Genomic DNA, 115,343 nt, shown 5'->3' with positions numbered 1-115,343 from the left:
TCTCAGCGCCATACGTCGTGTGTCGCTTCATTTGCTCAAATTCATCGCGCGTGAGCTTTCCTTGCTTGAGTAAAATATCTTCGGGCACTTTGCATTTACCTAAATCATGCAACAAGCCCGCAAGGGTAAGTTTTTTACCCAGTGATTCGCTGTGCCCTAAATGAATGGAAAATACCGCTAGAAGAATGGCCACGTTTAGCGAATGCGTAAGTAGATAGGTATCTTTGTCTTGCATTTTGGTCATGCATAATAGGGCATCTTGATTTCTGAAAATGGACTCAAAGAAAGCTTCTGCAATTTTTTCATAAGGAGCGAGGTCAACAATACCCCCATTCTTTACACTATTAAACGTGTCGCCCAACACCGCCTTGGCATTGGTATACATAGATTCTGCTCGTACTATTTCTGACGACAGTGGTGTGGACTTCTTTTCTTTGGCTGGTGGCGTATCTAATTGTTGATTCTCTGGTTGATTTTGCGTTATTGATGGTTGCGCTGGTGACGTTAACAGGCTTTTACTGGTGTCGATTTCTACTTCTTTAACACCTAGGGCTTTAAGTTTTTCTATTGCTGCTTGATGCTTGATAACACCTTTTGATGTCATTACGGCTGCGCCAGTTGACTTTGTCACTTGCACTACATACATACCAACGACAAGGTGTTTAACTGCAACTCTTTTTTTCATTACCACTCAATTTGAAGAAAACGCGATGTAACACGATACAAGTTATACGCAGATGCGACAAGTATACTTTTTGCTCAAATTAAGGCGAGAACAAGAGATGGTTTGTAGAATGTTTACGGTAATGAAATGCGATGTCTGTGGGAGTGGGACAGGGAAGAGGCTGCTTTAACATTAAGCAGCCACATTTCATATAGTTAAAGGTAAAGTGTTATCTACACTAACCTGTCATAGTAACGAATTCTTCTGCGCTGGTGGGGTGAATGGCTACGCATGCATCGAAGTCTGCTTTTGTCGCTCCCATTTTTATCGCAACAGCAAAACCTTGAAGTATTTCGTCCATGCCATGACCGATACCATGCAGGCCAACTACTTTTTCGTCTTTTCCGGCACATACCAACTTCATTTTTGTCATCTGGCGATGGCGTGTAACTGCGGTGTACATAGACGCAAAACTCGATGTGTAAACTTTGATATTATCTTCGCCATATTCCTCAATGGCCTCAGGCTCCGTTAAACCTATTGTGCCGATTGGAGGGTGGCTAAACACGACAGTAGGAATGTTGGTGTAATCCATGTGGGCGTCTTTTTGTCCATTGAACAAGCGCTCGCTTAATAGGCGGCCAGCTTTAACTGCAACAGGGGTTAACTCAGCTTCTCCGGTTATATCGCCCACCGCATAAATGTTTTTCGCAGTTGTGTTTTGATACTTATCAACCTTAACGGTACCGTTATCGTTTAACTCAACATCGGTGTTTTCAATATCAATTTTGTCGGTCGATGGTTCGCGACCAATGGCCCAAATAAGGCAGTCAGCCTTAAGCACTTCCCCATTTGTAAGGAAGACAGAAAGCTCGCCGTCGTCTGCCTTCTCTACTTTCTCGACACTGGTATGATTATGCAGTTTGCAGCCTTCTGCATGGATCATGTCAACCAAGGTTTCGTGGATAAGCGGGTCAAAGTTGCGAAGTGGCGCGTGCTTTCGAACTACTAGATGCGATTCAGTACCCAGAGCATGTAACACGCCAGCTAACTCAACGCCAATATAGCCTGCACCCACCACAACCGCGCGTTTTGGCTGCTCTTTAAGTGCAAAAAAACCGTTCGAATCTATGCCGTATTGTGCGCCTTCAATATCTGGAATGATAGGGCGGCCACCCACTGCAATGGTGATATGGTCAGCGGTGTACTGAACACCATCAACTTCGACGGTATTGTTATCAACAAACTTTGCAAAACCGCGGATAAGTGTGACATCGTTTGCAGTAAGCACGCGGTCATACGACGCGTGAATACGCTCAATATAGGCTTGTCGACTAGCAATTAAGCTATCCCAACTAAAGTGATTGACTGAAATATCGAACCCATATTCAGGTGCATAACGATGGATGGCTTCAGCAACTTGTGCGCCGTACCACATGGCTTTTTTAGGTACACAGCCCACGTTTACACAGGTTCCACCTATGTCACTTGCTTCAATAATTGCTGCTTTCTTACCGTGTTTTGCTGCGCGATTGGCTGATGCGATACCGCCGCTTCCACCACCAATACAGATATAATCAAAATGTGTCATAAATAGAGCCTTTAGAGTCGTTTAGGCGAGCCGCGTTATCACTTAACTATAAGTCTAACTTAACATAAGTGAAACGGTATCTCTTTAAGATAATGTGCCATAGAAAACTGTTAGTGATTGACTAGACCGGATGATACCGGTCGTCATTTCATCTATTTCAATCATGGGGATGGCGTAAGCCAAATAAAAGGCACTACATAAAATAACGCTTTTATGAATCTTCAGGTGAATCAACAACTTCTTCTGGTTCTACCTGAATACTGAATGCTTTTCCGCGTTCCTTTTCAAATTTAATGAGTTTCTGAATAGTCGCTTCTGAGAAAACATGCCCTTCGGGCAGAATAAGAATATGGCTATCGTTATACAAGTTTTGCGATAACACCATGCCTGACTTAAGTTGTGATGCTTTTAGTGAGGCGTGCAGCAATTTAGACGTTGATATATCGTCTGATGCTAATAACAAATCCAAAAATTCCGCGTCGTAACGGGTATTTCTGTGCTTTTTCATTTCTATTTTAGCGTCTCGAGGGCTCATCTCTGCCCCCGTCATTCTGCCTGTTACCAAACGCCAAAAATCCCGTGCAATTGCGATAATGCGAGATCCTACGGGGATTTCTTTTGCCACCTTCTTATTTAGACCGGAACCATTGTAGTGCTCAAATTGAAATTCAATAATGTCTGAAACAGCATGCAATTCATGGGCTGGTGCAAGTATCAGAGCGGCTTGTTTGGTCTGTGATAAATAGTTTTGCTGTTGCTGATACTTCAGCTTAGCGAACGGTCCAAGAAAGTCTTCAGTTTCAAGCCCTAACAGTCCTAATTCACAAATAAGGCCCGCATAACGAATTTGTTTTATCTCGTCTTTTTCTAGTTTCGCCGTGCGCGCTAATTTTGTCGCCAATTCACTTACTTCTATCGCGAATTTACCATTAATGTGTGGGTTAATACTGATAACGTTAAATAGAACCTGCTCCATAGCTAAATTATGCTTTTCAATTTTATTCAGTGCTGCCTTTATTTGACGCGTACGCTTGTGAACCATTTGTTCAAGTGAGGAGTTGACGTCTTTAAGCTTTTTATTTTGAAGACGAGTTAGTTTTTGTAAGCGTTCGTTTTCCGCTTTAAGTTTAACGCGCTCTAGCCCTTCTTCTACCGCAGCCACCAATTCTTGGTTATCCCAAGGCTTTTGTAAGTAGCGATGTATTTTTCCTTGGTTTACCGCTTTAATCGTTGATTCAATATCAGCATAGCCGGTTAACACCACACGAAATGTCTCAGGGTACTTGATGGCGACTTGCTCTAACAATTCTGCGCCTGACATTTGCGGCATCTTCATATCCGAAATAACCACATGAACTTCATTTTTTTCCAGAAGCTCCAATGCTTTTGCGCCACTTTCAGCTAACAACAATGTAATATCCATCGTAAAAAGCGCGCGCTTGATGGCACGAAGGATGTTGGGCTCATCGTCTACAAATAGGACCGTGTAAGTCACCTTGTTTTCTGCGCTAGGCTCAGTCATAAACATTTATCCTTAAAAACTAATCTCTTTTGTGGCTTACCTATCGAAGACATAGGGCTCATGTTTTGTTTTTCTCATCACTAGGTGGTGAAACCGGCTGCACGAGTGGAAGGGCTAGTTCAAAGCAACTGCCTTCCCCTTCTTTGCTAGTTGCTGATAGCGAGCCGCCGTGCTCTTGTGCAATACCAAATGAAATTGACAGTCCCAAGCCTGTACCTTGTCCTTCTGGTTTTGTGGTAAAAAACGGATTAAACAGCTTGTCCAAATGACAAGGCTGAATTCCACAACCCGTGTCTTTAACATACAACTTCACAAATTCGCCCACCGCTTCAGTAGTGATAGTTATTGTGCCGTGTTGGCCAGTGCTTTCTATGGCTTGCCCTGCATTAATAAGCAAATTGGTAATAACCTGTGAAATTTTGCCTACATTCATAGCAATATCTGGAATGTTGCCAAGATGCGTTTCTACATTACAAGTATACTTAAGTTGGTTGTTAACCATGGCAAGGGTGGTGCGTACACAATTATTTAAGCTGTGTTGTTGCATTTCATCACTATCAACACGGGAAAAGAGCTTTAAGCCTTTTACAATATCGGCAACCCGTTGCAGCCCTTCTTTAGAATCGTTTAGCAAGTCAGTTATGTCATCGTTGATAAATGTCATATCGTGTTTTGTAAGAAGCGACTTAAATTCACTTAGTGCTTTACGCTGCTGAACTTCATCTTGAGTGTTACTAATAACCTCAAGTTGTGTAAAGAGCATTTGATACGTAGCTACGTATTCACAAAGCGTTGAAATATTACTGCTCACAAACCCGACTGGGTTGTTGATTTCATGGGCGACACCTGCGGCTAGCTGACCAACAGATGCCATTTTTTCAGCTTGGAGTAATTGAACTTGGGTTTCTTTAAGATCTCGATTGGCGTTTTCAAGCTGAACATTTCGTTGGTTCAACTGTGCTGTCCTGTCTTGCACTTTGACTTCAAGTAACGCGTTAAGGTCTTTTAAATCATCTTGCGCGCGTTGTCGTTGCTCGTTCTCTTCTTTGAGCTTATCAACTAGCTGATTGAATGCTTCAGCAAGTTCACTGAGTTCGTCATTCCCTCGCACACTAATAAACACATCTTGATAGTTATTCTTGTCAACGGCTTCGCCAAGATGTTTGGCACCTTCGTGAAGGCGGACAAGCTGAGACATTAAGTACGAACCAAGAAAGTAGGAGCATAACCCGACAAGAACCAACTCAAACGCAGCAATTGTTAGTGTCCAATTCCTCGCTCTAGAGACAGATTCAGTGACCGATGCTATGTTCAGCCCGATTTCTACAAAGCCATACAGTGTAGTATTGACCATAATCGGTGCACGGGTATCGTAAATGCCATCGCTGGCGGTCGCGACGGTATTGTCTTCGCGAAACGGACGTGAAATGGCCGTGGGATCTCCATTTTCTACATAAATTCTGCCTTCTTTATCTTTAACTCTGACATAGGCAATATTGGGGTTCGTCAATATTTCAGCAACATCCGCTTCTAAAGACGATAAGTCGTAGCTAAGGAAAGCATTTTTAGTGGTTGATACAAATAAAGCAACAGACGTATCGGCTGATTTCTTTACGCTATTGTCAACCAGCTCGTTAAGTTGATTAAATACGGTCACAACAAGTACCAAAAGCAATAGCAGTGCGGTAAATGCTATTCCGATTATGGTTTTCGTTCGAAGAGACAGTCGCATAAATCCCTAGTTCAAAAATGCGGTCTTGAAAGAGAGGGAATGCCAAGCGATCTGACATCGTCCCAGTCACTGTCTTTTGCGGGTATAAAGCCGCTGAAACCAAGCCCTTCCAAGATCCACATTTTGCTTGAATCATTTGTTATTGCTATCAATGCATTAAGGATAGCTTGTCTATCCTTTTGTGCCATATTGGGGTGAGTAGCGATTGCGTGAGGGGTATAGCCATCGCTTTCCCACAATACCCGAATATCCTTACTCACGCTTTCAGGAATACTATTCAAGGTTCGTAAAATACCGCCGCCAGCTTCAAAAAAACCGCGCTGAACCGCGAGATAAACAGAGTCGTGCGAATTTACATAGCGTGGCCTAAATGCGATATTGTTTTTGCGTAATTGAGCGCTGGTAATAATCGTGGCAGCAAACGCCGCAGGTGCAGGAAAGGCAAGTTCGCTGCCATTTAATTCAGCGAGGTTTTGAATAGGACTGTCTTTATGAACCACAATGATGCCCTTAATCTCCTTATCGCGTTGTCGAGCAAGTGCGTGGTATCCAGCAAGGTCGTTAAAGGCCACAAAATGATAAGGGTTCATATACGCAATGTCATAGACGCCATCTGCCACATCGGCCTCAAAAGATGGGATGTCTTTCGCGGTTTTAAACGTAATGGATATGCCTGAATACTCGCTTATATAGTCGATAAGCGGTTGCCAAATTTCAACCATTCGTTTAGGCGATTGCTGCGGAACTACACCGAAGGTCAGCGTTCTGCCTTGTGCGTACACCGGAGTTGGTACTGTTCCAAACAGCAGGACAATTAGCACGACGATAAACGCGTTTCTCACATCATATCCCTTCCATAAAAAGACGCTTTACACAGCCATAAATTGCTCTAGAACCATAGTTAGATCGTGGTTCGAGAATGGCTTTTGCAAAGTTGCATCGGCGCCTATTTCAAGTGCACGCTCTAAACTAGCTTCATCAAGTGCTGAAATGACGACAATTTTAAGCGATTTGTACTTTTCTTGGTCACGCGTAAAGTCAATCACGCTGTAACCATCCATGCCCGGCATGCTTAAATCAAGCGTCATTACCTTAGGTTCGTACTGACTTAACATGATACCAGCCTGAAACCCGCCAGTTGCGATGTAGCTGTCAAAACCAGCGCGTCTTGCCACGCGTTGTATGGATTTTGCAACCGGCAATTCATCATCGACAATAAGAATTGATGGGATGACCGTACCTTTCAACGCGTCTGGGATTGGCATTTCATGGCGTTCTAGAAATTCGATGAAGTCTTCGACTAAAACGCGATTATTTCCTCGCCCTGGCAGCTTGAAGCCTTTTAGCTTGCCACTTTCTATCCAACGAATAACGGTACGCAAATTTACGTCACAGTAAGCTGCAATTTCGCCAGAGGTTAATGTCTTCATGTTTTCGCCTTTTAGCATTCAGTGGTTAAATTATAGGCTTTCGGCAATTTAAGACAAACTAGACAAAAGGATGAAATGTGACATTAGTGACATTTTTGGTCTTGGCGGTGACTCGTTTTCGCTGAATAAAAGGTGTGACTGAGAGCGCTAGCGAATAACAACCCAAGTGAACACATATGTAAAGTTAGGAGTAAAATAAGAAGGAGTCAATTAAGTGAAGATTAGCTTGCAATTACGTTGCTAAGCCCCATGATAATTCTTAAATCAAAGTAAGCGTGGATATTTTATGACGACACCAGCAATTGAATTGGTAGATGGACTACCTATTTTTTCTTCTATTACACCGGCCTCTATTAAGCCCGCTATAGAAAAGGCGATTGAAGCGTGCAAAAACGAAATTGAAGAAGTAGTGGCGTCAAACGACTACTCATACAAAAACGTGGTTCTGCGATTAGAAGAAGTTGACGATCGCTTGGGGAAAATGTTTTCTCCTGTATCACATATGAATAGCGTTGTTAGTAGTGATGAATTGCGTGAAGCACATGATGCATGCTTGCCGCTACTTTCAGAGTACGGCACTTGGGTTGGACAACACGAAGGGCTGTACAACGCCTATGTCGCGTTAAAAGAATCTGATGAATTCAGTGCACTGTCACAAGAGCAGCAAAAAGTCGTTGAAAACGCAATTCGCGATTTCACACTATCGGGCGTAGCGTTACCCGAAGAGAAGAAAAAGCGATTTGCTCAAATTCAGGCAAAATTGAGCGAGTTATCCTCTACGTTTTCTAATAACGTCATGGATGCCACTATGGGCTGGACAAAGCATGTCACCGACCAAAGTGACCTTGCTGGCATGCCTGAGTCTGCGTTAGAGGCGGCTGCACAGGCGGCGCATCAAAAAGACTTACAAGGCTACTTGTTCACCCTTGATATCCCCTCTTACTTACCCGTGATGTTGTATGCGGACAATCGCGATTTACGTGAAGAGATGTACCGCGCATATGCTACCAAAGCGTCAGAGCAGGGGCCTAATGCGGGTAAGTGGGACAACACGGATATTATTAAAGAAACACTAGTGCTTCGCACAGAGCTAGCAGAGCTATTGGGTTTTGATACATATGCAGAGCGCTCCTTGGCTACCAAAATGGCTGATTCGACTGAGCAAGTCGTTGGCTTTCTTCGCGATTTAGCGAGCCGTTCTAAACCGCAAGCCGAGCGCGAATTAAAAGAGGTTGAAGCATACGCTAAAGACAAGCACGGAGTATCAGAATTAGCAGCCTGGGATATTCCGTATTACAGCGAAAAGTTAAAGCAAGAAAAGTACACTATTTCTGATGAAATGCTTCGCCCTTACTTCCCTGAAGATAAAGTACTTTCAGGTTTGTTTGAAGTTGTACACCGCTTGTATGGCCTGAAGGTTATCGAGCAACCTGGTGTGGACACATGGCACAAGGATGTACGCTATTTTACTATTACTGACGATGCAGACGTAATGCGTGGCAGTTTCTATCTCGATTTATACGCGCGTGCCAAAAAGCGTGGCGGTGCTTGGATGGACGAATGCCGTGTACGTCGTGAAACGCAAAGTGGCGAACTTCAACTACCGGTTGCTTATCTCACGTGTAATTTTAACGCCCCTGTAGGCGACAAACCTGCTTTATTTACCCACGATGAAGTGGTGACATTATTCCATGAGTTTGGCCATGGCATTCATCACATGCTGACCAAAATGAAGGCAGCTGGTGTATCTGGTATTAATGGTGTGCCATGGGATGCCGTAGAGCTACCTAGTCAATTCTTGGAGAACTGGTGCTGGGAAGAAGATGCACTGAATTTCATTTCAGGTCATTTCGAAACAGGTGAACCGCTTCCCGCTGATTTACTGGAGCGTATGCTAGCAGCCAGAGACTATCAATCTGCAATGCAAATGGTACGTCAGTTGGAATTCAGTTTGTTCGACTTCTTACTGCATAGCGAGAAAGGCAGTGATGTAGATGTGCAAGGCACGTTGGATAACGTGCGTGAAGAAGTTGCAGTGGTTACCCCACCGTCTTTTAATCGTTTTCAAAATAGCTTCGGACACATATTTGCAGGTGGTTATGCCGCGGGTTACTACAGTTACAAATGGGCTGAAGTGTTGTCGGCTGATGCCTACAGTAAATTTGAAGAAGACGGTATTTTCAATCGCGAGACGGGACAAGCATTTCTTGAAAATATTCTTGAAATGGGAGGCAGCAAGCCACCGATGGAGCTGTTTGTTGCCTTTAGAGGGCGAGAGCCTAAAGTCGATGCATTACTTCGCCATAGCGGTATAAAGGGCTAGGTGTACATGGCTGAGTCTTTTGAATCTATTTACCGCAGAGCGTGTGAACGCAAAGGTGGTGAGAAGGTGCTTGAAGCTATGCTTCAGGCGCCGCTGACTAAAGATGAGATTGAAGCAATTAGAGACGATCGCTTCTTAGCTGCAATGACCAAGAAGGTATTTCAGTCTGGTTTTGTCTGGCGTGTTATTGAACAGAAATGGCCCGATTTTGAAACCGTTTTTTTCGGGTTTGATATCGACAAAGTTTTGCTAATGCCTGATGAGATGCTTGAGCAAAAAGCAACAGATAAGCGCATTGTTCGAAACTACAAAAAAGTGATGACGGTGAGAGATAACGCCATCATGATTAAAGATGTAGCAAGAGAGCACGGCAGTTTTGGTAAGTTTGTCGCAAGCTTTGATGCAAGCAATATCACCAGTTTATGGGAGTTTCTCAAAAAGCGTGGTGCACGGCTAGGGGGAAACACAGGCCCTTATATGTTGCGTTCATTGGGTATCGATACGTTTTTGTTTTCTCGTGACGTTGAAGATTATCTGCGCAAGCACGACATTATTGATGGTGGGCTGACGTCCAAAAAATCGCTTGCTGCAGCGAATAACGCGTTCGCCACATGGCAAAAAGAAAGCGGACGTTCGTTACAAGAAATAAGCGCCATTGTTGCATTTAGTTGGGGCACCAATAATCGAGTAAACTAACTTGCTCGATTAATGCTGTCTTGGGGTTTAAAGCTTTTGCTTACCATTACAATCCGATACACTTCGGCTTTAAGACATTATTCATAGAACAGGACTGTCATGAGCGACAATCAGACTCCCACTTCGCAAACGGGTTCAGCACAAGAGCAAACGACGCACTTTGGTTATAAGCAAGTTGATAAGGGGCAAAAAGCATCACTTGTTGCCAATGTCTTCGATTCGGTTGCAGCTAAATATGACGTGATGAATGACCTTATGTCGATGGGCGTACACCGTTTGTGGAAACGTTTCACGATTGATTGCAGTGGCGTACGTTCAGGCAACAAAGTGTTGGATATTGCTGGAGGAACTGGCGATCTAACCGCTAAGTTTTCTCGTTTAGTGGGGCCAACGGGTCGCGTTACCCTAGCTGATATCAACCTGTCGATGCTAAAAGTTGGGCGCGATAAGTTACGCGACCGCGGTCTTGTGAGTAATATCGATTATGTTCAGGCTGATGCAGAAGCATTACCGTTTCCAGACAATCACTTCGATGTTGTTACCATGGCTTTTGGTCTTCGAAACGTTACCGAAAAGCAAAACGCGCTAAATTCAATATATCGTGTGCTGAAACCGGGCGGCCGATTGTTGGTTTTGGAGTTTTCAAAGCCAACTTCTGAACAGCTTAGTAAAGTGTATGACATGTATTCATTCCATATCTTGCCTAAGATGGGGCAGTTAGTTGCAAATGATGCTGAAAGTTACCAATACCTTGCCGAAAGTATTCGTATGCACCCAGATCAAGAAACATTAAAGGGTATGTTTGAAGAAGCTGGCTTTGAGCAATGCGACTACCAAAACCTAACGGGGGGCATTGTGGCCTTGCATAGAGGTTATAAGTTTTAATGCCAACCTCAGCCCTTGTTGCGGCATCCATTGAAACAGCCATCAATAAAGTACTTTCGCTGGATGAGGATAGCGAAAAGCGATTAAAGGCATTATCGGGAGCGAGACTGACTGCGTTTGTTTCGCCATTGCCTTATGGCATCACCTTGTCGTTTTCAGATAGGGTTGATGTACTGACCGAGCAAGGCACATTTGAAGAAGTCGTGGCAACGCTTGGCGCAAAAGATTGCTGCATAAAAACATCTCTTAACACCTTGCCTGAACTTAAAGAGACAAGCCAGTTAACTCGCCTTATCCAGCAAAAAGCACTGTTTTTAGAGGGCGAGCTCAATGTAGCCCAGCAAGTAAGCGCGCTTTTTCAGCAACTCGATATTGATGTAGAAGAATTGCTCGCGAAAAAAACCAATGATGTGTTTGCACACCAAACCGTTAAGGTTGCAAAAACACTGCATGAAAAATCGTTACAAGCGTTATCCTCATTGGGAAGAGTGGTAGGTAATGCGGTAGTTGAAGAGAAGCAACTCGCCGCCCATAAACTCGCCGTTATGCACTTTAGCGATGAAGTAAATGCACTGCGCGACAGTACCGACGGTCTTGAAGCAAGATTACGTCGTTTAGAAGAAAAAATTAAGTAATATAGACAGGGCCTTTGATGCGTATTGTAAGGTTATACCGAATTAATAAGGTATTGTTGGAACACGGACTCGATGAGCTTATTCCTGCAAAGTGGTTGCCTTGGTACGCACGTGCTATGCGCCACAGTATTTTCTGGGTGCGCAACAAGCACAAGGGTAAATCTGCTGGCGAGCGTATTACATTAGCGCTACAAAGCTTAGGTCCAGTATTTATTAAATTTGGGCAAATGCTGTCGACTCGCCGCGACCTGCTTCCTCCAGCCATTGCCAATGAACTAGCACGTCTTCAAGATAAAGTTGCCCCGTTTTCCTCAGAAGCTGCGCAAGACATTGTTAAGCAGGCGCTGGGTATTACCCATTTAAGCGAGCTCTTTAGCGAGTTTGACGAAGCGCCATTGGCGTCGGCTTCTATTGCGCAAGTGCACGCTGCCAAGCTTAAACAGAATAACGAAGATGTTGTGGTCAAAGTACTTAGACCAGATATCCGCGACACCATAGTTGCCGATATGGAATTACTATTTAGTTTGGCTAACGTATTGCAGCGCTGGTTACCGGATGGTAAACGACTGCGTCCTGTTGAAGTGGTCGTTGAATACCGCAAAACCATTGTGGATGAGCTTGATTTATTGCGAGAGTCGGCAAACGGTATTCAGTTAGGGCGTAACTTCGAGGGCTCAGATGCACTCTACGTCCCCAAAATCTATAGCGACTATTGTCGCAGTAACGTGTTAGTTATGGAGCGTATTTACGGACTGCCTATTTCAAACATTGACGCGTTGCTTGCACAAAATACTAATATGAAAAAATTGGCCGAACGCGGCGTTGAAGTGTTTTTCACGCAGGTGTTCAGAGACAGCTTCTTTCACGCCGATATGCACCCCGGCAACATATTTGTATCAACAGAAAGCCCTGAAAACCCCAAATATATTGCTATCGACTTTGGGATCGTGGGTACGCTTAATCGCGAAGACAAACGCTATCTCGCTGAGAATTTTATCGCATTTTTTAATCGTGACTACCGCAAGGTAGCGCAGTTGCATGCCGACTCGGGTTGGGTGCCACAAGATACCAATATCGACGAGTTCGAAATGGCTATTCGCACCGTTTGCGAACCTATATTCCAAAAGCCACTGGCAGAAATTTCATTTGGTAATGTGCTGCTACAACTGTTCAATACCGCCCGTCGATTCAACATGGTTGTGCAACCCCAGCTAGTACTGTTGCAAAAAACGTTGCTTTACATTGAAGGGCTGGGACGACAGCTATATCCGCAGCTTGACCTGTGGAAAACGGCTAAGCCTTTTTTAGAGAACTGGATGAAAGAGCAGATTGGCTTTACTGCCATGATGAGCAAGGTAAAAGATAACCTGCCATTTTGGTCTGAAAAACTGCCTGAGATGCCTGATTTGCTGTACGACAGCCTACAGCAGATGAAAAAAATGCCGCTACAGCAACAACGAGCACACGCCGCTTTACTATTGGCGCAAAAGAAAACAACTCAGACCACTCACTATAGCGTGGTGGGTGCCACTTTTGTATTAATGTCGGCTATATTACCAATTTACGATATATCGTGGTATTTCCCTGCATTTACAGGCTTGATCGGTGCTGCTTGCTGGTTCATGGCGTGGCGAAACGGGCGCTAAGCTTTGTTACGCTGCGGTGAAATATTTATGAAATCCGCAGTTTAGCAATTAATTTGTATATTAATCGTCCCGAAGAGTGTTATAGTGTTCATGGCTTTTGGCCAAAGTCTTTAAATAGACGCGATTTTGTATTATTTGCTATATGTTAAACCACTCGAGTTACCCGGTAATTTGTTGTAAGTTGTTTGTCCATTCGTAAGTAAGACCCAATACTCCGCCAATTTGAAGACTCTAAAGAAACTAAGTTACACGCGCTTATGCGCAATTTAATACGATATTTGAGGTCTATACGACATGTCTAAAGTTACAGGCACAGTTAAGTGGTTCAACGCTGATAAAGGTTACGGTTTTCTAACTCAAGATAACGGCGGTAAGGACGTATTCGTTCATTTCCGTGCGATCATCTCTGACGGTTACAAAACGCTTCCAGAAGGTCAGCGAGTAGAATTTGAAGTTGAAGAAGGTCAAAAAGGTCTTCAAGCTGCTAACGTGCAAGCTATCTAAGAATTCAAAAACGGCGGTCAATTGACCGCCGTTTTTCTTTCTTATCCCCTCATTTATTTCTTACCAACGAGCAACGTCTCTGTGTTGCTAACGTTATCGGTTTAATGCTTTACTAGGTGTGCTATCTCATGTCTTCGAGTTGCATTGCTTGTAGGGAGAATAACGTGTCTATTCGAAAATTATTTTTATTGTTGTGTGTTGCAACATCAATGTGCTTTGGTTTTGCTTGGGCACAAGAAGATGATGTTCAAGATGAGCAGGTACTCGCGGTAGTTCTAGGAGAGCCAATTACTGTGGCGTCGGTTCTACCAAGTGAAGCAGAGCGCAAGACAATGCGTGACAAAGCAAAAGAAAAATACAGTGCACTTCTTGATTACAAAATACAGATGGCGACATTTGATAACGTGCTCGAGCGCATTATTCTGGACTATGCCAAGCGTAACAGTATTGTTGCAGACCCTGACCTAACACAGCAGTTTGAAAACAAGTTCGGCGGTGACTTTGCGCGTAATCAAAAAGAAGGGACCAGCAAAAGCATTCAAGAGATTGCCAAGCTGGAAGTGATCAAGTTTTTGGTGGAAAAAGCCCTGTATGCTGAGTTTGGAGGCCGTGTTATTTTCAGGCAGTCTAACCCTCAAATGCCCGTAGACGCCTACCGTACACTTCTTGCCCAATACAAAGAAAATAAACAGCTTACTTTTGAAGATGAGTCTCTTGAAACGGCATTTTGGGATGGCTTTTCCAAACCGTTCCAATATGAAATACCTGTTGAAAACGTTAGCTTCAATAAACCGTGGTGGCTGTAAGCGGTGAAGAATAATGTACTTGATAATACTGATCGCGCCATTTTATCACTGCTTCAGCAAAATGCTGAAACACCAGTAGCTGAGATCGCCGAGAAGGTAGGACTCACCGTAACACCCTGCTGGCGACGTATTCAAAAGTTAGAAGAGAGAGGCATTATTTCTCGTCGTGTTGCTTTGCTCCAAGCGCGCTTGTTAGGACTTACCATGACGGTATTCGTGCAGGTTAAAGCCGGCAAACACGACGGTAAATGGTTAGCTGCATTTGCCAAGCATGCTGCCTCATTTGATGAAGTTGTTGAATGTTATCGCATGTCTGGAGAATATGATTATTTACTAAAAGTTCTCGTGACGGACATGGACTGTTTCGACCATTTCTATAAGCGTTTAGTAAATGGTATTGAATTTTCCGACGTTACTTCAAGCTTTGCCATGGAGCAAATAAAATACACAACAGCCGTGCCTCTCAATCACCTTTAAGCAAAGACACAGACCCCGACCGATCAAGGCTAGCCTAAGATAAATATATCTCTATGAAAGAAAAAAGACTTGAAGACGGTCTATTTTTGTTCAATGTTTATTATACAAACCTGATTCGTTACTACGGGTGCCTTCGATAACTTTACTCAGTACTGTGCAAACAGCGTTAGCCTGACTGCTTGTTAGCAACAATAGGAGTGAAGGTAAGCATGCCCCAAAACAGAAGGGAAGAGCATGTTTAACACCATAAAGCAGAGAATTTTACTGGGGTACGCCCTAGTTATAACGGTGGCAGTATTAGCGGCGTTTGTGCTTACAAAAAACAATAATCGCGTTGAGACATTGGTTGATACTTATGTTTCACAAACGCTTCCTTCACTTAGCGCGATAAACGAAATACAAAGCGGCAGCAAAGAACTCGTCTTAATTGCTTACTCTTTATATGGCACCACGTTAGACACCACGCAGTTTGACAAGCGCAAGAAGCAAATCGTGAATGGGGTTTCAGCGCAATTTTCAGCTCTATCGAGTGCCGGGGCAAGCGGTGCACAGCAACAGTTCGAAAAGCTCACTAAAGCGATATCAGCACTTCAGGCTACCATGTCTGCATCGTCAGTAAGCTGGGACACCGCTCGTGACAATTTGGCCGATATAACACAGGCATCGAGTGCCCTTAATTCTCAAATGAGTGAGGTGAGAAAGGCCGTAGAGCAAGCCGCTAATACGCGAACCATGGCAATCTCATCTGAACTCAATACCAGTGAGTGGATCATTGTTGCTCTTGTTGTCTTATTACTGATAGTGACAATTGTTGGCTACGCGCTGTCTAAATTGCACATTGCCAACCCCATTGAAGCAATGGCAGCAAAGCTTAACGAACTAGCTAACTCACGTCGCCTAGCAACCCACTTACCACAACAGCAGCTAGCTGAACTTGATGCCATCACGCGAAGTGTACAGGGTTTGTTAAATGTATTTTTGAAAGGGATGCAGGATCTGCAAGTTGCAGTGAACAACCTGAACCATTCGTCGACTGCACTTAATGATGCTACAGGTCATTCTGCAAGCGCAATTAGCAGTTTTCAGGGAGACATTAAACAGCTCGTGAGTGTCATGGATACGTTATCCGGTGAGATGGAGCAAAGCTTACACCTTTCAAAGCAAGCCGCTAATGAAGCGCAAATTAGTGCAGAGCAAGTTGCGCAAGGGCGCGATGATGTAGAAGCTACTGCTAAAGCCATAACTGACCTTACGCAGGATATCGACAAAACCGCGTCAACATTAGACCGACTGCAAAACGATGGCAAGAATGTCTCTAGTGTAGTGTCCACAATTGCTGAAATTGCCGATCAAACCAATTTATTGGCTCTTAATGCCGCTATTGAAGCTGCGCGCGCGGGTGAGTCTGGACGCGGATTTGCAGTCGTAGCCGATGAAGTAAGAACACTTGCCTCTCGCACCCATCAATCGACAGTGGAAATAAATACCATGCTTGAGACGATAGTGGAGTCGATTAAAGCATCGGTTAGAACCATGACATCAAATAAAGATAAGGCACATAATGCACTTGCTATGGCTAACGATTTGGTTGCCACTTTAGAGAGCGGACGACAAAGTATTTTATCATTGGTTAAAGTGAGTAATGATGCCTCAGATTTAGTTCAGCACGCTAGAGAGCAGGTGACGCTGGCACGGGAAGGCGTGCTTGATTTTCAAATGCTAGGTGACAACGTAAAGGCTGCCAACAATCATGTAAATACAGAAGCGCGAAGTTTGGCAGGGTTAGCGACCGAGCTACAATCGAATGTGAATACGTTCAAACTAACGTAATGCACTGTTCTTTACTATCTCAATAACGGCACAAAAAAATGGGGCCTTTTTTACAGGCCCCAATCAAATTAATGTGTTTGGTCTTCAACGTGCTGTTCTGCGAATATCTTGGATTTCTTTTTGATTTTACATCCTAGGATACGCTGCGCATTCTTACGGCCGATGTAATGTGCGACCGTATAGGGGTGGGCGCGTTTGAAGAACCTTGAAAATGAGTGAAATACATTTTCCATATTTTGGCTCCTTCTTAATAAAATTACCCCAAATGAAATATAGTATTATTACACTTTAATGTCAATGTGGTATTTCAAGCTGACTCATTATTTTTTTAGACTAAAGTATAGAGTTTGGATCACTTTTATCTCTTAGCGAGTGCGACAGAACGAACTAAAACGAACTAAGAGCGAGTAAAGCGCAGAGAACTTTCGGAGTATAAGTAAATAGTAGTCGGCAATTGAAAGTCAGGCCAATGATTAACATTAAAGCTCATCATCAGTTAAAAAGAATATCGATGTTGCGGCCTTAAAAATAAGGCCGCAGAGGTTAACATTACGCTAGTAATAAGAGAGCTTCTCAGACTTACCCGAGAATATTTTGTATACCATTGCGGTATACGCCAGTATCACAGGAACGACAATGACCACTCCCACCAACAAGAAACGCAACGAACTCGCATCACTTAGAGCATAGGAGATGGTCATATGTCCAGGGATAATAAATGGGTAATAACTGATTCCAAATGCTGCAAAACAGAGCAAAAACACTAAAAGCGCGATAAAGAAGGGTAGCCATTCACCTTTGCCGCTAGATTCAGGGAGCTTTTTAAGCAGTATGCCGCACAATATCAGCAGCGCAAAGCACGCCGTCGGTATGGCAAATAGTACATACCCCCAAGGAGCAGATAGCCACAATTCTCTAACGTCGTCGTGTAGAGTTAAATTTGCGATACTTACGGCCACTATACCAGCAGCAAGAACATATAACCCTTTGCGTGCCCAGTAATAGGCTTTCTGCTGCAACTCACCTTCTGATTTAAGAATTAACCAGCAGGCGCCAATGAAAGCGTAAGCTGCGGTAACACCAAAGGCCGCAAGCAGCGCAAAACCCTGTGCCCATATGTCTGTACGAAGCCCTGTCACATAGATACCAAGCATATAGCCTTGGGCTAGCGTGGTAAGTAATGAACCGTATTTAAACGCCATGTCCCACTTACGTTTTTTCACTTGTACAACCTTAGCGCGAAAATCGAATGAGACACCTCGTAAAATAAGACCTAACAACATAAATGTTGCAGGTAAATACAGTGTTTGCAGCACCTCACTGTGGGCTTCAGGAAAGGCGATAAGTAAAAGACCAATAGCCAAAACTAACCAGGTTTCGTTGGCGTCCCAATAAGGGCCAATTGACGCAATCATATCGTCGCGAAACGATTCCGTTCTCGGGGGAATTAATACGCCTACCCCTAAGTCGTAACCGTCTAAAATGGCATAAAGTAATACTGATAAACCCAGTAAGCCTATGTAAATATTGCCTAGCATTTCTGCCGATACATTCTCAAACATGTTAGTTCCTTATACCGTTGCTGGGTCTGGGTTCGTAGGTTGCATTTTCGCTTTTGCGATTTCACGCTCTTCAGTTGTGATCTCTTCAATCTCTACCGCACGTCGACACATCAGCATTAGGGTTCCCATGTACGCCACGAGCAATACCGAATAAATAACCACATATAGGGTAAATGACAGCGCGATGTTGCTGGGTGGCAACTGCGTAACGGCATCAGTCGTTTTTAAGACGCCACTGACAAGATAAGGCTGACGACCTATTTCAGTGACATACCAACCCGCAAGTGTGGCAACCCATCCGCTAAATGCCATACCCGCAAAAGTGCGCTTAAGCCAAGTGGGGAGCGGCTTGTTGCGCAATAAGTAAACACTACCAACCCATGAAACAAGTAACATCAGCATGCCCATACCGACCATAACGCGAAAGCCGAAGAATACAGGCGCAACGGGAGGATGCTCTCCTTCAAATTCGTTTAAGCCTTTTATCTTGCCTTTTAGTTCGTGAGTCAGTATTAAGCTTGCTCCATAAGGAATAGGCACTTCAAAGTGGTTCTCCTTCGCATTCTCATCGGGAATGGCAAACAAAAGCAAAGGCGCGCCTTCAGTTGTTTCCCATAAGCCTTCCATCGCTGCGACTTTCTGAGGCTGGTGTTCAAGGGTATTTAAACCATGCATATCACCTGCAAATATTTGTAAAGGAATAAGCACAGCAGCAGTATAAGTGGCCGTTTTGAGTGCTAGTTTTGGCGCTAGCTTATTATCGCCTTTAAGCATTCTGTAAGCTGAAAGCCCTGCAATTAAGAAACTAGCAGTAAGGCCTGATGCCAGCATCATGTGTACAAAGCGGTAAGGAAATGAAGGGTTGAAAATAATCTCTTTCCAATTGGTGGCATACACCACGCCGTCGATGACCTCGTAGCCCTGCGGCGTTTGCATCCAACTATTCAGTGCCAATATCCAAAACGCTGACGTTGTCGTACCAATAGCAACAATCAATGTTGAAGCGGTATGAAGCCAATTAGGCACGCGGCGAATACCAAAAAGCATAATGCCGAGAAAGGTCGCTTCCAAGAAAAAGGCGGTAAGTACTTCGTAGCCCAGTAATGGACCCGCCACATTCCCCACTTTTTCCATAAATCCCGGCCAGTTAGTGCCAAATTGAAATGACATGGTTACGCCACTTACAACACCTAGGGCGAAACTTAATGCGAACACACGGACCCAAAATCGGTACATGCGCATCCAAACGGGATGACCAGACAGGTTAGAGCGCATTTTGAAATAAAACAAAAACCATCCCATCGCCATAGTGATGGTTGGGAAGAGAATATGAAAACTAATATTTAACGCAAATTGTAATCGAGACAGCAAGAATGCATCCACAGAAGGCCCCCTTAGTTAACGCTGTTTTTCCCCGGAAGAAGCTTATCCTTAAGCTCAAGCATGCGGCCTACACCAGCGCCAAGCTTCATCAACGTATTTAACTTTTCAGGCCCAAGATTCTGAAGTTCTTCAGACCATGCAGTAATTGATTCGAGTAAATCGTGAATTTCGTTCAGTTTATCTTGCGCATTGGCTTCTTTTTCATTCGCTGGCGTGTCGAGAAGAAGGTCGCGCAGTAAACTCATAGTAGGGTCGATTTCTCGTTTTCTTCGCTCTTCAAAAACGCGATTAGCCAATGTCCATATATCACCGGCTGGAACAAAGAATTCTTTGCGTTCACCGGGGACCAGGTGCTGTTTTACTAAGCGCCACGACTGCAATTCTTTGAGACCCATACTAGTATTCCCACGAGAAATATTCAGTGCGTCAGCAATTTCCTGTGCTGAAATGGGCTCCTCGTTCAGCACTATAAGCGCCAATATTTGCCCAACAGTGCGATTAAAACCCCATCGGCTGCCCATTTCCCCAAAGTGCATAACCGCAGACGTGATAAGCGGAGTCATCTTCATATTTTTTACCTGCTGAAGTTTCAGAAATTACTGAAAGTTTATAATGTGGTTTGATTTAGATCAACATTTATTGTCTTAGTTTGTGGAATCACATTTGTGGTGATAATAATCACATCTGATGGATATCGATTATTGAGGCTAGTTTATAAAATATTTTTGAAAGGCTCATTGTCTGAAGCGGACGACAGCAATCGCTTTTCCAATGCTCACTCGGTCTTCATTGGTCTCATTAAAATCTCGTGGTATTGACATGGCTACCATTCCCCCTAGACTTTTTGTCCAAACACTATTGGCTGAATCCCCTTACAAAGACAATGAAACGAGACCCTATTGATATCATTCCCTATCAGGAAATTTGGCTTAAACAATTTGAACAGGCAAAAAAAGATTTAAGCTTAGCCTTGGGCACACTAGCTGATTGCATCGAGCATATTGGTTCTACTGCCATTCAAAATATGCCGTCCAAAGATCGCATTGATATTCAAATCGGCGTAAAAGAAGTTTCAGATGAGGTTTGCGAAGTAATCAACGGTGCCTTACAAGATTTCGGTTTCTCAAATGCTTATCTAAGTAAAGATCACCTGCCGCCAAACGAATCTGATGAAAATGAATGGAAAAAAATTTACTTACCGGGGGTAACTCACCGATGGCGCTTTAAAGCGAATATCCATATTCGAAGAGTAGGTGCTAAAAATTATAAATATGCGTTGTTATTCAGAGATTTTCTGCGAAATCATCCTGAATCGGCGACAGCCTATGCCAGATTGAAGCAGTCGTTATCTAAGCACACTAGATTTGATAGAGACGCTTACTGTGAAATCAAAGATCCAGTGTGTGACTTGATTATGATAAATGCACGGATTTGGGAAAAGTCCCAAAGCCAGGCTTAAATCTTTGAATGCGCGTTTTAATCCTTCAAAAACGCGTATTCATCTATTTTCTACTTAACCCAGACCAATTATAGATAAGGTAGTGAGACCTAAGAGATTGCTATTAAAAAGCAATTCTACTAATTGCCTACGTGGAGTAACGGATGCGCTATATTACGTTTGGGATTTTCCTTACCATCTTGGTCAGTGCCTCAAAAACTAACGCCAATGAGTCGCACGATATATATAATTCTCAAAGCCAAAGCGCATTTAGTAATGTGTCTAGACATGTTATAGAGTCGCACAGTCTGAAGGGGAAGCGGACAATTGATGTTTCACTACCGGTCAATTATTTGGAAACTGGCTCTAAGGTTACATACCCGCTTATTGTTGTTCTAGATGGCGAATTGCTGTTTCACAGTGTTTCTGGATTTGCACAATTTCAAGCGATGAACAGTCAAATGCCAGAGGCGATTGTTGTGGGCATTCAAAATGCACCTGATACCAGAAGAGACATGACCCCTAAACCCATAAACGCTAACGGTGATCCTTTGTGGTTTGGTGGAAAAGAAGATCAATACCTATCGTTCATTCAACATGAGGTTCTCCCTTTTCTGGAAGAGAACTACCGAATAGCGAACTTCAAAGTGCTCATAGGACTGTCTCCTTCTGCAAGTTTTACCTTACATAGCTTCTGGAAACAGCCACATCTTTTTTCTGGTTACATAGTCATTAATCAAGCGGACTTTAAAGCGGTTGGTTACGGTAAAGAAACAATCTTTGACAAAGTAATAGAGTCGGTAAGGCAGCAGTCAGAAGACAAGCGATATCTATATATATCAATGCCGGAAGGTGGCGCGGCTCGTAACCCTAAGATTGTGGATGACTACGAAAAGCTAGAAAGAGCATTGTCGCCATATTTGCCCCAAAAGGTCTCGTTTAAATGGGAATTAATCGACAAGCAGTCCTATGCGGCGGTTTTGCCAGCAATAATGTCAGGGTTTGAACTTATCTTTCCTGCTCAGAGATGGGATGTTAACTATCGCAATTTTGTTGCTGGGGAAAATGGCGCCACGCTTCGTAATATTAAAGCTCACTTTTCTGAGTTGAGTGAGCAATATGGCTTTATGGCGCTTCCCAAGGGTGAAAGATTTTACAATCGAAATCGCTTAAAACGCATAGTGTACGTTTTAATAAATGAAGAACGCTACACTGAGGCTGAATCCATTGTGCAGTATTGGCTGTCTTTGTATCCCCACTCTGCTAATGCTTATGACACACTTGCTGATTTGTATTTGGCTAGAGGCGAAAAGGATATGGCGCTAAAACATCGTAAGAAAGCGCTGGAATTAGCCCGAAGAAATAACGATCACAGAGTAATGATTTTTAAAGAGGCTTTAAATAACCTTAAATCTACAATGAAATAGGTTAATTAAGCGCGCGTTTTCATCGCTTTGTGTTTATGGTTTCGCTTACGCAGAAAGCGCCAGCTTCTTATGACAATCACCTTCACTTCGTATGGTTTGTAATACCTTTGTCTCATTTAGCATACCTAATGGGGCAAAGTTAACTTTTTTTGTTCAACCTGACCGCTATAGTTGCGATTCTGCTACTGAGGTCGACCCAATGCATATTCATACACAACTCTCTTACCGAGAACATGCTCGGGCCTATAAGGATATGGCACAGTTTATCGTTGAAAACCCAGCTATCAGTGTTGGACTAGGGCTATTGTCCTACCTGATATGTAACATACCGTTTGAGCTATTTGCCCTTAAGATGACGGCTTATATCGCACTTATTTCGCTTGTGGTGTGTGTGGTTACCACTAAGTTCAGAACGGGGTCATTAAGCGGCGTATTGTCTGAGCTTTCCTTACAACAGTCGCTGTTTCTTCCCGTTTTAATTGGCTGTTTTGCTTTAAGCATGGTGGGAATGGGGGTTGCGGGTTGGATAACACAAGCCTTGCAGCAGGTGGGGGCAGCAAGTATGCCCATTAACAATATGCAATTTGGCGCAATGGAGGCAATAAGCGTAGTGCTAGCAGGGGTGTTAGTTTTTGTTACTCAGATAATGCCGTACGTTTTAGCCCATTTTTGTAAAGGCTTGAGCCTTTCCCGCCATCAAGGGGAGCAGATTTGGTACGCGTTACTAAAACACTGGAAAAACGGTGTATCTTATACGCCTATTGCGCTTATTAGTGGCATGGTATTTACAAGCGGGGTCGATGCTTCTGGGTATATTGTTACATTAGCGTCACTGTATTCTACATTTTTGCTTTTTATTGTATTTAACGTGCACAAAGCCGAAAAACAACAGTCAATGAATATGGCCTTTACGCCAACCTAGTTCTAAAAAGTATTGCAGAGGCAGGTACATCGCCTCTGCATTGCACGGTTTCGTATTAAAACACGCTATTTCTTACATTGCCTAAAGCACTTCACTTGCAACTTGAACGCTATTTCTTCCCGATTGTTTTACATCGTAAAGCGCTTTATCGGCAAGGTTGATAATATGTTCTAATGCATCATCGTTTAACTTTGTTTCACTTAACAAGCCGTCTTTCGTGCCGCATACTCCAAAGCTTGCGGTAAATTGTATGTTCGCTTCGCCACTATCAATAACGGCGTCTTCTATCAGAACCCGAAGCCTTTCAGCATGCGTTCTAGCCTGTGCTTCGTTTGTATCGGGAAGAAATAGTAGAAACTCTTCGCCTCCCCATCTCGCGATAATGTCACCACGCCGGCTACCATGTTCAAGCAGTGCTGCCACGCAGCGTAGCACCTCATCGCCTATCGCATGCCCGTACAGATCATTGATATTCTTGAAGTGATCAATGTCAATCAGTACTAAGGATAAATCACGTTTTCTGCGAACAAGTTGATGCCACACTGGGTAAACTAAGTGCTCGAAGCCCGTACGGTTATTCAACCCCGTAAGCGCGTCTTGGCGTGCACTGCGCTCAGCAATTTGCTTATCTATTTCTGCTAATCTAAAACGCTGGGCAAGCAAAAACGCCAAGAAAATTGCCTCAAACGCCACACCGAGTTCTATGAGCTTAAAAGTGAAATCGTTATAAGGCACTAAACCCCACACTGCCGCTGTTGATATACAGATACATGTGGCTGCGGTCACTGAACAAACAAGGAATAAGCGTGCTGCCGGCACATCGTTTTTCAACGCCTGATGCCCTAGCACGATGAACAGAACGGCAAAACTACTGTTAAGAATAAAAGCAAGCAGCAATGCAATGGTCAATTGATTTAACGCTGCACTTATAAGCATGCCAATGGGAATAACGACAGTGACGCCTATGGTAAGTTTGTCTAGAAGCGGGGCGTAAAGACGCGTATTTAACAACACCCGCGCAAAATGCAACCCGGCAATTGAATACGTGATCATCAAGAAGATATCCATCCAATCTTGAAAATAAGGGCCCCAATCAGGGATAACCCACGTGTGAAGCTGCCCGGTATAAGAGAGACTGTTTGCCACAAAACCTAAAAGATATAACGCGTAAAGCCCGTACTCTCGATGTCGAATACTAAAATAAATAATTAAATTATAGATAGCGAGGGCAACCATAATGCCGTACAAAAAACCATACTGATAACCACTCGATACATCGCGTTGAGTAGCAAGTTTCGCCTCTGAGATATACAAGGGAATTGCCATGGGGCCTACTGTTTCAACACGCATGTAAAGTACGGTTTCTCCAGCTGGTATTGATGACTCGAAGGCAAAATAACGATATTGCATGGGTCTGTCTGAATAGGCCAACGCATCGCCGCCGCGCACGTGTCGCAGAACTTCTCCTTCATGAACAAGCCACGCGTCAATATGGTCAAGCCAAGGTGTTTCTACACTTATGCGATATAACGGGTCTTCGTTTGCGGGAAGTAATAGCCTCACTTTCAGCCACACGGGCGCTACGCTTATACCCAGCGACAATGACTGGCCACTTCCCATGTTTAAAGGAGCAGAATCAAACTGTTCGATGGCTTGTTGTAAGGTAAGGGGGGCGGAAGATTCTTGAAAAAAGTTGGCGTATTTGCCAGCTGTAAGGGCTTTATGTTGCGATAAATCGATAATAGCTTGGTCTCGCTCAACCGCATGTACAGGTAGCGACAGTAAACCGAAAATTAAACAAAGCAACAGACATCTTAAATGCATTGTTAACACTCTCAAGCACTTAAACGTCCGGTGTAACGTGCTGCCAAATAGTTATTATTAATGTGAAGTGGCTAAGCAAGTTGGCAAAACAAACGGTTGTATAACAATGTTGGGCTCGCCGCGGCTAATGTCACTAAACTAACTGAATTACTGGCATTGAGGAAGTAATAATTTTTGATTGGCGCCTTGCTTCTGTGAAGAAGTTAGTGATGACTTACTCGATTATGTCATTAAAAGCGCTACACCGATAATCATCGCCTCTACACAAAGACTAAACTAGATGTTTATTAAATAATTCAAGCGCTCTATCCCATGCGCGGTCAGCCTGCTTCTCATTATATGCTCGTGAGTCGGGTGGACACCATCCATGCAGTGTATCTTCGTAGACCTCGATTTCTGCTTCAAGTTGAGCTTGGTTATACGCCATTTTCAATAGTCTTTTCATTTCAGGGGCTTTAGCATCATCGTTTTCAGCAATGGCGTGCAATGCTGCAGCTTTTGAGCGAACTACAGTGTGGTGTGGGCTGTCCTGTGAGTCGGTAGCTAATCCACCACCGTGAAAGCTGGCAATGGCCTTAAGTCTGTCTGGCATTTCAGCTGCCGCGCGCATAACAAAAGCGCCGCTCATACAGTATCCCATTGCCGCAGCGCCAACGTTTGTATTTACGTTTGGTTGTTTGTCCAAAAATGCAAAGAATGCTTTGGCGTCTTCAGTGACCGCATTGGTAGTTAAGCGTTCTCGATAAGCCCTTAATATGTCCCATGCTTCTTCTGACGGAAAACTAATTTCTTCTGGTAGTGCTAGCCCTGTAACGTCACGATAAAAGGGGTTTACTACAAGTACGGCATAACCACTGCTTGCCAAGCGCCTTGCCATTTGTTTGAAAGCGGGGCGAAGCCCCTTAATATCTGGCCACATTAATATCGCAGGATATTTACCTTTTTTCGGATGCACAAAATACGCATCAGCGTTACCGGAGGGGGTGTTAACAATAACGTCTTTGGACTGAACGTTGTCACTTGAAATAGCGAATTGCGGAAAGCTTAATGCCAAACCGCCTAACGCGAGTAATTTGTTAAAGTCGCGACGATTCAACGTGGATTCATTCAAGTTTTGTTGAATATCTAATTCGGTTTTTTCATCACACATAACGGTACCTCATAGCTGTTCAGGTAAGGCAAGTAAAACGTTACTGATAGCATTAAGCGCAAGTCACTTTGCTAGACAGTAGTAAATTAAAACAGCCCAACCAACAAGTTATTATTTTAAATATGCGCAAGCTGCTTCTGACAAAGGAGCGCGTTCATCTATCAAAGCCGCTATCGGTCCTTCATATCTAAAGCATTCGCTAAGTTGTCTTGTTTTTATCGAGTGGAAGGGGTTTTGAAGCGTTAATATCGTTCTGTTTGAAAGGTCAAGAGTCGCATTGAGTATTGCCAAGTCAATGTACTGTTCAAACAGGTCATTAAAGCTTCCATCTGCTTTTGCTAGTTGAAGACCTCGTTCAATTCGTTCTGCTAACTCAGGACTGTTTTGCGAAACAAAGAAAAACATAAATGAGGGATAGTGCAGCAGATATTGTGATTCAATGGCTAAAGTGGGGTCTTGATGGTAATTGTACTCTGTCACCACTTCATTAATTGCTCGTGGAAAATAGTCGATTCTTTTCTTACGTAATAAATCTATAAGCGAGTCATAATCGCTCGCTCCCCAAACAAGATATCCATTTGCACTTAAGATTTCCAAGTCAGGCCAATCGTGACCTTGACCCGCTATGAGCTTTCTTAATTCATTAGTATTTGCAAACTTATGAGTATCGAGTTTTCGAATGAGTGATACGCGGTAACCCATAATGCCCTCTAGTAATGGCACTCGAATTGGAATTGACTGTGCTTCGCGCGACGCAGAGGTAACAGACCAAAATACGTCAATAGTGCTCCTCGAACTCAGGCCATTAAATGCTCTGTCTTGCATCATTTTTCCCTCTGTCTCGACGAGTTTCGCTTCTCCGTATTCGTTTGCCGTTTTATCCAATGCTAGTTTAAGAAGCGATGAGTAGTATTCGTGGGAACGAAAATCGAGTTTGCTGCTTGGAATTATCTTGATCGACTGAATTTCATGAGTGGAAGTGGTGTTTGTAGTATCTGTAGAGGCGAATACAGTAAAAGAAAAAAACAAGCTCAACAGCAAAAGACTGTTGACGATAGGCCGTTGCGCTAAATCGAGGTGATCGACATTAGGGGATATCATTACTGGCTACCCATTGACTTAACTTATGCAGATTCGTACGTAATCTACGTCAAGTTTTGTTCAAAAATTACACAAAAGCAATGCAGCTTGCTTCTTAGTTACACCAAATACTAGCTGAACGTTTTTTCACAATGTGGCGTAAAGATAAGTAGCGCAATAAGGGCGATAATCATTTTCACTTTGGGTCCCTCCTAGTTCACAAAGCCTCAAATCGGATATCGGATTGTATTTATGGCTACTAAAGCAACATCTAAAAAGAAATTCGAAAAAGGATTATCGAGCCTATTAGCTGGTCCAGTTGTCAAAAAAGTTATGGCTAACGTTGCTGATAAGAAAGTGCGAGAGATAAGCGAGCATTTTCCTCATATCTTTACGCCGAAAGTGGCTGAAACCGAAGAGGAAAGAAATAACACTTTTTCGATTCGTCACGACGTATTCAGCGAAGAGTTGGGGCTTGAACAACGCCGAGAAACGCTACTAGAGACAGATCAATTTGACAGATATTCTATTCATTGTTTTTTGCAGCATCGGGCAACAGGAAAACTTGCCGGTACAGTCAGAGTAGTACGGCCTGAAAACGAAAATCAACAGCTTCCAATGCAACACTATTTAGAAAATGGGTTTAACGAAGAAGACATTAGCCCTGATGATTTGCGGCAAGATAAAATAGCTGAGATTTCTCGTCTTGCTGTACCCAGAGAGTTTCGGCGTAAGCACGTTAAATCTGAGTACAAGAAAGCTCGCCGCTCAACACGCTCCCTCAAAAACGAGATTCAATGCTATCCCTATGTGGCGATCGGTTTGTACTTTACTGCGATGTCGGTATTGCTAAAAAACAATATTAATCATGCTTTTATTATGGTTGAACCTCGTTTGGCAAAGAGTCTCAGGTTTATCGGCTTTCCGCTTGAGCAAGTCGACCCTGAAACCGACTATTTTGGACGTCGAGCACCCTTTTACGTCAGAGTAAAGACAATTCCGTTTAAGTTGAGTAGAGGGTTCAATTTGTTATTTGAGTCCATCGATCAATCGTTAAATCATCAACAAATTGTAAAAGAAATAAAAAAGCGCCTTCGATAACATTAAAGCCATAAGGTTTTAATGCTATTCAAAAAAATTAATATTCACTGCAAGTGTATAATTAAATTGAGAAAAAGTGGTGTACTAGGATAATTACTAATTGACGTGTTTTGGAATCTACCTCACCATAGAAAGAAACGAGTAAAATGGCACTGTAATGGGTACACGAGAACAAACAACACTGCAAAACTGTGACGACGAGGCTATTCATCTTATTGAAAGTGTCCAAAGCTTTGGCTATGTAATCGCGGTGAACCCGAACGACAAAAAAATTCAGGTTGTCAGTGAGAATATATCTCAACTCTTCAAGGTTGATATTGTTCCCGGTGAAACGCTCATTACAGAGCTTATCGATATACCCTCCCCAGATGCGCACACCTTTTTAACTATTCACCAATCTGTTGTCAGCAGCAAAACGCGTCGTGCTTATCAGTGGAAATTCGCAGAAAATGCTCTACACCTGGAAGACTGGGAAAAAGAGGGCAGTGGTGTTGCATTTGACTCTAATGGCTTGTTGGTCATTGAGCTTGAGCCTACACCACAACTGAGTTACGAAGCGGCGAAACAATGGGTGCCAATGGATGTGGATATTCGTCCACTATTGCCTGACGTAGAACATTGCGAGTCTATCAACGACGTTGCCGATGCTATAGCAAGTGTATTCCAATCCTATATCGGGTTCGACTCAGTGATGGTTTATAAATTTGATAAAGCCTATTGCGGAGAAGTCATTGGCGAAGCTACCCACGTTGATGCTCGTTCTTTTAAAGGATTAAAGTTTCCGGCTTCAGATATTCCAAAGCAAGCTCGAGAGCTATACCTTCGAAATAGAGTGCGATGCGTTTACGATGTAGAAGAAAGTCCAATTGGTCTTGTGCCTAGCTTAATCGACGATGACAGACCGCCGCTTGATTTGTCTATGTCAATGGTGCGCTCAGTGTCTCCTATCCATATTCAATATCTGAAGAATATGGGCATACGTTCGTCGTTTTCCGTGTCTTTGGTATTTGAAGGGCGGTTATGGGGCTTGTTGGCATGTCATAATAATACGCCACGATACATCGACCAGAAGAAACGTTTGGTGTGTGAATCGCTTGGTCACCTTTACGCATGGCAACTCCACACTAAAGCATTACACGAAAAAAAAGAGCAGTTTCAAATTCGACAACGCATGCTCAATAACATTGTTCATCAACTAACGACTTACTCGAATCCACTTGAAGCAATAACGCAAAAAGAAAAACAACTGCTTGAAGTGACAGAGTCTTGCGGTATGGCGGTTGTTACGCCAACCGGTAACTATGCCACAGGGAAAACACCTTCAGATTCAACATTAGCCTTCCTGTTAGAAAAGTTTGCTATAGCGAACTCTGAGCAGTCAATTGCGATTAATCGGCTTGGTGATGAAGTTAGCGAAACCCGGGATTTGAATGGTATCCGCGGTATGTATATATCGTGCGTTTCTTCTAAATTGGGGTATTACACGGTTTGGTTTAGAGAACAGAAAGATAAAACAATACGTTGGGCAGGGAAAGAAGCGGCTCGAAAAGACGTGGGTAAATCGCTGACACCACGTAATTCGTTTGATATGTACTTGCAAAGTGTTGCTGATGAGTCGCTAGAATGGACAGAAGACGACAAACTTATTATTGAAGGCTTCGATCACTTATTTATCCCTTATGCGTTAAGCCTTAAGGCGTCTTTGGATAAGCAAATCAGTAAATTGGAAGAGCTCGATAAAGCGAAGGATCAATTTCTTGCTAGCATTTCCCATGAACTTCGCTCGCCACTCAATTCGATAGTAGGGTGGACCGATTTAGCATTGATGGATGTGAATAATATTGATCGTATGACTGACGCGCTTGGGGTGATCAAACGTGCTGCCTCAACTCAAGCTGCGCTTATTAACGATATTCTCGATTTATCACGCATTATCTCGGGCACCATGAAGCTCAGTACTCACTCACTGAAAGTAGCTAACGCCATTTCTGAAGTTGCGAAATCGTTCGAGGCTGGCTTTGCCAGTAAGAATATTCAACTTAGCATAGCGTGCGATGACGAACACACTCAAATTCTTGGTGACAGCCTTCGTATTAAGCAAGTCATTAATAACCTTTTAAGTAACGCACTTAAGTTCACCGCAAAAGGGGGAACGGTACATGTGCTGGGTAAGCGAGAGCATTCCAATTATTTGTTCCGAGTTAAAGACAATGGAAAGGGAATGACCCGAGAGCAATTATCCCATGTGTTTGAACGTTTTTATCAAGGTAAAAACGAGCACAACCGACATGGGCTCGGGCTAGGCCTTTCGATAGTAAAGAGCTTAGTGGAAATGCACGGCGGCGAGATTTACGCTGAGAGTGATGGCCCCAATACGGGCACTACTTTCTTCGTGTCTTTACCTATTGCACCCTTGAATCTTCACGAAGATATCATTGAAACCAAAAATGCTGAGATAAGCGATCTCACTGCGTCGCGCCGCTTAGAAGGTTTACGCATTTTGGTCGCAGAAGATGAACAAGACGCTCGCGATTTTATTAAGCTTTTCTTGGAATCCAATGGCGCCAGAGTTAACGTGGTGAAAAATGGTTTGTTGGCATGGAAAGAAGTGAATGATATGCCTGAAGCATTTGATTTGCTGTTATCCGATATAGGAATGCCCGAGCTAGATGGGTTAGGCCTTATTACTAAAATTCGCGCTAGCGAAATTAAGCAAATAGCATCGCTTGATGCCGTAGCACTGACCGCCTATGCGTACACCTCAGACCGCGTTAAAGCCTTAAAAGCAGGGTTCTCGAATTACGTTTCAAAGCCTGTAGATGGAGAGGAATTACTCACAATTCTGGAAATGTACAAATAGACGTTTTTTTCGTTTATTAGCAAAATGGGCTCAGCTTTTGGCGTTTTGGGGGCTGCCCATTGTGCTTTGTGCGATATGGTTAAGCCTTTAAATGAAAGGTGAGACTATGTTTAGTTTGAAAAAGCGCACGCAAAAGCAACACAATGCTTTGGTATCCGAAGCGATATCCAACAATTCTTCAGAAGTGACTCCCGGGTACGAAGGCCTTACGTTATATCACCGCAAAACGTGTCCATTTTGTCGTTATGTGGCGTCTTACCTCAAATCGAAACAGCTAGTACTAGCCACAAGGGATATTACAATGCGTGCGGCATATGCCGAAGAGCTTATAAAGCAAGGAGGCAAGCGCCAGGTGCCATGCCTCAGAATAGAGCAAGGATCAAAAGTAAAGTGGTTGTATGAGTCTGCAGACATCGTTGCATACATAGAAAAGTACAAACCCGCTTAGTAAAAAAATAGATACATTCAAGCAAATATCATTTTTTAAAGATACTCACGCATCACAAATATATGTGGTGCGTAAGTAACGACCTATATCACCCACAAGTTGGTGCGATTTGTCTAAAACAGCGTACGAATGGATAAGTTTGGTACTGCTAAAAGCGGCAATATTCCCCCCAATAGATAAGACACTTGGGGTGAAATATGTTTACGTTAAATCGCATTGCTCGATTATCACTTTTATTCATATCGATGAATATCGCTTGCGCGCACGCAGGTGAAATTTCCGCTGACTATATACGAGGTGAGGGAGACGTGGAGGGCATCAAGCTCGCTTACCGTTTCGATATCCTAAAGGGCTACGATTTTGACCCAAGAATAAAGGTGTATGCTGAAAGTAGTGTTAACTTTTGGAAGTATGGTACGCCAGATCACTACGACTCAAACTTTGTTGTCTCTATATCTCCAGTTCTTCAGTACACATTTTGTGAATGTATGGAGGGTGAACTATACGGTGAAGTAGGAATTGGCCTTTCTTTACTCGATGACACGGAATTTGCCGGAAAGGACGTGAGTACACACTATCAGTTCGAGGATCGGTTAGGTGTTGGGTATCGATTTGGCGAGACGCGAGAGTATTCTGTCGCGTTACGTTATTTTCATTACTCTAATGCGGGCTTTAAAAAGCCGAATCCTGGGCTCGACTTTATCAGCTTTTCCTTTTCAAAAGCATATTAGCGCAGAAACATCGGATATTTTTAATTCTTGAATTTAAACCTTTTTATTTCCTTTTACGACCAATAGGGAAATGAAAAAAGGAATTAAAAATAAATGTCTAAGAAAAGCTGGCACATGCTCAAGGTTATTGTATGTTTTGGTGTATTACTTAACTGCTCAGTATTGAATGCACAAACGACAAAGCACACTCCATTTAGTCAACAATTAACCGCCAAACAAGCACAAAGTGACATGGAGCAATGGTTTGATTGGTTGCATCAAACACATCCCGATCTCACACACAGTATTGAAAATGTGGATGTGTTTTACGATGAGTATGCGCGCATAAAGGCCAGTATAGTTGAGCCATTATCCGCTCTTGCGTTGTGGCAAAAAATGGCACCGCTTAACTCAATACTCGCAGATGGACATATAAAGGTGGGCCATGGATCCTCAAAACAGTGGCGCCAATGGATAACAGAAGGCACAGCGCTGTTTCCATTTGAAGTAGAGATAAAAGATGGAAGCCTATTTATCTTGCGAGATTTGTCTGAAGAGTCGAGTGAATATAAAGGCGCTAGAATTGAGTCAGTAAATGGTGAACGTGCAACGAGCATTCTAAACAAACTGTTGGTCAATACACACGGAGATACACCACAGTTTCGAGGTCACGTCTTACAAAGCCAATTCAACCGCCTTTTCTTTATGACCTATGGTCCGCATCAAACGTTTGATATTGAACTATTTCACAAAGCAGAAACGCAAAAGATAACCGTAAATGCGAAAGCAGCAATCCCTACTCATCTTAAAAAGCACACTTTTGAAGAGGTCTTTAATGTGACTTACGATGCCGAGACGGCGCTACTAACGCTTAACACTTTTGCATGGGACGACATAACACAATTTCTCCAATTTATGGACAGTACCTTTGCAGAAATTAAGCGCAGAAATATCGGTCATCTCATTATCGATATCCGCAATAATGGCGGTGGCAACGATAATATGTGGATGGCCGGCATACTTCGTTACATAGCAGATAAGCCCTATCGCCATTTCTCCTTTTATGAGTCTAAAATTTTACTGAAATATCGAGACCCCGGCCAAGTGGTAAGCAATATCGAGCGAGGTGAAAATACCCGAAGTATTCAACCAGAACCCGATCTCGAAAACTTCTTTCGGGGTAGAACGACGGTGCTCATTGATACCGGTACTTACTCATCTTCTATTGTCTTCGCCAATACCTTACAGGATTACGGATTTGCTCAGCTAGTAGGAAATCCAACAGGAGGCCGAAGTACACAAAGTGGTGGAATACAGTTTACTCAATTGACACACAGTGGATTGCAGATGATATCTCCTCGCTTTTTACTTATTAGACCAAATGGAACAAAGCAAATAACACCCGTAGTACCTGACTTTGGATATTGTGATGTCGCATTGCCTGACGTAGTTCAGCAATGTATATAAACACTCTCTATTGCACCTTCGAAAAGAAGATAATCTGCATACCATGTCACTCTTGCAAAGCATGAAGGGCGTCGTTTAGTTAAACAAGGTGAAGTGAACGCGACAGGTAATGAACTCTTTCATCGATGATTGCTGCTATCTTAAGTAGACATAATGGTATAAGTTTAATATTAGTAAAAACTGCAATAATTAAGCGTGTTAACCGTTCTTAGTATACATAATAGTATGCTTTAGAGAGAGACAATGGATACTACCAAGAAGTCAAAGAAAGCACATTTGGTCGAAACGGCACAAAAGCTGTTTTATCGCCAGGGAATAAAAGGTACTGGTATTGATGCGGTGTTAGCGGAGTCAGGTGTTGCTAAAAGAACGCTATACAACCATTTTAAATCAAAAGATGAGCTAATTATTGCTACGCTTAAGCGTCGAGATGATGAATTTATGTCGATGCTTAAACGCTTGGTGGCTAAATTCGAAAAAACAGAAAGCAATCAGGGACCTTATTGCCGAATTCTAGCCTTCTTTGATGCTATTACAGAGTGGACGCAAATGTCGACGTTTTCAGGATGTATGTTCATTAATGCGTCGGCTGAGTATCCGCGACAGGACGATCCCATCCATGCGATATGCACAATGCATAAAAAAGTGGTCATTCAATACATTGAAGAGTTAATTGGAAATTTAGCACTCAAACAGCCGAAGGAGACCGCGATTAAGCTAGCGCTCCTTGCCGATGGTGCAATTGTTAGTGCGCATACAACGAACCTTGCAGAAGCCGGTGAAATAGCGAAAGATATGGCGCTTATGCTGCTACGGGCGCAGAGCACAGAGCGCCAGCGTGGATAAATCAAGCGACTAGCGATTGACTGTTTTCTTGCTGCAGCCATTGCATTGGCGATACCCCTAATTTCTTGCGAAATACGCGCGCAAGGGCTGAGCCGTGTTCATACCCCACTTCATATGCCACATAATTAACGGACTTTTCAGCTTTAAGTAGCTTCTGAGCCATAGCCAATCGCAGGGACGTAATGTAGTCATTAGCAGTTTGTCCTACAGCGTCTTTAAACGACTCTGCAAATTTTGAACGCGACATTGCGCCTAGTTGAGCTAATGATTCCAGTGTCCAATTACGCGCAGGATCAGCATGAATTGCATCGATAACCTTTGACAGTTGCGGGTGGTTAATGGCAAGTAGCGTACCTTGGTGAAGTTGTCCATGTTCTGTTGCATAGCGCAACACTTGTAGCATGAACATTTCCCCTAATCTGTCAATCATGGTCGATTTTCCAAAGCGATGCTCACGAATTTCGTCAAGAAGCCACTTTATTGTCCATGAAATAGCATTGTCATGGCTTAGTTCAAGATAGAGTTCATCGGGAAGTGCATTTAACACCAAAGTTGGTGTTGGCACATGGAATTTAATACTCGCACTGATAAGTTGCACAGGTTCATCGCTGATAGATTCTATATGATGCTTAACGGGTTTAGGCATAAACAAAAGCGATGGCTTATCTAACAGTACCTCGTTGCCACCTTGGCGGTATACCTTAAGAGCACCTTTCTCTAAAAGGTGTAGCTGGCCTGCGCCACTAAAGTGTTTAATGCCAGCTAATGGGCCTACGTGATTAATAGAGCTGTCAAAGGAGTGTTGGGTGAGTAATTCGCTAATATCTTTCATAATCTATCTCGCAATCAATGTTTGACTAATCAAACCCCATTCCCGTAGCGAGAATCGCCACGACAGCTTAAGAATGAATTTGTACTTGTCTGTCTACTTTATGCTCTGCTTACAAGCCTAGCTCTGAAAGGCTAGGGTGGTCATCTGGGCGAATGCCAAGCGGCCAATGAAATAGGCGCTCCGACTCTGAAATTGGTACATCATTCAGTGCAGCGAAGCGATTTGTCATGAGTCCATTCTCGTTGAATTCCCAGTTTTCGTTGCCATACGATCTAAACCAATTTCCCGAGTCATCGTGCCATTCATACGCATAGCGCACGGCTATTCTGTTTTCTTCGAAAGCCCATAACTCTTTGATTAAGCGATAATCAAGTTCCTTTACCCACTTTCTCTCTAAAAAGCGTTTAGCCTCTTCACGGCCGCTAATAAATTCAGAGCGATTGCGCCACTGGGTATTTTCGCTGTAGGCGAGTGATACTTTTTCTGCATTACGGCTATTCCATCCATTCTCAGCAAGGCGCACTTTCTCAGTAGCGCTTTCTCTCGTAAAAGGAGGAAGGGGATGACGTTGTTCTTCACTTGTGCTCATAAGAAGGTCTCTTTGGTGTTTTATTGAACAACTTGATTCTAGTTTAAAGTAGACAGATCTGTATACATTTTGTTTTGCTAAGACTTAGCCAAAAAATGGTTAAATAAGAAATAAGGTGCAGAAAGCGCCTTCTAACGATGTATAGGCGCTTATTGGAGTAAACTGATTTAAAAAGCGAGTGTGGCTAGAGGCTTGTGAACGCAGGGCTCTAAGGCATGATACTAAAGGTTGCCGCTACCATTTGCGAATGAGGTTTCGATAAATGGTTGCGTCAAGCTGAGATTCTTGCTGTAACGATGTTTCAGAAAGGGTAAGTGCACTTTGTGCATCTTCAATAGTGGCGTATTGCATCCCATCAATATAAAAGCGGCTTTTTGCTGACACTGGCTTCCCGTCAAGAGAGAACGCATATTCTACCAAATGGGAACGGCGGGTTACGGACGACGCGCCGACATAATCAGCCACCCCATCATTATCGATATCTTTGGTTAACCAAGGTTTATTCAACAGTACGTTGTACGTGCCATTGTCTTGCAGGGTAACAATGGCGTCGTTAAATGCGGTAATGGTTTGCTGTGCATTGCTTGCTGTTTTTCTTATCGCCAATTGAAAGCCAGTTTTTACCATGGGTTTAGCAGAAAAGTGCAACAATTCTTCACCGTCATAGGCCAGCAGCAAGTTAAATTCATCAGCTAGCAGTTTAGTTGTTACAAGATAGGGCGCTCTATCATCAGCAAGCTGGCGAAACGCGTCGAAAGTGGTGGGGTTTCGTGACCACTTTATTTCCTTTAGTGCGCGAAAGGTGGGCGTATTAGCAAATCGGTTTTCAATTGCTACGCGGTTATCTTTTAAATGCGGAAACAGTCGTACGTTTTCGACATCATAACGCTTGCTAACAGCATATAGGTGTATCGGTAAGTAAATGTCAGACATGAAAAAGTCATCGGTGCTCTCACCTAAATTCACGTAGGCAAAATTACCGTCTACTTTGCCAGTTAACACGGCGCTGCCCAAGAACGCGTCGCGCATCACGTGAAGATCAACGCTCAGATTGGCTTGCGCAAAAGCATGACTGACAATAGCGTTTAGCCGAGCAGGTTCGCCGTCATCACTAACGTAAGTTTCAAACGGCGATGCTGCCAATGTAGTCGCAGCGCACACAGCTTTTGGCATAAGGCATGACACGGCTAGCAGTAAGGCGGTCAACACACGGCGATGTGTTGATATTGTTTTAATAAAAATGCGCGATGAACGAACCAGTGAAACGCTAGGCAAGATGATGTCTCCGTACTGCATACATGCTTTTACTACACTGTAATGCACAACAAAGGTTTAATCCAATGCGATGCTGTTACTCACCAAAACTTCCCGCAGGACCCGGGTATACCACAACACTCTCAATGCCATCGTTGTTCACACTGGCTACGCCAAAGAAGTAATTATCGATAACAATATTCTCAAGTGTTGCCTCTGTTACCTTACCTACAAACTTACTGTATTCCCATTGCGGCGCATCGGTATGGCGCCAATACACTTTATAACCTTTTAGTTGAGGGTTCTGCGTCGCACTTAGTGTATCCCACTTCAGCGTGGTTGACGGTTGAACGGCACCTTCAATAGTGACATTGGCTGGAGGATTGGGTGCCCACGCCATTGCCGCTAGCGACACCGCGTTAAGCCCCGTTAATTTTGCCGCATAGTCAAAATTCACACCCTCTAGCGTATCGCCATAAACAATGCCGTTTTCTGTGCGTAGATCTTGATGCTGTCGAGTATAGTTTTCGTTTGTCTCCATAATGCGAATACCCGGATAGCCCAAGTCATTGAAAGGACGATGATGACCTCCACGACCAAAGCGATCTAATCGGTACACCACCATAGTGTCTAGATTTTCAATATATTGATCGGCGATTTTGTCGATATAACGGGCTAGATTTCGACTTGGTGAGTCTACTTCTCCACCGGTGAAGCGACGGCGTCTTGCTTCTGACTCTGTCTCGGTTACGCGAGTGCCTTCGGCGAAAATACGCGCGGTGGTATTATTAATAACACCATTAACACCTTCGATGTTGCCAATCATGTCGTTGTTCAATACTGCTTTAATGCGCCAGCCATCTTCTTTGGCCTTGTTAGCCATAATGCGCCCACCAAACAAACCTTGCTCTTCTCCGGCAAGCGCCGCATAGACAATACTGCCATTAAATTTATACTGTGTTAGCACCCGTGCAGCTTCTAATGTGCCCGCAAGACCTGACGCATTATCATTTGCACCTGGTGCGTCAGAGGTATAGTCCATCACATCAGATACGCGTGAGTCGATATCACCAGACATAATAACGTAGCGGTCGGGATCAGTCGTGCCTCGCTGAATCGCAATTACGCTCACCACCTCAACAGGGTCTGGAATACGCTTTTCACCGCTTATAACTTCAGACTGGAAATACACTTCTAAGCAGCCACCGCATTGTGCAGATATCTTTTCGAATTCTGCCTTTATCCAACGTCTTGCAGCACCGATACCACGTGTATTCGACTCTGTTTCAGAGAGCGTATGACGCGTGCCAAAGTTCACTAGGGTAGTAATGTCGCTTTCAATTCGCGCCGGTGAAATGGCGTTGGCAATATCGTAAAGCGATTGAGATTGTTCGCTATTATTCGTTTGTGCAAACGAGGCCGGCAGAAATGAGGCACACAGTGCGGTTAAAAGAGTAGGTAATACCGATTTAGAATGGTTTTTTATCATTGTTTTCTCCATTGTTTGTGTTTTAACCATAACGAATACGGTGAAAACGAACAATTAGAGTAAACGTGTGAATAAGTTAGTTATCGCAATACAAAACAAAAAAACCGGCAGGACGCCGGCTTTTAACAATAAGGTGTGCTGTTAAATAAATGCGAATGCATCACCAAATAAGTTTTCTACTTTGAGACCGCGCTGAGTAAAGTCGTCGCGTACTACTTTTGCCATTTCAAAACGTCCGGCAACATAAACTTGGACACTCTCGAAGTTTGTATGGTCGGCCATTACTGCGTGATGTACCCAACCAGTGCGGCCTTTCCAATCGTCATTTGCAAATTCTACAACAGGAACAAAAGTAAAATGTGGGTTGGCCGCAGCTAATGCAGTGAGTTCGTCAGCCAAATAAAGGTCGTGTGCGTGCTTTGCACCCCAATACAATGTGACTGGTGTTTTATCGCCGCTATTTAGGTGCTCTTGCAAAATAGAGTAGGTGTAAGAAAAGCCCGTGCCACCTGCAATTAGTACCATAGGTAAGCCGTTGCTTTGCAAAAATGCATCGCCATTACCCACCACAACAGATACTTCGCCCTCTTCCTTCATGCGTGCTAGCACATCACCCGCATAGCTATTGCCTGGCTCTGCACCAATATGTAGTTCGATGCGGTTGTTGTCATAAGCCGCATTAGCAATGGAAAAAGGACGCATATCCTTTTCACCCATTACAATCATAGCGTATTGGCCCGCCTTGAAGTTCACGGTTTCAGAGGGAGTTAACTCAACTTTTTGTACTACTTCGGTTAAAGGCGTAATGCTTGCAACCTTACACTTAATTTCTGACATGTATTCTCTTCTTACCTTGTACTTCTTAGCTTATAATTTAACGTGACGCCTGTGGTAGCTCTGTGTTGTAGCTTTTTGTCGTTATAGCTTTTCTACGCCATACCGAACTACATAATACCAAGTTCATCCCAGATATCATCTACCCGCTTTTTCACGTCTTCATCCATCACGATAGGTACGCCCCACTCGCGATCGGTTTCGCCAGGCATTTTATTTGTGGCATCCATACCCATTTTCGAACCAAGCCCAGATACGGGTGATGCAAAATCGAGATAATCGATGGGGGTATTCTCAATCATTACTGTGTCGCGAGCAGGATCCATACGCGTCGTAATTGCCCAAATAACATCATTCCAATCACGCGCATTGACATCGTCGTCGCACACTATGACAAACTTGGTATACATAAACTGTCGCAAAAATGACCATACACCCATCATGACGCGCTTGGCATGCCCCGGATATTGTTTTTTCATAGTAACAACCGCCATGCGGTACGAGCAACCTTCAGGCGGTAGATAAAAGTCTACAATTTCTGGGAACTGCTTTTGCAAGATGGGCACAAACACTTCGTTTAGCGCCACGCCTAAAATGGCAGGCTCATCCGGTGGACGACCAGTGTAGGTAGAGTGATAAATAGGATCTTTACGATGTGTAATGTGGGTTACTGTAAACACAGGGAAGTCATCAACTTCGTTATAATAACCGGTGTGATCGCCATATGGCCCTTCTGGGGCAGTTTCATCTTGCGCAATGTAACCTTCAAGCACAATCTCTGCGCTGGCAGGTACCTGTAAATCGTTGCTTATTGATTTAACAACCTCTGTTTTATCACCTCGCAATAAGCCTGCAAACGCATATTCAGATAGCGTATCGGGAACAGGCGTAACAGCACCTAGGATTGTGGCAGGATCTGCACCTAGTGCAACAGAAACAGGGTAGGGTTCGCCCGGATGAGTTTGGCACCATTCGCGAAAATCTAACGCACCGCCTCTATGTGATAACCAGCGCATGATGAGTTTATTCTTACCGATGACTTGCTGGCGATAAATGCCTAAATTCTGGCGTTTTTTGTGAGGTCCTTTTGTGACACTTAAGCCCCATGTCACAAGTGGCGCTGCGTCTCCCGGCCAGCAGCGCTGAACCGGAATTTTTGACAAGTCAACGTCATCGCCCGTTAGCACTACTTCTTGGCAGGGCGCTTTTTTGAGTACTTTGGCAGGCATATTTAGCACCTGCTTAAATACGGGAAGCTTCTCCCATAAATCTTTCAGGCCCTTTGGGGGTTCTGGCTCTTTTAAGTAGGCCAGCAACTTGCCAACTTCGCGAAGTGACTCAACGGAATCTTGCCCCATGCCCATGGCAACACGCTCTGGTGTACCAAATAAATTAGCCAACACAGGCATATCGTGATTTTTCGGGTTCTCAAATAACAGCGCAGGACCGCCTGCTCGCAAGGTGCGATCAGCTATTTCTGTCATCTCAAGGTCAGTATCAATGGCTTGCTTTATGCGCACTAATTCGCCTTTTGCTTCTAACTGGCGAATAAAGTCGCGTAAATCTTTGTACTTCATTGGGCTGGCTTTTCCACAAACTTTAATTACGGCAAGAATATACTATTTTGAATGAAACTCCGATCAGTTCGCGGTGTGAAAACCAGATTAAACGTTTTACAGACAAAAATTACGCTTTACAGCGCAGGCAATTGGGTGTGATATAGGAAGTGTGGCAACAAGTAAGATAAAAAATTCTCATAGCGTAGCACGCCTAATGTGCGCTAATTGTTAACCCTTTGCCTAAGGTGGTTATATGACGATATTCGATCAGGACATGCTCGACGAGTTAAACCTATTACTTAAGTTTCCAACCGATAGCCTGCTTCAAGGTTTAAAAATTCATCACGACGCGAGCCAAACTATGGTTAACGCTGCATCAAGACTCTACGCCAAGGGACTTATTACCCAATCAGATGGCGGCTATCTCACCGATTTAGGTATTGATGTTGCCGATCATGCAAGGCACATGCAGTCAGCGTTGTGTCCACGAAAAAGTAGTCACTAGGCCGCTAACCGAGCTTCACGCGGCGCTCATTTGGAATAAGTATTCCGCGCGCCTCGTGTGTTCCGTTTCGTTGTGGTCACATCCTTCTGCTATTGCTGCTAAGTGGGTAGGTTCCAATGCGGGTTGGTTTAATTCGCCACTGATGTAAAGATGCATGCAGCGTGGTTAAGATATTCTATACTTTGTCGATAACCTAGTTACGCTTGCTTTGTGTTGTTTGATAGTTATGAAACGAAATTTGCCTTCTTTATTACCGCTGAGTTTATTGTCCGGACTGCTTATGGGAGTAATCGCGACAAATGCTGTTGCCCTTGAAGGGGAAACCGTAGAAGAGTTGCGTGCCGTACAGCTGTACAGCCAAGACAAACTTATCGAGATGATTAACGCCAATACGCACCTTGATAAAGTTGTAGAAGACCGTTGCCAGTTGGTACAAGACATTGAAGCCAGAGCCGATATTCTGAAAGTTCCTGCCTACCAGTTTTTGTGGGGAGACATGTTGGCGTGGGGAGTTTGCGTAGATGCCGCTCCTTCTCGAGGCATCGGCTATATGGAAGATGCAGCGAATCAGGGCTTGCCCGCAGCACTTGAACAACTGGGGCGTTACTATGCTAAAGGGACCTTAGTTCAGCAAGACAAATCTCGTGCCGTGGTGTATTTGCGCGAAGCCGCAGCACTTAAAAACTTAAAGGCACAAATTCGCTTAGTTGAACTGTTTTTAGAAGGCTATGGCAGCCCTTACGATTATGAAGATGCTTATCATTGGCTATACAACTCTGTGACTGACGATAAAACGCAGCATCAACAAATTGCATCTTATTTGGCTCGCTTAGAAAAGTTAATGCACCCCAAAGCGGTTCGTGAAGCTAAACGCCCATTAGATAGTTAACAGCGAATTCTACGCGCCTTTTACCGCTTGCGCTTACCCGTAAGCATAGGACGAAGAAGTTGGATGCGACCTTTGTGTTGTGTCCAAAAAACGGCGGCAATATGAACCAGTGCACAACCATACAGGGCATCTGCCATTAAGCTGTGCGTCCACTCTAGCTGACTATTGCCAAAAAATGCGTCAATTTCTTCCATTAAAAAACCGGTTACTCCCAGCCCGGCTATTAGCGTAATTACTGCAAAGACCATGAGCCATCCAAACGGATTATGGCCATGCGCTGTAGGCAATTGGTTGGCGTTAAGCTGTGTGATGTGAGTCTTAAACGATTGGCGTGTTAATTTGACAGTCTTAAAGCTAGCAAACGAAGACGCACTTGCTTTAAAGCCCCAAAAAATACGCACGACAATGAGGGCAAGTGCACAATAGCCTGCTATTTCGTGGATAAGCCTGCCCGGCTCGACAATAAAATAATTGATAACAAACGCAGCGACTAAACCCCAATGACACAAGCGCACTAAGGGATCCCAAATATAAATGTCATTGTTCGTTATAGTTTTCATCGGTAATAGTAGAGTTAGTCGTGCGCAGGTGGAATAAGCATACACAAACAAAAAACGCCACTTCAATAATCGTGGCGTTTTTTTTAGTGCATTGTATTTATTGCGCGTTAATAGCGCATATCAATACTTAAAGTGATAATTAGTGACGCTCTTCTTTCACTACACTGCCATCAACGGGGTTGAAATAAATTTCAACTTTGTTTTCGTCTTTATCAAAACCATAGATTTCGTAGCAGTTACCGCCAGTTACTTTGAATTCATTAATTTTGTAACCTTGAGCAAGCAATTTTGCTTGGAACATATCCTGATTTTGCCATTCTGACTGTGGCGCTGTTGTGCACTGAGTAGTACCGTGTTCTGCACTGCATGCACTTAATAGTGTTGCAGCACCAACCGCCATAGTCATCATAATTGCCTTTTTCATATTACTTTCCCTCAACATGGTATTGATTAAACAGCTGTAATACGCAGCGTACCATGCTTTTAGTTCAAATAACTATATATCCCATTAATAGGCTGATATTTATGTAAATTATGTCATAAAAGTGCCTTTCACTTGTCACTTTCACGTCATTGAACCGTCTTAAATCCGCACTACATTCTTTGTCTTCGCTGTTATTGACAGCTCATTCAATAAAAACATCAACACACACGTCAAAAGGAATAAGGTATGTACCCTCGCACGCTCATCGCCAGTGCAGTTTTACTCGCGTTTTCCCACTCTTCAATGGCGCAAACTCGTTCGCCAGATAGCGCAGATGAAAGTAATGATTATATAGAAGAGATCACGGTAACGGCGCAAATGCGCGAACAGTCTATTATGGATGTGCCTGTGACCATGGATGTAATAGGTGGTGAGTTTTTAGAGCGCACCAATATCATGGAACTTGACGAACTCTCTCGCATACTCCCCAATGTTCAAATTCAAGAACAAGCGGTAAGTCTACCTTCGTTCAATATTCGAGGCGTCACTGATGATGTGTCGTCAGTATCGGCAACGCCGCGCATTTCTGTCTACCAAGACGGTTTCGATATCAGTAAAAAGACAGTATCAAGTGTTGCATTATTTGATATCTCGCGTGTGGAAGTCTTAAAAGGTCCTCAACCGACGTTATTTGGTGTGGCGGCTGCTAATGGTGCTATCAGTATTCATTCCAACACTCCCACCAACGAAGAAGAAGCCAAGGTTCAAGTTGGTTTCAATAGCGAACAGGGTGAAGAACTTGAGTTCATGTATAACCTTCCTGTGAATGACAATCACAGCTTTCGCCTAGCCGGCCTTTACCGCGATATAGATGGCATTGTTAAAAATAACGCATGTAGCAAAGATGCTTATTACGGCTTTGGTGATATGTATAACCATAATGGCAATGCAGAAGCGTGCAATAGCGAAGACTTGCAAGGTGTATCGGTGCAAGCGTTGCGCGCAACCTATAAAGCTACTTTTGATAAGCTAGAAGTCATCGCGCGTGCTGCGATGGAGTACAACGATCAACCTGGTATCGCATTTAAATCAGGCTCCATTGCGCCGAACAATGGTGATACTAGCCCATTCAGCGCTGCTGAGTTTAGTTTGGGAAGCGAGTTAGGAATAGAGCGTACATTACAAGCATACGATATCACAGCGAACGTCGATATAAACCAAACGCTTAGTTTACATGCAGACGCGTTTTACAAAGATGTTGAAGTAAGCGAAGGGTTTGATGCAGACGGTTCGGCGCTTCGAATTCAAGATGCTTATTTTGATAATGACGCGACATTAAAAGGTGGCTCTGTGCGTCTGGTCTATGACTCGGGCGACAAACTAGCAGGCTTTATTGGTGCTTCAATCAATCAAGATGACTCAATTTTGCCTTACTATGTCATGTTCGATCCGTTTGTACGTGGAACGTTTGACGCAGTCAAGGCGCAACTGGAAGCGACTTCAAACATTCCGCTTAACCAAAATATCGCTACCAATGCTTCGCTGTCTGATATTGAAGCGTTACGCAGTGTATTGGTCTCGTCATTGTTTAATGCAGATGGTACGCCTATTTCAAACCCTGACTTACCACCTATTATGGTGCAAGGTCCATTTACCTTTGAAGCTGAATTGGATATTCGAAGCTACGTTGCGGAACTTTCTTATTTTATCACTGACAATATCAATGTGACGGCTGGAGTGCGATACATTGATGAAACACGTTACACTCGCAATACGTTTGCTTTACCGGGTGGGCCTTTTACCTTCGAAGGCGAGGGTGATTTCGATGATACCTTACCCCGCTTTGCAGTGAGCTATGATGTGAATGACAACTGGAATGTGTATGCAAACTATGCCAAAGGTCGTCGTTCACCGGTTGTTGACGCAAATGCTGGGGGCACAACCATCACTAAAGCTGAAATGGTCGATAGCTATGATCTCGGTGTGAAATATCAAAGTGCTAACTTCCTTTTTTCAGGTGCTATTTTCACCTATGAGTACAGTGATTATCAGCAAAGCTATACCGACCAAGACACGCTTCAGTCGATTACCGTGACAGTGGGAGATTCTACTATGTCAGGTATTGAAGGTATGGCGACCTATAATTACAGTGACACCTTAACATTCACTGCAAGTCTGGGTTTTCTTGATGCGGAGTTTGCCGAGAATACAGCTGATGGCTCGCCTTTTCAGTACGGTGGCAACAAGTTTCGTCTTGCGCCCGAAGTAAGCGGTGCGATAAACATCAATAAACTGTTTAACGTTGGCAACTGGACCTATGATGTGAATTGGCTGACCAGTTTCCAGTCTGAAGTCTTTTTTGAAAGTAGTAACTATCCGGGGTTGTCTCAAGACACGTATTCACTCACTGATGTATCGATTAAACTCAACAACGCCGATAGTGCATTCTCGTATGAAGTGTATGTGAACAATGTATTTGATAAAGAGTATGTAATTGACGCGGGTAATACGGGAGGTGGATTGGGCATCCCAACTTTCGTCCGCGGTATGCCGCGCATTGGTGGTGTGCGTCTTTACTATGCATTCTAGAAGTTTGCCAAATTAGCGTGTATAGAAAGCGTGTATAAAAGCGTGTTTAAAAAAGCCGTCACTGAATAAAACAGGTGACGGCTTATTTACTCACAAACATATCCCCACTGTGCTTACCACATTATGCGTTAATCTCAAAGGTATGGGTATTTGAGATTTTGCCATCTTTCGTCAATATGGCATCGACAAAGTGCCATGTGGCAGTCGCATTTTCTTCAGTGATCTCGAGCGTAAGAAAGCCGCGCTGGTGCAAATTACAATAAGCTAAATCGTCAATAAGCAGTGGTAAGTCATTTGCTAATGTTGTAGCCGCTTCATCGTCCATCGATAAATAGTGCTCCATACCAGGAGAAGTTACACCCGGTGTAGCCAGCTCTGTTGCGACAACCGTTCCGTTTTCTAGCGTAAGCGTGTTGTGCCAGGCGTTATGTGTATCACCTGCCAAGGCGATAACCGGTTTATTGAGATTGTTGAGTGCAGTAAGTAAACGTTCCCGCTCAACCGGATAGCCATCCCATGCATCCAAATTGTAGGGCATGACAGTATTGATAAGAGACAGCTCTTTATCAGATAGCGTTTCACCTTGCGTTTGTTTGCGTTTCAAATTTGCCAGCGTATGAACATGAGCTGGAATTTGCTCGCGAGGAACGCCATTAAAGATAGATACCGGAAACAACATGCGACCAATGAGCAACTGTTGCCCTAACACCTGCCACTTTGCCTTGCTATTTTGCATCGCAGTGTTTAACCAGTCTCGTTGCGCATCACCTAAAAGTCCACGACTTGGCTCGCTGATATCTTTCATAAAAGTGGCTTTGTCGAATTCCTTGGTTTCACTGTCTCTATAGTGCGCATATTCAAGCTGCTTGTCGCGAGCCAGGACACGCGTGTCTAGCATGTAAAGGTCGAACAACGAGCCAAAGGTAAATTGTCGATAGATTTCTAATCGCTCAGCACCAAACGGTGGGCGTATGGGTAACCATTCGTAGTATGCTTGAACTGCAGCTGCTCTTCGGGCATAAAAATCGCCTTCATCACTTTGATGGTTTTCAGCTCCGTCTTTATAGGTGTCGTTGGTGATCTCGTGGTCATCCCAAACCACAATAAAGGGCTTATTCTGATGAAGCGCAAGCAGGCCTTCGTCGGTACGATATAGAGCGTAGCGTTTTCGGTAATCTGTCAGTGTAAATAGCTCAGTATCATTGTCTGGCGCAAAAGTGCGGCCAATCTCTTTTGCATGTTCTGTCGCATAACCTTCACCGTCGTACTCGTAGATGTAGTCACCTAAATGCAAGACATAATCGATACTGTTATTTTTGGCGGCCTCCATGTAAGGCGTAAAGAAACCAGCAGGATAATTTGAACAAGAAAAAATACCCAATGTCACTTTATCTACATCTTGAGACGGTAACGTTTTCGTTTCGCCAATGGGACTTGTGTTATTGGCACTGATAAAGCGATAAAAGTATGTGCTATCTGGCGATAAACCTGCCACATCAACTTTTACGGTAAAATCGCTACTTGCCATAGCTTGTACGTTACCGCTAGCAACTATATTGGCGAAGGCCTTATCTGTAGCAACTTCCCACAGGATATCGGCTTTAACGCTTGCTGATGGTGGCTGAGCCCTTGTCCATATAATGACGGCGTCGCGAAGTGGGTCGCCACTGGCAACGCCATGGGTAAACTCGGCATTGGTTTGTGACGTAGTACTAGAAACGCACCCTGCCAACCCTGTAGATACTGCCACAGTAGCGCCCGTGAGTGATGATAATTTGATAAACGTTCTTCTATCCATAGTGCCTGCTTATTTGGTAATGGTATTTATTTGAACAGTCAAATAAGAAAAAAGGGTGGGTTAAATTTATACGTTGGCTATATGACAGGGTGATGTCAATGTAAGCAGTTCGCTGTAGTGGCTGAAAAGTAAAACACAAAAGGGCGGTAGCAAGTGTAATTACTACGCCGTGTTTTAAGCGAAATGCTGTTATACTGTGCAGCAAACGACCACATTAACTAGGTTTTAGTGATGAGGTTACAGCAAATACAAAGTAAAAAACGGAATGAAAAACACGTGATGTGTTTTGTCGTTTCCTTTGAAGCAATAAAAGGTAATTTATAAATACATGAGTGATGATCCGCATTATCAGCGCGAGAAAGAGAAGTACGAAAATCCGGTAGCAAGCCGTGAGTATCTAATGAGCTTGCTAAAAGAACACGACACACCACTGTCGTTCCTTGATATCTGTAATTTAGTGAACGCTTTTGATGAAGATGCCCGTATTGGCATTCAGCGTCGACTTCGCGCTATGGAGCGAGAAGGGCAAGTACAGTTTACTAAGCAAAAAAAGTACATACTTCAAAACCGTGATGAACTGATTAAAGGCCGCATTATTGGCCATCGTGACGGTTACGGATTCTTGCGCCCTGAAGATAAAAGCGGTGATTTGTTTATCAGTGCTGGGCAAATGAACTTGTTTATGCACGACGATGTTGTTGAAGCTCGCATTAGCGGGACCGATCGACGTGGGCGCAAAGAAGCATTTGTAACTCAAGTCATTGAAGCACGCAGCGAACCCATTGTTGGCCGCTACTTCGTTGAGCAAGGTTTTGGCATGGTTGTGCCTGATGACAGTCGTTTACAGCACGAAATTGTTATTCCACCAGAAAGCACACACGGTGCTCGCATGGGGCAAGTGGTAGTGGTTGAACTTACTCAACGTCCACGCCGCAAAATGAGTCCGGTGGGAAAAATCGTAGAAGTGCTTGGTGAGCATATGGCTCCGGGGATGGAAATTGAAATGGCATTACGCACTTTCGATATTCCGCATCAGTGGCCTAAAGGTGTGACCAAACAGATTGAAAGCTTAACGGATCAAGTACCTGATGAAGCAAAAGAAGGGCGAATTGACTTACGTCAGTTGCCCCTCGTGACCATTGATGGTGAAGATGCTCGGGATTTCGATGATGCCGTTTACTGTGAACCCCTCGATGACGGTGGCTGGCAACTGTGGGTGGCTATTGCTGATGTTAGTCATTACGTGCGCACTGGTTCTGCATTAGACGACGAAGCTCAGCAACGCGGTAACTCGGTTTATTTTCCTGACCAAGTGATTCCTATGTTGCCCGAAGTACTTTCAAATGGTCTTTGCTCACTGAACCCTGAAGTAGACAGGCTGTGCATGGTGTGTGAAATGACCATCAGTGCGCAAGGCACATTAGACGAGTTTCAGTTCTATGAAGCTGTAATGAACTCTCATGCGCGCCTTACCTACACTAAGGTGTGGAATATTTTGCAGGGTGATAAAGAGCTTCATCAGCGCTATGAAGCGCATGTACCGCACCTTCGCAACTTACATGACTTGTATAGAGCGTTGAAAAAAGCGCGTGCTAAACGTGGTGCAATAGAATTTGAAACCCAAGAAGTGAAGTTTGTCTTCAATGCGCAACGTAAAATAGAAAACATCGTGCCGCTTGTACGTAATGATGCGCACAAGCTTATTGAAGAGTGCATGATCATGGCAAACGTGAGTGCGGCATTAATGCTAGAAAAGCATGAGGCCCCAGCGCTATATCGAGTACATGACAAGCCAGATGCTGACAGGCTGACTGCATTTACCAGCTACTTGGGTGAAATTGGTATTCCTCATCGCATTACTGAGGATGCAGAGCCTGCCGCCTTTACCGATGTGGTACTTAAAACGCGCGGACGCGTAGACGAAGAGCTCATTCAAACTATGTTGCTTCGCTCTATGAAACAAGCCATTTATGACGGCGACAATGTCGGTCACTTTGGCTTAGCGCTTGAAGCGTATGCGCATTTCACCTCGCCTATTCGCCGTTACCCTGACCTTGTTGTGCATCGCGCCTTAAAAGGCATCATTGCTAAACAACAAGGGAAAAAAGCGGTAAGTGGTGCGAAAAACTACACTATTGATGAAATTGAGCAGCTGGGAGAGCAATGCTCGATGACAGAGCGTCGTGCTGACGACGCTACCCGCGATGTTGCAGACTGGCTCAAATGCGAGTTTATGCTCGACCACGTCGGCGATACCTTTGAAGGCGTTGTTAGTTCAGTCACCAACTTTGGCTTGTTTATCCGTTTAACCGAATACCATATTGATGGCTTAGTGCACATTACCTCGTTAGACGATGATTTCTACCACTATGACGATGTGAAACAAGCATTGGTAGGAGAGTCGGGTCATCGCCAATTCAGGTTGGGTGATACGGTAGAAGTGAAAGTGGCTGCGGTTAACCTTGATGAGAGAAAGATTGATTTATTGCTCGATAAGTCTATGCTGCGCGGCGCTGGCGGTAAGAAAGTAAAAGTGAAGTCTGCCAAGAAAGCATCAAGCAAAGGTAAGCGATACCACAGTGAGGCGCCAAAAGGCAAAGGCGGCGCGTCAAAATCGTCGGGCGCCCGATCATCTGGTAAAAGCACTGGAAAAAGTGGCAAAACATTAAAGCTAAATAAAAGAGGTAAGCGTTAAATGGCGCAGCAAGAATGGTTATACGGTTTACATGCTATGCAGTCGGTTCTAGAGAAAGAGCCCGAGCGTGTAATGGAAGTATTGGTGTTGAAAGGGCGCAACGATGAGCGCTTGACGACAATTGTTAACCAAGCCCGCCGTTTCGGTATTTCTGTTCAGTTTTGCCAACGAAAGGCACTCGACGATAAGGTTAATGGTGAACAGCATCAAGGTGTGGTTGCTCGCGCAAAGCCTGCTCGCGTATTAGACGAAGCTGATCTCGATACAATTTTAGCGCGTGAATCTCAGCCATTAATTCTTGTGCTGGATGGCATCACCGATCCTCACAACTTAGGTGCATGTTTGCGCACAGCCGACGGTGCTGGTGTTCACGCTGTGGTTGTGCCAAAGGATAAGTCAGCCAGTCTCAATGGTACAGTTAGAAAAGTGGCGTGCGGAGCGGCAGAAGTGGTACCGCTCATTCAAATCACCAACTTATCTAGAACGCTTAAGCACCTTCAAGAGAAGGGATTATGGGTTGTCGGTACGGCAGGGGAAACAGATAAGACCTTGTATGACGTCGATCTTAAAGGCCCAACTGCTCTCGTCATGGGTGCAGAAGGCAAAGGCATGCGCAGATTAACCAAAGAAACGTGCGATGAACTCGTTAAATTGCCCATGGCCGGCAGCGTAACAAGTTTAAACGTGTCTGTTGCTACCGGTGTATGCTTGTACGAAATCGTTAGACAGCGCGGACTTTGATCCGCGCGTTTGCGTTTAGCGACACATCTCCTCATTTCTCTTACTTTCCTTAATTTCTTACGCCTCTTTAGTTTTTCTTAATATTCTTGTCTAAAATCTGTTTTCGCTTTTGCAAGTTGTTGCAAAATGGCGACGATGTTGTGCTTTATGTATTTATTTTCGCTGCCAAGTCCCGATATTTAAGTAAATCTTATCACTTCTTAATATTTTGTTACATTTGTTCTTGTTGAATTAATGTTAATTATGAAAGTTTATTCCTACTATGAATGTGCTCGTAACGCAGAGCTTATGTGGTTTCGATACTGAACGTTGCTTTTAAGCGCTTTTTTTTAAGTATAAAAAGCGCAAACCAGGGTTAAGGCAATATACGTAAGGTGTTGATTAGCTGGCTAATATGGGCGTTGTGTGTAGTTGCCTAATGTGCAACTTCACATTTACTCGACACGCGGGTACGTCGTTGCAACGCAGTTGCGTCGGTAGTCATGGATGAGCATTTCGTATGAGGTAACGGTAACACCTGTATGTCATCAAATAATAAAAGCGTTTCTAAAGTACGGAAAATAAAAACAGTACAGAAACACAACAAGACAGATAAACAGGAAATAAAATTGAACTCTAAGTTAAATAAGAAACACACATGTATAACGGCAGCTGCATTAGCTGTATCACTTGGCTTAACAGGTAACTCTGCAATGGCGGCAAGCGAAGGGCTTGTCAAAGTGAAAGAGAAACCACAAAACCTACAAACTGCTTTGGGTAAGCGCCTGACATTAGGCATTGACCAAGTAGTTGAGCAAGAACGCTATATCATTAAGTTCAAAGACGAGATGACAAGCGAGTACGCAACAATGTCTGTTGAAAAAGGCAACATGGCAAGCGCTAAAGCAAAAGGAAAGGAAAAACGTCCTTTCGACATTGTCACGGCGCGTTCAGAAGTTCGCAAAGCGGGCGGTAATATTAAGAAAGAGCTTAAACAGCATAAGATGGTCGCTGCAACGATGTCTAAAGCTGCGCTTAACAAGCTTCGCAAAAACCCCAACATTGAAAGTATCGAGGTTGATGTACGTCGTAAACCAATGGCGCAATCTACGCCTTACGGTTACACAATGGTACAAGCAAACCAGTTTGGCCAGTCTGACACTCAAGCACGCAAAGTGTGTATCATTGATACTGGTTACAACTTAGGCCACCCAGATTTACCGGGTACTAACGATGGCGTAACAGGTCAAGCAAACAACAGTGCAGTAGGTAACTGGTACAACGATGGTAATGGTCATGGTACTCACGTGGCTGGCACTATCGCTGCCTATGACAACAACGAAGGGGTAGTAGGTGTATACCCTGGTGTTGATATGCATATTGTTAAAATCTTTAACGACAACGGTCAATGGACATATGCGTCAGACCTAATCGATGCGATTACACAGTGTCAGTCTGCTGGCTCAAACGTGGTAAACATGAGCTTAGGTGGTGGTAGTGCATCAACAGCAGAGCAAAATGCGATGCAGAGCTTTACTGATGCAGGCATGTTACTTGTTGCCGCTGCAGGTAATGACGGCAACAGTGCTAAGTCATATCCTGCTTCATATGATGCGGTAATGTCAGTGGCAGCGGTAGATTCAAATGAGAATCGTGCAAGCTACAGCCAATACAACAACCAAGTTGAAATTGCGGCGCCAGGTAGCGCAGTACAGTCAACTTACCCAACTAATACCTACGCATCGCTAAGTGGTACATCGATGGCAACGCCACACGTAGCAGGTGGTGCAGCATTAGTATGGAGTTATTTCCCGCAGTGCTCTAATAATCAGATTCGTAATGCATTAACGGCAACGGCGAAAGATAAGGGTAGCGCTGGACGCGACAACTTCTACGGCTATGGCTTGATGCAACTTGCTGATGCGTACAACTATCTTAATACGAATGGTTGTGCTGGTGGTGGCGGTGGTGGCGGCGGTTCAGAGCCAGGTGTTGAGCCTGTATCTGGTCAGCTTACCAATCTATCTGGTACGCGCAGAAACTGGGACCGCTACACTTGGACCATTCCCGAAGGTGTTACGCAAATGACAATTAGTACATCAGGTGGTTCTGGCGATGCGGACTTGTACGTTAAGTTTGGTTCTCAACCAGAGACCAATAGCTATGATTGTCGTCCGTACCAAAATGGCAACAACGAAGTATGTACATTTGATGCGCCAGCATCAGGTACTTGGCATATAGGTATCCGTGCTTACTCAAGCTACAGCGGATTAACCTTATCTTACTCGTATGAGTAATTATTAAACGTCTCCCTTTTAAGCCTGCTTATGCAGGCTTTTTTTTGTTTTCAATAATGGGAAGAACCGTTGCTATGAATTGGTAAATGTAAAGATTCCTTAAAGAAAAGTCAGCTTTGCAAAGATGGCGTAAAGCGGTGAACCTCTCGCTTCCCTTAAGGCCATATGGCGGTATTGTGCAAGCACTTCGGCGCAGCTTGCGCGAATTTTTCGCGTTCAACCGTCTTTCGAAACACCTTAAGGAAATTCAATTTATGCAACTATCCACACCATCTGTGAGTATGACAGTAGGTTTTAGAACAATAATATGTGGGCTTATCGTATTATTAGGGCTTAGCGCTTGTGGCGGCTCAGATAGCAGTAGTTCTGATTATACTTATGCGTACGTGCAGTTTTACAACGCATCACCTAATGGCGCAAACGTAGAAATGCGCGAAGTTGACGGCGATAGCTTTGGTTCGGCGCAATTTGGTGATACTACGTCTATGTACTCGCTAGAAAGCGGTGAATTGGAACTTGAGTTCATTCGTACTGACTCAGATGATCAAGAAGTTCTTATCGATACGATTACCGTTGACCTTCGCGAAGGTTATAAAACCTTGATTGTGATGAGTGGAGATTTTGCTGCACCGTCTTTTTCTAACTACCAATATGAAAGAAAAACGTTAGAAGACCATTTTCGTTTGTTTGCGTTATCGGTAACGGCTGATAATGCGTCATACGATTTCTATATGAGTGAGTCAGGTGACCCATTTGAAGCTGCAAATTACTTAGGAAGCGCAAACGCTGGCGACCTAGGGGAGTTTGTATTTTGGGATGCTGATGATGACAGTGACTATTTTGATGAAGGCGAGTACACAATTTATCTCACCGAGCCGGGTAGCGATGAGGTCATATTTGAATCGCAGACTATCGACTTCATCTATGAAACAGAATACGTTCTTACTTTGCGCGACGTAAGTGGTGCTATTCAAGAAGGCTTAGTTGTAGACACTATTCTTAATTCATCAACAGTAACGGCACTCACTGATGTTGAAGCTGACTCACAATATCGTATTTATAACTCGTCAAATATTGATGCAGATCTACAAGTGAGCTTTGGGGGGAATACCGACGAAGAAGATGTGAGCTTTACATTATCGGCTGGTGAGCTTTCTTCATTTACCGCCATTCGATATGGCGATTATAGAGTAACAGTGACAGACCCTTCTGGTAGTGCTACTTCACTCAATAATAAATTGATCACGTTAAATCAAGGCGAGAGCAAAGCCATACTGATTTATAACAATGACGACAAGCTTGGTGCTGCTACCTTTGTAGAAAGCGGCTTACCTCAAGCCTACGATAAAACTGTTAATTTCATCAATTTAGTTAACGATTTCGACGACGTTGACTTTTACTTAGTGCGTAATGATGAAACCATCGATACCGCTGAATACGACCTGCAAAACTTAGAATTTGGTGAAAGCGCGAGTGAGGTACTACCTTCCGACTACTACGAAGTCATAGCGGTTTACGAAGATGATAATGGCGAGCAAGTGCTGCTTGATAGAACCGCATTGTTTGGGTTTGTTGAAGAAGAAAACTACATTGTGACTGTTGAGCCCGCTGATACCGCTACAGGTTATGAAATTCGCGTGCTTTATTAATGGTTTAGTGATTTTTTATACTAATTGATAATGAGGAAAACTTTCATCTTTGCCAATTTAACTTAACTTTAAAGGGCTAGGCGCGTAAGTGTCTGGCCCTTTTTTAATGGTGTTCGAGGAGTGATAGGCCTCATGAGTGTTATTCAAGACCTTCGCACAGTATCTAACGATTGTCGTTTGTCGTTTGAAGACAAACTTCATAGTCTGCTTGAAATTGGTGCGAGGATCCTCAGCCTAGAAACGGGAATAGTGAGTAGCATCCAAGGGAAAAGCTACCAGATTGTTTCCGTGCATTCACCCGACAAATCTTTATGCGAAGGGGCAGTATTTTCGCTTTGCGACACCTACTGTGCTGACGTTGTCGCAACAGACGCTGTGGTGGCATATCACAATATTGAAGCATCACCAGGGGCGTCTCATCCTTGCTTTGAACAATATAGCTTACGAAGTTACTTAGCCTCTCCCATTAATGTAAATGGGGAGTTTTTTGGTACGGTAAATTTCTCTTCTCTTTCGGCAAGAGAAAGGCCGTTTAGCGATATAGAGTTAGATTATCTATTGCTACTTGCCTCATGGATAGGCAATGAGCTTGAGAAGCAACAGGTGATTAATAAACTTAAAGTGCAAAAAGTTGTATTAGAAGAGAGAAATTCACTGCTGCAACAAATCACTAATTTGGCAGGTGTTGGAACGTGGGAACTAAACGTTGTCTCGTATACCCTGGTTTGGTCTGAATCACTGAAAAAAATGCTTCATGTCAATAGTGATAAAGTAGTCACACCAGACTATGTAATAGGCCTCATTCAAGATCCTGAAGAGCAAAAAATCTATGTAGATAGGTTTAAGCGGACTATCAAATCAGGTGAAGATTTCACTTATCAGTTTCAAATAATAACGGATCAAGGGGAACATAAGTGGCTGGAGAGCCGTGCGCATCCAGTCATGCAAGAGGGACGCTGTCTTAAAATTATCGGCGCGACTATGGATATTACGCAACAATACCTCGATAAAGCCGCACTCAAAAGAAAAAGCGATATTGCAGAGCAGGCACTGAAAGCGCGCAGCGAATTCTTAGCGAATATGAGTCACGAAATTCGTACGCCCATTCACGGAGTTCAGGGCATGTTAGAGGCGCTCGCCTCCACTGCGCTAAGTACAAAACAACTAGAATACACTGAGGTGGCCACAAAGAGTGCCGATTCACTATTGGGCATAGTAAACGACATCCTCGATTTTTCAAAAATTGACTCGGGCAATATGCCATTTGAAAACGAACCCACGGATTTATCATGTGTTATTGATGAGCAAGTCCCGATGTTCAAGCGTCTGGCAGAGCGCAAATCGTTAGCATTACACGTTAATACCAGAGCGCTTCATGGGAAACGCTTTATGGTGGATAAGTTAAGAGCGAGTCAGGTGATCATTAACCTTCTCAACAACGCCATAAAATTTACCGAAAGTGGTGAAATAAAACTCGACGCTCGGTGTGTTCATTACGGTGAAGGACAATTTAAAGTAAAAATTATTGTCGCAGATACAGGCATTGGTATCAGTGAATACCAGCAATCGCTAATTTTTTCGCCCTTTGTTCAGGCTGAAAGCTCTACGCACAAACGCTTTGGCGGTACAGGGCTTGGGTTAGCAATCGTTAAACAAATCGTAAGCTACTATCAGGGCGATATCACCATTCAAAGCGAAATTGGTCAAGGAAGTACCTTCACTGTGGACGTGCTACTTAAGGATGCAATGACCTCAGACGTAAGTACAAATGAAGAAAGTGACGCTATTGCTATCGATGCCATCGTTGGTGACTTAACACAATTTAAAGCCTTAGTTGTTGAGGATAACGAGATAAATCAACTTGTCATTAAAGAACAAATGAAAGAAGTAGGGATTAAAACCGAATTTGCTTGTAACGGTAGTGAAGCGCTAGAAAAGGTAAAGCATTCGTTGGACAGAAAAAGCGCCTACAGCATTATATTAATGGACTGCAATATGCCGGTTATGGATGGACTAGAGGCGACACGCCGAATACGAAAACTAGGTGGTGAAGCGCAGGAGATACCAATATTGGCGTTAACGGCAAATGCATTAGTCGGCGATAAAGAAAAATGCTTGAATTCTGGCATGGATGACTTCATATCAAAACCTGTTGGAGCGAGTCGGTTAAAATCGTGTATTTATAAGCACCTAAGTAGACACATTGAATCAACAGAAAACGCGCTAAAAAGTTCTGCTTGATAACCTGTGACGTGGTTATTGGCCCCGACTTTTAGTTGGGGCTTTTTTATTGGTCACATAGTTTAAAAATAATTCAATTTACCGCTATCACTTCAAAAAGTTTTCTGTTATTATTTCGCGCCCTTTTTATGGGGGTATGTACATAAAAGCAACGATATCCAGTTGTTTTTAGCAGCACTAACGACTCGGGAGAGTCTTAATTTTAAGAGCGGAGCACTAACATGATCCAAATGCAAACTAACCTGGACGTTGCAGACAACAGCGGCGCTCGCAGGGTTCAGTGTATTAAGGTTCTTGGTGGCTCGCATCGCCGTTATGCAGGTATCGGTGACATCATCAAAGTTACTGTTAAGGAAGCAATTCCTCGCGGTAAAGTTAAAAAAGGTGACGTACTGAACGCAGTGGTGGTGCGTACTAGAAAAGGCGTTCGTCGTGCAGATGGTTCTACCATCCGTTTTGACGGTAACGCGGCTGTTATGCTTAATGCAAACAAGCAACCAATTGGTACGCGTATCTTTGGCCCGGTTACCCGTGAGTTGAGAAGTGAAAACTTCATGAAAATCATCTCATTGGCCCCAGAGGTACTATAAGGAGTCACGATAATGGCTAATAAAATTCGTCGTGATGATGAAGTAGTCGTATTAGCGGGTAAAGACAAAGGCAAACAAGGCAAAGTCCTTAAAGTGCTTATTGCTGATAACCGTGTAATTGTAGAAGGTGTAAATCTTGTCAAGAAGCACACTAAGCCAAACCCACAACTGGGCGTAGCTGGTGGCATTGTTGAGAAAGAAGCTTCTATTCACGTTTCTAATGTTGCGATTGTTAACCCGGCAACGGGCAAAGCAGATCGCGTTGGTTTCCGTTTCGAAGATGAGAAGAAAGTACGTTTCTTCAAGTCTAACGGCGAACTTGTTTAATTATATTGGAGAGTACGATGGCGAAACTGCATGATTTCTATAAAGAAACAGTAGTAGCTGAACTTGCTAAGCAGTTCGGGTACAAAAGCGTCATGCAAGTCCCTCGGATTGAAAAAATCACTCTAAACATGGGTTTAGGTGAAGCAGTTGCTGACAAAAAGGTACTTGAGAATGCTCAAGCTGACATGACGGCTATCGCCGGTCAGAAGCCTGTTGTTACAGTTGCAAGAAAATCAGTAGCGGGTTTTAAAATCCGTGAAGGTTATCCGATTGGCTGTAAAGTAACCCTACGTGGCGAGCGTATGTGGGAATTCCTAGAGCGTTTGATTTCAATCGCTATCCCGCGTATCCGCGATTTCCGTGGTTTGAACCCAAAATCATTCGACGGTCGTGGTAACTACAGCATGGGCGTGCGTGAACAAATCATTTTCCCTGAAATCGATTTCGATAAAGTGGATAAAGTTCGTGGTATGGATATTACTATCACTACCAGTGCGAGCTCTAATGAAGAAGCACGTGCTCTGCTGGACGCGTTTAACTTCCCATTCAAAAAGTAAGGGTGTAGGGTTATGGCAAAAGAATCAATGAAGGCACGTGAAGCTAAGCGTACTAAGCTTGTAGCTAAGTATGCTGAAAAGCGCGCCGCACTTAAAGCGATTATCAGCGATGTTAACGTTTCTGAAGAAGAGCGTTGGGACGCTGTTCTGAAGCTACAACAACTGCCACGTGACTCAAGTGCATCACGTCAACGTAACCGTTGTCGTGTAACTGGTCGTCCACATGGTTACCTACGCAAATTCGGTCTTAGCCGTATCAAGCTTCGCGAAGCTGCGATGCGCGGTGAAGTCCCTGGCCTTAAGAAAGCCAGCTGGTAAGGAGTAGCTGATAATGAGCATGCAAGATCCTATCGCGGATATGTTTACCCGCATCCGTAACGGCCAGATGGCACAGAAAGTTTCTGTAACTATGCCTTCTTCAAAACTTCGCGTTGCAATCTGTGAAGTATTGAAAGCAGAAGGTTACATTGCAGACTTCACTGCTGCTGGTGACGTTAAGCCTGTTTTAGAAGTTACGCTTAAGTACTTCGAAGGCAAGCAAGTAATTGACACTATCGAACGTGTAAGCCGTCCAGGTCTGCGCATCTATAAGAAAAAAGATGAGCTTCCAAAGGTTATGGGTGGTTTAGGTATCGCTATCGTGTCGACTTCTAAAGGTGTGATGACTGACCGTGCAGCGCGTAACGCTGGCATGGGCGGTGAGATCATCGGTTATGTAGCATAACGGAGGAGTTGAAATGTCACGTATAGCAAAAGCCCCAGTAGACGTTGTATCAGGTGTAGAAGTTTCTATCTCTGGTCAAGAAGTTACTGTTAAAGGTAGTAAAGGCACTTTGACTCGCGTTTTCAATGACGCTGTTGAAATTGCACAGGAAGACAACCAGTTGAAAGCACTTCCACGTGAAGGCTTTGCAAACAATTGGGCACAAGCAGGTACTGCTCGTTCTATCCTAAATGCAATGGTTCAAGGTGTTTCACAAGGTTTCGAGAAAAAACTTACATTGTTAGGTGTTGGTTACCGTGCTCAAGCACAAGGTGCCAAGCTAAACCTTACTCTAGGTTTCTCTCACCCTGTAGTATACGAAATGCCAGAAGGCATTACGGTTGAAACTCCTAGCCAAACTGAAATCGTCGTGAAAGGCGCCGATAAGCAGGTGGTTGGTCAGGTTGCGGCGAACATTCGTGGTTACCGTCCACCAGAGCCTTACAAAGGCAAAGGTGTTCGTTACGCTGACGAAAACGTACGTCGTAAAGAAGCTAAGAAAAAGTAGGTGGGTGATACGATGGATAAGAAAACAGCTCGCATTCGTCGCGCTACTCGCGCACGTGCAAAAATTCGTGAACTGGCCGCGCATCGCTTGGTAGTAAACCGTACACCTCGCCACATCTACGCTCAGTTAATCGCTCCTTGCGGTTCTGAAGTGTTGGCTGCAGCTTCAACTGTTGAGAAAGATCTTGCAAAAGGTCTTAAGTCTACAGGTAACGCTGAAGCAGCGACGGTAGTCGGTAAAGCAATCGCAGAGCGCGCACTTGAGAAAGGCATTAAAGCAGTGGCTTTCGATCGTAGTGGTTTCCAATACCACGGTCGCGTTAAAGCATTAGCTGATGCAGCTCGCGAAGCTGGTCTTCAGTTCTAGGAGTTTATAATGGCTAAACAAGACGTTCAAAATGGTGAATTTCTAGAGAAATTGATCGCTGTAAACCGCGTTTCTAAAGTGGTTAAAGGTGGTCGTATCTTTAGTTTCACTGCATTGACAGTAGTGGGTGACGGTAACGGTCGCGTTGGTTTTGGTTACGGTAAGGCACGTGAAGTACCTGCTGCAATCCAAAAAGCAATGGAAAAGGCACGTCGCAACATGGTTGACGTAGATCTTAACGGTCACACGTTACAGCACCCTATTAAAGGTCGTCACTCTGGCTCTAAAGTTTACATGCAGCCAGCATCAGAAGGTACCGGTATTATTGCTGGTGGTGCGATGCGTGCAGTACTTGAAGTAGCTGGTGTACAAAACGTACTTTCAAAATGTTACGGCTCTACAAACCCAATCAACGTTGTACGTGCAACAATCAACGCGCTGACAGAAATGAACAGCCCGGCGAAAGTTGCTGCGAAGCGTGGATTGTCTGTAGAAGAAATTTTGGGGTAATCAGACATGGCAACGATTAAAGTAAAGCAAACTAAAAGTGCAATTGGCCGTCTGCCAAAGCACAAAGCTACGCTTAAAGGTTTAGGCCTTCGTAAAATCAACCATGTTCGTGAACTGGAAGATACCCCAGCCGTACGTGGCATGATCAACCGTGTATATTACATGGTTGAGATCGTGGAGGAGTAAGACATGCGTTTAAATACAATTTCTCCAGCCGAAGGTTCAAAGCCTACTGGTAAGCGTTCTGGTCGTGGTATCGGCTCAGGTCTTGGTAAAACAGGTGGCGTAGGTCACAAAGGTCAAAAAAGCCGTTCAGGTGGCCGTGTTAAGCCAGGATTCGAAGGTGGTCAGATGCCTATCCAGCGTCGTCTTCCTAAGTTCGGTTTCACTTCACGCAAGAGCTTTGTTACTGATCAAGTAACTCTTGCTGAAATCGCGAAGGTTGATGGTGATACAGCGTCTCTTGAGACTTTAAAAGCAGCTGGTATCGTTAAGAAAGAAATCCAGTTCGTTAAAGTTGTTAAGAGCGGTGAAGTATCACGCGCTGTTACAGTAAGCGGGTTAAAGGTTACTAAAGGCGCTAAAGAAGCGATTGAAGCTGCTGGCGGTAAAGTAGAGGAATAAGCTAGATGGCTAAACCAGGATTGGATTCAGGCGCTAAAAGCGGCTTGAGTGAGCTCAAAGCAAGATTGTTGTTCGTACTTGGTGCGATTGTTGTTTTCAGACTAGGTTCTTACGTTCCTATCCCTGGCATCGATCCAGCTGTACTTGCTGACTTGTTCGAGCAACAAAAAGGCACCATTGTAGAAATGTTCAACATGTTCTCTGGTGGTGCGCTTGAGCGTGCATCCGTTCTGGCTTTGGGCATTATGCCATACATTACTGCATCCATTATCATGCAGTTGCTCTCGGTGGTTCACCCACCGATGGTGGAGCTTAAAAAAGAAGGCGAAGCAGGCCGTCGTAAAATTAGCCAGTACACGCGTTACCTAACGCTAGTATTGGCTATCTTCCAATCAATTGGTATTTCGACTGGTTTGCCTAACCTGATTAATGGATTGGTGATAAACCCTGGCTTCGGATTCTACTTCACGGCAGTAGTGAGTCTAGTCACTGGAACTATGTTCCTAATGTGGTTAGGTGAGCAAATTACCGAACGAGGTATTGGTAACGGTATCTCTATATTGATTTTTGCTGGTATTGTTGCCGGTCTGCCAACAGCGATAGGTCAGACTGCGGAACAAGCAAGGCAGGGCGACATTAATATGTTGTTCCTACTGTTGATTGGCGTCATTGTTATCGCTCTTACATACTTAGTTGTATTTGTAGAGCGCGGACAGCGCAGAATTGTGGTAAACTACGCGAAACGTCAGCAAGGCCGTCAGGTTTTTGCGGCACAAAGCACCCATTTACCGCTAAAAGTCAACATTGCTGGTGTAATTCCACCAATCTTTGCTTCTAGCATTATTCTGTTCCCGGGTACTATCGCAGGATGGTTCGGACAGAATGAATCAACAGCGTGGTTGCAAGATGTAGCGCTTATGCTATCTCCTGGTCAGCCGCTGTACGTGATGTTATATGCAGCAGCGATTATCTTCTTCTGCTTCTTCTACACGGCGTTGGTTTTCAACCCGCGTGATACAGCAGATAACTTGAAGAAGTCTGGTGCGTTCATCCCTGGTATTCGTCCAGGTGAACAAACATCGCGTTACATTGACAAGGTAATGACTCGCCTTACACTGGCTGGCGCACTGTACATAACCTTTATTTGTTTAGTGCCTGAATTCATGCTAATTGCTTGGAATGTGCCGTTCTACTTCGGTGGTACGTCGCTTCTGATTATCGTAGTAGTTATCATGGACTTTATGGCACAAGTACAGACACATTTGATGAGTAGTCAATATGAGTCTGTGCTGAAAAAAGCTAACCTTAAAGGCTACGGCCGATAAGTTAGCCCCTTAATTTTGAAAGAAAGGGGAGTGATGTAATGAAAGTTCGTGCATCAGTAAAAAAGATTTGCCGTAATTGTAAAGTTATCAAGCGCAACGGTGTTGTGCGTGTAATTTGCAGTTCTGACCCTAAGCATAAGCAGCGTCAAGGCTAATCTAAGCGGTACAGAATATTGGCAAGACTGTAAGCAGAACCTGACAATACTTATCAGGTTCTGCAGTTTTGCTTTGTAGTATTCTGAACCTTTATTTGCAATTTAGTCGACGGGTAAGTATCCTATCGGGCTTTTTAGGTCGTCGACAAATAAACAAGAGGAGTGCTGTTAATGGCCCGTATCGCTGGCATTAACATTCCTGAGCACAAGCATGCTGTAATCGCTATCCAAGCGATCTATGGTATCGGTCCCACACGTGCGAAAAGCATCTGTGCGGGCGCTGGTGTTGCAGAAGATACAAAAATCAAAGAGCTAGACGAAGCTACTATTGATAAGCTTCGTGACGAAGTGGCTAAGTTCACCGTTGAAGGTGACCTACGCCGTGAAGTCTCTATGAGCATCAAACGTTTGATGGACCTGGGTTGCTTCCGTGGTATTCGCCACCGTCGTAGCTTGCCTCTACGTGGTCAGCGCACTAAAACTAATGCGCGTACCCGTAAAGGTCCTCGTAAGCCAATTAAGAAGTAAGCGGGGAGTAAGTTATGGCTAAAGCACCAGCTCGTAGCACGCGTAAACGCGCTAAACGTCAGGTTGCAGACGGTATGGCTCATATCCATGCGTCTTTCAACAACACAATTGTGACTATTACAGACCGTCAAGGCAATGCACTAGCATGGGCGACATCTGGTGGTTCAGGTTTCCGTGGTTCACGTAAATCTACCCCTTTTGCTGCACAGGTAGCTGCTGAGCGTGCAGGTGTTGCTGCACAAGAATACGGTCTTAAGAACCTTGAAGTTTTCGTTAAAGGTCCAGGTCCAGGCCGTGAGTCTGCGATCCGTGCTCTTAACGCTACAGGTTATAAGATCACAAACATTACCGATGTGACCCCAATTCCTCACAACGGTTGTCGTCCACCGAAAAAACGTCGCGTTTAATCGACGGACAGTTGGAGAAAGATCATGGCAAGATATTTGGGTCCTAAACTCAAACTTAGCCGTCGCGAAGGAACTGACTTGTTCCTTAAGAGCGGCGTTCGCGCAATCGATTCTAAATGTAAAATCGATACAGCGCCTGGTCAGCACGGTGCCCGTCGTGGCCGTCTGTCTGACTACGGTGTTCAGCTGCGTGAAAAACAAAAAGTTCGTCGTATGTACGGCGTTCTGGAAAAGCAATTCCGCAACTACTATAAAGAAGCTGCACGTCTAAAAGGCAACACAGGTGAAAACTTGTTACAACTTCTAGAGCAGCGTCTTGATAACGTAGTTTACCGTATGGGTTTCGCTAGCACTCGTGCAGAAGCACGTCAGCTAGTTAGCCACAAGGCGATCATGGTAAATGGTCAAGTTGTGAACATCCCATCGTTTAACGTTTCTGCCGAAGACGTGGTTTCTGTTCGTGAAAAGGCTAAGAAGCAAGCGCGTATCGTTGCTGCTTTGGAACTGGCTGACCAACGTGAGAAGCCAACCTGGATTGAAGTAGACAGCAGCAAAATGGAAGGCACTTTCAAGCGCGTTCCTGAAAGAACTGACCTGTCTGCGGAAATTAACGAACAGTTGATCGTCGAACTTTACTCTAAGTAAAGCTAACTAAAGAGGAAGCATTGTGGGTTCTGTGACTGAATTCCTAAAACCGAGATTAGTAGAGATCGAAAACGTTTCTCCTACTCGTGCCAAAGTAACTTTGGAACCACTAGAGCGCGGCTTTGGCCATACTCTAGGTAACGCCCTACGTCGTATCTTACTGTCATCTATGCCAGGATGTGCAGTTACCGAAGTAGAAATTGATGGCGTTCTTCACGAGTACAGCACCAAAGAAGGTGTACAAGAAGACGTAATCGAAATCTTGCTTAATCTAAAAGGTTTAGCGGTTCGCCTTGAAGGTAAAACTGAGGCAACCCTAACTCTAGTGAAATCTGGCGCTGGCCCTGTTGTTGCTGGTGATATTCAGCATGATGGCGACGTAGAAATTACAAACCCTGACCACGTTATTTGTACTTTGACTGGCGAAGCTGAAATCAGCATGCGCATCAAAGTAGAAATGGGTCGCGGTTATGTACCAGCTTCTACCCGTCGCTCCTCTGAAGAAGATGATCGTCCAATTGGTCGTTTGTTAGTTGATGCTTCATACAGCCCAGTTGAACGTATTGCTTACAGTGTAGAGTCTGCGCGTGTTGAACAACGCACAGACCTAGACAAACTTATCATCGACATGGAGACGAACGGTACTTTGGATCCTGAAGAAGCGATCCGCCGTTCTGCTACTATCCTAGCTGAACAGCTAGATGCATTCGTAGACCTACGTGATGTATCTGAGCCAGAAGCGAAAGAAGAGAAGCCAGAATTCGATCCGATTCTGCTTCGTCCAGTAGATGATCTTGAGCTGACAGTACGTTCTGCAAACTGTTTGAAAGCAGAAGCTATCCAGTACATTGGTGACCTGGTACAGCGCACTGAGGTTGAGCTACTTAAAACGCCAAACCTTGGTAAGAAATCGCTAACTGAAATCAAAGATGTTCTAGCATCTCGTGGTCTTTCTCTAGGCATGCGCCTAGAAAACTGGCCGCCAGAGAGCATCGCTGAAAAAGATTAATCAGGTTTTTATCAAACTGATTTGTAGAGAAGGATAAAACTATGCGCCATCGTAAGAGTGGTCGTCAGTTGAATCGCAACAGCAGCCATCGTCAAGCTATGTTCAAAAACATGGCCGGTTCTTTGGTCAAGCACGAAGTGATCAAAACTACGTTACCAAAAGCGAAAGAATTACGTCGCGTAATCGAGCCTCTAATCACTATGGCTAAAGAAGACAGCGTTGCAAACCGCCGTCTAGCTTTCGCCCGCACTGGTGACAAAGAGGTTGTAGGTAAACTATTCAACGAGCTTGGTCCTCGTTACGAAGCTCGTCCAGGCGGTTACACTCGCATTCTTAAATGCGGTTTCCGTGCTGGCGACAATGCCCCAATGGCATATGTTGAGCTAGTTGACCGTCCAGTTGTAGAAGCTGAAGAAGAAGCAGTTGAAGCAACTGAAGAGTAATTAATACTCTTAGTTCTGAGAATTCAGAATTATAGAAAAACCCGGCTTAGGCCGGGTTTTTTGTTTTCAGCAGCAAAATAGAACTTTTGAGTTACAGTAACGTTCTTTGGTATTTTTGACGAATATATTTTTTCCGGTTGGCCTGTAGAGAAAAGTCAGCTATCAAACTTTGACAACAGTGTATAAGTATAGTGCGTGCCAGTTACTGAATACGAAATTTAATTAGTTTTGACTAAAAGTATAACTTATAAGGTGATAGTATTAATCTGCGTAATACTTTGGATGTTTCTCGAGTTAATTTCATCTCTTTATTTACCAGAGTGCATACGTCGTCATAAGATAAAATATAAACAAGCACAATAACAGGAAGCGAATGTGTTTTACTTCTATTATCCAGTCGAACTAGAAAGTTCATTAGGTCCTGCGACTATTTCAATTAAGACAAGTGAAGAGAGCATACCAAAAATTGAATTGTTGAGAAGAAATACAGTTTCTGAAGGTCTTGACAATTGCTATCTTTTCTATCCAACTCTCAGTTCTTTGCTATCTCAATGTATTTTGGATTTAGAGCTTCGCTCCAAAGTTATTTCAGAATATGACACCTTGTCTAATGAATTGTTCGAATTAAAGAAGAAAAGCAAAAACACTATTATCTGCATTGGTGTATCAGTAATTGGAAACACAGAGGTCAAAACCAATGTGCGTGATATATCCTATAAAGTTTCCTTTTCAAGTACGAATAGTTCCCTAAAAGCTATGTTGTCTGAGTATTTTGTTCACAAAAATAGAAAACTAAAGAAATCAGTTGGAAGCCTTTCTGCAATATCACAGTTCATGGAGGAGATAGAGATATCAGATGGCGACATGCAGTCTGATCTGGATTTTCTAAGTGACTCTCTTTTTATCAAATCAAATTTCGGTGGATCTTCCGAGATAGCTTCATCACTAGCACTACTTGATGATAAGTCGAAATATATAGAAAAGCTTTCTCTAGATTATGAAGACGTAAAAAAACAGTACTCTATTGTCAATGATGAATTGGAAGAACAATTAGAAAAACACGAAAGTTTGAAAGCCGACCAAAAAAGAGCAATTCATCAAATACAAATACTTCAAGAGTCACTAGTAGAGAAACATCAAGAATCATCGTTAAAAGAATCTGAAATTGAACAAAAGTACTTGAAGCAAATTAGTGCACTTAATAGCGAAAACAATGAGTTGTTGAACGCGACAAAGTTGTTAGAGAGCGAATGTAATACTGCTAGTGAGACGTTAGACAAATCGATCAGAGAAATTCAAAAACTACAAGAGCAATTCGAAGATAAGTCATTAGAAGTTAAAAGATTGATGACAATGAATAGCGAGCTTGTAAAAGAAAATAGCCTGCTGGCGTCAAAAATATTAGAAATTAATGAAGAGCAAATGAACTCGTCACTTGCCTACGCTACAGTTACCGAGCAAGTAGAAAAAGATAAAAAGCAATCTATAGCAAAGCAAAAAGTTTTAGAGCGAGAGTTAACAAGGCTTAAATCAAGAAATGCTGAGTTAACTCATAAATATAGCTCCTTACGTTATAAGATGTTTTGTACTAATAGAGAACTTGAATTAATTCAATCTTCGCCATTTTGGAAGGGCAGTAGGCTCTTAAAAAATCTGAAATCAAAACTTAATAAAAATAAAATATCAGACTCAGTAAAGGCAGATATAGCACTTATAGCAACGAGCGAATATTTTGATTTTGATTGGTACCTTGAAACGTATGGTGATGTGCAAGAAGCTAACGTAGATCCTGCTCAACATTATTTAATTGCTGGAGCTGAAGAAGGGCGCTTGCCAGGGCCCAATTTTGACGGGAACTGGTATCTTGAACGATACCCTGATGTCGCAGAGGCAGAAATAAACCCCTTATTGCACTTTATCAAATGTGGTAAGAGGGAAGGTCGTGTGCCATCGCCAAAGATGCTAGCTGACAAAAGAAAAGTTTGAGGGGAGTACTATGTCAGTAAATAAGCTTTTATGGCTAGGTTGCGGAGATTGCGAAGGTTTAAAGTATTTCCATTCTCAATTTGATGAAATGCTGCTGATCGATGCAAGGCACTTAGATGAATTAGCAATTCCAGAAAATTTTAGGGGGCATTTTCAACAGTTAGTTGTCTCGACTAAAGCAAGTCTATCTACTTTTAAAGAAACCAACATCCCTGAATTATCTTCACTTAATAAGGTTGGTTGCTTTGTGTCAAATTTCCCTGGCTTGAATGTCGAAACTGAACGGGAAGTTTGCACAAAAAACGTGTTTGATATTGTTCACGACTTTTTTACAGGTGCTGACAAAAAAACACTTATTTTAGATATACCTGATTCTCAATTTGAACTGCTAAGCGGTCTTTCAGATAAAGACGCCTTAAAAAATATTGATGAAATAATAGTCTGGAGTGTACCTCAAAATTCTGAAGGTCAAGAAACGGACGACTCAATTAGGTTCTACTTAGAAAATAGCGGATTTGTATCTTATTCAAGGAATGAAAATTTTAGTGGATATGATTGGTTTCACTTCATCCATAACCCTCTGTTTTCCGATTATTTGGAGTTAAAGGATAGGTCAAGCGCGCTTGAAGATAAACTAAAAGAAGAAAATAAAAAAAACAAAGAGCTTCAAGATAAGTACGAGTTGCTAAAGCGAACTGGAATTCGACTCGAGTCACAAATAGAGCTCATTCAAAAGCTTATGTCATTTGACTCCAAGTAAAAAAATTTAGGTAGTTTACTAAAATGGAAAAAAATATATTACGCGAAGCTAACATTCTTTTTAACAAGAATGACTTTGACGGCGCATTGGCACTTTACAAAAAAGCCCAGCACATTTTTTTAGATCTCTATGAAAGTTTAGAGTTGGTAATCGAATATACAGAACGCCAAAAATCAAAATGCTTGCCTGTTGAAATTGTGAAACAGTCTTTAAACAAAGATCGCTTTGGAAATGAGGTTACAGAAAAAGTCGTTATAGATAAAAATGATCCACGTTTAACGTTAGTAAAACCAGATTGTTTGGAAGATTATTACTTCAAGCAGATACAAGAGTCGGAACTCTTTGATGCAGAGTATTATCTTTCTAAATATTACGATGAGTTAACTGAAGTAGATAATCTTCTTGAAAATTTCTTAACTGAAGGCATTGAAAAAAAACGTAATCCTTCAAGGAAGTTTGATACTGAGTTCTACTTAAAACATAACCCAGATGTTGCACAAGCTGACGTTAATCCGTTTTTACATTATGTTGGAAATGGAAGGTTCGAAGGTAGGGAGGCATATCCAAAGCCATATGATTCGTCATATGAAGTTTCGCCTGTAGAGTATGTCAAGCGTTTACCAACAGGTGAAGTTTGCAATAATCCTGCGGTCAGAACTATTTGTTTTTACTTACCACAGTTTCATGCTATTCCAGAAAACGATGAATGGTGGGGCAAAGGGTTTACTGAGTGGACTAACGTAAAACCAGCTAAACCACAATTTGAAGGTCATTATCAGCCACACGTTCCAGATGAGTTTCTTGGTTACTACAATTTGCTAGAGAAAGATACTCAACGTAAGCAGATTGAACTTGCTAAGCAATATGGTATCGAGGGATTTTGTTATTACCTCTATTGGTTCTCTGGTCAAAGACTACTCGAGCAACCATTGGATAACATGCTAGCAGACAAAACGTTAGACCTTCCGTTTTGTGTGTGTTGGGCAAATGAAAACTGGAGTAGGCGTTGGGATGGATTGGATAATGATCTTCTTATGGTGCAAGACTATTCGCCAGAAGACGACATCTCATTCATAGAAAATACTTCAAAATACCTTAAAGATGAGCGGTACATTAAAATAAACGGTAAACCTCTTTTAATGGTTTATCGACCTAACCTTTTTCCAGATATGAAGGCAACTGCAAAGCGTTGGCGAAAGTGGTGTCGTGAGAATGGAGTCGGTGAAATTTATCTGGCGTATCCGCAGTCTTTTGAGTCAGTTCCACCTGAAGAATATAATTTCGATGGTGCAGTTGAGTTTCCACCAAATAAAAGTAACCCTCCAAATATTACAGAGTTTCAAACCCCTGTAGTCGAAGATTTTCAGTCGACGGTATACGACTGGAGAGTGTTTATGGAGCGCAGCGAACAGTATCAAGATCCAGGTTATACTTTATTCAGAGGCATAACGCCGTCGTGGGACAATACTGCTAGGAAGAAAAATAAAGGTACAGTTTTTCAAAATAGCTGCCCTTCACTATTCGAACATAACGCGATTAGAGCATTTACCGAAGTCAAACGAGCTGCGAAAAGCAAAGATGAAGAGATTGTATTTGTAAATGCCTGGAACGAATGGGCTGAAGGAGCTCACTTAGAGCCGGACCAAAAATATGGCTACGCGTGGTTGCAAGCAATAAAAAATGCTCATGAAGCAGTATTAAAAAAAAAGAATAGCATACTCTTAGTAAGCCATGATGCACATCCTCATGGTGCACAAGTTTTGTGCTTAAATATGGCAAAGGAGCTATCCGAGAATTTTCACTTCAGGGTGGAAATTCTTGTGCTAGGTGAAGGTAACTTAATCCCTAAATTTAAAAAATACGGAAACGTTACTCAGGTCCACTTGCATATTGACTCACAAGAAAAAGTTGCAGCTATTTTAGAAGATATTAAAGAAAGCGGTGTTGATAAAGTTATTGTAAATACGGCAGTATCAGGCGCTATTTCCTCATTCTTGAATAAAGCTGGCTTTACCCAAATTAACCTCATACATGAACTGCCTAAAGTTCTTGCTCAGTACGATTTACATGGTCAGGTATCTGACATTATAAAGTACTCTGATGAAATTATTTTTCCTGCTAAACAAGTAAAAGATGGATTTGAGTCATTTTCAGGGCAGACTATTGATCATTGGAGTATAACACCGCAAGGTCTTTTCCAGCCGAGCATTCTTCGTAAGGGCGAAACAAAGACAACCTGCAAGCAAATGCTTATTGAACAATTTAGTCTTCCAAGAAATGCACAAATAATATTAAACGTTGCATACGCTGATTATCGTAAAGGCTTTGATCTATTCGTTGAAGCGGCATGCGAGTTGTTTACTAAGCACGAAAACTTATTCGCTATCTGGGTAGGACATCAAGATGGTGGCCTCGTCTCAAAAAGTCTTGAGGTTGCTGAAAAACTAGGATTTAAGGACCGCTTCATATTAACGAACGGATATGTTGATAATCCTCAGGTGTACTATGCCGGTGCTGATATATTCGCCTTGACCTCAAGAGAAGACCCTTTTCCATCTGTTGTTTTAGAATCTCTTGATGCGGAAACGCCTATAGTAGCATTTGAAGACAGTGGCGGATTTGAAAACTTGTTGAATAGAGGTTGTGGTTTACTTGCAAAGAAAGGTGACATTTCTTCTTTTGCGGCCTGTGCAGAGTCGTTATTAACTAACAAGAAGGAAGCAAAAAAGTTGGCCAGCACTGGTAGAGCTTTAATAGATAAAGAGTTCAGGTTTCACCACTATATTTTTGATTTGTTGGGAAAACTAGATTTCTCTATACCTAAGGTTTCAGTAGTTGTTCCTAATTACAATTATGCAGATTATATCGAGCAAAGGTTGGATAGTATTTTCAAGCAAAGCTACCCTATTTATGAAGTTATTATTCTTGACGACAATTCAACTGATAACAGCGTCGATGTGATTAAAAACTATCTTCATGACCAAGAATTTCCTGCAAAACTAATTGTTAACAAATCTAATTCTGGTTCAGTTTTCAAACAATGGGAAAAAGGAGCTGAACTTGCAACCGGCGATTTGATTTGGATGGCTGAGGCCGATGATTTGGCCGCTCCGAATTTTCTTAATAAGCTTACTGATTTGTTTATCAAAGACAAAGAATTAGTACTTGCATATAGCCAGTCTAAGCAAATTGACCAAGATGGGAAGCTACTGAGTAACGATTATTTAGAATACACAGCAGATTTAGGAGAGTTTTGGCAGCAAGACTTTATTGTTGACGGTCAAGATGAAATAAAAAGAGGACTTTGCGTAAAAAACACTATTCCAAATGTTAGTGGTGCTCTTTTTGACCGAGTTGCATTCATAGAGTCTATCGGAAAACTCAAGAATACCTTATCTGAATATAAAGTGGCGGGAGACTGGCTTATATATGTTGACCTATTGCAAAGGGGAAAGCTCGGCTTTATAGCTGAGTCGCTAAACCTGCATAGGCGCCATATTTCAAGCGTTACGAAAGTTAATGACCACATGGAAGAGATCGAGAGAGTTCAAAGCTACAGCAGTAAACTTGTTGAAATTCCCAAAGAAATGGTGGAAAGAATCAGTAACTACAATAAGCTACTTAAAGCACATTTTGCAGGCAAAAGTGAGATGCATTCATGAATAGAGTGCTCATACTAGGTGGGAATGGTTACATAGGAGGCTCTCTTGCATCAAGTTTGATGGCAAGCGGCTATCATGTAACAGTCGTTAGTCGGAGCAGTATTACTAACATTGAATGTCATCGATATATTCAATTAGATCTAGCTAAAAATGACGCCTGTAAATCATTAAATGTAGATGAAGTAGATACAGTTATAGATTTAGTTAGTTACATTCCGCCAAACACAGAAAATGTTTCAGTTTCAGATATCAAGCGAACTTTAGAGTCTTATGAAAACTTACTGAAGCATTTAAACGACAAGCAGTATTTATTTTTTTCTAGCGGCGGAACAGTCTATGGGAACAGCTCAATGCCTTTGAGTGAAAGTGCCCCTCTTAAACCTGTATCACCTTACGGAGTTCAAAAGTGTATTCAAGAGGAGCTCATTCAAAAGTTGATGCCCAAAGGTGTCATCATGAGAGTTACAAATCCCTATGGTGGGATTCAGCAGGTAAAACACGGCGTAGGTTTTGTTGCGCATCTCCTAGATTGTTACTTAAATAAGAGAACGCTTACTCTAACTGTGCCTAAGAATACAGTAAGAGATTACATTCATATCGATGACCTAATTTATGCGACGAAAGGAGTGTTAGATCTAAATAGTGATGTGGTTGAGATTTTTAATATATCAACTTCTCACGGAACATCGCTCGAAGAATTGATTGAGAGCTTGCAGGAGCCTTCTAGATTAGCGTTGGCTGTCAATGACGTTGCGCCGCATAATCATATTCTTTGTAATATTCTAGATAACTCTAAGTTAGAAAATGCGATAAAATTCAAAATTAGAAGCAGGGTTACTCACTTTGTAAATCACTTTTCACACTCCGATTCTAAAAAGTGAATTTCTTAAAATTGATATGAAATTACAAAAAAATGGCCTAGATATGAGTAAATTAATTATACATGCTGGATTCCATAAAACAGGAACTTCAGCTATTCAGCGAACACTTTATAATAATAAGGCTTTACTATCGAGTAATAACTATTTCTACCCAAATTCAGACCCATTTGAAGCTCATCATAAGCTTTTAGCGCGACTTCTTAATAGTCAAATTTATGATTTGGAAGAAGCTAAAAATGATGCGTATAGAACGTTAGCAACGTTCAAAGAGCAAGCATCTGGAAAAGATATTGTGATAAGTTCTGAAATGATATGTGAAGGGTTGAACCCCATAGTCTTTGAGCGTGCGTTTGAGCTTTTTGAGCGTGTTGAGATACATTTTTATATTCGAAATCAGTTAGAACTTACCGAAAGTGCATACAACCAGCAAGTAAAGCAAAATGGTGAAAGTCGCTCACTTCTTGAGTATAAACCTTACACTGTTGATTTATATTCACATGTTGAGCAGTTCCGACAGGTGTTTCCTTCAATAGTGACAAAGTGTCATCTTTACGATAAAGGTGAGTTTGTTGGTGGTAATTTAATTTTTGATTTCTTTGAAAGAGTACTTGAAATAGAAGGACCTGAAATAGACAGGGAAGCTCAAGGTATTACCAATCGATCACTCAGCCCTGTAGCTTGTATTCTCTTAAGATATGCAAATAAGGTTCTAGCAACTAGTAGTAAAGCTAGACAGGATTATATAAAGAAATTGTTTTCTTCTTTTTCGGATAATAGTGATCATTCTTATAAACTTATTCCAGATCATGTTGAAGAGAAAATTTTACAAGAGATTGATTTTTGTAATAAGAGACTCGATAGCGAGTATTTAAATAAGGACTATTTTTCCAAAATTGCTGTCAGAAACATTGAGTTTTTGAGTGATGAAAAAGCCTTTGAAATCGCACGTAGTAAAGAATTTGAAGTCATCATTTAGACGCTTTATAGGAATTTTAACTTGAAGTTATTAAGTAAAGAGTTAGTCGAGCTAATTGACAATACTAACGAATTTGAGTGTGAACAAAGGAAAAAAGTTCTTGAAGAATTAGAAAAACTTAATTTGGAACGTGATTTTCAGTTGGTAGAGAGTGCTCAAAATTTTTTACTGTTAAAATTCCTTGCCATAAACATTTTAATTTTTAATATGCAATTCATGGGCGGTAAAAATGGTACAGAAAAGCGTATTAAAAGTTATTACAACGATATCTTGGCATTTTTGTTGAATCGAAGTCGGACACCAGTTTCAGCGCATAACAGCCTAAACATAGCATACGAATGGGAGTCGAATTTCAAGGTTTGGCGCCCAAGAAAAGTCAAAAATCACAGTTATAGTGATGGTGATTCAGTAGAGGATGAGATCTATCGAGTAGTAGAATCCTCCTCAGATGTTTCGCTTTATTCTGCGCAGTTGACTAAGAATTGTGCCTCTTGGGCTAGCACTTACCACTTTTCTCCAGATAGGCATCATTTAATAAGGCCTCTAGAAGGCCTTATTAAAAACAAAAATGTTCTTGAATTAGGTTGCGGTTGTGGGGCTATAAGCCGTTATCTTGGTGAAATTGCGAACCATTTAGTAGCTGTCGAGGGAAGTATTAACCGTGGAAAAGTCGCAGCAGAACGTTGTAGAGACTTACCTAATGTAAATGTTGTTATCGACTTAATTCAAGACCTTGAGTTTGAAGAGGAATTTGACGTTGTAACTTTAGTCGGGGTTTTAGAATATTCACAGATTTACGTTGATAGTGACGATCCTATAGGTCATGTAATTCAGAAAGCTAAGCAATATCTGAAGCCCAATGGTATTTTAATTGTAGCTATCGAGAACCAGTTAGGGTTGAAGTACTTTGCTGGCGCGCCAGAAGACCATGGTGTTGGAGTCATGGCTGGTATTAATGACATTTACTCCAATGATGATCCCATAACATTTGGTAAAAAAGAGCTTGAAAATAAGTTTATAAGTGAAGGTTTTAAAAAGGTAGATACTTTTCTAGCATTTCCCGATTATAAATTACCCTCATTGATCGTTCACCCTTTATACACACGCTCACCCAATAAATTCGATTTATCAGACATCGTAGCTGGCACTGCAATACACGATGGGCAACCCATAGCCAATCCCACTTTTTCTCTAGAATCTACTTTAAGATTGGTTGAAAGAAATGGACTCTTACCTGATTTAGCTAATTCACATTTATTCGTCTGCCATAAAGAGCAACCTATATTCGATTACAAGCCTCAAGTCATTGCGTCTTATTTTTCTCCAAAGAGAAACCGAACCACAAGACAATATATTGAGTTTATTGATAATGACGGTACAACTACAGTCAATAGAACTCAGTTTGATGAAAGCGGCTCATCAATAGTTACCGAAGAACCTTTGGTTGAAGGAAGTGTTTATCGGTTTTCATTGCACAAGATTATTCAAAAAGAGAACTGGAAAGTAGAGGAGTTAGTTCCTTGGTTTAAAGTATGGTTGGATGAACTCAGAAAGTTCCAGCTCAACGAAAATTTGATAGCAAACAAGGTAAGTCAACTACCAGGGAAGTACCTAGATGCACTACCCCGAAATATGATGGTTAATGCAAACAATGATATCGAGTTTATCGATTTAGAGTGGAATTACCCAAATGACGTACCTTACAATTTAGTAGCATTTAGGGGAATCGTTGTAACTTTAGGAGGCATTACCTCTGTCGCTCAACCCAAAGATGCACCTTTTGTTTCTAGAATAAATCTAGTCAAATATTTACTACGTGAGCTTTCTATATCTGTCGACATCAATCAATTTCAGGGTGTGTTCAGAGAAATTAACTCCTATTTCTCGGCTTCATTTAATACAGGTAGTCTCAACGAGAACGCGTCTTTAGAAGAATTTATAAACCTGCCTCATTTTACCGTAAGAGGTTATAAAGAGGAGCAACAAATAAGGTTAGCTGAATTGTGTCTTTACTGGGCTGAAGAACCAAACGCCTTCTCTGAAGAAAAGACGGTAAAACAGAGCTTCCAAGCCTCTGCTTCAGAGCAAATATTCAATATTCAAATTCCGCACAAGCGAATTAATTCGCTAAGATTAGACATCTCAAATAGAGAAGGAATGTTCTTTCTAGGTGAATGTAAAATTCAAGCAAAGGATGGAAGCGTTGTTTGGGACTTAAATATTGAGCAACCAAACTATTCAGGAGTTGGGGAAATGGAGTTCTTAAGTTTTCAAGGGGGGAAGCAGATAGCTATTAAGAGTACTGGGAATGATCCAAAGTTCACTTTAGATTTGTCTAATGTGGAAGAAGAGGTTTTTAATGCTGGTGCAGTTTTATTATTGCGAATGAGTAGCTTCTTCTAGCAGGACATGGAGTCAAGGAAAGTGCTAAGACAAGCCATTATTTGTCATTTATTCTATCAAACCCACATAGAAAAAGCGCTCGACTACCTAAAGGAGAGCGCCGGCTTAGCTGATATATATGTAACATGCAATCAATCGCTTTCTAGGTGCGTGATAAGAGCGGCAAATAAAAAAGGTTTATCCGTTCAACTGAGGATTTTTGAAAACAGAGGAATGGACATACTTCCATTTCTAAAACTTTTACCTGAACTAGAAAGTTCATACGACGTAGTGACAAAAATCCATGTAAAAAAAGAGGTCGATGATATCGACGTTGTCTGGAACAAATATGCTAGTGAGTCGTTAGTTTTAAGCAGTGTTCTAAAACACGTTGAGCATGTATTTGTACAAAGAAAAGAAGTGGCGTTTGCCGGTATGGCACCTTTTTACTTGTCATGCAAAAAACTAATGCTAGGTAACGAAGAAAATTTCAGCTATTTGTTAAAAAACGTACCAAAATTACACCAAGATTGGGATTCCTTCGGTTTTTTTGCTGGAACTAATTTTAGCGTTCGCCCTAAGGTATTAAGGCACCTGTCGGAGTGGTTGACAAATAATGAACATATATTTGGAGAAGACTATTCGAAAGATGGATCTTGGGCTAACGCTTTAGAAAGAGTTTTTCTTTTAACTTGTAGTGAACTTGATAAGGTTGCTTTGATTTTTTGTCATGAAAACAATGTGTTTTCACAAATTTGTAAACCCACTGAGTTTGTGTCTCATGCCTCGACACGAGAGGTGAGCAATACGCTTAAGTTTATTACCGAAGACAGTAGAGATTTGTCTGCAATTCTTGAACACAGTAAACGTGATTGGGGCGAGCAAGATTTTGTTGGTACACCGAGTTATGTTCCATATTACCTTTTCTTAGAACAGTTTTTAGAAAGCGCCAGTCAGATTGAGTCGTTCCGCATTCTGAAGCGTCAAAGAACAACTATTAATTGGCAAGAGTTAAAGCAAAAAGCGCGAACAAAGCACAAGGTTTCTATTGTCATTCCTGTTTATAACCAAGCAGAGTTGACGGAAGCGTGTGTTCGCTCGATATTTACACATAATGACGATCAAATCTTAGAAGTTATTGCCGTAGACAATGGCTCAGACCTGCAGACTAAAAAGGTACTACAGCGGCTTTCGGGTCTTTTTGAAGCCTTTTCGGTAGTATCACTTGATATGAATTTGAATTTTTCTTTGGGTTGCAATATCGGCTTCGCTAAGAGCGAAGGTGATTATATTGTCTTCTTGAACAATGACATTGAAGTAACGAAAGGCTGGCTTTCCTCTTTAGTTTCTCCAGTGAAATCCGGGGAATATTTTGCAACGCAGCCCCTGCTCTTATACCCCGACAAGACAATACAAAGCGTAGGTATCACTTTTAATCGCAATAGCTGCATAGGCTATGGTATTTACAATGGTAAGCCGCGCAGCTTTGTTGAAAGCATAAAAAATACAATTTTTTCAGCAGTTACAGCGGCATGCATTTGTGTAAAGGCGAAAGACTTTGCTGAAGTTGAAGGTTTTTCTCCTGTCTACATTAATGGCCAAGAAGACATAGACCTTTGTTTAAAGCTTAAAAGGCTTACTTCTTTGATGGCCAAAGTTGTTACATCTAGTGTTCTGGTTCATCATGAGTCTAAGTCTGAAGGTCGATTTGATAACGTTAAGCTTAATAGACATATATTTGTAAAACGATGGGCAACACATGTCAGCTCCGACGACATAGAACACTATAAAAGTGATAGAGTTCTGATTACTAACACGAAGATAGACGCCACAAATATTCCTTTTTGGATAAAGTCAGCATCGCATGTAGTAGCATCGAAGATAGATGCTGATACTCATTCTTTAGTGGGGAATTTTTATGAAGGGCAAATAAGTGCAAGTTCTGCGTTGTCATCTTTAATGTTCTTAACGCAAGAAAGTCCCTCGTTGGCTTCGTCGTTCGAATATACGTTTGAAAGCTTAAGGGAAGCGTTACACAAAGAGAAGCATGTAACACGTACACTAATAGTTACCAACGGCGCATTTTCTGAAAATCACTTGTTGGCCGACAAGCTTTACGACTTTTATAAAATTCAAAGGAGTAGCGTTGGGATAGCGCTAATTTCTAGTCGGGATCGAATTGCATTAAGCTGCTATAAAGAAATGCCTCACGAGCAGAGGCAAACGAACTGTCTCTATTTAAATTCCGAAAATATTGAGCTCGCTTCTTTTATTCAATATGCACTTAGCTACCGGGCTGACAATATCCACCTCGTTGAATCTTCGCGAGAGTCTTTGCTTTTAGCTGCCGTTTATAAGTATCTATACAACAGCAAAATTTACATAGAACGTTTAGCGTCGATAGGAACATTATCCTCCTGTTTCGATATTCAGAACGCTGATAAACAGTCTCTTGATTTCGTTGAGCCAGTAGTGACGAAAGGTTTCGAACGTCAATATATTAAATCTAAACATATTGCTACTTTGAATTCGGCTAATTCCTATTCAATGATTTTTCTCTATGAAGAAAATAATTTTATTGAATTGGCTTGGTTCATAAATTATGTTCAGCGCTTTTTTCGAGCGAAGCTTAATGTTCATCTGCTAGTTAGTGGGGAACTGAATCCATCCCATAAAATGCTATGCCTTGGTGAGCATACCAACCTAATATTTTTAGATAGGGACAGCGAAGCTTTAACCATTACAAGCAAGAAATCTATCGTGTTTACACCGCGTGACAAGCAAATACCAGCAGAACAAGTGGCTATGGTAAAATTCGTGAGCGAATCTATTAATCTACTACCAATTGATTTTAGCGTGGCGAACTATAGTGTCTTTTCTCAGCCAATTAAAACATTTATTAGATGGTTAAGGACGAATTGCCTCAAACACGATACTGATAAATTTAAAGAAAAGACAGTTCCACAACTTAGAGATTGTAAACGTGAAGACTATACGCCATTAGAAAGAAAGTATTGCTTGGCGTTGCTCCAAGGAGACATTAAAAAATTGCTAGAAGAAAGCTGATACTCATACCTGATTGTAAGCGCCTTATGCGATATGCTATTCTCAAAAATTACATTCCTCACTGCATTTCAATCGAACACTCATCTACCGAAAAGTAACAATGACTGAAGAATATCAACAACAGCTAAAACTTATTCGTAACGCCCTGATTAATAATAACTATGAGTACGCTAATTTAAAACTTAAAGCGTTGTCGGAACAGTTCCCAGAACAAGCTCCTATTTTTAGCTTTTTGGTTGAGTATACGCAGGTCAAGTTAGAGGGAGGAAATTTACTAGATACGGTAGAGCAACCAGTTAAGTCGCTTTCACATCATTTTATTGGGAAGAGGGTCGAAAGAAAAGGCTGCTCTTTTTCTAAAGATGATCGCAAGCTTCCCATAAACGTGCTTGTTATTAGCTGGGATATTGGCCATAACCCGTTGGGAAGAGCTTATATGCTTGCCGAAGCAGTTCAAAGAGTCGCGGGTAACGTTTTGCTTGCAGGGTATCAGTTCGAGCGGTATGGAAAAGATATATGGGAGCCAGTAAGAGAATCGAAGATACCGGTAATTTCCTTGAAAGGTAAACTTCTGCCTGAATTATTGGAAGAAGCTGAGAAGATTGTAGAGCGCTATAACCCTGATATAGTGATAGCGTGTAAGCCTCGGTTACCTTCTGTTAATTTAGGAATGCTTTTCAAAGCACGCAAAGGAATTCCTCTTATAATTGATGTCGACGACCACGAGCTTTCTTTCACGAAAGAAAAATCAGACATATCGTTAGCAGAGTTGACCGAGTTCCCAGAAAAATTCAGTAGCATTGCTGAGCCTTATGAAAGTGAATGGACTCAACTAAGCCATAATTTAGTCGGTTTCGCTGATGAGATAATAGTATCGAACGTCGCGCTGGAAAAAGAGTTTGGTGGATATCAGATTCCGCACGTTCGAGATGAAAGTACTTTTGACCCCTCACGCTTTGAAGTTGCGGCTGTGCGCCGTCAATATGGAGTTCCAGAGAAAGCTAAAGTAGTAATGTTTTTTGGAACTCCTCGAATTCACAAAGGTATAGGGAAAGTTGCGCAGGCTGTAGGTCAAATCAATGATGACAACTTTCTTTTTGTTGTGGTTGGTACTTCCCCTGATAAGAGAGTTACTAGTGAATTAGAAAAATTAAGCAAGGGAAGGCTGCTCAACATTCCAAATCAGCCTTTTTCGTCTATTCCAGAGATTCTTACAATGGCGGACCTGGTTTGTTTGCCACAAGACGTTACGCATGAAACATCGAAATACCAGTTACCAGCAAAAGCGATGGACGCAATTGCGATGTGCAAGCCTCTGCTTGTCTCGAGTACTGTACCATTAAAGCAACTTGTTGATGCAGGCGTTGCAGAGTTAATTGATGAACATAATTTGGCTTCACAGATCTATTCAGTGGCAAATCGAAAGCTGAGTTTGGATATACTGAAGAAACGTAAAGAGAAGTTTCTTTCTAATTATAGCTACAAATCCGCCGAGCCAATTTTACGAGAGATATTTAAATCCGTGTCAGATAAGAAAGGCACTATTGATATCACTGAGCAAGAGAAATTTTGGGATGGTGTGCGAAGCTTGTTTGTACCTAAAGATCTTTCTAAGCGTTCTAACGGAATAGATATAGTATTGTTTTGGAAACAGAATGATTCAGGGTTGTACGGGCGTCGGCATGACATGGTCGCTAAACTACTATCAGAACGTGATGACGTAAGAAAAGTTCTTGTAATCGACGCACCTATTTCAACCTTTGATTTGAACAAAAAAGTCAGTAAAGAAGCGTCATTAACTCAAGAACGAGCAGTTTATATAAAAACTTATGAAAAAAAACTCGGTCAGCTTGACTCTGATAACCTCATATACGATGTATTTATTCATCAGCCGGGTATTTACTATTCTGATACACCTATAGCCGGTCGAATTCCGTTGTTAGAAGATTACAGTGAATTTCTCACTAAAGTTTTCGAGAGAGAAGGAATTAACACAAGAAATTCTGTATTTTGGTTTTACCCTAAAAATTACTTAGCAGAAGATTTAATTGATATTTTTGAGCCAAAGTCAGTAGTTGTTGATGTGGTAGATGATCATAGAACTTGGCCTAATGTAAGTAAGCAGGAGATTTCTAAACTTACGAAGCATTACGAAAGTCTTTTGAAAAAGGCAGATTTGGCCTTTGCAAATTGTCAATCCGTTTACGATTCGATGTCAGAGTATACCCCTTTTATACAGTTGATACCCAATGGTTGTGAGCGTAGTCCAAAGGTTACCAAGCATTATGCTAAATTTATTGATGATATGAGAGCTCATACAGGGCCGATTATTGGATTTGTCGGTAATTTGGAGTCAAAGATAGATGATAAATTGATCGAAAAGTTAGCGCATGAAATGCCGGAAGCATTGATAGTTTTGGTTGGATCAACACATGCGAATCCTGATATTAAAAGGCTAAGCACAATTTCAAACATTGTTATGCCAGGTGTAATCGAAAGCCGAAATGTTAACGCTGTTATTAGAGAGTTTGACGTTTGTATTGTTCCACACAAGAGAACTGCGCTTACTATCAATATGAACCCATTAAAAGTGTTTGTTTACTTGAGCAACAAAAGGCCAGTAGTAACGACTGATATTGACAACCTTCCCAATAGTAAGGCCGTGCTAGTATCTAAAAATGCGGATGAGTTTGTCGACAATGTTAAGAAGGCTATTGCAAATAAATTTGATGAATCGATTTATTTAAAGTTTATCGAGCAAAATTGTTGGGAGAGTCGATTCAGGTCGCTCGATCATTATTTTGAAAACGTTGCTAAAAAAGTAATCGAAAATTAATGTTCTTGGGCCGTAGATTCATTGGTCTTTATGAAAAACAATGAATCTACGGCCCAATATCCTGCAGCGCTTAACATCAAAAAACATTTCTTCGCACGTAAATGTTTGAGTAAGTGCATATCTAGTTACATTATTCAGCCGTCAAATGCAGCAAAAATTACTTGGTTTACTTCTTTAGAATAAAATAGGCCTTAAATTGGTTTTGTTAACAGAATTTTTGGACCAGATTAAATTCATCTGACAGCAGACTCTTAGCTTTTAGATAAGTTTCTGGGTGCTTAATTACTAAACTTTCAGAATCAGGTTTTTTGCTCTCTTCAAGGTTATCGAGAGGCAAATTTATTAAGTTTTCTAGTTCAGATAAGCTGTCCTCATATCTGTGTGTTGAGCCAATAAAGTCAAAGTTTTCTGGTGCGATGTGCTGAAAATATCTTTGGTAAGTATTGCGAATGACTTCAAATTCCGGTTTCGTCAAAATTAAGTAAAAAGCTTCTTCAACTGATAATTCGGTTAAATCAAGTGTATACTTCAATAGGTTTTTGTAATGAGTAGTGGGCTGCTTGTTTCGTAAAATGTGTTTTGTGAGCAACCATAGTCGTTCTGCTGGATCTCTGATCCAGCAAATTCTTTTAGCATTTGGAAACATTGCTTTGTGGTTTACATGGCTAGCAAAGTGACCATGTAGAACGTAGACGTCTTTTGGTAAGCTTATGCCACGGCCACTAGTTAGTACGTTTGCTCCAGTATTTTCGTAAACGCCAAATATACTTTCTCTTCCATATGCGTTTGTGAGGGCTTTTTCAAACGATCTACAAACCGATTTTGGAATATGGTGAGAAATCAATTCGACACCAGGATGATCGCACAACATTGGTTCCAATGTTCGCTGTTGATGATTTGTTGGATATTCCAAGCTTACAAAGTCGTTTTTGGCGGGACGTTGAAAAGGCCCTAAATTATAAGCTCTACAAATTATGTTAATGAAAGATAGGTGTCTCTCATTTTGCAAAGTGCTTTCAATGGTCCGAATGACATTTAATTGGTAGTTTTCTAAATTACTTTTCTTGGCTGTCTTGCATAGCTCTCTAAGTTCTTCATAACTACGAGGGTGGAAACTTAACCACCCTTTTACTATATTCTTGACGTCATTAGAGTGAATAAACTGAGGGACACGAGTCGCCTGTATCTTCCTCTCGCAAATATTAATAAATTTTTCTCCATTTTCTTGAGGAAAAGCGTTTAAAAATTCTTTAATTTGGTCTAAATATCCATTTTTAGCGTGAGTATATCCGGTTTCTGATAGCAATGAGTACTTGGGAGTATTTTCTGAGATCCACTGCAGATATTCATCCAATGCAGTATGAAAATCACGTTTCTTATAAAAGTTGACTGCTCTTTTGAACTCTAAGGCTTTGTGGCTATACGATGAGTTAATCGGTTTGCTCTGAACAGATATATTAGATGTATCTAAACCAATTGTGTCAAGAAAATCCGTTACTATATTACCTTTTACAAACATATTTTTTGCATAAAAACGCAACAAAAACCTTTGTGAAGGATAAGTTTGGAAGCTCCTTAGTATTCTTCTCAAGCTTGAAGATATTGGGTGCATAATATCTTCAAAAGGCGAAGTTTTAAAATGACGCTTTACACTCTGGTTGTGCGATGATTCAACAACTTCTAGCTCATTTCTAAGGTAAAGAACTACTCTAGCTTGAGGTATCTTTTCTAATAGCAAGTCAATATGTTCAAAAAAATACTCTGAAGAAAAAAGAAGTTTATTAGCGTTTAATTTTTTAGCTTCTTTTTGTACAGCCTCTAGTTTCTTGCTTGAAAAAATCAAATCACCGTTATTTCCTTTTTCAAATAAGCTCAGTAAATTTCCACTACTTATAAGGTTTTTATCTAAGTGATGCGCTGGGTAAAATACCCCCTTGATAAGAAACCATTCTCTATGGCGTGAGCACCACTGTTGTATAAAAGACGTCCCGGTCTTAGGAGGGCCTACATGAATAAAAATTTCCATCGAATAGCTTTTTTACCTTTAACTTATAATGTTTTTATAAACGCTAGTATACTGTAGAGACATCTGTTTCAAATTTTGCCTTCTTCCTTCATTCTTTTGCCATCTTGTGACGTTTTCAGCATAATTTTGCCAGATTGTCGCTTTTGGCACCTCATTTAGAACATTAAATAAGTCATCTAGATTGGCATTTTTTACTAATACTCCGCATTTATTGATATCTATTCTTTCTTTGACAGCACCATTATCAAAAGCTATCACAGGAACTCCGTTTGCCCACATTTCAGTCAAAGTGTGACACCATGTCTCGGGCCAAATAGATAGGAGTAAGCCCCAGCTAGGATTGATTTTTTCTATTTCAAGAGAAACTTCATCTCTTCTATAAGCACCGTACTCAAAAAACCTAGGATGCGTTATTTCAGTGTCTGCTAGTTTGCCTAGTAAGTGAATTTCAAAATTTGAGAACTTTTCCAATATTGGCAAGATGAAATCGCTCCCTTTGCTTTTGACTATCGTCCCTAGCATTAATAATCTTACGTTTTTGCCGCTTTCAGGCCTCTGAGCCAGAGAAGAAAAATGAGTAAAGTCACGGCCATGTGGAATGACATGAAAAGGCTTGTTTAACGCAGACGGCAGGTTTTGTATTGTGACATTTTTAGCAAACTCGGATGTTGTAATGATTGAGTGTACATGCGAGAGCATCGAATCAAATATGTAACGCCAATTTTTTATGTCACGGTGCTTTAAATTCGAAAAATATTCTTTGGGCCACAATTCGATATTACACATCCCGAAGCCCTCTGTGCAATTACCACCGCAGTAATTATTCTCATTGTCTAGCAACTTAACTGAAGGACATACGGGGTAAAAATCGTGAATCGAATATACGGTAGGGATACCAAGCTTCAAAGCTTCCTTGACTAAACCAATGCTGTGCCAGGCGATCTGTCTAACATGAACCAATTCTATGGACCACAAATTAAGCAAGCTTATTAAAAGATTGTCGTATTCAATACTAGTATGGGTGTTCGGTGTTATTGGAGAGTTAAGGTAATTTGTTTGTAGGTGCAGTTCCTCTTGCCCGGTGATCAAGTATAAGCTAATTCTTCTTGAGTTACTTCTTAATAGAAAGGTTTCATACTCGTTCTGAATAGACATCATAAGGTCTTTATTGGTTTTTGCGGTTCCTCCTTCTTCGGTTGCAATAACGAATAATATCCTCGGTTTACATTGTGAAAAAAGGCTATCATAGTTCTGTAAAAGAAGTGAAACGCGCTTTTTCATAAATTGAAACGGCTTAGACGAAAAGCCTTTATTGATCAGGGCGTCGTAGTCTCCATAGCGCTCATTCAATTTTGTGACGCCACTTTCAATTAACTTCAGTTTTTCTGTTCCAAATGACTTTGCTCCGTGATGAAAGACGAATGTTCGCGGGTCAACTATATTTTTCCAGCCTGCTAAATGGGCTTTGAAGCAAAAATCATTCTCCTCACCATATCCTCTGGGGAAAGCTTCTTCGTCTAAGTATCCAATTGAATCGAACACAGTGGACTTTATATACATACAAAAGCCGTGGCCAGTAGGAACTTCAAGTGACTCGAGTTGTATGCCTTGAGACAATAGTCGTGTCAATTCACTTGGACTTGCGGATTCTAATGAGCCAGCGCTCTCAGTAAAAATAGAAAAGGGGCCTGCGCAATTAGATAGAGGGGTGACGGTTCCTATTCTGTCTTGACTATATGCGGCACACTTTAAATTTTTGATTAGTGTCTTAGGAACTACAGTATCAGAATTGAGGATTATTATATCATTCCCAGAAGCTTCACGAATGCCTTTATTAACAGTTTTGGTGAAGCCTAGGTTTTCAGTATTTCTTAAAATAGAGACTTTGCTTTGAGTAGCGTAGTAATTCAATAGCTCTGGTATCTCAACTTCGTCACTGTAGTCGTCAATTAAGATTACTTCATAGGCGCCCCTAAGCTTAAGTACACTGTCGATGCAATTTCGAAGAAAGCTTGCACCATTAAAAATGGGGATAACGATTGTCACCCTCTTTGTGCTTATATCGTGAATGATTTGCTCTGGTTTCTCGGGCAACCCCAGTTCTTTGAGATTTTTCCACCAGATATCGGCGTCTAACTTCCGCTCGGGTTCAATACATTGGTGCCGACCGTATAATTCATAATGAATAATTGGTGGTATATCGCGTTGGATTGGGGCAGCTATTTGATTGAGGTAATACTCCTCGTCAAATAAAGGTCCTGGGAGTCGACCCTCTATGTAACCGCTTCTTATGTAATGTTCTTCAGCTACAACTTCTGCTTTCGCGACATCTGGATATTCGCTCAAGTACCATTTGGCGTCAAAATATTTTGATTTTTCAAGTATCTTGGCTTGCCTTTTGATGCGAAGATTTTTTAACTGTTTGAAAACTACAGTGGCAAGCCTAAAAGTACACTTACCGAGTGGAAATATTAAATTTTTTAATAACTGCATTGTCATTGAATCTTCAGGAAGTCGCCTAGGTAGTTTATATATTGTTTAAGTCTGAAAGTATTGAATACAGGCAGAAAATGTAAAGAGGTATACTACTTTTAGTGACGATGGTACCATTAGCAGGTCAGAAACTCACTGGTTAATGGCCCATTGTGGAGCTCAAAACATTTTATTATTACACTTACAAAACACAAACTTTGAGAGGTATTGCGCGGTTGTAGTTTTAGATAAGTAGAACAAGAGTGGAGTGTTTGTGTGTTGATAAATGATTGTTATTAGTTTTTAACTTTTTAGGATTAATGAATATTGCTTATTAGCGCGGTTACTGGTTACTGTAAGCTTTAGAACATAACCATGATTAAACACTCTCAAAGGTAAAAGGATATAGAATGAGTTTCGAGGAGTATTCTTGTTATTCATTGCTCATTGGGAATTTAAATGACGCTAGACATTTTAAAAGAAACCGACGTCATGCGGTTAAACGAGATCAAAATAGACACCTCTAAAACCTTATCTATTTTTTCATCTATTGCCGATAAACTTGGCATAAAAACGGAATTTAACTTATTCATAGAGCAAATTGCTGAAAGGAGCAAGGCGGTTTTGGCTATGAATGATTCAACGCTTCTCGAAGAGTTTGACGATAAATTTCGTTTTATTTCTCCTAACAGTCCTTGGGAAAACCATAAAGACTCATTCGTCAAAGTAAACCATGGATTTTGGGAAATGTTTGCTTATTTGCTTGCAAACGGTAAAAGCAATCTCAGAAAGCGTAATTTTCAAGTGCTCCAAGCGCAGCTTCAGGATTCTCATCTATTACCTTACTTGATGGCTTCTATCCAATACTGTATTCGTTCCTCGAATATTGTATTTATGCAAAGTTTAACTTCCGGCATTGGTTGGTCTTCAGGATTATTTGAACAACAGAAGACAAATGGTTTAGACCAGATTCGTCGTGGTGTAATTACGGGGAACCTCGTCAATCTTGCTTTTGGCGTTGATGATGTAAATGATTTTGTTGATTCGTTCCCCCTTAACTATGGATATCAAGAAGGCGAGCTAAGAACCATACTTGCAAAGCTCGACGAAGGTGACTCGATACTGTTGGTAGCCCCCCCCCATTTGAACAAGCTAAAAGTGAACCCCAATATTTTCGCAGGTGAAGGTTCGCCTAAACAGTTTTATTTGGCGATGTCTCCAGACCAGGCGTTGCAGCAATGGGACAAGCAACTAGAAAATATACGCACGGCAATAGAGCATTTAAGAAGCGAGAGCAAACAAACCGTTGTGTTATTTCAAGGTGCTGTATTAGGACCGATGGTAGCTCCTTTAATTGAATTCCAAGGTTGGCATGAGGACACTCGAGTTCTTGATCTAGGTAGGTTGCTAGATATCGAAGTTGATATTAACTCACTCTCTCTCACAGGTAGCCCGTTGCCAAACCGTTCCGTCAAACCATCTGGACTTTTTACAGTTGTAGACGGCAATAACAAGTGTTTTCAGGAAAGGAAATGATAAACGTTACGAAGGCATACATGCCAAATGTTGAAAAATACAAAAGCTATGTTGATAAAGTTTTTGAGTCTGGTTGGTTGACCAATAGAGGAGTTCTACTTCAAGAATTAGAAAGAAGGCTTGCTACATACTTAAATGTAAAAAACGTAGTCTTGGTAGCCAATGGTTCGCTTGCACTACAAATTTGCTACAAAGCACTCGGAATAAAAGGTAAAGCTATAACTACTCCATTTAGTTTTGCCGCAACGGCTAGCACTTTAAATTGGGAAGGAATAGAGCCTATTTTCTCAGATATTGATCCGCTTACTTTTAATCTGTGCCCTGATTCGTTATCACATGAAAACTTGCAATCAGCCTCCGCTATCGTCCCTGTCCATGTGTTTGGGAATCCATGCGAGGTTGAGCGTTATGAAGAGATCGCGCGAAAATATCAGTTAAAAGTTGTTTACGATGCGGCGCACGCATTTGGAGTTCAGTGGAAAGGGAAAAGTGTTCTAGAGTTTGGAAATGCGAGCACTGTCAGTTTTCACTCGACAAAATTGTTCCACACTATCGAAGGTGGCGCAATAATTACAGATGATGATGAACTTGCAGCAAAGTGCCGAAAGCTAATTAATTTTGGTATAACAGGCCCTACAACCATAGAAGGGCAAGGAACAAACGCAAAGATGAACGAATTAGAAGCTGCAATGGGTCTTTGTGTTCTTGATGATATTGGATACATTGTTACAGAACGACAAAGGATATGGAGTTATTACGAGGAAATGCTTCGTGATTATGTTGCTATTCAAAAGTGGAATGAAAATAGTGAAAACAATTTTGCGTATGCCCCAATCTTGTTTAACAACGAAGAAACCCTACTAAATGTAGAACAAGAACTAAAAAAGAATAATATTATTCCTCGTAGATATTTTTACCCAAGCCTCAACATGTGTGAATACACTTCTACAAGGTATCATTGTATGAATTCTGAGAGCGTTGCTTCTAGAATTTTATGCTTACCTATATACCCTAATCTGGATATGGGGGTGTGTGAGAAAGTCGTTAGCATAGTGAAAAAGTTTGTTGTATAGATTGATATTTTGATTACTAAAGAGGGAACATTATAATGGCGTTTTATAACGAGGACGAGCTAAGCGAATTTGGGTTCAAGTCGATTGGAACAAATGTTTTAATTTCAGACAAAGCTAGTATTTACAACCCGTCAAAGATAAGCATTGGCGATAACGTAAGAATTGATGATTTTTGTATTCTTTCAGCTGGATCAGGCGGCATTACAATTGGTCGGAACGTTCATATTGCTTGTTACGCGCTCTTAATTGGAGCGGGGAAGATTACTGTGGGAGATTATGTAGGCTTGTCTTCGAGAGTTTCTGTTTATTCCTCTTCTGATGATTATTCTGGTGCTTTTTTGACGAATCCAACCGTACCTTCGGAATATACTAATGTTGATACCGCGCCTGTTTCTTTTGGCCAACATGCCTTGATAGGTTCTGGTTCCGTAATCCTGCCAGGGGTATCGTTAGCTGAAGGAGTCGCGGTCGGTGCATTAAGTTTGGTAACAAAAAGCTTAGATGCTTGGCAAATCTACTCGGGTGCACCTGCAAGGCGCCTAAAAGAACGAAAGCGAGATTGTTTAGATTTGCAAAAGCAATACGAAGGGCTTAGAAAGCAGTAATCAGAGAATTGTTAATTAGAAGCATTTTGGTATTTGTTTAGTTCAAGGTTGTCGTTTAGAGACGGCCAGCACTCGCTAAATCCAGTTATTGTATTGCATTGAATTCATTAAATTAAAAAGAAGAAACAAATTTATGAGAAAAGGAATTATTCTGGCAGGTGGTTCAGGCACGCGTTTGCATCCCTTAACTAAAGTAGTAAGCAAGCAACTCATGCCCATCTATGACAAGCCAATGATTTACTATCCACTAACCACATTAATGATGTCGGGTATTCGAGATGTTCTTATCATAACTACTCCTGAAGAGCAGCAGCGATTTATCGACCTTATTGGTGATGGTTCCTCGTTGGGAATGAATATTCAATATGCAGTGCAGCCATCACCAGATGGTTTGGCTCAAGCATTTTTAATTGGCGAAAACTTCATTGGAAACGACAGTTGTTCATTAGTGCTTGGTGATAACATATATTATGGTCACGACTTAAAATTATCATTGCAAAATGCATTTAAACAAGAGTATGGAGCCACAGTCTTTGGCTATCATGTTCACGACCCAGAGCGTTACGGTGTAGTAGATTTCGATGATGACTGGAATGCATTATCAATTGAAGAGAAGCCTGTTTCGCCTAAGTCAAACTACGCGGTTACTGGTTTATACTATTACGATAACCGTGTAGTGGACTTTGCTAAAGAGGTGAAGCCTTCACCGCGTGGTGAGCTTGAGATCACTGACCTAAACAACTTGTATCTTAAAGATGGAAGCCTAAAGGTTGAACTGATGGGGCGTGGTTCTGCCTGGCTTGATACGGGAACATTAGATTCACTTTTAGACGCAGCAAATTTCGTTGCGGCCATCGAAAAACGCCAAGGTTTGAAAGTATGTTGCCCGGAAGAAGTCGCTTTTAGAATGGGTTATATCAACGCTGAACAACTTGAAAAGCTAGCAGCGCCACTTAAGAAAAGTGGATATGGTGACTACTTGTTAAAAGTTATTCACGATCGCGTCAAATAATAAGTAAGAAACGGATATATATTTCCCATGCAAGTAGTTAAAACAGATATTCCTGACGTTAAAATCATCGAACCAAAAGTGTTTGGTGATGAGCGCGGCTTCTTTCTCGAGACCTTTCGTACCGATTGGTTTAAAAAAGAATGCGCAGATGTAAACTTTGTCCAAGATAACCATTCTAAATCTCGTCAAGGTATTCTTCGTGGCCTTCACTATCAGATGGAGCAAACCCAAGGTAAGTTAGTTCGCGTGGTTAGCGGTGAAGTATACGATGTAGCCGTAGATATGCGTAAAGACTCACCAACTTATGGTAAATGGGTTGGGGTAATGCTTTCTTCAGAAAACAAGCGTCAACTTTGGGTGCCTGCCGGCTTTGCTCATGGATTTTACGTAACCAGTGAATCAGCTGAGTTTGTATACAAGTGTACTGACTATTACCACCCAGAGTCTGAGGTTTCAGTAAAGTATGATGACCCTACATTAAATATCGCTTGGCCGTTAGTAAATGGTGAGAAACCTTCGCTGTCTAGTAAAGACGAAGCGGGTTTAGCATTTGTAGACGCTCCTGTATTTTAATTTGGGCTTTTGATTGGATACTAGTAATTAATGAATATTGTAATTATAGGTAAGTCTGGTCAGCTAGCATTTGAGCTTTCTCATGAGCTAAAAAATAGCGATCATCAAGTTACATTGTTGGGGCGTGATGATATTGATATTACGAGTAGTGATAGCATTGAAACTATTTTAGCGCCTTTGTCAGTTGATGTGTTGATTAATGCGTCAGCGTACACCGCTGTTGATAAAGCTGAAGAAGACACTGAAGCGTGCAATGCCATTAATGCCACTGCGGTTAAGAACTTGGCGACTTTCTGTAAAGCACATGGTGCTTATATGGTGCATGTGTCGACCGACTATGTGTTTAACGGTCACAAAGGTTCGCCTTATTTAACAGACGACCCTATTGAACCTCAAGGTGCGTACGGCAAATCAAAAGCTGAAGGCGAAAAACTCTTGCTTGAAGTATTACCCGAAGCGAGTTGTTTAATTCGTACCGCTTGGGTGTATTCATCTCATGGCAATAACTTTGTGAAAACCATGCTGCGCTTAATGGCAGATAAACCACAGCTTTCCATTATAGACGATCAAATTGGTACACCTACCTGGGCCAAAGGTTTGGCTGAAGTTTGCGTTTCTGCTGCTCTAACTAAAACGGTAGGTGTTTACCACTGGACTGATGAAGGCGTAGCAAGTTGGTACGATTTTGCTATAGCTATTCAAGAGCTTGGCATTGAAAAAGGGTTACTTAGTAGTGCTATTCCAGTATTACCCATTCCTTCTAGCCAATACCCAACCCCTGCGAAGCGTCCACACTATAGCGTGTTGGATAAACAAACTGCGCGTGATGCATTTGCTTCGTGCAAGCCCACTCACTGGCGAAAGCAGTTGTCCAATATGCTTGATGAATTGAAAGCCTAGATAGCACGAACACAATTATATTATTTTGGTAAGAAGAAAATGAGTAAAACGATTTTAGTAACAGGTGGCGCAGGTTTTATTGGCTCTGCAGTTGTTCGCCATCTTATTAACGACACAGATCACACGGTGGTTAATTTAGATAAACTAACTTACGCGGGTAATCTAGAGTCATTAACGTCAGTTTCAGAAAGCGCCCGCTATAGCTTTGAACAAGTTGATATTTGTGATGCTGAAGAAGTGAAGCGTGTATTTAATACGCATCAGCCCGATATTATTATGCATTTGGCGGCAGAGTCGCATGTAGACCGCTCAATCGATGGTCCCGGTGAGTTTATTCAAACGAATGTAGTGGGCACTTACACTTTGCTTGAGCAAGCAAGAGCGTATTGGTCTGCACTTGAGGTCGATAAAAAAGCTGGCTTTAAATTTCATCATATTTCCACTGATGAAGTGTACGGCGATCTTCCTCACCCAGATGAAGTTGAGCCAGGAACAGAGCTTCCACTCTTTACAGAAACAACACCATACGCGCCAAGTTCGCCTTATTCAGCAAGTAAAGCAAGTTCAGATCAGCTAGTGCGTTCGTGGCTGCGTACATATAAGTTACCCACATTAGTTACTAACTGCTCGAATAACTACGGGCCGTATCACTTCCCGGAGAAGCTTATTCCGTTGGTTATTCTAAATGCGCTAGCTGGAAAGCCACTTCCTGTATATGGTAAAGGTAATCAAATTCGCGATTGGTTGTATGTTGAAGACCACGCACGTGCATTGGTGGTGGTCGCGCTTAACGGTGAGATTGGTGAAACCTATAATATTGGTGGCCACAACGAAAAGCAGAACATTGAAGTGGTGCAAACTATTTGCTCAATTTTGGATGAAGTTAAGCCGAAAGATAGTAAGTACGCCGAGCAAATTACTTATGTACAAGACCGCCCTGGCCACGACATGCGCTATGCCATTGATGCTAGTAAAATTGAGCGTGAATTAGGGTGGAAACCTCAAGAAACTTTCGAAAGCGGTATTCGTAAAACTGTTGAATGGTATTTGGCGAACGAAGGCTGGTGGAAAGCGGTATTAGATGGAAGCTATCAAGGTGAACGCTTAGGCACCGGAAATTAACGTTTAATATTGTTACAATGATACACTAAAACCACCGCCTGTTAGCGGTGGTTTTTTTTGCTAATCAATCAAAACGGCTTTAATGAAAAAAATTACTATGCGCGCAGTTCGAGCTGCGCTTCAATTAGTTCCAAAGAACTTAAAAGACAAGCTCAAACAAAACGAGCGCTTAACTGGTTTGTATATAAAGTCGATAAGACAAGCTGGACTGTTTTATGATGCACCTACGCCAAAGCAGACACAGGCACTTTATAGTAAGTGGCTTTCGCATCATCAAAACATATTCAAAGACACTTGCGATGCACATGAGCCTTGGCAGGCCGTTATCTTTTCAAACGGTTTAAGCGCTAACAACACTATTGCAAGTGTAGAAGCCCACGGAGCAGCACATTGGTTTGTTTTTGATAAAGACAGTGGCATTTTAGCTGACACCTTTAAAAAATTAGACCCGCACATTCCAACTTTACTGCTTAACAGCGGCGATGCAGTGGTTGATAATGCAGTTAATCATATGCTTAAGTGTATTCATGACTCAGATATCGTTTATTGTGATACCGATGCAATGAATGAAAACGGCGAAAGAGCAGAACCCCGTTTTTTACCAAGCTGGAACCCTGAGTTGTTGTACTCTACTGCTTACATAAAAACAGGAGTGTTTATTAACGCAGCACTTCTTAAGCACTTTAATAACGAGACCGTAAATTCAATTCCAGGGGTGTTGGCTAGTTTAGCGTTTTCAAAAGAGGCGATTAAGGTCGCCCATGTTCCTTTCCCCTTTGTCCAAGTATCAACGTTAATCGACGAAATTCAGCAGTTAGAGGAAGTGGGGCAGTGTATTAACAGTAACCCCAATGTTCGTGCTGAAACTGACAAAGAACGTAAATTAAATAGATTACTTTGGAAAAGTACTAATCCATTGGTTAGTCTCATAATTCCAACTAAAAATGGCAAGGCATTGGTAAAAGCGTGTATAGAATCTATTTTGGAGAAAACGACCTATTCCAACTACGAGATATTATTGGTTGATAATGGTTCGGATGAAGAGGAAAGTATCGAGTATTTCAAGTATCTTGATACGCTTGAAAAAGTAACAGTATTAGAATATCCGGCACCATTTAATTATTCTGCAATCAATAATTTCGGTGTTAAACATTCCAACGGTAGTATACTGGGCCTAGTTAATAATGATATAGAAGTAATATCACCTGACTGGCTTACTTATATGGTCGGTCAGGCTGAGCGCGAGTCTATTGGTTGTGTTGGTGCAAAGTTGCTTTATTCTGACACACGAATCCAACATGCTGGTGTAGTATTGGGTTATGGTGGCGGTGCTGGGCATGCACATAAAAATTTCCCTCGCTTCCATTCCGGTTATCTCAATCGAATTAATGCCACAAGCAACTACAGTGCTGTAACCGCAGCTTGCTTGCTTGTTAAAAAGTCTTTGTTTAATGAGGTTGGAGGGCTTAATGAACAAGATCTTTCCGTAGCCTTTAACGACGTTGATTTTTGTTTGAAAGTGAAAGAGCTTGGCGTGCAGAACGTTTACTGTGCTGAAGCTGAACTATTCCACCATGAGTCAGTCAGTCGAGGTTTAGATATTTCGCCAGAAAAAGCAGTTCGCTTTAACAGAGAGCTTGAATATCTAAGAAATACTTGGGCAAACTATATAGCCAATGACCCTGCATATAGCCCGAATTTAACGCTCAAACGAGAGAACTTCTCTATTAAGACAACAGAAGAACTGATCGCAAGATAGTTTAGGCATCATTGATGCATGCTCATTGCAATCAGGACTAATACAAAACGAAATAAACGAAATGTAATGTCAGCGGTATATTTTATTACTTTCATCAATATTTAAAGTAACTATGTAAGACTGACTTTCGAAATCTAAATTTGAAGAAAATTGGAGTAATTTAAATGGAAAGTACAATGCAGAAGCTAAAAATAGCCGTCGCAGGAACAGGTTATGTTGGGCTTTCAAATGCAGTGCTACTTGCACAACACAATGAAGTGAAAGCTGTTGACCTTGTGGCGGAGAAAGTAGAGCTGCTAAACAGCAAAAAGTCTCCAATTGAAGACAAAGAAATTTCAGAATACTTAGCCACAAAAACGCTAGATCTTGAAGCGACATTAGACGCCGAGTTGGCGTATAAAGATGCCGATTATGTTGTTATTGCAACACCAACGGATTACGACCCTCAAACCAACTATTTCAATACAGGTAGTGTAGAAGCGGTTATCAAAACAGTAATGTCAATTAACCCTGATGCAGTGATGATTGTTAAATCGACAGTGCCGGTAGGTTTCACCAAAGACGCGAAAGCACGCTTTGGCTCTGACAACATCATATTTTCGCCAGAGTTTCTTCGTGAAGGTAAAGCCCTTTACGATAACCTTCACCCTAGCCGCATTATTGTTGGCGAGAAAAGTGAAAGAGCCGAAGTATTTGCAAAACTGCTTCAGCAAGGTGCAATAAAAGAGAACATCGATGTTCTATTCACCGACAGCACTGAAGCCGAAGCAATTAAGCTTTTCGCCAATACCTACTTAGCCATGCGTGTAGCCTATTTCAACGAGCTTGACAGCTACGCGGAAAGCCACGGCTTAGATTCGAAGCAAATAATCGAAGGCGTCGGTCTAGACCCACGTATTGGGAAGCATTACAACAATCCAAGCTTCGGTTACGGCGGTTACTGTCTGCCGAAAGATACTAAACAGCTGTTGGCGAACTACAGCGAAGTGCCTAATAACATGATTCAGGCAATTGTAGATGCTAACCGCACCCGTAAAGACTTTATCGCCGATTCAATAGTAAGTCGTAAACCTAAAATTGTTGGTATATACCGACTAATTATGAAGACAGGTTCTGATAACTTCCGCGCCAGTGCTATTCAAGGCATCATGAAGCGTATTAAAGCAAAAGGGATCGAAGTTGTTGTTTATGAGCCAGTGCTTAAAGAAGATGACTTTTTCAACTCACGCGTAGTGAATGACTTGGAAGAGTTTAAAAAAATATCTGATGTTATTGTTGCCAACCGTGTAACTGGTGATATCGAAGACGTACTAGATAAGGTTTATAGTCGCGACTTGTTTAACGCTGACTAATTCAGAACTTAGTGCAGAGTAATAATCTGCTCTATTGCTCAAAAGTCTAAAAAGGGCTTTGTAGTAAACCAAGCCCTTTTAACGTTGAAGCCTTGTCTTAAGGTCTAGCTTTAAATGAATGGAATTTTAATTTGTTTTGATAAGGAAATTTTATATAATCGGGCCGTTTTAAGTTAGTTCGATAGGGATATTGATAATGAAAAAGAGCCTTATTGCGCTTGTTTTAAGTGCAACCTTTCTTGCCGCCTGCGGCAGTTCTGACGACCAAAATAAAAGTCCTGTTGTGTCTGCTGACATTGCTTCTACCCTTAATGGTGAAAGCGTAACCATCGATGTTCTGGCGAATGATTCCGATCCTGATGGTGATCCGTTAACGATCTCAGCAGTTGGTGAACCAAGTAGTGGTGAAGTCACAATTGTTGCCAATGCCTTGGTTTACTTACCTCCATCTCAAGCTATGGGGGAAGTTACTTTTACCTACGATGTGACGGATGGTACAGAAACGGTAAGTTCAACGGTTACAATCACGAATCAACAACAAATTACTGTTTCCGGAATTGCAACAGATGCGCCGTTATCAAATAGCTTAATAACTGCTACAGACAGCAATGGTAGTGTATTAGCAACTTCAACGGCCGATGCATCGGGCATTTATACTCTACCAATAAAAGTGAGTGCCGATCCCGGTAATATTGTGCTTAATGCCATGGGAACAGAGGAGCAAGGCCACGTAAATCTGATATCTCGCGTCGGAGCTTTCGCTGACCTATTGGCGTTAGCGAAAGAAAATCAAACATCCGAACTTAATGATGTGCAATTACCTGATAGTAAAATCACTCATATTAGTACTGCCAAAACAGTGCTCTATAATCAGTATCTCGCAGATGGAGGAGATGAAGATTTCTCCACATTCACTGCAAAAGTTGATTTTGATGATGTAATTGGTTTATCTAGTTTCATAAAGCTCTTGGCTGATAATGATTCTTTTCCACTTGGAAACGATGTCAATACCCTAACTTTTTTTACTGAAAGCGACGATGATGTGCAGGGAAGCATTAGAGAGTATTTAGATGGTTTGGGTTTAATTGAGGAAGACGGCTCTTTCTCAGAGTCTTATATAGATGCTATTAATACCGCTAGAACTGAAACGCTAGAAGATGAGACATTGAGACTTGCTTACAACCGTGCAGATGTCGCGGGGGGCGAGTTTGTTGTTTATGAAGGAGGGAATTTTCAGTCAGCTAAAGGTTCTAGAGTATTAACGTTTAATCCAGAAGGTAGTGGTGTTTTAACATCATCAGATATATCTGCAAACAATATTGCCGATACCTTCTCTTGGGATATTGAAAACGGTAAAATTAAACTGACTTTTCCTAGTGCTACAGAAACTGTAACCCTTTCATATCTTACAGACGAGCTTCTGGCATATTTTGACGAGGATGTACAAGCAGAAATACTTGAACTCGAGAGTATGGGATTAGTGAGTCAGTGGATGCTCACCCGTAAATTAGTAAGCTCAGAAATAAGTCTTGTGACAATAAACGGCAGCAATGCTTTTGCATCAGAGGCCAATACTTATAGTCTATCTTTGGCTTCTGCTTTAGTAGGATATACACAGGCGTTTGAAGCGACATTAACTGAAACTGGTGAGATGTCTTATCATAATGGTAGCTACATTCGACTTACTAGCGAAGACGTTACAAGTAGTCCTTGGGTGCTAAATATTCAAGATATCTTAACTATAAATCACCCTTTTGATGGGGACAGTACAATTACTGCTGATGGAATGATTGCTGACAGGTTTACCTTTAATACAAATGGTACTTACGAGACGTGGGTAACAGGCGAGACTGGTATGTGGGTAATTGAAGAAGGTGCATTACAATTTCAATATGGAGACACCACCTTTAGACTGCGTCCTTTCAAAGAGCATAATGATTATTTACTCGCATTGCTAGAGTTCGCTGATGATGGTAATACTATTAAGTATACAGTAGACATGCATACGGTTCGCGGTACTGTAGACACCACAGAGATTGTCAGTGAACTTCCAGTAGCATGGTTGTCTCACATTTTCGATCATGATGGTCCAGATGGATTACCACTGTATGACGATGTTTTCGGTTATTATTTCCTACAAAATGGCACTGCGGGACGAATCTATCCTAACAGTAATGAAGATGACCCATCGTTCGCTACTGACTATGATTCGTACAACTGGCAATGGGCGGTTGTAGATAATGTTGTAATTATCGAAGGGCAAATAGGTAGCGATTACTCAATACTTAGACGAAAACGCCAATGGCATGTGCTGGGCGAAACGGAAGATGGACGAATGATGGTCATCGAAAATTTCGTTCTGTACTGGGATGAGCAAGACCCTTACGCTGAATTCGTACTACCGCGATTAAATTTCTATAAGAAGCTTGATTTAGAAACTCTGTATCCTGAGCAGTGGGCTAGATTTTCTGCATCAGAGGGTGCCGGTAGTGCACCTGTTTCGATAAGCTACTCTTCTCAGTCACTGACTTTCTAATATATATGGCGAGCGAGTCAGAAAAAACTGACTCGCTTTTTCTCTAAAATTCAACTGTGTCTTTTTGGGCTTGGTTTGTTTCATCACAAAAAACTTCCCAAACCCCCATTTTCAAAATAAAATCCGCGCCAATTCAATCCTCGCTATCGAGCATCATGCTCACTCATTTCTTTTGGCGGGGAAGAAGCATGCTTTTAAATCTTTATAGGTGTCTTTGTAGTTAGTCGCTCAATCAAACGAGAGGGTTGCTGCGAAGGTGGTTTTAGTTTGCTTTTTTAGCGGAGTCATTATGAATAGGCTGCGTGAGCTGTCCAGCCAAGTGATGGATGTTTACCAATTACTTTCTCAAGAGTTCAGTGCTTTCCAAACAAGTCAGTCTTTGCACTGCGTCGAAAAGTGTGGAGCGTGTTGCAATAAGCCAGACATTGAAGTGTCACCTTTAGAGATGTTGCCCTATGCTTTACATTTATTTGATACGGGAACGGCTGAGCAAGTATTCGATGAATTAGACAATTACAACGGATTTGCATGTAAGCAGTATCAACGCACTAGCCTAGATGGGAACGAAGGTTATTGTGGTATTTACGAGTATCGACCAAGCATTTGCAGAATGTTTGGCGCGGCTGGGTATGCAACCAAATCAGGCGAAGCCACGCTATCTGTGTGTAAACCTATAAAGCAGGCAGTTCCCGAAAAGTATGCCGCTTCGCTTATAGCCATTCAGACAAACACTCATCAACCACCAATGATAGCGCAAGGACGTCAAAAGCTGGCGCAGTTAGATTATGAGTTGGGTGAAAAACTAATGCCAATCAATGAAGCTCTGCGTTTTGTGCTAGAGAAAATACTTACGGTAAGTTATTACTCTTCTCACATTGATGATGGCGTTGCCGCTTAAGGCGTCTGCAAAATTGTTCTTGCTTCGGCAACAATGGCCTCGCTGATAGTGTAGTCAGCGCGGCTCTTGCCTGTGATTGCATAATATCGCTCGTTTAGAGTATTAGCATTTCCAATACAATGCACGTCATACTGGGCTTCCACATGGGCTGATATTGCCGAAGGTGCGCAAAATACACCAAAGTCTTCACTGCCGAATAGCTTGAGCAGCGCGCTATCATCAAATTCTGCGACGATTTTGGGATAGAGCTGTTCAGTTTCAAGCCAACTGGTAAGTGCCTGTCTAATGCCAGAGGTATAGCCTTGAATTAGCAACGGCATTTGATTTAAACATGAGGGGAAACGTTGGTGCTTGGAAAGCGGTGCCTTAGCAAAAAAGCTCAGCGAGCTTTCGCCTAAAAAGTAACTATTGGCATTAACTTGTGTACCAGGGGCAATGCCACGATCAGCGACGATAAAATCTATGGCATTAATTGCCAACTCTTTAAGTAAACCGTCAAAGCTATCTTCTTTTATTACATAGCGCACATTAGCAAATTTTCGCATCGTCGAATGAACAAAATCGTAAAAAAGCACTTTAGGAATACCATTTGTAATACCTATCACGAATTCTTTCGTATTCACTTCGTCGCTATTGTTAAGTATTTCAGCCAGTTGATTACCCTTGTGAAAGATTTCACTGGCATACTGATAACTTACTTTACCTTTAGCATTTAAATAAAGGCGCTTATTTATTCTGTCAAAAAGTGAATACCCGAGTTGATTTTCAAAGGTACTTAACTGGCCACTTACCGTTTGTGGTGTAACGTGAAGTAACTTGGCCGCTTTAGCAATACTGCCTTCACGAGCAACCAAATAAAAATAATATAAGTGGTGATAGTTAAGGTGGTGCATAATAAATAAGCAAATAGAACGTTAAAAAAAGCGTCCCATAGTCCTAAATCAATATTTTTCGATGAAGTATGAAGAATATAACAGATTTATTCTAACTGCCGAATGGCTTACACTAACAATTAACTGCTATCAGAGTGATTAAAGAAATTACTATGGCGAAAAAGATAAACCTGCGTGCTACGCGAAAAACGCTATTCTCACTTCTTAAACCAGAATCGGGTTTTTTCTGGGTGGCCATTGCGTACGGCGTTGCAATTAGTTTGATGACACTCGCGGTACCTATTGCGGTACAAACGCTGATAAACAGTATAGCCAATATCGGCTCGACACGAGCGGTGATCATTTTGGCCGTTGTATTATTCCTTACCCTTTTCATTTCGGGTATTTTCAGTGCGCTTCGAATGCGTGTGATGGAATTCTACGAGCGTAAAGTATACGCGAGGTTAACTGCTGCCTTAGGGCTTAAAACAATTATGGCGCCGCATAGTTATTTTGAAGGACGCCAGAATGTCAGTATTACCCAACGATACTTCGATATAATGACGTTGCAAAAGAATATCCCCTCTTTGATGATCGACGGCTTCGCGCTAGTGCTTCAAATGCTGGTAGGCTTTACCTTGGTGTCTTTTTATCATCCAGCGTTGTTCGCTTTTAACGTCGTGTTGTTAATGACAATGTACGCGGTGTGGAAAATTTGGGGCCGTGGCGCCAAAAGAACCGCCATTGAACTTTCTCACGCGAAATACGATGCCGCCAAATGGTTGCACGATATTGCAAGTGCTCATGAGTTCTTTAAGTCAGCCGACCACGTAGAGTACGCAGGTAGAAGTACTGAAGGCTTTATTGGTAATTACGTAAGAAAACACAAAAGTCACTTTCACTATACGTTTTCTCAAGTGGTTATGTTTCTATTGATGTACGCTATTGCGAGCGCTGCGCTACTGGGCATTGGTGGTGTGCTTGTAGTAGAGGGTCAGTTATCGATAGGGCAACTTGTTGCTGCTGAATTGGTGATGTCTGCAGTGTTTTTGGGCCTGTCTCGCTTTACACAGTATTTGAAGCTTTACTATGAGCTTTATGGGGCCGCAGAAAAGCTAGGTCATGCGCTAAGCATCCCGCAAGAAAAACTCCATACAAATGCTGATCATGTTCCTTCGTCATCGAAGCTGGCATTCAATAAGGTAATGCTATGTCATGGCAACGATACTTGTGAGCTGAACACAACGCTTGAGCCTAGCTCGCAATACTTCGTTACAACAGATAAAAGTTGGGTGCAGAAGCAGTTGTTGGGCTACTTGAAACAGTATGAGCCAGTAAAATCGGGCGATATTTTGTTAGGTGAGTTAAGTCTTAACGATTATGACACCCATGAGTTGCGACAAGCGGTTACGATACTTGACCGTTCACTTATTATAGAAGTGACTATTGAGCGCTATCTTAAACTGGCGCAACCTAAGGCAAGCTTTGCTGATATTAGACATGCACTAGAAGAGGTTGAGATGGCAGGCGTTATTGATGCATTGCCAGAAGGGCTACAAACCCGTGTATCAGTGTTAGGTGCTCCACTTCAACCACTTGAGTTTTTGTTACTCAAATTAGCTGCTGCAATTATAGCAAAACCTAAGTTGCTCATACTTAATCAGCACTTTGACGCTATACCCGTTGAGTTGCGCTCAAGATTATTAACAAGACTAAGCAAGCATGATTTTACTGTGCTGTATTTCACTAATATGCCAATGCCAGACCACTTTAATGGCGTGCTTCATTTGCATGATAATGCTCAGGCTACGCTTTATGACCATGAAGAATGGCAAAATGAAAATGGCGACAACGCAGGGGAGGTAAAATAGATGAACAATGCCGAACGTCGCTTTCTAGATAACATCGATACATTGCCTGCGCTTAAAGTGCCAAAGTTCCACCGAGTGGTAAGTGGCATAATTGTCTTTTTGGTGATTGCTGCATGTTTGATCTTATATTTTACGCCTTGGATCCAAACCGCCTACGGTACTGGAATGGTGGACTCATTAGACCCTAAGGATCGCACTCAGCCCATCAATGCGCTTGTAGACGGACAGGTTAAGCAATGGCATGTAAGAGAAGGCCAGCAAGTCAAAGAAGGCGACCCTATTGTGACGCTCATCGATATTGATGCTCAGCGTTTAGATAAATTACAGTCGCAGCTTTCTGCCGCTAACTTGAAGCGCGAGGCTAATGAAACAGCAGTAAGGAATGCAGAGAACAACTTAGCGCGACAGATCGCGCTAGAAGAGCAAGGTTTGGTATCTCGCAAAGAAGTCGAAAAAGCTGAGATTAAAGTCCAAGAACTCAGGGCAAAAGCCGCTGCCTCTGTATCAGATATTAACGAAGTCAGTATGACGTTATCGCGTCAGTCTACCCAAACTAAGTTTGCGCCGGTTGATGGAACCGTTGTGCGTTTGTTATCAGGTGGTGTGTCTACATTCGTGAAATCTGGCGACATTCTAGGGCAGTTTATTCCCGCAGACGCTAAGCGTAGTGTAAGAGTAACCGTAAGAGGGCTCGATGCGCCTTTGGTAAAACCAGGTGCGAAAGCGCGCTTACAGTTTGAAGGTTGGCCGGTATTTCAATTTAGCGGTTGGCCAGGCAGTGCTATAGGCACCTTTGGTGGCGAAGTGGTTTATGTAGAGCCTGTTGCCAACGCCATGGGGGATTTTAACGTGTGGATTAAGCCAGACGACAACGATACGCCATGGCCTGCAGAAAGTTCTGCGCGCTTGGGCAGCCGCGTAAAGGCATGGGTACTTTTAGAGGAAGTGAGATTAGGCTACGAAATGTGGCGTCAGCTTAACAATTTCCCGCCTCGCCCAACATCTGAACCAACTACCGACAGCGGTGCTAGTGCAGGAGCCTCTACATGGTAGTGGATGTAGTGAAAGTGAAAGCGTTACTCAAGTTGGCGGTGATAGCGATACCGTTAGCTACACTTTTTACAGCGCCGTCTTATGCACAAGCAACAGCCAAACGAGAAGCGCCATCTATTAGTGCGCTTATTGATAGTATGGTGCATTACCACCCTTATGTGCTTGCTATCAACGAAGGCAATTATCAGGCTGCTGCTGAATTAGAAATTGCCAGAAGTAACTTTGACCCCGTTATCGAGCAAAAAACCAATAGTCGAGTTAGCGGTTACTACGATGGCACCAATCTCACTCAGCGTTTTACTAATCCTATTGAAGATTTTAATGGCTCAGTTTTTGGCGAGTACCGTATCTCTGACGGCGACTTTCCTTCATACGAAGGCGGGTATGAAACCTTGTCTGCTGGTGAAGCAAGTGTTGGTGTGGCTATTTCGCTTTTGCAAAACAGAGAAATAGATAAGCGTCGTACCGAGCTTAGAAATGCAGGGCTTGCAACGTCACAATGGCAGGCATTAGCGACGAGTTTAATCAACGACTTCATTTATAAAGGCATAGTCGAATACATTGCATGGTATGAAAGTGCACTTCAAGTTAGTGCCGTTAAAGAATTATTAGCCACGGCATCTGAGCGAGAAAAAGCACTTGTCACGCGTGTTGAGAAGGGAGACTTAGCCAGCATAATTCTAACTGAGTTTAAGGCTAACCTACTGCAACAAAAGCTCTTGCTAGCTGAGTTAAAGCAAAAACGAGATGCGCATGCACAAATGCTTTCCTTCTATTGGCGTTCGTCAACGGGAGATATGTTAGTTATCAATGAGACAACGCCTCCTAGTGATATACAGTGGCCATTTTGGATTGGCAATGGCCAATTGATAACCTTAAGAAATGCATTAAGGCAACATCCTGAGCTTGATATTATGAAGCTGGAGCAAGCCGTTGTAGAAAATAAGTCAGCGCTAGCAGAAAACGCGCTACTTCCAAAGCTTGATTTAAAGGCCTCAGTAGCCAGAGACATAGGTTCAGGTTCTGAAACATTAGAAGGGACAGAGACAAAACTTGGCCTTTCATTTTCATATCCACTAGGAAATAGAAAAGCGAAAGCAGAGCGTGCGCAATTGCAATCTAAGCAAAGGGAATTACAGCATAAGCTGGTATCCACACAGCAAGCAATCACTCAGCGGTTTGAGCAAGCCTTAGTATACTGGACTCAAGCAAAAGACATTGTCGAGCTGCAAAGTGAGAATGCAACTTTAGCAAAAACGTTATCCAGAGTTGAACGCACCCGTTTTGATGCAGGCGATAGTGATATGTTCGTGCTTAATGCACGAGCTCAGAACCAAATTAAGGCGCAAATTAAAGAGATAAAAGCGCGTGTAGATTTATTGAAGGCTGAGCTCATGCTGTATAAAGAATCCGCTATGTTATACAGCATGAAGTAGGGAAATAAGACTAAAGAATGTGATTAGTTAGAACCCAGCGCAATCTTTAAGTCATCTTCACTTAGACCTGCAGACAGTGCATATTGCTCTAGTTTTTCTTGAGGAACGCCAGCATGTTGTGCGGTGTTTAATATACGCATAACTTGTTCGCGTTGTTGAGATGACTCGCGAACTGCAGTTTCAACAACCATTTCCGCTTCATTTGGGAATACAGCTAAAAGTGCGTCTACAACATATTCACCAACGAAAGGAACGGCATTAAGCGCACTAGTCATAATATCTACAATTTTATTGGGATGTTCTTTCGATAGTGTTTGCACAATACTGTCTGCTGCATCCGGTTGGGTTAGCACCGCTACCCTTACTATTTCATCAAGCTCTTCTGGTGTTGATACCGATGCGGCATGTACTACAAAATCAACATAGGTAGGTTCAGCTTTTATTGCTAGCTGAACAATATTAGGGCAGCTGCTTACTTCCTTTTCAATTGCTAACTGTACAATTTCCTCGGTCGATGCCGGCTGCGCAGAAATTGCAGCAAAGATGATCTCGCGATACTTATCTGGATAAGTATCAAGTGCAATATCAACGATAGACACAACTTCTGCAGGATAATGGCCTGCAATTGAACGAATTGCTCTTCCTACAGACATTGTTTGGTCAACTTGTCGTTTTAAGAAGGCAGTTTGAAACTGGCTGTTTTCATCCGATGAGATAGAAGAAGACGCTGGTGGTTGGCTTTTAGTCTCTGAACTAGGGACTTCATTATTGATATCTTGCGCAACTACCGTTTGGCTAACTGTTACAGTTAGTAATGCGGCCGATAACAAAGAAAGCGTACGTAACATAAACCCACCTTTATAATTATTGCGTAGTCAATTTCTGACGCCTGTACGTATTATGTAGTTCAATATGAGAATCAGTAATAGAGCAGATTGTTGACTCTAATATATGTTCTTATACCTAACCTTTAATAATAACGGCAGGTTCAGATACTACTTTAAGGACTACTACTTTATAGGATCTGAATCCCCATCCTATTAGTAATTAGTCCATATTGTCTACTAATTATCACATTTGAACGAAAATTAGTCGTTTAGTTCACTTTTATCAATTTTTTTCAAAAAGAAGTTGACGTGGGCGCTCAATTCCCTAAAATGCGCATCCGCTTCGGGGGGAAAGCAAAACAGCAAGCCTCTTGAAGTAAGTCTCTACTACCTACATAGGCCAGTAAAGACGGGAGTTTGGAAGAAACGCTTCAGAAAATAAATTTTCAAAAAGTGTTGACAACGAAAACTTCCAGCGTATAATGCGCACCTCACTCGAGCAGGGTGAGTCACTAAGAAGCAAAGCTTCTAGTGAATGTTCTTTAAAAATTTAGACAAGACAATCTGTGTGGGCACTCGTTAAGAGTGTCACAACGACGATTCATATTTCGATATATTTAATTGAAGAGTTTGATCATGGCTCAGATTGAACGCTGGCGGCAGGCCTAACACATGCAAGTCGAACGGTAACATTTCTAGCTTGCTAGAAGATGACGAGTGGCGGACGGGTGAGTAATGCTTGGGAACTTGCCTTTGCGAGGGGGATAACAGTTGGAAACGACTGCTAATACCGCATAATGTCTTCGGACCAAACGGGGCTTCGGCTCCGGCGCAAAGAGAGGCCCAAGTGAGATTAGCTAGTTGGTGAGGTAAAGGCTCACCAAGGCGACGATCTCTAGCTGTTCTGAGAGGAAGGTCAGCCACACTGGGACTGAGACACGGCCCAGACTCCTACGGGAGGCAGCAGTGGGGAATATTGCACAATGGGGGAAACCCTGATGCAGCCATGCCGCGTGTGTGAAGAAGGCCTTCGGGTGTAAAGCACTTTCAGTTGTGAGGAAAAGTTAGTAGTTAATACCTGCTAGCCGTGACGTTAACAACAGAAGAAGCACCGGCTAACTCCGTGCCAGCAGCCGCGGTAATACGGAGGGTGCGAGCGTTAATCGGAATTACTGGGCGTAAAGCGCACGCAGGCGGTTTGTTAAGCTAGATGTGAAAGCCCCGGGCTCAACCTGGGATGGTCATTTAGAACTGGCAGACTAGAGTCTTGGAGAGGGGAGTGGAATTCCAGGTGTAGCGGTGAAATGCGTAGATATCTGGAGGAACATCAGTGGCGAAGGCGACTCCCTGGCCAAAGACTGACGCTCATGTGCGAAAGTGTGGGTAGCGAACAGGATTAGATACCCTGGTAGTCCACACCGTAAACGCTGTCTACTAGCTGTGTGTGATTTTAAATCGTGCGTAGCGAAGCTAACGCGCTAAGTAGACCGCCTGGGGAGTACGGCCGCAAGGTTAAAACTCAAATGAATTGACGGGGGGCCCGCACAAGCGGTGGAGCATGTGGTTTAATTCGATGCAACGCGAAGAACCTTACCTACACTTGACATGCAGAGAACTTTCCAGAGATGGATTGGTGCCTTCGGGAACTCTGACACAGGTGCTGCATGGCTGTCGTCAGCTCGTGTCGTGAGATGTTGGGTTAAGTCCCGCAACGAGCGCAACCCTTGTCCTTAGTTGCCAGCATTAAGTTGGGCACTCTAAGGAGACTGCCGGTGACAAACCGGAGGAAGGTGGGGACGACGTCAAGTCATCATGGCCCTTACGTGTAGGGCTACACACGTGCTACAATGGCATTTACAGAGGGAAGCGAGACAGTGATGTGGAGCGGACCCCTTAAAGAATGTCGTAGTCCGGATTGGAGTCTGCAACTCGACTCCATGAAGTCGGAATCGCTAGTAATCGCAGGTCAGAATACTGCGGTGAATACGTTCCCGGGCCTTGTACACACCGCCCGTCACACCATGGGAGTGGGATGCAAAAAAAGAAGTAGTTAGTCTAACCTTCGGGAGGACGATTACCACTTTGTGTTTCATGACTGGGGTGAAGTCGTAACAAGGTAACCCTAGGGGAACCTGGGGTTGGATCACCTCCTTACCATTACGTCGATAGACGCCTTGATGCAGTGCCTACACAGATAGTCTTGTTTTTATTGAACAAAACTTATGTTCTTTAACAATTTGGAAAGCTGATATTAATAGTAATCAATCAAAATTGAGTAACTGAGAAATCGAAAGATGACTTTTTACTCTACTTGACTGAATTGCTTGTTATCAATCGATGATTTGATAGCAAGGCAATTCTTCCGATTAGCTTGTCATTCATGCGACATAACTTAGACAGAAGTCAAAAGGCTGTTTGGGGTTGTATGGTTAAGTGACGAAGCGTATACGGTGGATGCCTTGGCAGTTAGAGGCGATGAAGGACGTGTAAGTCTGCGAAAAGCTGTGGTGAGCCGACAAAATGCATTTGAGCCACAGATGTCCGAATGGGGAAACCCACCTATTTATAGGTATCGTTGCATGAATACATAGTGTAACGAGGCGAACGAGGGGAACTGAAACATCTAAGTACCCTTAGGAAAAGAAATCAACCGAGATTCCCCTAGTAGCGGCGAGCGAACGGGGAGCAGCCCTTAAGCTGTTTAGAATTTAGTGGAATCCTTTGGGAAGAGGAGCGATACAAGGTGATAGCCCTGTACACGACGGATTCTTTACAGTGAAATCGAGTAGGTCGGGACACGTGTTATCTTGACTGAATATGGGGGGACCATCCTCCAAGGCTAAATACTCCTAACTGACCGATAGTGAACCAGTACCGTGAGGGAAAGGCGAAAAGAACCCCTGTGAGGGGAGTGAAATAGAACCTGAAACCGTATACGTACAAGCAGTGGGAGCCCTTCGGGGTGACTGCGTACCTTTTGTATAATGGGTCAGCGACTTATATTTAGTAGCAAGGTTAAGTGAATAACGGAGCCGTAGCGAAAGCGAGTGTTAACTGCGCGTTTAGTTGCTAGGTATAGACCCGAAACCCGGTGATCTAGCCATGGGCAGGTTGAAGGTTGAGTAACATCAACTGGAGGACCGAACCCACTAACGTTGAAAAGTTAGGGGATGACCTGTGGCTGGGGGTGAAAGGCCAATCAAACCGGGAGATAGCTGGTTCTCCCCGAAATCTATTTAGGTAGAGCCTCGGACGAATTCCATTGGGGGTAGAGCACTGTTAAGGCTAGGGGGTCATCCCGACTTACCAACCCTTTGCAAACTCCGAATACCAATGAGAACTATCCGGGAGACACACGGCGGGTGCTAACGTCCGTCGTGGAGAGGGAAACAACCCAGACCGCCAGCTAAGGTCCCAAAATATTGCTAAGTGGGAAACGATGTGGGAAGGCATAGACAGCTAGGAGGTTGGCTTAGAAGCAGCCACCCTTTAAAGAAAGCGTAATAGCTCACTAGTCGAGTCGGCCTGCGCGGAAGATGTAACGGGGCTAAGCAATATACCGAAGCTGCGGCAGCATGTTTACATGCTGGGTAGGGGAGCGTTGTGTAAGTGGATGAAGGTGAGTTGTAAAGCTTGCTGGACATATCACAAGTGCGAATGCTGACATGAGTAACGATAATGGGAGTGAAAAACTCCCACGCCGGAAGACCAAGGTTTCCTGTCCCATGCTAATCAGGGCAGGGTAAGTCGGCCCCTAAGGCGAGGCAGAAATGCGTAGTCGATGGGAAACGGGTTAATATTCCCGTACTTATATAATCAGTGATGGAGGGACGGAGAAGGCTAGGCAAGCTTGGCGTTGGTTGTCCAAGTGAAAGCGAGTAGGCCGAGAACTTAGGTAAATCCGGGTTCTTAAAGCTGAGACGCGAGACGAGCTCCCAAGGGAGTGAAGTTGTTGATGCCCTGCTTCCAGGAAAAGCTTCTAAACTTATGATTATATGAACCGTACCCCAAACCGACACAGGTGGTCAGGTAGAGAATACTAAGGCGCTTGAGAGAACTCGGGTGAAGGAACTCGGCAAAATTGTACCGTAACTTCGGGAGAAGGTACGCCCCTGTTTGTGAACACTTTACGTGGTAAGCAGATGGGGGCCGCAGTGACCAGGTGGCTGGGACTGTTTATTAAAAACACAGCACTCTGCAAACTCGTAAGAGGACGTATAGGGTGTGACACCTGCCCGGTGCCGGAAGGTTAATTGATGGGGTTAGCGTATGCGAAGCTCTTGATCGAAGCCCCGGTAAACGGCGGCCGTAACTATAACGGTCCTAAGGTAGCGAAATTCCTTGTCGGGTAAGTTCCGACCTGCACGAATGGTGTAACCATGGCCACGCTGTCTCCACCCGAGACTCAGTGAAATTGAAATCGCAGTGAAGATGCTGTGTACCCGCACCTAGACGGAAAGACCCCGTGAACCTTTACTACAGCTTGGCACTGAACATTGAACCTACATGTGTAGGATAGGTGGGAGGCTTTGAAGCACAGTCGCTAGATTGTGTGGAGCCGTCCTTGAAATACCACCCTTGTATGTTTGATGTTCTAACATTGGTCCCTTATCGGGATTGTGGACAGTGTCTGGTGGGTAGTTTGACTGGGGCGGTCTCCTCCCAAATAGTAACGGAGGAGCACGAAGGTTAGCTAATCACGGTCGGACATCGTGAGGTTAGTGCAATGGCATAAGCTAGCTTAACTGCGAGACAGACACGTCGAGCAGGTACGAAAGTAGGTCATAGTGATCCGGTGGTTCTGTATGGAAGGGCCATCGCTCAACGGATAAAAGGTACTCCGGGGATAACAGGCTGATACCGCCCAAGAGTTCATATCGACGGCGGTGTTTGGCACCTCGATGTCGGCTCATCACATCCTGGGGCTGAAGTCGGTCCCAAGGGTATGGCTGTTCGCCATTTAAAGTGGTACGCGAGCTGGGTTTAGAACGTCGTGAGACAGTTCGGTCCCTATCTGGTGTGGGCGTTGGATGATTGATGGGAGCTGCTCCTAGTACGAGAGGACCGGAGTGGACGAACCGCTGGTGTTCGGGTTGTCATGCCAATGGCATTGCCCGGTAGCTATGTTCGGAACGGATAACCGCTGAAAGCATCTAAGCGGGAAGCCGGCCCAGAGATGAGTCATCCCTGAACTTTAAGTTCTGGAAGGGTTGTTATAGACGATGACGTTGATAGGCAGGGTGTGGAAGCGTTGTAAGGCGTTAAGCTAACCTGTACTAATTGCCCGAGAGGCTTAACCATACAACGCCCAAAAAGCTTTAGGCTTTTGAGTGTTGTAGACAAGCTAAAGTAAGTAGAGTAAAAAGACAGTTACTCAATGATTGAATTAATATTATCTTTCTTAAATTGTTAGTTATTAAGCAACGATGATTGAACATGCTCCTGAGAGTACTGTTAGTCCTCCTTGCGCAGAAGTCATGACAAAAAGCGTCATGATTCTGCACTAAAAGTTTTTCCTGGCAGCCATAGCGATACGGTACCACCTGACTCCATTCCGAACTCAGAAGTGAAACGTATTAGCGCCGATGGTAGTGTGGGGCTTCCCCATGTGAGAGTAGGACACTGCCAGGTCCTAATTAAAGAAACCCGCCTTACGGCGGGTTTTTTGCTTTATGGCGCTTAGATTTACATCGTAATTTTTAATCGCAACTGGAACTTAACATGCAGCGACTTTTAATATGCCAGTAATGCACGTTAGTGTAGAATCAAAGTTATAAGTCAATGGAGTTGTAAAATAGCAATGCGAAAAAATACTTTTTATAGAGAGAGATTATCTGACATTAAAAGTATTTTTCTTAGTAGGAAAAAACAGTTCAAGTTGTGGTTCAACAGGCATATAGCATCAAAAAAAGTGCACAGTGTTAAGTTAGTAGCTATTGCCAAAAATGAATCTATGTATTTACCTGAGTGGATTTTTCATCATCTTTACTTTGGATTTAGCGAAATAGAAATCTACTACAATGGATGTGACGATAATACACATGAGCTTTCGCGTTTAATGAAGGATTATCCAGTTAAGTTCATAAACAGCGATAATATTTTTACAAGTGGTATTCCCGCGCCACAAGTCCATATTTACAGAAGTTGTTTTGAAGTTCAGACTACTGCTGATGCCATTATGTTCTTAGACATTGATGAATTTTGGGTTCCAGTAGGTCTTCATAAAACAATTAGTGAAGTATGTAAAGATGTAGGAGATTTCGATTCTTTGTCTTTCCAATGGTTTAACAAACTAGAGAAAGATAGTCTGTTTACTTCTGCTTTGCAGCAAGAAATAAAAGTAGAGTCTGCCCGACAAATAAAAACTCTGTACAAAGCTTATCTAAGACCACAACAAATGAATCCTCATAACACTCTTGATAGAGGGTTGCTCCAGAAGTTTGAAGACGCTAAAACTCTCAAATGCTTAAACACTCAAAACTCTCAAGTTGACAGCTCTTCCATTCCACTAAACGGCTATATTTTACACCGAAAAAACCGCTCCCAATATGAGTACATTGCAATGCTATTGAGAGGACGCCCTCTAGCAAATCAGGACGCTACTGTATTCGAATTGAAAAATAATAGAACCGGTTTTTACAAAGTATCTAACCCTATTACGTTTAACTACAATACAACCTCTTACGCAGACTATAGAAAGTTTATGGACAAACATTTGCAGCATGAAAAATTCACTGATTACTTTAAAACAGCTAAAGAGCATGTAGATTCAAGATATTCGCAAGTAGTAAAAATTGTGGAAGAAAACTACTTAACAAATAAGCAGGGGTTCGAAAGGTTATTAGCTGGGGTTGATCTATCTGAAATAGAAACAATTCGTAATAGACAATAATATTGTAATCATAGGCATTTGATTGAATAAAACTTTTAACTTGTCTATTTGGTAATCAGGAATATATTGAGTTTTATAATGAAAGTACATTTATTCGATAGTGGTTATTCGGAGCTCTTTGCCTTAATAAAGGAATATCTAGTATCAAAGAACACGGACTTTATTCTCAATGATTATGTTGGCGATACTAATATAGCACAACGTTATGATGTGATTGTTATCAGTGAACCGCTATCGTATCTAAAGCGGCTGTTTGATAGTACTAATCATAACTTTTCTAAATTCAGTGATTTCGTTAATGAACAGATAGTTGAAGTAAACGCTCTCTATAAAGCACTCTCTAACAATATTGAAAAGAATACGACTCTTGTTCTGTCAGATTCAGAGTTGTTAATTTCTATGTTGACATTAGAATCCAAATATAATGTTTCATTCTCTAGAATCCCTTATGGCAAATTGTTGAATAGTAGGGTTAGTACTAGAGCTCAGTTATCAGGCTCAGAGAAAGCTAAGATAATAGAAGAACTGAAGGATGCATATGAAACTTATGAAAAAGCTAAAAGAATAGTTTTGAGAAACTGGGATAATGTTGTTCATGAAACTAGAAATAAATTTAAAACCAATAAAGATGTAATCATACATGTTGGCCCACCTAAAACAGGGACTTCCGCTATTCAGGGGTGGCTAAACGAGCATGTTGAAAAATTATCATGTAAAAAGATCCATTACCCGAAACATAGTACAGATAGAAATGGAATCAGCTCCGGCAACTTTTCATCATTGATATCAAAGTCGAGTGACAAGTTATTTTATTTCGACAGGGATAAACTTTTCGACCTTATTGAAGAGCTAGAAAAGCGAAGGGAGCTGACTCTTCTACTCTCCTCTGAACACTTTTATTATTATTTGCCTTGGCTGTTTTTGTATTGTCAAAACGCCAAATTTATTTTCTATGTGCGTCATCCGTTGTCGGTCTTGGAATCTGGCTACAATCAGCAGGTTAAGCGTCATAGAAAAACTGAAAAGTTTACAGTCCCAGATAGGGTGAAGTTTACCCATCTTGAAACTTTATTAGCCGTGGCAGCAAAGTTTAATGTTGAAATTGTGTACCGTTTTTATGATTTCAGTACGCCAATAGATAACAATATTTTTAAAGACTTTTCTTCTTGTTTCGAGAGCTTTATTGAAGCCCCTAGAGAGTTTAAAAAAGTAAATACCAAATTTTCGCCGGGCTCTTTAGAGCTGATGAGGTTATCAAACTGCATTGCTTCAGATTTGGTATTAGAGGAACTAGATCTAATACTCCAAGGCATAAGTGAAAGCTACGCCGATTTTTCTT

92 protein-coding genes and 3 rRNA genes (2 of these 95 running past the window's edge) are annotated in these 115,343 nt (G+C 42.3%); 70 read left to right on the top strand and 25 right to left on the bottom strand.

The genetic code is table 11. The features are described 5' to 3' along the window. From OZ660_RS17340 to OZ660_RS17315, 6 genes are all read right to left on the bottom strand, one after another. On the bottom strand, positions 1-685 hold the 5' portion of the coding sequence (locus tag OZ660_RS17340; protein ID WP_274741795.1) for an HD-GYP domain-containing protein. It extends 533 nt beyond the left edge of the window; only the first 685 of its 1,218 coding nucleotides appear in the window; its start codon is at positions 683-685; its stop codon lies off the left edge, out of view. A gap of 217 nt (positions 686-902) precedes the next feature. After that, complete coding sequence (gene gorA / locus OZ660_RS17335) at positions 903-2,255, bottom strand: glutathione-disulfide reductase (RefSeq protein ID WP_274741794.1); 1,353 nt, start codon at positions 2,253-2,255, stop codon at positions 903-905. Positions 2,256-2,466: 211 nt separating this feature from the next. Continuing rightward, a complete protein-coding gene (locus OZ660_RS17330; RefSeq protein ID WP_274741793.1) occupies positions 2,467-3,777 on the bottom strand; it encodes a response regulator in 1,311 nt (436 codons plus the stop codon). A 58-nt stretch (positions 3,778-3,835) separates the two neighbouring features. Next, positions 3,836-5,509 (bottom strand): ATP-binding protein, encoded by a 1,674-nt coding sequence (locus OZ660_RS17325; RefSeq protein ID WP_274741792.1) that lies wholly within the window; start codon positions 5,507-5,509, stop codon positions 3,836-3,838. An 11-nt stretch (positions 5,510-5,520) separates the two neighbouring features. Next, positions 5,521-6,351: a phosphate/phosphite/phosphonate ABC transporter substrate-binding protein gene (locus OZ660_RS17320; protein ID WP_274741791.1), complete on the bottom strand. Its 831-nt coding sequence runs from the start codon at positions 6,349-6,351 to the stop codon at positions 5,521-5,523. A gap of 27 nt (positions 6,352-6,378) precedes the next feature. Next, positions 6,379-6,939: a response regulator gene (locus OZ660_RS17315; RefSeq protein ID WP_202262635.1), complete on the bottom strand. Its 561-nt coding sequence runs from the start codon at positions 6,937-6,939 to the stop codon at positions 6,379-6,381. 286 nt (positions 6,940-7,225) lie between these two features. On the opposite strand from OZ660_RS17315, the gene prlC reads away from it, so the two are divergent. The 9 genes from prlC (at position 7,226) to OZ660_RS17270 (ending at position 16,741) form a co-directional block, all read left to right on the top strand. Then, a complete protein-coding gene (gene prlC / locus OZ660_RS17310; protein WP_274741790.1) occupies positions 7,226-9,262 on the top strand; it encodes an oligopeptidase A in 2,037 nt (678 codons plus the stop codon). 6 nt (positions 9,263-9,268) lie between these two features. Beyond that, on the top strand, positions 9,269-9,958 hold the full coding sequence (locus tag OZ660_RS17305) for a DNA-3-methyladenine glycosylase I (protein ID WP_274741789.1): 690 nt from the start codon (positions 9,269-9,271) through the stop codon (positions 9,956-9,958). A 99-nt stretch (positions 9,959-10,057) separates the two neighbouring features. Continuing rightward, the gene (gene ubiE / locus OZ660_RS17300) at positions 10,058-10,843 is read left to right on the top strand and encodes a bifunctional demethylmenaquinone methyltransferase/2-methoxy-6-polyprenyl-1,4-benzoquinol methylase UbiE (RefSeq protein ID WP_159627489.1); all 786 of its coding nucleotides are present in this window, start codon (positions 10,058-10,060) and stop codon (positions 10,841-10,843) included. Beyond that, entirely contained in the window at positions 10,843-11,478 is a 636-nt protein-coding gene (locus tag OZ660_RS17295) for a ubiquinone biosynthesis accessory factor UbiJ (protein ID WP_274741787.1), read from the top strand. The genes ubiE and OZ660_RS17295 overlap by 1 nt, the downstream gene beginning before the upstream one ends. 17 nt (positions 11,479-11,495) lie before the next feature. Continuing rightward, positions 11,496-13,124 carry a ubiquinone biosynthesis regulatory protein kinase UbiB gene (ubiB, locus tag OZ660_RS17290; protein ID WP_274741786.1) on the top strand — a complete coding sequence of 543 codons (1,629 nt, stop codon included), beginning with the start codon at positions 11,496-11,498 and terminating at the stop codon, positions 13,122-13,124. A gap of 294 nt (positions 13,125-13,418) precedes the next feature. Continuing rightward, positions 13,419-13,628, top strand: coding sequence for a transcription antiterminator/RNA stability regulator CspE (gene cspE / locus OZ660_RS17285; protein ID WP_012519905.1), 210 nt, complete (start codon positions 13,419-13,421; stop codon positions 13,626-13,628). A 164-nt stretch (positions 13,629-13,792) separates the two neighbouring features. Next, positions 13,793-14,434, top strand: coding sequence for a hypothetical protein (locus tag OZ660_RS17280; RefSeq protein ID WP_274741785.1), 642 nt, complete (start codon positions 13,793-13,795; stop codon positions 14,432-14,434). Between the two features lie 3 nt (positions 14,435-14,437). Continuing rightward, positions 14,438-14,911: an Lrp/AsnC family transcriptional regulator gene (locus OZ660_RS17275; protein ID WP_274741784.1), complete on the top strand. Its 474-nt coding sequence runs from the start codon at positions 14,438-14,440 to the stop codon at positions 14,909-14,911. A gap of 234 nt (positions 14,912-15,145) precedes the next feature. Continuing rightward, the gene (locus OZ660_RS17270) at positions 15,146-16,741 is read left to right on the top strand and encodes a methyl-accepting chemotaxis protein (protein ID WP_202262627.1); all 1,596 of its coding nucleotides are present in this window, start codon (positions 15,146-15,148) and stop codon (positions 16,739-16,741) included. A gap of 554 nt (positions 16,742-17,295) precedes the next feature. Here the strand turns inward: OZ660_RS17270 and OZ660_RS17265 are convergent. The 3 genes from OZ660_RS17265 to OZ660_RS17255 are packed head-to-tail and all read right to left on the bottom strand — an operon-like array spanning position 17,296 to position 20,255. After that, complete coding sequence (locus tag OZ660_RS17265) at positions 17,296-18,303, bottom strand: cytochrome d ubiquinol oxidase subunit II (protein ID WP_274741782.1); 1,008 nt, start codon at positions 18,301-18,303, stop codon at positions 17,296-17,298. 9 nt (positions 18,304-18,312) lie between these two features. Further along, positions 18,313-19,686 (bottom strand): cytochrome ubiquinol oxidase subunit I, encoded by a 1,374-nt coding sequence (locus tag OZ660_RS17260; protein WP_274741781.1) that lies wholly within the window; start codon positions 19,684-19,686, stop codon positions 18,313-18,315. Between the two features lie 11 nt (positions 19,687-19,697). Continuing rightward, positions 19,698-20,255 (bottom strand): GbsR/MarR family transcriptional regulator, encoded by a 558-nt coding sequence (locus OZ660_RS17255; protein ID WP_159627473.1) that lies wholly within the window; start codon positions 20,253-20,255, stop codon positions 19,698-19,700. Between the two features lie 314 nt (positions 20,256-20,569). Here OZ660_RS17255 and OZ660_RS17250 point away from each other — a divergent pair, with 314 nt between their 5' ends. From OZ660_RS17250 to OZ660_RS17240, 3 genes are all read left to right on the top strand, one after another. Then, positions 20,570-21,145 carry a GrpB family protein gene (locus tag OZ660_RS17250; RefSeq protein WP_274741780.1) on the top strand — a complete coding sequence of 192 codons (576 nt, stop codon included), beginning with the start codon at positions 20,570-20,572 and terminating at the stop codon, positions 21,143-21,145. Positions 21,146-21,288: 143 nt separating this feature from the next. After that, entirely contained in the window at positions 21,289-22,551 is a 1,263-nt protein-coding gene (locus tag OZ660_RS17245; protein ID WP_274741779.1) for an alpha/beta hydrolase-fold protein, read from the top strand. A 199-nt stretch (positions 22,552-22,750) separates the two neighbouring features. Continuing rightward, positions 22,751-23,473, top strand: coding sequence for a hypothetical protein (locus OZ660_RS17240; RefSeq protein WP_202262618.1), 723 nt, complete (start codon positions 22,751-22,753; stop codon positions 23,471-23,473). Positions 23,474-23,554: 81 nt separating this feature from the next. On the opposite strand, the gene OZ660_RS17235 is transcribed toward OZ660_RS17240, so the two are convergent. From OZ660_RS17235 to OZ660_RS17225, 3 genes are all read right to left on the bottom strand, one after another. Further along, positions 23,555-25,297 (bottom strand): diguanylate cyclase, encoded by a 1,743-nt coding sequence (locus OZ660_RS17235; protein WP_274741778.1) that lies wholly within the window; start codon positions 25,295-25,297, stop codon positions 23,555-23,557. Positions 25,298-25,568: 271 nt separating this feature from the next. After that, the gene (locus OZ660_RS17230; protein ID WP_274741777.1) at positions 25,569-26,447 is read right to left on the bottom strand and encodes a dienelactone hydrolase family protein; all 879 of its coding nucleotides are present in this window, start codon (positions 26,445-26,447) and stop codon (positions 25,569-25,571) included. A 111-nt stretch (positions 26,448-26,558) separates the two neighbouring features. After that, the gene (locus OZ660_RS17225) at positions 26,559-27,548 is read right to left on the bottom strand and encodes a substrate-binding periplasmic protein (protein WP_274741776.1); all 990 of its coding nucleotides are present in this window, start codon (positions 27,546-27,548) and stop codon (positions 26,559-26,561) included. A gap of 231 nt (positions 27,549-27,779) precedes the next feature. Between OZ660_RS17225 and OZ660_RS17220 the strand changes: the two genes are divergently transcribed. From OZ660_RS17220 to OZ660_RS17195, 6 genes are all read left to right on the top strand, one after another. After that, a complete protein-coding gene (locus tag OZ660_RS17220; RefSeq protein ID WP_274741775.1) occupies positions 27,780-28,628 on the top strand; it encodes a PEP-CTERM/exosortase system-associated acyltransferase in 849 nt (282 codons plus the stop codon). Positions 28,629-28,785: 157 nt separating this feature from the next. Next, a complete protein-coding gene (locus tag OZ660_RS17215) occupies positions 28,786-31,488 on the top strand; it encodes an ATP-binding protein (protein ID WP_274741774.1) in 2,703 nt (900 codons plus the stop codon). A 106-nt stretch (positions 31,489-31,594) separates the two neighbouring features. After that, positions 31,595-31,936, top strand: coding sequence for a glutaredoxin family protein (locus OZ660_RS17210; protein WP_274741773.1), 342 nt, complete (start codon positions 31,595-31,597; stop codon positions 31,934-31,936). A gap of 197 nt (positions 31,937-32,133) precedes the next feature. After that, a complete protein-coding gene (locus OZ660_RS17205) occupies positions 32,134-32,667 on the top strand; it encodes an acyloxyacyl hydrolase (RefSeq protein WP_274741772.1) in 534 nt (177 codons plus the stop codon). 93 nt (positions 32,668-32,760) lie between these two features. Continuing rightward, positions 32,761-34,113 (top strand): S41 family peptidase, encoded by a 1,353-nt coding sequence (locus OZ660_RS17200; RefSeq protein WP_274741771.1) that lies wholly within the window; start codon positions 32,761-32,763, stop codon positions 34,111-34,113. A 243-nt stretch (positions 34,114-34,356) separates the two neighbouring features. Continuing rightward, positions 34,357-34,959 (top strand): TetR/AcrR family transcriptional regulator, encoded by a 603-nt coding sequence (locus OZ660_RS17195; RefSeq protein WP_274741770.1) that lies wholly within the window; start codon positions 34,357-34,359, stop codon positions 34,957-34,959. 1 nt (position 34,960) lies between these two features. Here OZ660_RS17195 and OZ660_RS17190 read toward each other — a convergent pair whose 3' ends face one another. From OZ660_RS17190 to ubiD, 6 genes are all read right to left on the bottom strand, one after another. Beyond that, entirely contained in the window at positions 34,961-35,791 is an 831-nt protein-coding gene (locus tag OZ660_RS17190; RefSeq protein WP_274741769.1) for a helix-turn-helix domain-containing protein, read from the bottom strand. Between the two features lie 109 nt (positions 35,792-35,900). Next, complete coding sequence (locus OZ660_RS17185; RefSeq protein WP_274741768.1) at positions 35,901-36,380, bottom strand: nuclear transport factor 2 family protein; 480 nt, start codon at positions 36,378-36,380, stop codon at positions 35,901-35,903. A 234-nt stretch (positions 36,381-36,614) separates the two neighbouring features. Then, the gene (locus OZ660_RS17180) at positions 36,615-37,676 is read right to left on the bottom strand and encodes a substrate-binding periplasmic protein (RefSeq protein WP_274741767.1); all 1,062 of its coding nucleotides are present in this window, start codon (positions 37,674-37,676) and stop codon (positions 36,615-36,617) included. Between the two features lie 55 nt (positions 37,677-37,731). Further along, the gene (locus OZ660_RS17175) at positions 37,732-39,123 is read right to left on the bottom strand and encodes a M28 family metallopeptidase (protein ID WP_274741766.1); all 1,392 of its coding nucleotides are present in this window, start codon (positions 39,121-39,123) and stop codon (positions 37,732-37,734) included. A gap of 141 nt (positions 39,124-39,264) precedes the next feature. After that, positions 39,265-39,960, bottom strand: coding sequence for an NAD(P)H-flavin reductase (gene fre, locus OZ660_RS17170; protein WP_274741765.1), 696 nt, complete (start codon positions 39,958-39,960; stop codon positions 39,265-39,267). Between the two features lie 107 nt (positions 39,961-40,067). Continuing rightward, on the bottom strand, positions 40,068-41,534 hold the full coding sequence (ubiD, locus tag OZ660_RS17165; protein ID WP_274741764.1) for a 4-hydroxy-3-polyprenylbenzoate decarboxylase: 1,467 nt from the start codon (positions 41,532-41,534) through the stop codon (positions 40,068-40,070). A gap of 235 nt (positions 41,535-41,769) precedes the next feature. Here ubiD and OZ660_RS17160 point away from each other — a divergent pair, with 235 nt between their 5' ends. Then, positions 41,770-42,021 carry a TIGR02647 family protein gene (locus OZ660_RS17160; RefSeq protein WP_159627433.1) on the top strand — a complete coding sequence of 84 codons (252 nt, stop codon included), beginning with the start codon at positions 41,770-41,772 and terminating at the stop codon, positions 42,019-42,021. 226 nt (positions 42,022-42,247) lie between these two features. Further along, entirely contained in the window at positions 42,248-42,910 is a 663-nt protein-coding gene (locus tag OZ660_RS17155) for a tetratricopeptide repeat protein (RefSeq protein WP_446698942.1), read from the top strand. Between the two features lie 20 nt (positions 42,911-42,930). Here the strand turns inward: OZ660_RS17155 and OZ660_RS17150 are convergent, their stop codons facing one another. Further along, positions 42,931-43,470, bottom strand: a complete 540-nt coding sequence (locus tag OZ660_RS17150) for a cytochrome b/b6 domain-containing protein (protein WP_274741763.1) — start codon at positions 43,468-43,470, stop codon at positions 42,931-42,933. A gap of 139 nt (positions 43,471-43,609) precedes the next feature. Continuing rightward, a complete protein-coding gene (locus OZ660_RS17145) occupies positions 43,610-43,894 on the bottom strand; it encodes a PepSY domain-containing protein (protein WP_202262601.1) in 285 nt (94 codons plus the stop codon). Between the two features lie 246 nt (positions 43,895-44,140). Between OZ660_RS17145 and OZ660_RS17140 the strand changes: the two genes are divergently transcribed. Further along, on the top strand, positions 44,141-46,483 hold the full coding sequence (locus OZ660_RS17140; RefSeq protein WP_274741761.1) for a TonB-dependent receptor: 2,343 nt from the start codon (positions 44,141-44,143) through the stop codon (positions 46,481-46,483). Positions 46,484-46,604: 121 nt separating this feature from the next. Here the strand turns inward: OZ660_RS17140 and OZ660_RS17135 are convergent, their stop codons facing one another. Next, positions 46,605-48,281, bottom strand: coding sequence for an alkaline phosphatase D family protein (locus OZ660_RS17135; RefSeq protein ID WP_274741760.1), 1,677 nt, complete (start codon positions 48,279-48,281; stop codon positions 46,605-46,607). A gap of 328 nt (positions 48,282-48,609) precedes the next feature. On the opposite strand from OZ660_RS17135, the gene rnr reads away from it, so the two are divergent. The 30 genes from rnr to OZ660_RS16985 all read left to right on the top strand — a co-directional run bounded on the left by rnr (position 48,610) and on the right by OZ660_RS16985 (position 83,189). Then, the gene (rnr, locus tag OZ660_RS17130) at positions 48,610-50,976 is read left to right on the top strand and encodes a ribonuclease R (protein WP_274741759.1); all 2,367 of its coding nucleotides are present in this window, start codon (positions 48,610-48,612) and stop codon (positions 50,974-50,976) included. Further along, entirely contained in the window at positions 50,977-51,717 is a 741-nt protein-coding gene (gene rlmB / locus OZ660_RS17125; protein WP_159627421.1) for a 23S rRNA (guanosine(2251)-2'-O)-methyltransferase RlmB, read from the top strand. It begins immediately after the preceding gene. A 608-nt stretch (positions 51,718-52,325) separates the two neighbouring features. Further along, entirely contained in the window at positions 52,326-53,993 is a 1,668-nt protein-coding gene (locus OZ660_RS17120; protein WP_159627419.1) for a S8 family serine peptidase, read from the top strand. 254 nt (positions 53,994-54,247) lie between these two features. Next, entirely contained in the window at positions 54,248-55,642 is a 1,395-nt protein-coding gene (locus tag OZ660_RS17115) for a DUF4397 domain-containing protein (protein ID WP_274741755.1), read from the top strand. 132 nt (positions 55,643-55,774) lie between these two features. Beyond that, positions 55,775-57,883 (top strand): GAF domain-containing hybrid sensor histidine kinase/response regulator, encoded by a 2,109-nt coding sequence (locus OZ660_RS17110; protein ID WP_274741754.1) that lies wholly within the window; start codon positions 55,775-55,777, stop codon positions 57,881-57,883. A gap of 221 nt (positions 57,884-58,104) precedes the next feature. Continuing rightward, positions 58,105-58,473, top strand: coding sequence for a 50S ribosomal protein L14 (gene rplN, locus OZ660_RS17105; RefSeq protein WP_012519228.1), 369 nt, complete (start codon positions 58,105-58,107; stop codon positions 58,471-58,473). 12 nt (positions 58,474-58,485) lie between these two features. Beyond that, positions 58,486-58,800, top strand: coding sequence for a 50S ribosomal protein L24 (gene rplX / locus OZ660_RS17100; RefSeq protein ID WP_014950912.1), 315 nt, complete (start codon positions 58,486-58,488; stop codon positions 58,798-58,800). Between the two features lie 17 nt (positions 58,801-58,817). After that, positions 58,818-59,357 (top strand): 50S ribosomal protein L5, encoded by a 540-nt coding sequence (gene rplE, locus OZ660_RS17095; RefSeq protein ID WP_071816102.1) that lies wholly within the window; start codon positions 58,818-58,820, stop codon positions 59,355-59,357. Positions 59,358-59,369: 12 nt separating this feature from the next. Further along, complete coding sequence (rpsN, locus tag OZ660_RS17090) at positions 59,370-59,675, top strand: 30S ribosomal protein S14 (RefSeq protein WP_105932243.1); 306 nt, start codon at positions 59,370-59,372, stop codon at positions 59,673-59,675. A 13-nt stretch (positions 59,676-59,688) separates the two neighbouring features. Then, positions 59,689-60,081: a 30S ribosomal protein S8 gene (gene rpsH, locus OZ660_RS17085; RefSeq protein ID WP_202262594.1), complete on the top strand. Its 393-nt coding sequence runs from the start codon at positions 59,689-59,691 to the stop codon at positions 60,079-60,081. A 13-nt stretch (positions 60,082-60,094) separates the two neighbouring features. Then, positions 60,095-60,628 carry a 50S ribosomal protein L6 gene (gene rplF, locus OZ660_RS17080; protein ID WP_071816101.1) on the top strand — a complete coding sequence of 178 codons (534 nt, stop codon included), beginning with the start codon at positions 60,095-60,097 and terminating at the stop codon, positions 60,626-60,628. Positions 60,629-60,640: 12 nt separating this feature from the next. After that, complete coding sequence (gene rplR, locus OZ660_RS17075) at positions 60,641-60,994, top strand: 50S ribosomal protein L18 (protein ID WP_105932260.1); 354 nt, start codon at positions 60,641-60,643, stop codon at positions 60,992-60,994. A gap of 9 nt (positions 60,995-61,003) precedes the next feature. Beyond that, positions 61,004-61,504 (top strand): 30S ribosomal protein S5, encoded by a 501-nt coding sequence (gene rpsE / locus OZ660_RS17070; RefSeq protein WP_012519221.1) that lies wholly within the window; start codon positions 61,004-61,006, stop codon positions 61,502-61,504. Between the two features lie 6 nt (positions 61,505-61,510). Further along, positions 61,511-61,690: a 50S ribosomal protein L30 gene (rpmD, locus tag OZ660_RS17065; RefSeq protein ID WP_014950907.1), complete on the top strand. Its 180-nt coding sequence runs from the start codon at positions 61,511-61,513 to the stop codon at positions 61,688-61,690. A gap of 3 nt (positions 61,691-61,693) precedes the next feature. Then, positions 61,694-62,128, top strand: coding sequence for a 50S ribosomal protein L15 (rplO, locus tag OZ660_RS17060; RefSeq protein WP_049586735.1), 435 nt, complete (start codon positions 61,694-61,696; stop codon positions 62,126-62,128). A 5-nt stretch (positions 62,129-62,133) separates the two neighbouring features. After that, the gene (secY, locus tag OZ660_RS17055; protein WP_159627411.1) at positions 62,134-63,453 is read left to right on the top strand and encodes a preprotein translocase subunit SecY; all 1,320 of its coding nucleotides are present in this window, start codon (positions 62,134-62,136) and stop codon (positions 63,451-63,453) included. A gap of 38 nt (positions 63,454-63,491) precedes the next feature. Continuing rightward, positions 63,492-63,608 (top strand): 50S ribosomal protein L36, encoded by a 117-nt coding sequence (gene rpmJ / locus OZ660_RS17050; protein WP_012519217.1) that lies wholly within the window; start codon positions 63,492-63,494, stop codon positions 63,606-63,608. Positions 63,609-63,779: 171 nt separating this feature from the next. Beyond that, entirely contained in the window at positions 63,780-64,136 is a 357-nt protein-coding gene (rpsM, locus tag OZ660_RS17045) for a 30S ribosomal protein S13 (RefSeq protein ID WP_039217822.1), read from the top strand. A gap of 14 nt (positions 64,137-64,150) precedes the next feature. Continuing rightward, positions 64,151-64,543, top strand: a complete 393-nt coding sequence (rpsK, locus tag OZ660_RS17040) for a 30S ribosomal protein S11 (RefSeq protein WP_013786215.1) — start codon at positions 64,151-64,153, stop codon at positions 64,541-64,543. A gap of 24 nt (positions 64,544-64,567) precedes the next feature. Then, a complete protein-coding gene (gene rpsD / locus OZ660_RS17035) occupies positions 64,568-65,188 on the top strand; it encodes a 30S ribosomal protein S4 (protein ID WP_012519214.1) in 621 nt (206 codons plus the stop codon). Positions 65,189-65,207: 19 nt separating this feature from the next. Next, positions 65,208-66,197 (top strand): DNA-directed RNA polymerase subunit alpha, encoded by a 990-nt coding sequence (locus OZ660_RS17030; protein ID WP_039226687.1) that lies wholly within the window; start codon positions 65,208-65,210, stop codon positions 66,195-66,197. Positions 66,198-66,238: 41 nt separating this feature from the next. Further along, complete coding sequence (rplQ, locus tag OZ660_RS17025; protein WP_012519212.1) at positions 66,239-66,640, top strand: 50S ribosomal protein L17; 402 nt, start codon at positions 66,239-66,241, stop codon at positions 66,638-66,640. A gap of 375 nt (positions 66,641-67,015) precedes the next feature. Continuing rightward, a complete protein-coding gene (locus OZ660_RS17020) occupies positions 67,016-68,626 on the top strand; it encodes a hypothetical protein (protein ID WP_274741751.1) in 1,611 nt (536 codons plus the stop codon). 10 nt (positions 68,627-68,636) lie between these two features. Continuing rightward, positions 68,637-69,386: a hypothetical protein gene (locus OZ660_RS17015; protein ID WP_274741749.1), complete on the top strand. Its 750-nt coding sequence runs from the start codon at positions 68,637-68,639 to the stop codon at positions 69,384-69,386. A 23-nt stretch (positions 69,387-69,409) separates the two neighbouring features. Further along, positions 69,410-73,048: a glycoside hydrolase family 99-like domain-containing protein gene (locus OZ660_RS17010; RefSeq protein WP_274741748.1), complete on the top strand. Its 3,639-nt coding sequence runs from the start codon at positions 69,410-69,412 to the stop codon at positions 73,046-73,048. Next, the gene (locus OZ660_RS17005) at positions 73,045-73,929 is read left to right on the top strand and encodes an NAD-dependent epimerase/dehydratase family protein (RefSeq protein ID WP_274741747.1); all 885 of its coding nucleotides are present in this window, start codon (positions 73,045-73,047) and stop codon (positions 73,927-73,929) included. Before OZ660_RS17010 ends, OZ660_RS17005 begins: the two co-directional genes overlap by 4 nt. A gap of 43 nt (positions 73,930-73,972) precedes the next feature. Further along, complete coding sequence (locus tag OZ660_RS17000; RefSeq protein ID WP_274741745.1) at positions 73,973-74,905, top strand: hypothetical protein; 933 nt, start codon at positions 73,973-73,975, stop codon at positions 74,903-74,905. Positions 74,906-74,926: 21 nt separating this feature from the next. Continuing rightward, positions 74,927-77,308, top strand: coding sequence for a class I SAM-dependent methyltransferase (locus OZ660_RS16995; RefSeq protein ID WP_274741744.1), 2,382 nt, complete (start codon positions 74,927-74,929; stop codon positions 77,306-77,308). Positions 77,309-77,329: 21 nt separating this feature from the next. After that, positions 77,330-80,353, top strand: a complete 3,024-nt coding sequence (locus tag OZ660_RS16990) for a glycosyltransferase family 2 protein (protein WP_274741743.1) — start codon at positions 77,330-77,332, stop codon at positions 80,351-80,353. A 100-nt stretch (positions 80,354-80,453) separates the two neighbouring features. Beyond that, a complete protein-coding gene (locus tag OZ660_RS16985; protein WP_274741741.1) occupies positions 80,454-83,189 on the top strand; it encodes a glycosyltransferase in 2,736 nt (911 codons plus the stop codon). Positions 83,190-83,394: 205 nt separating this feature from the next. On the opposite strand, the gene OZ660_RS16980 is transcribed toward OZ660_RS16985, so the two are convergent. Both OZ660_RS16980 and OZ660_RS16975 read right to left on the bottom strand, forming a co-directional pair. Continuing rightward, the gene (locus OZ660_RS16980; protein WP_274741740.1) at positions 83,395-85,215 is read right to left on the bottom strand and encodes a hypothetical protein; all 1,821 of its coding nucleotides are present in this window, start codon (positions 85,213-85,215) and stop codon (positions 83,395-83,397) included. 18 nt (positions 85,216-85,233) lie between these two features. After that, entirely contained in the window at positions 85,234-87,708 is a 2,475-nt protein-coding gene (locus tag OZ660_RS16975) for a glycosyltransferase (RefSeq protein ID WP_274741739.1), read from the bottom strand. Between the two features lie 438 nt (positions 87,709-88,146). Here OZ660_RS16975 and OZ660_RS16970 point away from each other — a divergent pair, with 438 nt between their 5' ends. The 11 genes from OZ660_RS16970 (at position 88,147) to OZ660_RS16920 (ending at position 101,053) form a co-directional block, all read left to right on the top strand. Beyond that, positions 88,147-89,223: a hypothetical protein gene (locus OZ660_RS16970; protein WP_274741738.1), complete on the top strand. Its 1,077-nt coding sequence runs from the start codon at positions 88,147-88,149 to the stop codon at positions 89,221-89,223. After that, on the top strand, positions 89,220-90,296 hold the full coding sequence (locus OZ660_RS16965) for a DegT/DnrJ/EryC1/StrS family aminotransferase (protein WP_274741737.1): 1,077 nt from the start codon (positions 89,220-89,222) through the stop codon (positions 90,294-90,296). The genes OZ660_RS16970 and OZ660_RS16965 overlap by 4 nt, the downstream gene beginning before the upstream one ends. 35 nt (positions 90,297-90,331) lie before the next feature. Further along, positions 90,332-90,901, top strand: coding sequence for an acyltransferase (locus OZ660_RS16960; protein ID WP_274741736.1), 570 nt, complete (start codon positions 90,332-90,334; stop codon positions 90,899-90,901). Positions 90,902-91,034: 133 nt separating this feature from the next. After that, positions 91,035-91,913 carry a glucose-1-phosphate thymidylyltransferase RfbA gene (gene rfbA / locus OZ660_RS16955; RefSeq protein ID WP_274741734.1) on the top strand — a complete coding sequence of 293 codons (879 nt, stop codon included), beginning with the start codon at positions 91,035-91,037 and terminating at the stop codon, positions 91,911-91,913. 27 nt (positions 91,914-91,940) lie between these two features. Further along, positions 91,941-92,486, top strand: a complete 546-nt coding sequence (rfbC, locus tag OZ660_RS16950; protein ID WP_274741733.1) for a dTDP-4-dehydrorhamnose 3,5-epimerase — start codon at positions 91,941-91,943, stop codon at positions 92,484-92,486. A gap of 30 nt (positions 92,487-92,516) precedes the next feature. Then, the gene (gene rfbD, locus OZ660_RS16945) at positions 92,517-93,386 is read left to right on the top strand and encodes a dTDP-4-dehydrorhamnose reductase (protein ID WP_274741732.1); all 870 of its coding nucleotides are present in this window, start codon (positions 92,517-92,519) and stop codon (positions 93,384-93,386) included. 39 nt (positions 93,387-93,425) lie between these two features. Further along, entirely contained in the window at positions 93,426-94,508 is a 1,083-nt protein-coding gene (rfbB, locus tag OZ660_RS16940) for a dTDP-glucose 4,6-dehydratase (protein ID WP_274741731.1), read from the top strand. A gap of 97 nt (positions 94,509-94,605) precedes the next feature. After that, positions 94,606-96,267, top strand: coding sequence for a glycosyltransferase family 2 protein (locus OZ660_RS16935; RefSeq protein WP_274741730.1), 1,662 nt, complete (start codon positions 94,606-94,608; stop codon positions 96,265-96,267). 164 nt (positions 96,268-96,431) lie between these two features. Further along, the gene (locus tag OZ660_RS16930) at positions 96,432-97,619 is read left to right on the top strand and encodes a nucleotide sugar dehydrogenase (protein ID WP_274741729.1); all 1,188 of its coding nucleotides are present in this window, start codon (positions 96,432-96,434) and stop codon (positions 97,617-97,619) included. A 196-nt stretch (positions 97,620-97,815) separates the two neighbouring features. Beyond that, entirely contained in the window at positions 97,816-100,155 is a 2,340-nt protein-coding gene (locus tag OZ660_RS16925; protein ID WP_274741728.1) for an Ig-like domain-containing protein, read from the top strand. A 289-nt stretch (positions 100,156-100,444) separates the two neighbouring features. Then, the gene (locus OZ660_RS16920) at positions 100,445-101,053 is read left to right on the top strand and encodes a YkgJ family cysteine cluster protein (protein WP_202262570.1); all 609 of its coding nucleotides are present in this window, start codon (positions 100,445-100,447) and stop codon (positions 101,051-101,053) included. Here the strand turns inward: OZ660_RS16920 and OZ660_RS16915 are convergent. After that, positions 101,050-101,946, bottom strand: a complete 897-nt coding sequence (locus OZ660_RS16915) for a LysR family transcriptional regulator (protein WP_202262569.1) — start codon at positions 101,944-101,946, stop codon at positions 101,050-101,052. The two genes, OZ660_RS16920 and OZ660_RS16915, sit on opposite strands and share 4 nt — an antisense overlap. Before the next feature lie 152 nt (positions 101,947-102,098). On the opposite strand from OZ660_RS16915, the gene OZ660_RS16910 reads away from it, so the two are divergent. Genes OZ660_RS16910 through OZ660_RS16900 form a run of 3 tightly spaced genes read left to right on the top strand, consistent with a single transcriptional unit; the run spans position 102,099 to position 106,285 of the window. Beyond that, positions 102,099-103,796, top strand: coding sequence for an ABC transporter transmembrane domain-containing protein (locus tag OZ660_RS16910; protein WP_274741727.1), 1,698 nt, complete (start codon positions 102,099-102,101; stop codon positions 103,794-103,796). Further along, entirely contained in the window at positions 103,797-104,849 is a 1,053-nt protein-coding gene (locus OZ660_RS16905; RefSeq protein WP_202262567.1) for an HlyD family secretion protein, read from the top strand. Further along, positions 104,843-106,285 (top strand): TolC family protein, encoded by a 1,443-nt coding sequence (locus tag OZ660_RS16900; protein ID WP_274741726.1) that lies wholly within the window; start codon positions 104,843-104,845, stop codon positions 106,283-106,285. Before OZ660_RS16905 ends, OZ660_RS16900 begins: the two co-directional genes overlap by 7 nt. Before the next feature lie 23 nt (positions 106,286-106,308). On the opposite strand, the gene OZ660_RS16895 is transcribed toward OZ660_RS16900, so the two are convergent. Then, the gene (locus OZ660_RS16895; RefSeq protein WP_274741725.1) at positions 106,309-107,133 is read right to left on the bottom strand and encodes a hypothetical protein; all 825 of its coding nucleotides are present in this window, start codon (positions 107,131-107,133) and stop codon (positions 106,309-106,311) included. Between the two features lie 597 nt (positions 107,134-107,730). On the opposite strand from OZ660_RS16895, the gene OZ660_RS16890 reads away from it, so the two are divergent. From OZ660_RS16890 to OZ660_RS16870, 5 genes are all read left to right on the top strand, one after another. After that, positions 107,731-109,266 (top strand): 16S ribosomal RNA (locus OZ660_RS16890). A gap of 273 nt (positions 109,267-109,539) precedes the next feature. Beyond that, a 23S ribosomal RNA gene (locus OZ660_RS16885) occupies positions 109,540-112,413 on the top strand. Positions 112,414-112,627: 214 nt separating this feature from the next. Further along, positions 112,628-112,743 (top strand): 5S ribosomal RNA (gene rrf, locus OZ660_RS16880). Together the 16S, 23S and 5S rRNA genes form the textbook arrangement of a ribosomal RNA operon. Before the next feature lie 169 nt (positions 112,744-112,912). Continuing rightward, entirely contained in the window at positions 112,913-114,004 is a 1,092-nt protein-coding gene (locus tag OZ660_RS16875; protein WP_274741724.1) for a glycosyltransferase family 2 protein, read from the top strand. 78 nt (positions 114,005-114,082) lie between these two features. Further along, on the top strand, positions 114,083-115,343 hold the 5' portion of the coding sequence (locus OZ660_RS16870) for a sulfotransferase domain-containing protein (RefSeq protein WP_274741723.1). It continues 380 nt past the right edge of the window; the window shows 1,261 of its 1,641 coding nt (coding positions 1-1,261); the start codon lies at positions 114,083-114,085; its stop codon lies off the right edge, out of view.

It is taken from the genome of Alteromonas sp. 009811495 (assembly GCF_028865455.1).
Lineage (GTDB): Bacteria > Pseudomonadota > Gammaproteobacteria > Enterobacterales > Alteromonadaceae > Alteromonas.
The sequence above is the reverse complement of the archived record's forward strand: the minus strand, read 5'-3'. Positions and strand labels throughout refer to the sequence as shown.

Excerpts from the sequence above, each read along its gene's own strand:
- OZ660_RS16985 (WP_274741741.1), top strand. The coding sequence starts at position 80,454 with ATGACTGAAGAATATCAACAACAGCTAAAACTTATTCGTAACGCCCTG.
- OZ660_RS17230 (WP_274741777.1), bottom strand. The coding sequence starts at position 26,447 with ATGTGTGATGAAAAAACCGAATTAGATATTCAACAAAACTTGAATGAA.
- prlC (WP_274741790.1), top strand. The coding sequence starts at position 7,226 with ATGACGACACCAGCAATTGAATTGGTAGATGGACTACCTATTTTTTCT.
- ubiE (WP_159627489.1), top strand. The coding sequence starts at position 10,058 with ATGAGCGACAATCAGACTCCCACTTCGCAAACGGGTTCAGCACAAGAG.
- OZ660_RS17245 (WP_274741779.1), top strand. The coding sequence starts at position 21,289 with ATGCGCTATATTACGTTTGGGATTTTCCTTACCATCTTGGTCAGTGCC.
- OZ660_RS16895 (WP_274741725.1), bottom strand. The coding sequence starts at position 107,133 with ATGTTACGTACGCTTTCTTTGTTATCGGCCGCATTACTAACTGTAACA.
- OZ660_RS17240 (WP_202262618.1), top strand. The coding sequence starts at position 22,751 with ATGCATATTCATACACAACTCTCTTACCGAGAACATGCTCGGGCCTAT.
- rpsE (WP_012519221.1), top strand. The coding sequence starts at position 61,004 with ATGGCTAAACAAGACGTTCAAAATGGTGAATTTCTAGAGAAATTGATC.
- OZ660_RS17135 (WP_274741760.1), bottom strand. The coding sequence starts at position 48,281 with ATGGATAGAAGAACGTTTATCAAATTATCATCACTCACGGGCGCTACT.
- rpsK (WP_013786215.1), top strand. The coding sequence starts at position 64,151 with ATGGCTAAAGCACCAGCTCGTAGCACGCGTAAACGCGCTAAACGTCAG.
- OZ660_RS17005 (WP_274741747.1), top strand. The coding sequence starts at position 73,045 with ATGAATAGAGTGCTCATACTAGGTGGGAATGGTTACATAGGAGGCTCT.
- OZ660_RS17145 (WP_202262601.1), bottom strand. The coding sequence starts at position 43,894 with ATGAAAAAGGCAATTATGATGACTATGGCGGTTGGTGCTGCAACACTA.
- rplR (WP_105932260.1), top strand. The coding sequence starts at position 60,641 with ATGGATAAGAAAACAGCTCGCATTCGTCGCGCTACTCGCGCACGTGCA.
- OZ660_RS17150 (WP_274741763.1), bottom strand. The coding sequence starts at position 43,470 with ATGAAAACTATAACGAACAATGACATTTATATTTGGGATCCCTTAGTG.
- OZ660_RS16875 (WP_274741724.1), top strand. The coding sequence starts at position 112,913 with ATGCGAAAAAATACTTTTTATAGAGAGAGATTATCTGACATTAAAAGT.
- rfbC (WP_274741733.1), top strand. The coding sequence starts at position 91,941 with ATGCAAGTAGTTAAAACAGATATTCCTGACGTTAAAATCATCGAACCA.
- OZ660_RS16975 (WP_274741739.1), bottom strand. The coding sequence starts at position 87,708 with ATGCAGTTATTAAAAAATTTAATATTTCCACTCGGTAAGTGTACTTTT.
- OZ660_RS16910 (WP_274741727.1), top strand. The coding sequence starts at position 102,099 with ATGGCGAAAAAGATAAACCTGCGTGCTACGCGAAAAACGCTATTCTCA.
- fre (WP_274741765.1), bottom strand. The coding sequence starts at position 39,960 with ATGTCAGAAATTAAGTGTAAGGTTGCAAGCATTACGCCTTTAACCGAA.
- ubiD (WP_274741764.1), bottom strand. The coding sequence starts at position 41,534 with ATGAAGTACAAAGATTTACGCGACTTTATTCGCCAGTTAGAAGCAAAA.
- rpmJ (WP_012519217.1), top strand. The coding sequence starts at position 63,492 with ATGAAAGTTCGTGCATCAGTAAAAAAGATTTGCCGTAATTGTAAAGTT.
- rplF (WP_071816101.1), top strand. The coding sequence starts at position 60,095 with ATGTCACGTATAGCAAAAGCCCCAGTAGACGTTGTATCAGGTGTAGAA.
- OZ660_RS17195 (WP_274741770.1), top strand. The coding sequence starts at position 34,357 with ATGGATACTACCAAGAAGTCAAAGAAAGCACATTTGGTCGAAACGGCA.
- OZ660_RS17270 (WP_202262627.1), top strand. The coding sequence starts at position 15,146 with ATGTTTAACACCATAAAGCAGAGAATTTTACTGGGGTACGCCCTAGTT.
- OZ660_RS17225 (WP_274741776.1), bottom strand. The coding sequence starts at position 27,548 with ATGATATCCCCTAATGTCGATCACCTCGATTTAGCGCAACGGCCTATC.
- OZ660_RS17115 (WP_274741755.1), top strand. The coding sequence starts at position 54,248 with ATGCAACTATCCACACCATCTGTGAGTATGACAGTAGGTTTTAGAACA.
- OZ660_RS17185 (WP_274741768.1), bottom strand. The coding sequence starts at position 36,380 with ATGAGCACAAGTGAAGAACAACGTCATCCCCTTCCTCCTTTTACGAGA.
- OZ660_RS17250 (WP_274741780.1), top strand. The coding sequence starts at position 20,570 with ATGAAACGAGACCCTATTGATATCATTCCCTATCAGGAAATTTGGCTT.
- OZ660_RS17295 (WP_274741787.1), top strand. The coding sequence starts at position 10,843 with ATGCCAACCTCAGCCCTTGTTGCGGCATCCATTGAAACAGCCATCAAT.
- OZ660_RS17210 (WP_274741773.1), top strand. The coding sequence starts at position 31,595 with ATGTTTAGTTTGAAAAAGCGCACGCAAAAGCAACACAATGCTTTGGTA.
- OZ660_RS17330 (WP_274741793.1), bottom strand. The coding sequence starts at position 3,777 with ATGACTGAGCCTAGCGCAGAAAACAAGGTGACTTACACGGTCCTATTT.
- OZ660_RS17205 (WP_274741772.1), top strand. The coding sequence starts at position 32,134 with ATGTTTACGTTAAATCGCATTGCTCGATTATCACTTTTATTCATATCG.
- OZ660_RS17190 (WP_274741769.1), bottom strand. The coding sequence starts at position 35,791 with ATGAAAGATATTAGCGAATTACTCACCCAACACTCCTTTGACAGCTCT.
- OZ660_RS17220 (WP_274741775.1), top strand. The coding sequence starts at position 27,780 with ATGGCTACTAAAGCAACATCTAAAAAGAAATTCGAAAAAGGATTATCG.
- OZ660_RS16930 (WP_274741729.1), top strand. The coding sequence starts at position 96,432 with ATGGAAAGTACAATGCAGAAGCTAAAAATAGCCGTCGCAGGAACAGGT.
- rfbA (WP_274741734.1), top strand. The coding sequence starts at position 91,035 with ATGAGAAAAGGAATTATTCTGGCAGGTGGTTCAGGCACGCGTTTGCAT.
- OZ660_RS16980 (WP_274741740.1), bottom strand. The coding sequence starts at position 85,215 with ATGGAAATTTTTATTCATGTAGGCCCTCCTAAGACCGGGACGTCTTTT.
- OZ660_RS17200 (WP_274741771.1), top strand. The coding sequence starts at position 32,761 with ATGTCTAAGAAAAGCTGGCACATGCTCAAGGTTATTGTATGTTTTGGT.
- OZ660_RS17155 (WP_446698942.1), top strand. The coding sequence starts at position 42,248 with ATGAAACGAAATTTGCCTTCTTTATTACCGCTGAGTTTATTGTCCGGA.
- rplE (WP_071816102.1), top strand. The coding sequence starts at position 58,818 with ATGGCGAAACTGCATGATTTCTATAAAGAAACAGTAGTAGCTGAACTT.
- OZ660_RS17265 (WP_274741782.1), bottom strand. The coding sequence starts at position 18,303 with ATGTTTGAGAATGTATCGGCAGAAATGCTAGGCAATATTTACATAGGC.
- OZ660_RS17180 (WP_274741767.1), bottom strand. The coding sequence starts at position 37,676 with ATGCAGTACGGAGACATCATCTTGCCTAGCGTTTCACTGGTTCGTTCA.
- rfbB (WP_274741731.1), top strand. The coding sequence starts at position 93,426 with ATGAGTAAAACGATTTTAGTAACAGGTGGCGCAGGTTTTATTGGCTCT.
- rlmB (WP_159627421.1), top strand. The coding sequence starts at position 50,977 with ATGGCGCAGCAAGAATGGTTATACGGTTTACATGCTATGCAGTCGGTT.
- OZ660_RS17010 (WP_274741748.1), top strand. The coding sequence starts at position 69,410 with ATGGAAAAAAATATATTACGCGAAGCTAACATTCTTTTTAACAAGAAT.
- OZ660_RS16970 (WP_274741738.1), top strand. The coding sequence starts at position 88,147 with ATGACGCTAGACATTTTAAAAGAAACCGACGTCATGCGGTTAAACGAG.
- OZ660_RS16935 (WP_274741730.1), top strand. The coding sequence starts at position 94,606 with ATGCGCGCAGTTCGAGCTGCGCTTCAATTAGTTCCAAAGAACTTAAAA.
- OZ660_RS16915 (WP_202262569.1), bottom strand. The coding sequence starts at position 101,946 with ATGCACCACCTTAACTATCACCACTTATATTATTTTTATTTGGTTGCT.
- OZ660_RS17140 (WP_274741761.1), top strand. The coding sequence starts at position 44,141 with ATGTACCCTCGCACGCTCATCGCCAGTGCAGTTTTACTCGCGTTTTCC.
- OZ660_RS16925 (WP_274741728.1), top strand. The coding sequence starts at position 97,816 with ATGAAAAAGAGCCTTATTGCGCTTGTTTTAAGTGCAACCTTTCTTGCC.
- OZ660_RS17110 (WP_274741754.1), top strand. The coding sequence starts at position 55,775 with ATGAGTGTTATTCAAGACCTTCGCACAGTATCTAACGATTGTCGTTTG.
- OZ660_RS17160 (WP_159627433.1), top strand. The coding sequence starts at position 41,770 with ATGACGATATTCGATCAGGACATGCTCGACGAGTTAAACCTATTACTT.
- cspE (WP_012519905.1), top strand. The coding sequence starts at position 13,419 with ATGTCTAAAGTTACAGGCACAGTTAAGTGGTTCAACGCTGATAAAGGT.
- rnr (WP_274741759.1), top strand. The coding sequence starts at position 48,610 with ATGAGTGATGATCCGCATTATCAGCGCGAGAAAGAGAAGTACGAAAAT.
- OZ660_RS17325 (WP_274741792.1), bottom strand. The coding sequence starts at position 5,509 with ATGCGACTGTCTCTTCGAACGAAAACCATAATCGGAATAGCATTTACC.
- rplO (WP_049586735.1), top strand. The coding sequence starts at position 61,694 with ATGCGTTTAAATACAATTTCTCCAGCCGAAGGTTCAAAGCCTACTGGT.
- rpsM (WP_039217822.1), top strand. The coding sequence starts at position 63,780 with ATGGCCCGTATCGCTGGCATTAACATTCCTGAGCACAAGCATGCTGTA.
- OZ660_RS17000 (WP_274741745.1), top strand. The coding sequence starts at position 73,973 with ATGAGTAAATTAATTATACATGCTGGATTCCATAAAACAGGAACTTCA.
- rpsN (WP_105932243.1), top strand. The coding sequence starts at position 59,370 with ATGGCAAAAGAATCAATGAAGGCACGTGAAGCTAAGCGTACTAAGCTT.
- OZ660_RS17175 (WP_274741766.1), bottom strand. The coding sequence starts at position 39,123 with ATGATAAAAAACCATTCTAAATCGGTATTACCTACTCTTTTAACCGCA.
- OZ660_RS16965 (WP_274741737.1), top strand. The coding sequence starts at position 89,220 with ATGATAAACGTTACGAAGGCATACATGCCAAATGTTGAAAAATACAAA.
- ubiB (WP_274741786.1), top strand. The coding sequence starts at position 11,496 with ATGCGTATTGTAAGGTTATACCGAATTAATAAGGTATTGTTGGAACAC.
- OZ660_RS17215 (WP_274741774.1), top strand. The coding sequence starts at position 28,786 with ATGGGTACACGAGAACAAACAACACTGCAAAACTGTGACGACGAGGCT.
- secY (WP_159627411.1), top strand. The coding sequence starts at position 62,134 with ATGGCTAAACCAGGATTGGATTCAGGCGCTAAAAGCGGCTTGAGTGAG.
- rfbD (WP_274741732.1), top strand. The coding sequence starts at position 92,517 with ATGAATATTGTAATTATAGGTAAGTCTGGTCAGCTAGCATTTGAGCTT.
- OZ660_RS17015 (WP_274741749.1), top strand. The coding sequence starts at position 68,637 with ATGTCAGTAAATAAGCTTTTATGGCTAGGTTGCGGAGATTGCGAAGGT.
- rpsD (WP_012519214.1), top strand. The coding sequence starts at position 64,568 with ATGGCAAGATATTTGGGTCCTAAACTCAAACTTAGCCGTCGCGAAGGA.
- rpsH (WP_202262594.1), top strand. The coding sequence starts at position 59,689 with ATGAGCATGCAAGATCCTATCGCGGATATGTTTACCCGCATCCGTAAC.
- OZ660_RS16900 (WP_274741726.1), top strand. The coding sequence starts at position 104,843 with ATGGTAGTGGATGTAGTGAAAGTGAAAGCGTTACTCAAGTTGGCGGTG.
- OZ660_RS17315 (WP_202262635.1), bottom strand. The coding sequence starts at position 6,939 with ATGAAGACATTAACCTCTGGCGAAATTGCAGCTTACTGTGACGTAAAT.
- rplN (WP_012519228.1), top strand. The coding sequence starts at position 58,105 with ATGATCCAAATGCAAACTAACCTGGACGTTGCAGACAACAGCGGCGCT.
- rplQ (WP_012519212.1), top strand. The coding sequence starts at position 66,239 with ATGCGCCATCGTAAGAGTGGTCGTCAGTTGAATCGCAACAGCAGCCAT.
- gorA (WP_274741794.1), bottom strand. The coding sequence starts at position 2,255 with ATGACACATTTTGATTATATCTGTATTGGTGGTGGAAGCGGCGGTATC.
- OZ660_RS17305 (WP_274741789.1), top strand. The coding sequence starts at position 9,269 with ATGGCTGAGTCTTTTGAATCTATTTACCGCAGAGCGTGTGAACGCAAA.
- OZ660_RS16905 (WP_202262567.1), top strand. The coding sequence starts at position 103,797 with ATGAACAATGCCGAACGTCGCTTTCTAGATAACATCGATACATTGCCT.
- OZ660_RS17235 (WP_274741778.1), bottom strand. The coding sequence starts at position 25,297 with ATGCATTTAAGATGTCTGTTGCTTTGTTTAATTTTCGGTTTACTGTCG.
- OZ660_RS17255 (WP_159627473.1), bottom strand. The coding sequence starts at position 20,255 with ATGAAGATGACTCCGCTTATCACGTCTGCGGTTATGCACTTTGGGGAA.
- OZ660_RS16960 (WP_274741736.1), top strand. The coding sequence starts at position 90,332 with ATGGCGTTTTATAACGAGGACGAGCTAAGCGAATTTGGGTTCAAGTCG.
- rplX (WP_014950912.1), top strand. The coding sequence starts at position 58,486 with ATGGCTAATAAAATTCGTCGTGATGATGAAGTAGTCGTATTAGCGGGT.
- rpmD (WP_014950907.1), top strand. The coding sequence starts at position 61,511 with ATGGCAACGATTAAAGTAAAGCAAACTAAAAGTGCAATTGGCCGTCTG.
- OZ660_RS16920 (WP_202262570.1), top strand. The coding sequence starts at position 100,445 with ATGAATAGGCTGCGTGAGCTGTCCAGCCAAGTGATGGATGTTTACCAA.